Here is a 110,621-nt window from a genome sequence, read left to right on the forward strand (position 1 = left end):
CAGATCGACATTCGATCGTTCGAGCGCGCCGCTGATCATTTCGCCATTATTGCCGATGCCGGGATTACCGAATGTAGGCGGGCCGGAATCGCCCGATGCCTGCCACTTGGTCTGACCGATGGCGCGCAGTCCGCTGGGCGCGGGGAAGGTGGCCAGCGCGATCTGTCCAACAGGCGTGGTGGTGCCATCGGCATAGGCGGCGTTGACGATCCCGCGATTGTCGATGGTGACATTGGCCAGCGCAGAACCCAAGCCGTTGGTGAGCGGGACGATCACATTGCCTGGCACCGTCGAAGTCGGCACGCCTGCCGCATCGACCGGGAAGGCCTGCACGCCATTGCCATTGGCATCCTGCAACGCACCGGTCGCCTTGAGCTGGAAATTGCCATTGCGGCTGAAGGATAAATCGCCCGAAATCGGATTGGCGAGCGCAAAAAACCCATCGCCATCAATCGCCAGATCAAGGCTGCGGCCGGTCTGTTCAAGCGGGCCGAGCGCGAAATCCTGCGTGATCGCGGACACCGTTGCGCCGATCCCGGCGGTGCGGCGCGGGTCGGTGGCCGAACCGCTGGCGACCAGATCGGCAAACTGGGCCGAGCTTTTCTTGAAGCCCGCCGTTTCGGCATTGGCGATGTTGTGCGAGATCACCCGCAGGTCCATTTCGGCGTTCTTGAGGCCGCTGAGGGAAGTAAAGAATGACATGGGCTTATATTCCTCTGCTTGGGGAAGGGGTCAGGGTTGCGGGGTGGCGGGTTGCAGCGCAGCTTCCTGCGCGGCGATCAGCCGGTCGAGCTTGGCCGAAATCGCTTCGAGCGTGGCCGAACTTTCGGTGGTCGCTGCGAGCGAGGAGAACTGCGCCATCTGCGCCAGCATTGCTTCGTTGTTGGCCGGGGCAAGCGGATCCTGAAAGGTCAGCTGCGTGGTCAGCAGCCGCAGGAAATCGCCCTGATCAAGCGTTTCCAACCCGTTCCCGCTGAGCCGCGATGACGTGTTGAGCCGGTCAAGCGTCGGTTGCGCGGCTGGGTTTATGGTATTGGTGGTGGTCATCACTGGCTCCTCAGGGTTTCGAGCATCAATTGCTTGGCGGTCTGCAGCGCCTGCACCAGATTTTGATACTGGCGCGCGCTTTCCATGATCTCGACCATTTCGGCGGTTTCATCGACCGGGGCTTCGAACACGTTGCCATCGGCATCGGCGAGCGGGTGGCCCGGATCATAGCGTTTGGTGGCGGCGGTTTCTGAGCGAACCAGCCCGGTCGTCGTGACCCCGGCGAGCCCAGATGCGCGATCAAGCTCGACCGCGAAAACCGCACGGATCGGGCGATAGGCACCGGCTTCGGTGGAGGAAACCGATCCTGCATTGGCAAGGTTCGATGTCGCCGCGTTCATCCGCACCATCTGCGCCTGCATCGCGCGGGTGGTCATCGAAAACAGCGTCATGGGGGGTTGTGCAGACATGGTCATTCACCCTTCAACGCGCGGGTGATGCTGTTGACCCTGCCCTGCACAAAGCTGAGCGTGGCGCTGTAGGCCATGGCGTTTTCGGCAAAGGCAACCTGTTCCCGGTTCAATTCAACCGTGTTGCCGTCCAATGATGGCATGGTCGGCGTGCGCCACACCATTCCGGCGCGCGGATCGCCGGGTTCACCGCGCAAGGCTGCCATCCGGGCATCAAGCGCGGCGTTGAAATCAATGTCGCGCGCCTTGTAACCGGGGGTGGCGGCATTGGCGATGTTGGATGCAATCACGCCCATGCGCTCTGACCGCAAGGTCAGCGCCGCGCCATGAATGCCGAAAAATCCTTCGTTCACTTGGCCTTCCTCCTGTCGCGCAGTGGTGTTGCACCGGACTGGAGCAGGAAGCGTGCCAAATGCCTTTGTGGGCGTGCGAGCGGCGGCAGGACGGGGCCAGCGGCAAGCCTTTGCCGCCCCTGCCGGTGCGCGGTGGGCAAGCCGCTGCCGCTGCGGGCTTAATCCGCGCTGCTGCGCACCGTTCTGTGAATGACCGCGAGCAAAGGGGCCCTCATGCCGAACACAATCATGTCTCTGTTCGACCCAGGGGCGCTGGGCGTTGTTGTCACGGGCACCGCGCTCGCTTGCGCTGCACGCTGCGGATGGCGCGACTTTGGCGCGGCGCTGCGGCAGGCGGGCGGGTTGGTGCGGCGCGGGTTCAATCCCGAAACCAACCGCAAGGCGCTTGCGCTCGCGCTCACTGAAATCCAGCGCGATGGTTCGCACCGCGCCAATCCGGCGCTTCCGCCTGATCGCAGCCTTGGGCTGATGCTTGACGCCTATCTGCGCCACGGCACGCTTGAATCGCTGCACACCGCGCGGCGGACGCAGCGCGCAATCGACGCGACGCAGCAAACCAACGCGGCGCAGGTGTTCGCCTGGGCCGGCGAACTGGCGCCGGTGTTCGGGTTGATCGGGACGCTTTATGCCTTCACCCAGCTGGCTCCGATAGTCGGGGGCGATACCGTCCGGCTGACGATGCAGGCGATTTCCACTGCCGTGCTTTCGACGCTGTATGGCGCGCTGCTGGCGCATTTGCTGTGCTTTCCGCTGGCAACCGCGATCACCCGGCGCGCCGCGCGCAACGAAAGCGCGCGTGAGGCGCTGGCTGAATGGTTCATCGATCAGATCGCGAAAGCCGCCACCCTGGCGCAAGTCCGGCGCGCGCAGCTGCGAGGTGTGGCATGATCCGCGCAGCAGAATTTAACCGCGCTGGCCCGGGCTGGCAGCTGATCCTGGCTGATCTGGCGCTGATCCTGTTTCTGCTGACGCTGTCGGCCCTGCCTGCCGCCGAAGCCGAGGCCGAACGCAGGCTTGCCGATCGTGATGCGCGTGAGAAGGATCTGCGCCACACATACTCGCCCGAAATCGCCAATGCACAGGCACTGTTCCGTCCGGTTGCGGGCGGGCCGAGCCTGACCGAATGGCTCGCCGCCCAGCCGCGCGATCCGCGGGCGACGCTGACAGTGTTTGCCCGCTACCTTCCCGGCGACGAAGCGGCGGCGTGGGATGCAGCTTCCGCTCTGGCCGAAGACGCGCAGGCGAGCGGCGTGGCGGTGCGCACCATCATTACAGCGGGCACGCGCGGGGAACTTTACGCCAGTCTCGCCTATGATGAAATCGTTGCCCAGGCACCGGATGCGGGGAAATTGTTATCCTGACCGGTCGCGGGACGGGGCAAGTGCAGGCCCTGACCCTAGCCTACCACCACCCGATTGCGCCCTTCCTGCTTGGCGCGATATAATGCGGCGTCAGCGCGGGCGAGCGCGCTGCGATTGTCGGCATCCTCGGTCACTTCGGCGACTCCGGCGGAAAAAGTGATCCGCCCGAACGGTTTGCCCGTTTCGCGGTTGAGCAGTTGACGCGCAGCCTGCGCAGCGCGCAGCGCATCAAGCCGCTGCCGCGCTGCTTCTTTATCCAGGCCATAGAACAGCAACACGAACTCCTCGCCGCCGTGGCGCGCAACGAAAAAGCTGTCGCCCGCATATTCGATCAGGCCCGATGCCATTGTGCACAGCACCCGATCACCAGCCTCATGCCCATGGCGATCATTGATCGCCTTGAAATGATCGAGATCGCAAAACGCAAGGCTCAGCGGTTCACCCTTGGCCCGCGCTTCGGTTGCGGCCGAGACCAAGCGCCGTTCAAACGCCCGGCGATTGGGCAAATGGGTCAAGTGATCGACATCCGCCTCCATCCGCGCCTTGGCGAGATTTTCGCGCAATTGTTCGGTTTCTACTTGGCTGCGCGCCATCGCGGCCTCAACCTGTTCAATCCGGGCCAACATCGCGCGTGACAGATCAAGCACCTGCGCAATGTCGCTGGGTGAGGCCATCGCTTCGATCTGTTCACCCAATGCATCGCGATGGTCGCTGGTTTCGGTCTGCGCCGAACGCGCAGCCTGCGCGAACCGCATCAACCCATATTCAAGCTTGTCCATCAGCGTTTCAAGCTCGGCAATGCGGGTGCCGCCATCGGGATTCAGCCGCGCCAGCGTATCCAGCCAGCGCTGGTCAATTGGCTCGCCCGCGATTTCGCGCGCAGCAAAGGCCTGTGCAAGTTCGGGGTGCGATCCGGACAATCCGCCGCATATGGTCGCGAGGTTGGGCGCGGTCACTGTCAAATCATGCCGGGTGATGAAATCGGCAATCCGTTCCAGCAGCGCGCGGCGCGCTTCGTCGGCGCGCGTGCCCGGCGCAGAAACCGCCTGCGCGGCGGCCTGCGCGGTGAAAGCGCGGGCAGGTCGGGATCGGAATCGAGCGGGAAAAGGCATATTATCGGTCGCAATCACAGCAGTTTGCATTGCCGCTCAGCCTATCGCGTCAGGCTTAATTTGGGCCGCCTGATTACTGCGGATGAATGCGTAAGCCTGACCTTGCCCACGGACTTGAACGGCTCAGTGCGGGCTTGGCATGGCCTTTGCATTCGACGTGGCTCTGCAACCGACCGGGTATCAACCGGTATTATTCGTGCATATGACAAGGAGAACCCGCGTGGACACGACCTTTCCCCGGCCTGAATTTTCGTGGCTTGGCAGCTGGCGGTTCAGCCCGCTTGTCCTGCCGATCCTGCTGCCGCTGTGCGATCCGCCAGCGCAGGCCAGCGGCCTTACTGATCCGGCGGCGATTGATCGCGCGGTGATCGCCTTTACCGGGTCAGAAATTGGCCAGCCCGGCGGGCCGCGCATGGCCGCCGACCGGCGCTTGCAGCTTGCGGCGTGTGCCGCACCGCTCACGGTTGACTGGCACAGCCCGGCCCGCAGCGCGGTGCGGGTGGAATGCATCGGGCCGAACAGCTGGCGGATCTTCGTCGCTGTCAACGCCGCGCCCGGCGCGGCGGCCAAGCCTGCCCTGCCGGCCATCAAGCGCGGCGATGCGCTGACCATCATGGTGCGCGGGCGCGGGTTTTCCGTGCAGCAATCGGGCGAGGCGATCGAAGGCGGCGCGGTGGGCGATTGGATCTTCGTGCGCACCGCGCGCAAGGCGGAACCCCTGCGCGCGCGGATCGAACGCCCCGGCCTTGCCGTCATCCCGGCCAACTGAGGCACGCTTTAACGCCCCCTTAAACTCATTCCCGTCGCGCCGTTCTGGCTAACAGGAACCCAAGAAGGACATCTGTCATGCCCTCTGTCGAACTGAGCAAATTGCCCGGCATCAATCCAGTCCGCGCCTTGGCGACGGGCGATCACGCGCAGATCGAAGCGCGCCCGCCAGCCGCCACCCCGGGCAAGGCCCCGGCTGCCGGGATCAGCGTTGAAGTCAGCGCTGCAGCTGATGCGGCCACCCCGCCGGTCGATGCCGAGCGGGTGCAGGAAATCCGCAATGCGCTGCGCGATGGATCATATCCGCTGGTGCCAGCCAAGATCGCCGACGCGATGATCGCCGCGCAGGTCAGCCTGTCGCTGCCGGATCGGAACTGATCCGATGGCTGAAACCATGACCCGCGCGGCCCCGGCCGATAACGGCGCGCTCGCCGCCAGCCTGCGGCAGATGATTGCCGTGCTCGAACGCGAACGGCAAGCGCTTGCCGCGCTCGATGCCGATGACCTGATCTGTGCAGCGCGTGACAAGGAAGGTTTGTGCGATGTGATCGCCGCAATCGGCGCGCAGGCGCTTGACAGCGAGACCCGCAGCCTGGCTGAAACCGCGCACCAGTTGAACGACGTCAACCGCCGGGTGCGCAACCTGCTGGCCGCCAACGTTGCGGCGCGGATTGAAGCATTGGGGGGCCAGCGCGGGATGAACCGCGTAACCTATACGCACGCCCGCGCCTGAGGATTCTTACCTAAGGCGTGCCGCCGCATTCTGGCACGGCCTTTGCAAATGCTCTGCCTGAAAGCGTCGCCCCCTGCGGCGCTACCGATCGGGCAGAGGGTGCGTGAGCCAGACGTCTTCATCCATTAGCCTTCCGGCAGGATCAATCCGCGTCGGGTTCGAAACCGCCGCGCGCGCCCATCAGGCCGCTCGCGATGGCCGCGTGGCCCCCGCTGCGCGCCCGATTGCAAGCGCCCAGCCCAATACTCCGGTCGAAGCCGCGATTGCCAATGCAGCGCGCGCGACCAGCGTCGATTTCAACTACCTGCTCGCGCAGGCGGAAGTTGAATCCTCGCTTGATCCCGCCGCCCGCGCCGCCACGTCGAGCGCGACCGGGCTATACCAGTTCATCGACAGCACATGGCTGGGCACGGTCAAGAAACACGGTGAGCGGTTTGGCCTGGGCGCATTGGCGAACGAGATTACGCAGACGCCTTCGGACGGTGCCAAAGTTGCCGATCCGGCGCGGCGGTCAGCGATCCTGGCATTGCGCAATGATCCGCAGATTGCATCGCTGATGGCGGCGGGCCTGGCAGAGGATAACCGCGCGCATCTGATGCCGATTCTCGGCCGCCAACCCAGCCACGGTGAGCTCTATCTTGCCCATTTCCTCGGTGCAGACGGGGCCGGACGGTTCCTTTCGGAAATGCAGGCTGATCCCGGCCAGAGCGCGCCCGCGCTGTTCGCGCGGCCCGCCGCAGCCAACCGCGCGATATTTTACAACAACGATGGCGCGCCGCGCAGTCTGACACAGGTGATGGACGTGATCGAAGGCAAATTGAACCGCGCACTCAGCCGCGCCAGCGATGGGAAGGCGGCGCACTTTGCCCGCGCCGATCATCTACCCGCCGCCCGCGGCATCACCCACGCGCCCACGATCATCGCTGATGATGGTGCGCGCGGCCTCGGCCTGCCATCGCCCCTCGCACAGGCATCGCTGCCCCCGCTGCCGCGCGCATCGCGGCGCGCTGCCATGTCGCAGGTGCTGGGCACGGCCTTTGGCGGTGATCTGGCCGCCGCGCCCGCGCAGGTGCGCCGCGCCTATGGCACATTGAAGGCGTTCGGCCTGTGAGCGTGGTCGCCATAACCCATGCCGGGCCGATGGCCCGTCTTGCCGCCATGCCTGCCGCGATGGTTTTGCCGGTTGGCATCTTCGCGCTGCTGGCGCTGATGGTGCTACCGATCCCGGCGCTGCTGCTCGACATCTTCTTCGTGCTCAATATCGCGATTTCGATTGCGGTGCTGATGGTGGCGCTCAACGCCAAGCGCCCGCTCGATTTCTCCTCCTTTCCCAGCGTACTTCTGTTCGCGACCCTGCTGCGACTGGCGCTCAACGTCGCATCGACACGGGTGGTGCTGGTCAATGGCCACGAAGGCGGCGCGGCGGCGGGCGAGGTGATCGAAAGCTTCGCCGCGTTTCTGGTCGGCGGCAATTTCGCGGTCGGCCTGTTCGTGTTCGCGATCCTGATGATCATCAACATGATCGTGATCACCAAGGGTGCGGGCCGGGTGTCCGAAGTTTCCGCCCGCTTCGTGCTCGATGCGCTGCCGGGCAAGCAGATGGCGATCGATGCCGACATCGCCGCCGGCCTCGTCACCGCCGACGAAGCGCGCGAACGTCGCCGTGAAGTCAGCGTCGAAGCCGATTTCTACGGTTCGATGGATGGTGCCTCCAAATTCGTGAAGGGCGATGCGGTGGCGGCGCTGCTGATCCTCGGCGTCAACATCATCGGCGGGTTCGCGGTCGGGATGATCAGCCACGGGCTGTCGGCGGGTGAGGCGGGCGAGGTCTATATCACGCTGGCGGTTGGCGATGCGCTGGTGGCGCAGGTGCCATCGCTGCTGCTGTCGATTGCGGCGGCAGCCATCGTCACCCGCGTATCCGATCAGCGCGATCTGGCCGGGCAAATCGGCGGACAATTCGCCGATCCGCGCGGGTGGTTGCCGGTGGCGCTGATTCTGGGCGCGGTCGGGGTTGTGCCCGCCATGCCGCAGATGATCTTCCTACCCGGCGCCGCAATCGCAGCGACCATCTGGTGGCAATTGAAACGCCGCGCCGCCGCCCCGCCGCCGCCCGCAGCGCCCGCCGAAGAGGTCGCCCCTGATCATATCGCGCTGGCTGATGTCAGCGATGCCACGCTGGTGACGATTGAGCTGGGCTATGGCCTCGTCGGGCTGGTCGATGCCGCGCAAGGATCGCCGCTGATCACCCGCATCACCGGCATCCGCAAGCAATTGTCGCGCGATCTGGGCTTTGTTCTGCCGCAGTTCCGGATCCGCGATTCGCTCGATCTGGCTGCGCAGGATTACGCGGTGCTGATCGGCGGGGTTAGCGCGGCGCGCGGTAATATTCGTCCCGGCAAGCTGCTGGCGATTGACGCGGGCGATGTGCGCGCGGGCCACGGATTGACGGGCGAGGCGACCCGCGATCCCAGCTTTGATTGCCCGGCGCTGTGGATCGCTGCGTCTGCGCGCGATCATGCGGTTGCCGAAGGGTTTCTGGTGGTCGACCCCTCAACCGTTATCGCCACCCACGCCAATCAGGCACTGCTGGCCGAAGCGCACCAATTGCTTGGCCCCGACGAAGTGCGCGAATGGGTCGATGGCTTGAAATCGCGGGCGCCCGCGCTGGTGGAGGCGGTGCATCCCGATCCGCTGCCCCTGGCCGCGCTGACCCGCATCCTGCGCGCGCTGGTGGCCGACGGGATCGGGCTGGCACATCCGCAACCGCTGTTCACGTCGCTGGCGCTGGCATTGCAGAAAAACCCTGAATTCGATGCGGTGATCGACGCGGTGCGCGCCGACTTGGGCGCACGCCTGACCGCGCGCATTGCCGCGCCGGGCGAGCCGTTGAAGGTGGTGACGCTGGATGCCGGGCTGGAAAGCGCAATCCTCGGCGGGATGATCGATCCGGCCACCGGTCAGCCGCTGATCGAGCCTGATTGCGGCGGGATGATCGTGCGCGAGGTCAACCGCATCGCCGACGATCAGGGCGCAGCAATTGCCCTGATCGTGCAACCCCCGGCGCGCCGCGCGCTCGCCGCTTTGCTCAAGCCGCGCGCGCCGCGCTGTCTCGTCCTGTCGATTGCCGAACTGCCTGCGACCCAGCCGATTGCGGTGGTCGGCGTGATCGGCGCAGCGGATGACACCCCGGCAATTTCCGTCCCCCCGACACAGGAATTGGCCGCATGAAACATGACCACGCCGCCTTTGCATCTGCCCGCCCTCACGTTGCGCCCTATGCGGTATCGCGCGCCGTGGTCGAAGACCGGGTGCGCCGGTTCATGCCGCTGGTGCGCCGCGCCGCGTGGCACATCAACGGCAACGGGCGCGAAGGGCTGGAGATCGAGGATCTGGTGCAGGCGGGCATCCTTGCGCTGACCGAATGTGCGCAGCGTCACAACGGCCCGACCGAGGATGGCTTTGCCGCTTATGCCAAGATCCGGGTGCGCGGCGCGATGCTGGATGAAGTGCGTCGGGTCGCGCATGACAGCCGCACTGCACGCACCAAGCGCGCCGGATATGACCGCGCACTCGCCGCCTTGCGCGGCCAGTTGGGGCGCGAACCGAGCCGCGCCGAACTGGCCCGCGCAATGGCGGTCAGCGATGCCGAACTGCTCGCCATCGAAGCATCTGGCGTCAGGCTCACGCCGATCGATGATGCCTATGACGAAACCAGCCTCGCCTTTGCCAGTGACGATCCCGATCCGTTCGAAGCGCTATGCGCCGCCGAAGACCGCGACCGGTTGGTGGAGGCGATGATCCAATTGCCCGACCGGCTGAAACTGGTGTTGCAGCTGTTCTTCGTCGAGGAATTGAACCTCACCGAAATCGCCGCCGTATTGGAAGTCAGCGTGCCGCGCGTCCACCAGCTGCGCGCCAAGGCGTTGAAAGACCTGCGCGCGCTGATGGAGGGGGATTAGGCTCAGAACCTATTAATTGCTTGCAAGGGGGAGTGATTGATTGATTCAATGGCAGCGCAAGGAGGGGTTGTCATGAGTGATCTGATCTGGTTGTCGGTGGCGCAGATGCGCCGGATCGAGCCATATTTCCCGTTGTCGCACGGGGTTCCCAGGGTTGATGACCGGCGGATTATCAGCGGCATCATCTTCGTGATCCGCAATGGTCTGCGCTGGCGCGATGCTCCGCGCGAGTATGGGCCGCACAAGACCATCTACAATGCTCTCCTGAGCTTGTCGAAGGGCGCTTTGTCCGCTGGAGCCGTATGGGCGTGTTCAACCGCATCTTTGCAGCACTGACCGGAGAGGCGGGCGAGCCGGACACGATCATGATCGACGCCACCCACCTCAAGGCGCACCGGACGGCGACCAGCCTGTTAAAAGGGGGGCTCTTCCCCGACGTATCGGGCGCACCAAAGGTGGGCTGAACTCCAAGCTTCACGCCGTGTGCGATGGCGAGGGGCGACCGATCATCCTGTTGCTCAGCGAAGGGCAGATGAGCGATCATCGGGGCGCGGCGCTGCTATTTGACAGCCTGCCCAACGCCAGGGTGCTGCTGGGAGACAAGGGCTATGACAGCGACTGGCTCCGCACCGCGCTTGCCGAGCGCGGTATCACTGCTTGCATCCCGCCGCTACGCCACCGCAAGGTTCAGCATGTCTACGACAAGCAGCTCTACCGACAGCGCCACAAGGTTGAAAACGTCTTCGCCAGAATCAAGGACTGGCGCCGTGTCGCCCCCCGCTACGACCGCTGCGCCCACACATTCTTGTCCGCCATCTGCATCGCCGCAACCGTATGCTACTGGTTGTGATCAATGATAATTACTGGCCCCGAAATCGCCGCCCCCCAGCGCCTGCCACAACAGGATGCGCGCGCGCGCCGCGCGGCCCAGCGCTGCCGCCGCACGTTCGCCGCTGGCATCGGCGGCGCGGCGATCTTCGAGCACTTCGAGAAAACTGGCGAGGCCCGCGCGGTAACGTGTTTCGCTGAGCGCAGCGGCGCGGTTCAACTGATCGCGCTCGCTGACCGTCAACCGCGCCTCTTCATCGGCGGCGGTGACCAGACCATAGGCTGTCTCGGCGTCGCCCAGCGCCTGAAACACCGCGCCGCGATAGGCGGCAAAGGCGGCGCGCTTGTCCGCCGCCGCGCCGTCAATTTCGGCCGCCACCCGCCCGAAATCGAGCAGCGGCCCGGCAATCGCGCCGGTTAGCGTGCCGATAATCGAATCATCGTCGAAAAAGTCTCCAGGGTCGAACGCCGCCAATCCGATGATACCCGTCAAGGTGATGCGCGGAAAGCGCGCGCGCGCGGCGGCGGCCAGATCGGCATCGCTGGCGGCCAGATTGGCAGCGGCAGCGGCGACATCGGGGCGGTTGGCGAGTAATTCGGACGGGAGCGAAGCGGGTGGTGCATTGGGGGCAAGGATCGGCGCAGCGGTGTCCAGCGCCGCGCGCACGCTTGCCGCATCTTGGCCCGTGAGCGTGACAAGCCGCCCGATCAGCCGCGCGCGTTCGCTTTCCAGCGCGGCGAGGCGCACGGCGGAGGAACTGGCGGTGGCTTCGGCGCGCACGCGGTCGAAACCGGGGGCGATCCCGGCGTCCTCGCGCACCTTGGCAAGGCTGGCGAGTTGCTGCGAAGCGGCAACATCAGCGTTGATCGCGGCGGCGCGCGCGTCCAGCACTCGCCAATCGGTGACGCTACCCGCGATTTCCGCCAGCAGCGCCAGCCGCACGCCTTGTGCCTGCGCGCTCGCGGCATCGATCCGGGCCAGCGCGGCGCGTTCCTGCGCTTTGATCTGGCCAAAAATATCCGGATCCCAGCTGGCGGTGATGTTGGCGCCGTAAGTGGTCTGCTCGGATGGTACGAAGCCTTGCCGCCCCGCTTCGCCGAACTGGTTGGTATTGATGCGGTTCTGCCGGACGCTGCCATCGGCGGTGATATTGGGCAGGCGTTCGGCCCCGGCACGGCGGGCACCTGCGCGCGCATTGTCGATCCGGGCGAGTGCCTCGGCCAAGCTGGGCGCTTCGGCAATCGCGGCATCGGTAAGCGCGCTGTAAGCCGGATCGTCCATTGGCATCAGCGTGGCAAGCGCAGTTTGCGCGTCTGCATCAGGCGCGAAGAAGAACGTTGCGGGCAAATCTGGCGTTGGCGTGGCGATTTCGGGCGCGGGGTGCGCCATGCAGCCCGCCAATATCAGCGGCAGCAGCGCAGCGCTCGTCAGCGCGCGGATCGTGGGGGCGGGGCGGGACATCGCCTCAGTCCTCCTTGCCCGCTGGCGCAGCCTTGGCCGCGATGAAGGCATCGATCTGCTGGCCGACGCGGAACACGTCGCTGGGCGGCAAGGCATAGATTACCTGCAACACCCGCACATCGACCCGTTCCGATGCGCTGTTGGTGAGCGAGCGTTTGGGGATCACCAAGGGTTCGGCGCGCACAAATGTTGCCTTTACCTGCACCTCTGCCGCGCCGCGCGGGCTGATGATCGCCGGTTCCCCGATGACGACCCGCGCGACTTCGTTTTCGTCAATATCGACGCGCACGTGCAGCGGGGTGGTTTCGCCCATCTGGATCAGCGGATCAGAATTGCCGCCCGCTTGGGTGGAAACAAATTCGCCCGGATCAATGTTGACCGCCAGAATCTCTCCCGCAATCGGTGCGCGCACGATCAGCCGTTCAATCTCGGTGCGCGCCGCTGCCGCATTGGCGCGCGCAGCGGAAAGACGCGCTCGTGCTGTGCCAAGGCGGCTGGTGGCAGCCGCTTCGTTGCCTTCGGCGTTGATCACCTCGGCACGGCTGACCGCGGCGGGATCGTCCAGCTGGCGATAGAGATCGAGCTGCTGGCGCGCGGTCTTTTGCGCGGCCTGCGCCTCGGCAATCGCCGCGCGTGCTTCGCTGATTGCGGCTTCGGCCTGCGCGAGGCTGGCGCGCGCCGCGCGGGCATCGACCAGAAACAACACGTCGCCCTTGGCCACACGGTCACCGGGCTGCACTCTTATATCAGTGACCAGCCCCGACAGCGCCGAGCCGATATCGATCAGTTCGCTCGCCGGTTCGACCACCCCGGCCCCGGCCACGCGCGGCGCATCGACAAGTTCGCCGGACGCTTTGGGCGGTTGTTCGCCCGGCGGGATGGTTGACCGGTCGGGCAGGCCGAACAGGATCAGCCAGGCCGCAATGGCTACGCCGATCAGCGCAGCAATCGGCAGGATCTGGCGACTAAAGCTCAGGTTGCGGAGCATGATATCCTCGGCGTGTTCAAGAGGGAAAAGGAGCGGGAGCGTGAGAGCGATTTAGTGGTCATCGGGCATTTCCGTGCCGTCATGGGTGATGCGCCCGTCTTCGAGCACGATGATCCGGTCAGCCAGATCGAAGATGCGGTTATCGTGGGTAACGATGATGCACGCCCGGTCAGGTGTCACCGCGACTTCGCGCAGCAGATCCATCACCCGCCGCCCCGAACGCGCATCGAGCGCGGCGGTCGGTTCATCGCACACCACCAATCGCGGTTCGTGCACCAGCGCGCGTGCGATGGCGACGCGCTGCTGCTGCCCGCCCGAAAGTTGATTGGGCAGTTTGTGCGCTTCATCCCCGATATTGAGTTTGTCCAGAAGCACCTGTGCGCGCTCCCGCGCTTCGGCAATCCGCATACCCTGCGCAATCAGCGGCACGGCGGCATTGGTCACCGCATCGATTGAAGGGATCAGGTTATATTGCTGAAAGATAAAGCCGATATTGTTAAGGCGGAAATTGACCAGCTCGGTATCCGACAGTTTGTAGATATCGGTGCCGAACACCTTCACTTCGCCCGCAGTCGGCCACAATATGCCGCACATGATCGAGATAAGCGTGGTTTTGCCCGATCCGCTTTCGCCCACCACATAGGTCATCTCGCCTGCGCGGATATCGCTATCGATGCCGTGCAGAACGCGGATGGTGGTTTGCCCGGCCTCGAAATCGCGGGTTATGCCGCGCGCACAGATCGCCGATTGCGGGTCGCATCCGCCGATGGATCTGGTGTCCATGATCGCCGCCGCGCTCACCTGAACACCGACGCGGGTTCGGTGTTGAGCACGCTGCGGATCGCCAGCAGGCCGGTGATCGCGAGTATGATGATGACTGCCACCAGACTGATCAGCGGGATCTGCCAGGGGATATAGAACCCCTTGAAGAACGGATTGGCGCTGAACCCTTCGATAAACGCCACCGTACCCATCACGCCCAACGCATAGCCGATCATGCCGACCAGCCCCGCCTGCGCCGCCACCATGGCCATGATCTTGCCATTGGTGACTCCGATGGCCTTCAATGCCCCGAACTGCTTGATATTGTCGCGGATGAACAGGCTGAAGGTCAGCCCGACAATCGCCACGCCAACCACAAAGCCCAGGAACACGGTGATCCCGAAATTGGTCGGGATACCGGTGTTTTCAATGATGAAATCCACCCCAGCGCTGGCGAATTCTTCGCGGGTTTCAGCCTTCAGCCCGGTCTCCGCCTCAATCCGCGCGGCGACCGCTTCAGCCGTCTGCCCATCGCGCACGCCTGCCAGCACAAAGCTTTGCCGGTTGCGGGTGCCCGGCACGAAATTGAGCGCGTTGGAATAGCGGGTGTAGAGCACCACGGTGCTGGTGAAACTGGGGATCGCATCGGCAATCCCGCGAATGACAGCGCGCTGATCGTTCAATTCCAGCCGTTCGCCGATCGGGCTGGCGCCGGGCGGAAACAGCCGGGCGGTGCCGGTATCGTCGATGATCACCGTATCGGGCGCGAACAGCACTTTCTTGTCGCCTTCGATCATGCGCGCGGGCATCCCGATCAGGGTGGCATCATCGACCCCGATCACCGCCACGCCTTCCAGATCGCCATCCTTGGTGCGCACCGTCGCCTGCGCGCGCAGATGTTGCACCGCCCATTCAACCCCCTCAACCGATCGCACTTTATCAAGCGCGGTCGGCGGCATGGCGTAGGTTACATCGGTGGTGCGGCTGGCCGGGTCCATCACCCACACTTCGGCCTCAGGAGCATTATAAACCCCGCTCGCCCCGCGCTCGACCAGATTGACGAAAATCGTCATCTGCTGGGTGATCAGCAGCGTCGAAAAGGCGATGCCGAACAACAGCCCATAGAACTTCTGGGCGTCACCGGTGAGCATTCTGATGGCGATCCAGATCACGCGCGGGAAACCTCTTTGTGAAGTCGGGGTTGCAAGATTGGTCTAGGAAGAGCAATTATGAACGATAGCGTTTAATTGAACGGAGCCGTTCACTTTGTCAACCTGCGGTTCATCCGCCAACAACGAATGTTCAGGCCCCCGCAAGGCGGGTCGCCCGTCAGACGTGACCAAGCGGCAGGGCATTATAGATACGGCGGCGCGGCATTTTTTCGAGCACGGCTATGCCGCCACCGCAATCGAACAGGTCGCTGCCGATGCGGGCGTTTCCAAGGTGACGATCTACAACCAGTTCGGCGACAAGCGCGCGCTGTTCGCGGCGGCGGTCGCGTGCGAATGTGAGAAATTGCGCGGCCATTTTTCATTGGATGCGATGCCGCAGGGCACCATCCGCGAACGTCTGACCGCGATCGGAGAGGCGATTGTCGCTTTCTTGTCCCGACCGGAAATGATCCAGTTCGATCGCCGCATCGCCGCCGAGACCGAGACCGAGCCGGCGATTGGCGAAGTGTTTCTGGATGCGGGGCCGCGCCGCATGAAGCACGGGTTTGCCGCCTATCTGCGCTATTGCGCCGAAACTGGCGATCTGGTGCTGGACGATCCCGAACTTGCTGCCGAACAATTCGTTTCGCTGTGCAAAGGCATGGACGATCTTGAACGCCGGTTTGGCGCGGCAGTCACTCCGGAAAACTTCGAACGCCGGATTGCGGGAGCAGTTCATGTGTTTTTGGCCGCTTACGGCACTGCCTGCCATCGATAATTGGCATCACGCTGATCGAATATCAGCGCTCCGCCAAACGGGCGCATTATCTTGCCATTCACAGAGCGCGTCCTACATTGTCGGTGACGAAAGGATTCCCGTGCAATGAGCGATCAGAACGACCCCCAGCCGCAGGGCGATGGCCCCAACCCTTGGGTCAAACAGCTGATGATCTGGGGCGGTATTTTCCTAGCCCTGCTTTTGGTGGTGACGATGTTCGGCAATGCCGCGCAGACCCCCGGCACCGCGATCCGCTATTCAGATTTCCGCGCCGCTGTCGCCGAAGGCGAAGTGAAGGATGTGCAGATGGGTGATGAACTCATCACCGGCACGCTCAAGAACGGCGAATCCTTCACAACTGTGCCGGTGCCCAACGACATCGACATCACACAGTTGATGGAAGACAACGGGGTGCAGTTCACCGGCAAGCAGCGCGAACAGCAGAGCATGCTGTTGTTCATCCTGTTCCAGTCTCTGCCGTTTATCCTGATCCTCGGCATCGCGTTCTTTGCGTTGCGGCAGGTGCAAAAGGGCGGCGGCGGCGGGGCCATGGGCTTTGGCAAGTCCAAGGCGAAGTTGCTGACGGAACGTTCGGGCAAGGTGACATTCGATGATGTCGCCGGGATCGACGAAGCGCGCGAGGAATTGCAGGAAATCGTCGAATTCCTGCGCGATCCGCAGCGTTTCTCCAAGCTTGGCGGGCAGATCCCCAAGGGCGCATTGCTGGTCGGTTCGCCCGGCACCGGCAAGACCTTGCTCGCCCGCGCCATCGCAGGCGAAGCGGGCGTGCCGTTCTTCACCATTTCGGGTTCGGACTTCGTCGAAATGTTCGTCGGCGTCGGCGCGAGCCGCGTGCGCGACATGTTCGAACAGGCCAAGAAAAACGCCCCGTGCATCGTCTTCATCGATGAAATCGACGCCGTAGGCCGGTCGCGTGGCAATGGCCTCGGCAATTCGAATGATGAACGCGAACAGACGCTCAATCAGTTGCTGGTCGAAATGGACGGGTTTGAAGCCAACGAAGGCATCATCATCATCGCCGCGACCAACCGCCCCGATGTGCTCGACCCGGCGCTGCTGCGCCCGGGCCGGTTTGACCGTCAGGTGGTGGTGCCGATCCCCGATATCGACGGGCGCGAGAAGATTCTGGGCGTGCACATGAAGAAGGTGCCGCTGGCGCCCGACGTGAACCCGCGGGTGATCGCACGCGGCACGCCCGGATTTTCGGGCGCCGACCTTGCCAATCTCGTCAACGAAGCTGCCCTGCTGGCCGCACGCCGCAACAAGCGGCTGGTGGCGATGCAGGAGTTTGAGGACGCCAAGGACAAGGTCATGATGGGCGCGGAACGCCGCTCGATGGTGATGACCGACGACGAAAAGAAAATGACCGCCTATCACGAAGCCGGCCATGCGATCGTCTCGGTGCACGAAGCCGCTTCCGACCCGATCCACAAAGCCACCATCATCCCGCGCGGCCGCGCGCTGGGCATGGTGATGCGTCTTCCGGAGCGGGACAGCTATTCCTACCACCGCGATAAAATGCACGCGAACCTTTCGGTCTCGATGGGCGGACGCGTGGCGGAGGAAATCATCTTCGGTCACGACAAGGTGTCGTCCGGTGCCTCGTCCGATATCCAGTATGCAACTGATCTGGCGCGCAATATGGTGACCCGCTGGGGGATGAGCGACAAGCTTGGCCCGCTGCAATATGAGGCTAGTCAGGATGGTTATCTCGGCATGGGGCAGACCATTCGGACGATGGCTTCGGATGAAACCAACAAGCTGATCGATGCCGAAATCAAGGGGCTGGTCGAAGGCGCGCACGCCCGCGCGACGGACGTCCTCAAGACCCACGAGGATCAATTGCACCTGCTGGCGCAAGCGCTGCTCGAATACGAAACGCTGACGGGTGAGGACATTCGCCAGCTGCTCGAAAACGGCAAGATCGACCGTCCCGATACCGCGCGCGGCCCGGTGATTCCGCAGCCGGTTCAAGGATCTTCGATCCCCAAGGCGGGCAAGCGCTTCGGGAAGGGCGACGAAGCACCGCAAGGCGCCTGATCCTTCAGCGCATCGCAAAATCATGGGCGTTCGGAGTGATCCGGGCGCCCTTTTTGCTTGCGGTCAAGGCCGCCGGAACGCGCGGATTATCGGCTGGCGAGCTTGCGTTCGATTGCGGTCCAAAGTTGGGAAATCGCCCGCGCCGCCGGAGAGCGCGGGGCAAACGCGCCTACAGGCCTGCGTTCCACCGCGCATTGTTCAACCGCGCTCGCCAGCGGGATGACGGGCCAGTTCGGGTTCGCCTCGCGCGCTTCGCGGTGGAGTGTCCGGCGCAGGTCAATCATCGACAGAACGGGCAAGATCGGCGGGTGTCCTTTGCCCGAACCGCGCACTTCTTCCACCACCACATCAAAGGCGCGGGCGGATAGCGGGGAGGGGGGGAGCGGCACGATGATGAGATCGGCGGCGCGGATTACCTGCGCGCTCAACTCATTGAGAACAGGGGGGCAATCGAAGATTATCCGGTCATAATCCTTACCCAGCCCCGCCGTCAGCCGGGCGAGCCGTTTCTTCTTGCCGATCCGGTCAAGCTGGCGGTCAAGCTTGCGGATGGTTTCATCGGCGGGCAGCAGATCAAGGCCCGCATAGGCGGTCGGCTGGATCAGCTTTACCGGATCGCCGCCATCCCCGAACATACTGTCTGCGCTATGTTTTCTCTTGGGATCGACCCCCAGAAGAAAGCCCGATCCATTGGCCGCATCCAGATCCCACAGCAGCGTTTTGCGGCGCGAGATGCTGGCCGCGCACCATGCCAGATTGGCCGCCAGCGTGGTCTTTCCCACCCCGCCTTTGACGCTGTAAACCGCGATCGATGCCATGCCTGCGCGCTGCCCTGTTCTGTGACGGTTTGATTACACCGGCACAGGGATAAGGCGCAAAAACCCGATGGCAAGCGCGATCAAGCCAGGGTCAAGAAGCGGTCAAGGAGGGGGCAAAGCCAGTCAAGCCCGGGTCTGGGCCAGTCTAAACCACCCCAAACACCGCCGCAATCCTACAGCAGCGCCAATCAGCCTTCGTAATCGCCACCCAGCGACGATGTGCGGGCCGGTGCCGAGGCGGTGATCCGCAGGGCTTCGGCCGACTGGCTGAGCGAACCGATCTCATCGGCCTCATCCTCATCATCGGGGAGGATTTTTTGCAGGCTGACCACCAGCGATTCGAGCAGGTCGCGCGGGCGGATGGTTTCATCTGCGATTTCGCGCAGCGCCACGACCGGGTTCTTGTCCCGATCACGGTCAATGGTCAGGTCGCTGCCGCCCGAGATTTCACGCGCGCGCTGTGCGGCGAGCAATACGAGGTCGAAACGGTTGGGAACCTTGTCGACGCAATCTTCAACGGTAACGCGTGCCATGGGCGGCCCTTTTGGAATCACTGAATGCAGGAAAGATGCGCAGCTAGGCAAGAGGGTGCGCGAAGTCAAGGTTTGCAGGCGGCAGGCATGGGCGGGGAAAGCGACCGCGTAGCCCCCCTGCCTCCACATGGCGCTGCAAACCTCCGTCCGTCCCAATCCTCTACCCAAAGCTATCCGCCCTGCGCTAAGGCAGTGGTTATGGACAAAGCCCAGCCCACAGCCAAAGACGGCGCGGCCTATTGCGATCTCGATCCCTTCACTATTGATGCGCAAGGGCATTGTTTTACCTTTTACCCGCACGGGCCGGATCGTCTGGCCGCGCTGGTCGATCTGATTGGCAGCGCGCGCGAAACGCTCAAGGTGTTCTACTATCTGTTCGATAGCGACGTATCGGGCACCAAAGTGCGCGATGCGCTGATGGCTGCGGCGGCGCGCGGGGTCTCGATAGAATTGATTGTCGATGATTTTGGCAATGATGCAGGGGCCGAATTTTTCCGGCCGCTAACCGATGCGGGCGGGTATTTCGCGATTTTCTCGCCCCGGCTGGGCAAACGCTATCTGGTGCGCAATCATCAGAAGTTCGTGATTGCCGATGGCACCCGGGTAATGACCGGCGGGGCCAATGTTTCCGACCATTATTACGCACCCCCTGTAGATAATGGCTGGTGCGATCTGTCGGTGACCATCGCAGGCGCGGTGGTGCAGCGGTTCACCCAATGGTTCGGTCTGCTGAAAGACTGGGTCGAAAATGATGCCGCCGGACGCACCGCGAACCTGCGTGCCTTGCGCGATATCGTCAAGGATTGGGACGGCAGCGTTGATGGCAATGGCAGCGCGGTGCGGCTGCTGATTGGCGGGCCACTGGTGCGGCAGGGCCATTGGGCGTGGTGTCTGCGCAAGGATCTGGTGAGCGCGGTGCGGCTCGACACCGTTTCGGCCTATTTTTCACCGCCGCGCAGTGTCCGCCGCCTGATCGCCAGGGTTGCCCGGCGGGGTGAGGTGCGGATGGTGATGGCGGGCAAATCCGATTTCGCCCCCGCCACCGACATGGCGCGCCTGCAATACAAAGACTTGCTGAAGGCAGGCGCGCGGGTTTTCGAATTTCTGCCGTGCAAGTTACACATGAAACTGCTGGTGATCGATGATGCGAGCTACATCGGCAGCGCCAACCTCGACAAGCGGTCATTCCGGCTCAATGTCGAATTGATGGTGCGGATCGATGATGCGGCGCTTGCCGCGAAACTGCGTGAACTGATCGCCCATCTGGAGGCGGCGAGCATGCCGGTGACGCGCGAATGGTATGCGCGCGAAAGCACGTTCCTGAACCGGTTGCGCTGGCGGATAGCATATTGGATGGCGCTCGCCGATTACCGGGTGGGCAAGCTGGGAGCGGGATGAACGGCCGGCTCAGGTCAGGCCGCAATCGGTTCGAGGCAGGCCTCGAACCTTGGTATCAGGGCTGCTGGATGAAACCCGCGATTGCGGCGATGATCCCCTTGGCCAGTGGCAGATCGGGCGCGGTGTAGGTTGCCATGTTGTCCGCCGGGCTGTTGCCCGCAACGTCTTTCAGCACATGGCTGGCATCGGGCAGGATCGTCAGCGTGGCAGAGGGGTTGGCGGCCTTCAGCCGCTGCGCATCGGCCACCGACACTTGCAAGTCCTTGCCACCCTGAACGATCAGGATCGGCAATTGCGCACGCGCGGCGAGGTCTGCCGGGTCAAGCGCCATGATGCTGATGAAATAGCCCTGCAATGCCGGATTGAACAACGGCAGCAACGCCGGGGGCAGGGTGGCCGCATCGACCCGCTGGCCTGCGGCGAGCCGGTCAATCGCATCTTCCGCCGCACCAAGCAGCGGCGCATTGGCCGGGTTGGCGCGCAGCTGTTCCTTGAGCACTTCGCCCAGCGGCCTGCCCGGCGCAGCGATCAGCACCAGCCCGCACAGGCCTTTAACCTGCTGCGCGGCCGCAAGCGCCACCAGCCCGCCTTCGCTATGGCCCAGCAGCCAGACGCAATCCGCCCCCGTCGCCGTGCGGATCACATCGACCCATGCGGCGGTGTCAGCCACATAATCGGCAATCGTCACCGCGTTGGCATCGGGGATGGCGGCGGCGCTGCCGAACATCCCGCGCTTGTCGATCCGCACGCTGGCAATGCCTTCGGCGGCAAGCCCTTCCGCCAGCAAGCGATAGCTCGCCGCGCGCACGCCGAGCGGGTTATTGCCGTCGCGGTCGGTCGGGCCAGAGCCGGGGATGATCAGTGCCACCGGCCGCTGCGCTTCGGCTGCATTGCGCGCCGGGGCATCTATCATGGTGCCAACCAGCGGCCCATGCGGCCCCGCAGCTTCGATCTGCGTTTCGGGTGCAGGATTGGCGTGGGCTGGCACGGCGATTGCCAGCGCGGAAGCCAGCAGGGCGGTATATTTGATCATGGCTTGCTCCTTGCGCCTAAAGAGATGGCATCGGCTGGCGGCTGCGGGATTGCGGGACGAAGTGCCTCGCCGCCCTTAGCGCGCGAATAACTGCCCGACATCGGCAAAGGCTTTGAACTCCAGCGCATTGCCTGATGGATCGCGTAGGAACATCGTGGCCTGTTCGCCCGGCTGGCCTCTGAAACGGATGGTCGGTTCGATCACGAATTCGCAGCCGCCAGCGCGCAGCCGCGCCGCCAGTGCCTCCCACTCGTCCATGCCCAGCACAAGGCCGAAATGCGGTACCGGCACCCCGTGGCCGTCAACGTGGGTATTGGCAACATCGCGATTTTTGGCACCCGCCTTGCCCGGCGCAAGGTGCGCGACAATCTGGTGGCCGTGGAAATCGAAATCGATCCATTCATCGCTCGACCGCCCTTCGCTGCACCCCATCACCCCGCCATAAAAGGCGCGCGCGGCGGAAAGATCATCAACCGGGAAGGCGAGGTGAAACGGACGAAGGGTCATCAGCGAAGCTCCTGTTGGTGGCACAGCAATAGCCGCTTCATGCTCGACAGGAAATGCCCGCATATCTAGGGGTGCTACCGGTCGCGCAAGCGAACCTCGATAACTGAAAAGTCCCGGCAAGGTGGAGCAGACGACCTCATGAAACTGATCATCGGTAACAAGAATTATTCCAGCTGGAGTCTGCGCGGCTGGCTTGCGGTCAAGCAATCGGGCCTGCATTTCGACGAGCTTACTGTGCCGCTGATGGGCGAAGAATGGGATCGGCTGAAACAGGACATGGACGAGATGCAGCCGTCATCGGGCAAGATGCCGATCCTGTGGGATGGCGAAGCGGTGGTGTGGGAAAGCATGGCGATCATGGAATATCTTGCCGACAAGGTCGGGCGCGACCGGTTCTGGCCCAAGGATAACGTTGCACGCGGGATGGCGCGATCAATGGTGGCGGAAATGCATTCGGGCTATCAATCCTTGCGCAGCGAACTGCCGATGAACATTCGCCGCCGGGTGGAATTGCCTGGCCTCTCCGACGCGACCAAGCACGACATCGTCCGCATCCTTGGCCTGTGGGCCGAAGCGCGCGCGCGCCATGGCGGGGCGGGGCCGTATCTGTTCGGCACGTTCGGCGCGGCGGATATCTTCTATGCCCCGGTGGTGACGCGGTTTGTCACCTATGGCATCGGCGTGCCGGGATTTGCGCAGGCCTATATGCAGGCGATCTGGGAACATGACTGGATGGCCGAATGGATCAGCGCGGCAGGGGAAGAAGAATGGGTGATCGAACAATACGAGGCGGTCGCGTGAAAGCGGCGCTGGCCGTAGTGCTGGCGTTGGCGGTGATGCTGCCCGCACCCGCCCATGCCTGGGGTTTCTACGCCCACCGCAAGACCGCCGCGATTGCCGAGGCCAATGTCTCGCCGCAAGTGCGCGCCAAAATCGCGCGGCTGATCCGGTCGGAACCGGCGCTGGGCACGCCCGAATGCCCGCTCAAATCGCTTGAGGATGCGGCGGTGTGGGCCGATTGCATCCGCGGCGAAGGCTGGCGCTGGGGCTTTACCGCCGCGTGGCATTACCGCACCGCGCCGGTCTGTCAGGCGTTCAACCCCCGCGCCAATTGTGCGGGCGGCAATTGCGTCACCGCGCAAGTGACCCGCGCCCACCGGATGCTGGCCGATGAAAGCCTGCCCGCCGCGATCCGGCTGGAGGCGCTGGCCTTCGTGGTGCATTTTGCCGGCGATGTGCATATGCCGCTGCATTCGGGCGATAACGAGGATCGCGGCGGCAATGACCGCAAGGCGGATTACGGGATCAGACCGGGCTATAACTTGCACAGCATCTGGGATGGCCCGCTGGCCGAACGCGCGATCAGCGATCCCGCCGATCCGGTGGTGCGGCGCTATTCGCCCGCCGAACGCGCGGAGTTGAGCGGCGGCTCGCCCGACGACTGGGGCCGTGAAAGCTGGGAAATTGCGCGCGGCTTTGTCTATCCCACCGCATTCGACACCGAAGACGTTTGCGCCGCCCCGCTGCCCGATGAAACTGCGTTGAGCCAAGAGGACATCATCCGCGGGGTGCCGATTGCCAAACGCCGCGTGCAGCAGGCCGGGCTGCGCATCGCCGATCTGTTGGAAAGCGCGTTCGCGCCGGGGCCGCTGGTGGTGGAGGAGCAGCGGCGGCGTTAAGCGAATGCTTTGGTAAGGAACCACGCCGCCACGCCCAGCATCGCCAGCGCCAGCACTCGCCGCACGATCATCGCGCGATGCTGCGCCATCAGCAATGGTCGCAGTCGCCCCGCTCCCAGCACCAGCGCCAGATGGATCGACGTGGCGATAATGACGCTGACTGCGGCCATCGCCAGCCCCTGGCTCAGACTTGGCCGGCCTCCGGCGATGAACTGCGGCATGACGGTGATGAAAAACAGCGCCGATTTGGGATTGAAAAGGTTGATCGCCAATCCCGCAAAGAAATTGCGCCGTCCGATGACGTGCGGGGTGGCGGCTGGCGAACTTTCCCCCGATGCGCGCCATGCCTCAAACGCCAGCCACGCCATCATGGCCGCGGCCAACGCCGACATCGCCTGCGCCAGCATTGCGTCTTGCGCGAGGATGAAACTGGCCGCCAGCACGCTGAGCGCCGCATTGCCAGCGAGGCCCAATGCAATCCCGCTGATCGCAGCAAGCCCCGCGCGCCGCCCCTCGGCCAGGGTAAGCGTGACCAGCCACCCCATATTCGGCCCCGGTGTCAGCTCGATCAGCAGCACGGCAAGCGCAAATCCGGCAATATCCATCATGCCGCTGGTTCCCCGCAGTCCGCGCGCCGCTTCATGGGAGCCGTTCGCTGGCGTAGCGGCTTCCGTCCTTATGGGCATAGCCTTCCGGTCCGAACACCATGTCGATGTCTGAATATTCGCCGCTATCATCATCGCGCACACCCGCGCTGATGGCGACGAAGGCGCAGGGGCTATCCGAACGGTTGTGCAGATGGTGGCCGTTGGCTTCCCCGGCCGGAAAAGCCAGCACATCACCCGCGCTGACCGGGGTTTCGCCGCGATCATCGATCAACACCGCGTGGCCTTCGATCATCACCACCAATTCGTCTTGCCCGCGATGCCAGTGGCGCTGCGACGAGAACGCACCCGGCTCCAGCACCACGTGGCTCGCCCCCATCTGTGTCAGGCCCGCAGGCGGTGCCAGCCGACGATACCAACGGCCCGCAACCGCCGCGTCATAGGGCGGCGGATAGCCGGTCGCATTGGTCTGGGGAATGGCGTCAAGATCAAGCTTGGGCATTGGCGGCAACTCCTGCTAGGCCTGCACGAATGCTCGATCCGCTCGACCTTGCCAAGCGCCTGATTGCCGCGCCTTCCGTGACGCCTGCAAGTGGCGCGGTGTTTGATGAATTGGAAGCGATGCTCGCGCCGCTGGGCTTTGCGGTGCATCGGTTCATGCGCGGCGCAGGGCCGGAAGGCAGCGACGAGGCACCGGTCGAAAACCTGTTCGCCATTCGCGCCGGGCCGCCGGGGTCGCGGCACTTTGCCTTTGCCGGGCATCTGGATGTGGTGCCGCCGGGAGATGGCTGGGCAACCGATCCGTTTACCCCCGAAGTGCGCGGTGAACTGCTGCACGGGCGCGGCGCGGTCGATATGAAGGGCGCGATTGCCGCAATGGTCGCCGCCGTCGCCAATGTGCCTGCCGAAGCGGGCACGATCAGTTTCATCATCACCGGCGACGAAGAAGGCCCCGCGCTGCACGGCACCCGCGCGCTGATCGATTACATGGTGGCAGCGGGCCACCAACCCGACCTATGCCTTGTGGGTGAGCCTACGTCCGTCAACCGCTTGGGCGACATGGTGAAGATCGGGCGGCGCGGTTCGGTCAATATCTGGATTACCGTGGACGGCACGCAGGGCCATGTCGCCTATCCGCATCTGGCCGATAATCCGCTGCCCAAACTGGTGGCGATTCTGGCGGAACTGGACGCGCTGACGCTGGATACAGGCACGCAGTGGTTTCAGCCGTCGAACCTTGAAATCACTGAAATCACCGCGCCCAACACCGCGCACAACGTCATCCCCGCGCAGGGGCGGGCGCGGATATCGATCCGCTTCAACGATTTGCACAGCGGCAAAAGCCTGTCCGACAGGGTTTGCGCCATCGCCGAACAGCACGGCGGCCATGCGCGACCGATTATTTCGGGCGAACCGTTCCTGACCGAACCGGGCGCGTTTTCGAAACTGGTCGCGGCGGCGGTTGAGGCGGAAACCGGCATCGCCCCCGAACTGTCCACCACCGGCGGCACATCCGACGCGCGGTTCCTGCGCAGCGTCTGCCCGGTGATCGAATTCGGCCTGTGCAACGCCACCATGCATAAGCGTGACGAGGCTGCGGCGGTTTCCGATCTGGCCGCGCTCGCCCGTATCTATGCCCGCATCGGCCGCGCCGCGCTGACGTTAGAGGAAGGATATTAATTTGAGCACCTGGCTGCGAATTCCCCTGTGGCAACGCGTGATTGCGGCGCTGATCCTTGGCATTATCGTCGGGCGTTTTTGGGGGCCGGGGGCGGAAAGCATCAAGATCATCGGCGATGTGTTCGTCGCCTTTATCAAGATGCTGGTGGTGCCGTTGATCTTCTTCAGTCTGGTGGCGGGTGTCGCCAGTATTGGCGATCTGCGCAAGCTGGGCAGCGTCGGCTGGCGGGCGATGTTGCTGTTTGTGGTGACCGGTCAGATGTCGGTGTGGCTGGGGCTGACGCTGGGCACGTTGATTGCGCCGGGTCTGGGCGTGGATACCTCCGCGTTGACCCTAGGAGCCGCGCCCGATCCCGCCGAGACCAGCTGGCGCGAGATGGTGCTCGGCATGATCCCGCAAAGCCCGGTGCAGGTGATGGCGGACGTCAACGTGTTGCCACTGATCGTGTTCTCGCTGCTGATCGGGATCGGCATCCTGATGGCCAAGGAAGACGGCGAGCCCGCGCTCAAGATCTTCGAAAGCGGCTCTGTGGTGATGCAGAAAGTTACCATGGTAGTGATGGAACTGACCCCGTTCGGCGTTTTCGCGCTGATGGCGTGGGTGGCGGGGACGCTGGGCTTCGATGCGCTGGCTGCGCTCGGCAAGCTGGTGTTCCTCAACTACTTCGGCTGCCTCCTAATCATCGGGTTGATCTACGGCGCGATGATCAAATTCATTGCCAAGGTGCCATTGATCGGGTTTTTCCGCGGCATGATCGACGCGATTGCGGTCAGCTATTCCACCGCCAGTTCCAACGCGACGCTGCCGGTCACGCTGCGCTGTGCCGAACGCAATCTGGGCGTGTCAAAGCCGGTTGCCAGCTTTGTCATCAGCCTTGGCGCGACGGTGAACATGAATGGCACGGCTATGTATCTGGGGCTGGCGACCCTGTTCGGGGCGCAGATTTTCGGGGTGGATCTGAGCTGGGGCGATTACGCGATGATCGCGCTGCTCGGCACGCTCGGCGCGGTCGGCGCGGCGGGGATTCCCGGCGCGGGGCTGATCATGATGGCGCTGGTGTTCAGCGCGGTGAACGTGCCGCTGGAAACCATCGCCTTTGTCGCCGGGGTTGACCGGATCATGGACATGATGCGCACCACCACCAACATCACCGGCGATGGCGCGGTGGCGGTGACCGTGGCGAGCCTGACGGGCGAACTCGACAAGGCCGAACTGATCAGCGCGGATGATGTGTAGGTAGATTTACTTTTTCACATATTCGACCGGCACAAACTCACCCAAGGTGCAGCCTGCCCCGCGTTGCAATACGCCCCCATAATCTTGCAGCGCATAGACGATCTGCGTGGTGCACAATTGGTTGAGCGAGGTTTCGTAGGTAATGGCCTCTTCAAAGCTCAAACCCGGACAGCGTTGCGGCAAGATGCTGCGATAAACATCGCCGCCGGTCATCTCGAAATCGATTACCCAGTCACTGCGCACCGCCGTCTGGCGGATCTGGCTTCGGGTGAGGCATTGCTTCGGCGCGCCAAGCACGTTTACGGCGGGCGCTCCGGCGGTGGGGTTGGCCTGGGTCGCCTGTTCTACCGGGGCACAAGCCACGGCAAGGACGGGTAAAGCGGCAAGGCTCAGGTTCCGCAGGTTCATCACGCTTCTCCACCAATATGCGACGCATCATCGCCCCGGCGCTTGAACCTTGGCTTAATCCGCGCGCCCCCGCAGCGCCTCCAGCACCTTCTTCCTGAAGCTGCACAGGTCAGCGACCTTGCAGCGCCAGCATTCGGGCGTCCTTGCCTTGCAGACATAGCGCCCGTGCAGGATCATCCAGTGGTGCGAATGCAGGCGAAATGGCTGCGGCACGCGCTTTTCCAGCTTGGCCTCGACCGCTTCGGGGGTCTTGCCCCTGGCCATGCCGGTGCGGTTGCCAAGGCGGAAGATGTGGGTGTCGACCGCAAAGGTTTCCTGCCCGAACCAGCAATTGAGCACGACATTGGCGGTCTTGCGCCCGACGCCGGGCAGGCGGGTGAGGGCTTCGCGGGTATCGGGCACTTCGCCGCCATATTCATCGACCAGCAGCTGGGACAACGCGATCACGTTCTTGGCCTTGGAATTGAACAGGCCGATGGTCTTGATGTGCTCTTTCAGCCCATCCTCTCCCAGATCGAGCATCTGCTGCGGCGTTGAAACCTTGGCGAACAACGCCCGCGTCGCTTTGTTCACCCCGACATCGGTCGCCTGCGCGGACAGCGCCACGGCCACCACCAACTGATAAGCATTGCCATATTCCAGCTCGGTCTGGGGCGAGGGGTTATCCTCGGCCAGGCGGCGGAAAAATTCGAAAATCTGATCGCGGGTCATCAGGTCAGCCGGTAATCCCCGAACCAATCAGCGCAACCATGAAACCGGCCACCGCGCCCATCGCCGGCATCCATTCGCCGTTGCCCTTCGCCTCGGGTGCGACATCTTCGAACACCAGATAGAGGATCCCTCCGGCAAAAAACGTCATCACGCTGCCCAGCACCGCGCTCTCAAGCGTAAAGACGAGGTAGCCGAGCGTTGCGGCGATCGGCCCGATCACGATGCACAGCAGCATCAATCGCAGGATATGCGAGCGGATGAAGCCGCCGTGGCTGTTGCGGACTTCGCGATAGGCGTTGAAACCCTCGGGCAGGTTTTGGGCAATCATCACTGCCGCCAAAAACAGCGCCATGGCCCGATTTTGGGTAATGACCGCGCCAACCACCACCGCTTCGGGAATGAAATCCAGGTTGAGCGCAACCAGCTGGCTGGCTGGCGTGCCGGAACGCTGCAGCGCCCGGTCAACCACCAGCGCCGCCGCGCCGCCCGCCACAAAGGTTCCCGCCGCAAGCCATACCGGCTGCGAATCAAGCCCATGCGGCACCAGCAGCAGGCCCACCGCGCCAATCAACGCGCCGCCGCCAAAGGCGATGACTGCGTTCTTCCACTTGTCTGACAGCACGCCGCCGCGAATTTCATCCAGACAGCCCAGCGCCGCGCCAGCAAAAGCGCTGAACCCGGCGACGGCTGTCAGCGCCAGTGCGAGCAGAAATGGGCCGGTCAGAAATGACATCCTATCGTGTTCCTTCCCCAGCGAGCCTGCCGATCAGCCACTGCGCTGGCTTCACCATGCATTGCACGAAGACCGCCCGAAGTTACTTTCCGTCCGTTTGACGGCTCGCGGCTTTCCATTCCATTGCCCGCAGCGCGCGCTTTTCCACCGAAGGGTGGGTGTAAAACAGCACCTCTTCCAGCGGGCTTGGCCGCGGGTAACGATACTCCGCCGTCTTCACCAGCGCGCTCGCCAGCGCATCGGGTTCGCCTACGGTTTCGAGCGAATACCGATCCGCCTCAGTCTCACCCACCCGCGTGAGGGTGTTGGTGAGCGGCGTGATAAGCAACCCGAGCACCGATCCCACCACAGCGAACACGGGCAGTCCGCGCGGCTCGCCGAGCCGGGCATCGCTCCCCAGCAATCGCGCCGTTGGCGCAAACAGGCGATTGAGCAGATAGAAGAACAGCATCGCCAGCAGCGGGAAGATCACCACGTAACGCCAGATATGGCCAAGCTTGTAATGCCCGGCCTCATGACCTGTCACTGCGCGCACTTCGGCAAGTGATGCCTCTTTCAGCGCCACATCGGAAATCGCGATCCGCGCGGTTGGGCCGATGCCGGAAACATTGGCGGTGAACCGTTCCGACTGGCGCGACCCGTCATACATGAAAATGCGGTCATGCGGGATATCGACATCATCGGCAATTCGCTCGAGCGCCGTGCGCACCTCTCCGGGGGGGACGGGTTTGTATTCGTTGAACAATGGTTCAATCAGGCTTGGCCCGGCGAGCAACATCAGCAACACCGTTACAGCAGCAAGCCCTCCACTCCATATCCACCAGCGCCGCCCGGTGCGGCGGATCAGGGTGTAGACCCCGGCCAGGAACAGCCCTCCGACCATGATTGTGATCGCTTCGCTGATCGCCACCTGCCCGAGGAAATCGCCCAGCGGTTGCTGCGACAGGTCGTAGTTTCGCTGGCGATGCCAATCGGTGAAAATGACCCACGGAAGGGTCAGTACTGCTGAAATCAGGAAGAACGCAGCGCTGACCGCGAAGGTGGAAACGAATGGTTTGCGCTGTTCCAACCGCTCAGCAACCCAGTCAAGCAGGCGCAGGCGCACCATGATCCAGGCGACCAACAAAGATACTGCGACCCCGGCGAACAGCAGCCAGTGATTGCCCGTGGTATAGGCCTCAGCCTTGGCCAGCGCCTCCGGCCCGAGGGTATCGACAAGTCGCGCGGCTTCTTGCGCGGGCGTCAAGGCGTGCGACATGATGATGGCTCCCAAGTGTGTTGTTTATCCAATACACCGGGTGCTGTGCCGGTCAAGCGTCACAGCCCCAGCACGTCGTTCATGCTGTAACGCCCGGCGGGCTTACCGATCAGCCATGCGGCCGCCTTCACCGCTCCGCGCGCAAAGATCATGCGGTCTTCGGCGTTATGAGAGATCGTCAGCCGTTCGTCCGGCCCGGCAAAGATCACGGAATGTTCGCCCGCCACCGTGCCGCCGCGCAGGGTGGCAAAACCGATTGCGCCTTCGCGCCGCGCGCCGGTCATGCCGTGACGGCCGCTTTCCGTATTGGCGGCCAGATCAATCTTGCGCGCTGCGGCTGCGGCTTCACCCAGCAGCTTGGCGGTGCCCGACGGCGCATCGACCTTCATCCGGTGATGCATTTCCAGCACTTCGATATCCCAATCCGGCCCCAGCCGCGCCGCCGCCTCCCGCACCAGATGCGCCATCAAGGTGATGCCTAGCGAGAAGTTGCCCGATTGCAGCACCGGCACCGCACTGGCGGCTTTGGCGAGCAAGACGAAATGTTCCTCCTGCAATCCGGTGGTGCCGATCAGAATCGGAATCCCCGCCACCTTCGCCGCGCCAAGATTGGTGGCCAGCGCGTCCGGCGCGGAAAAATCGACCAGCACATCGCATTGCCCCGCCAGCGGGCCGGGATTGCCCCCGGCATCCACGCCCACACGCATTTCGTGCCCCGCTTCGGCAATTGCCGCTTCCAGCGCCTGCCCCATGCGGCCTTTGTGTCCGATCACCCCGAATTGCAGCATATCCAAATCTCCGCTCGCCCAGAGCCTGTCGAAGGGCCGCTTTCCCCTTTAACAAAGGTCGCTCAAAAAGGGCAGCCCTTCGCAATGTGCGCTAAACAGCTAACCCACACCCCCGGCACCCCGCATCTTTGGCGATGCGGATCGTGCGTAGGCCCGGCGCAAGGCCGTCAAGGATATGCAGCCGCCCCCAGCCGGGATCGCCCAGCGCCGATGTGCCTGCCAGCAGCACCTTGACCGCTTGCAGTGCGGCAAAGCTGCCCGCCCATCCGGCCATCGCCCCCAGCATCCCGTCATCGGCGCAGGTATCGCAGTCCTCGGCATCAAAGGCATCACCGACAAAGCAGCGATAGCAGGCTTCACCCGGCAAATGCCCGGCGAAGGCGGCGACCTGCCCCTGAAACCGCCCGACGGCGGCCGACAGCAGCGGAACCCCTGCCGCCACGCAGGCATCGGACACGGCTAGCCGTGTGGCGAAATTGTCGGTGCCGTCGACCACCAGATCAACGCCCGCGATCAGGCTGGCGGCGTTTTCAGGCGTGATCCGCGCGTCGGACACGTCGACGGCCAGCGTATCGTCGAAATTGGCGAGCCAGCGCCGCGCCGATACCGCCTTGCCATAACCGACATCGCGGGTGGTGAAGATCGTCTGGCGTTGCAGGTTGCTGACATCAACCACATCGTCATCGACAAGGGTAAGCCTGCCGATCCCGCTTGCCGCCAGATATTGCAATGCGGGGCTGCCAATCCCGCCAAGCCCGATGATCGCGACGTGGCTGCCCGCCAGTCTGACTTGCCCCGCGCCGCCGACTTCGGGCAACACGATGTGGCGGGCAAAACGATCAAGCCGGGCGGGCGAGAGGGTCATGGTTCGTCCGTAGGCGCCCCAAGGGCAGGCGGGGCCGCGCGCCGTTCCTGCCGGAACGCGCCGATGCCGTGCCACCACAGGAACGCAATCACCGCGCCCTTGACCGGTTGCAGCATGGCGATCAGCATCACCACCGCCACCGGCAGGATAATCGCCAGCGTTGCCCAAGCCGACATGCCGAAGGTGCCGATCATCGCGATCACCACTGGCGCAAGCAGGTGGCCGACCACGAAGATGCCGATATAGGCCGGAAAGTCATCGGCCTGCTGTACCGACCAATCCTGCCGGCAATGCGGGCAGGCATCGACCGGTTTCAGCCATGCGCGAAACAATGCCGCCGCGCCGCAGCGCGGGCATTGCCCCTTTACGCCGCGCAACAGCGCCGGGAACGCGCTGGCGGGAAGATCGATCTGGTCGGGCGTAAGCGGTCGAGTGGGCATGGGCAGGCTGTTTACAACCTGCGCGCCGCCTGTCGAGCATTGTCTCTGCATTGCGCCGGAACGCACAATTGCAACTGTTCAGCTTTCCAGCTGGCGCAGCAGGCTGCGCACATCGCCGTCCATATCAGCATCGCGGGTGCGCAGGTCTTCGATCAGGCGCACCGCGTGGATCACGGTGGAATGATCGCGCCCGCCGAACTTGCGCCCGATTTCGGGGTAGCTGCGCGGGGTCAGCACCTTGGACAGATACATTGCCACCTGACGCGGGCGGACAACCGCACGCGCGCGGCGTTTGCTGCTCATTTCCGCGCGGTCGATGCGGTAGAACTGGCACACTGTGCGCTGAATCTCGTCAATGGTGATCCGGCGGCGGTTGGCCGAGAGGATATCGGTGAGCTGTTCTTCGGCCAGCTGAAGTTTCACTTCCTGCCCGGTCAGCTGGGCATAGGCGATCAGTTTGTTGAGGCCGCCAACCAGTTCGCGCACATTGCGGGTGATGGTGCGGGCGAGGAATTCGATCACATCATCAGGCACCGCAATCGCAGCAAAGCGGGTCAGTTTGGACACCAGGATTTTCTTGCGAAGCTCGATATCGGCAGGCTGGATATCGGCCACCAGCCCCATCGACAGACGCGAAAGCAGGCGCGGTTCGACGCCGTCGAGCGCCTGCGGGGCGCGGTCAGCGGCGAACACCAGCCGCTTGCCTTCGGCCAGCAGCGCATCGATGGTGTAGAGCAATTCTTCCTGCGCGCTCGCCTTGCCGATGATGAACTGGATATCGTCTACCAGCAGCAGATCAAAGCTGCGCAGCCGCGCCTTGAATTCGATGGTCTGGCTCGATTTCAACGCCTGCACGAATTCGACCATGAAACGTTCGGCCGAACAGTAAAAGATGCGCGCGCGCGGGTGGGTTTGCAGATAGGCGTGGCCGATGGCGTGCAGCAGATGGGTTTTACCCTGCCCGGTCGCCGCCTTGAGATAGAGCGGCGAGAATTGCGGCTGTTCCAGCGCGGCCATGCGCTGCGCTGCGTTGCAGGCCAGCACGTTGGCTTCGCCCGTGACAAATGCGGCAAAGGTCAGCGACGGATCAAGACCGACCGATGATGTGAAGCTGGCATCGCCCATCGCGCCTGCCGCCATCGCGATTGCCGATGCGCCGTCATTGGCGGGGCGGCGGCCATCGTCCAGCCGCAGTTCGGGCAGATGGCGGCGACCGGGATGCACCTGGATGTTGACGCTGCGCACTTCGCTGCGCGCGATTTTCCACGCCAGTTGCAGCCGATCATGGAATCGGTCACGCACCCAGTTGGCTGAAAATTCGGTCGGCAGATAGAGATCGAGCGTGCCGGTTTCGCGATTGATATTGCCAAGCTGGATCGGCTTGATCCACTGGCTGTGCAATTGGTGGCCCAGATCCTTGCGCAGGCCCTGACTGATATCAGACCAATCGGCGGCAAGGTTTACGGCTTCTGCGTCTTCCATCAGATGTTCATCCGCCTGTCGGCCGGATGTCCGTGCCTTGTCGATTTTGTGCACAATCTCGTCCCCAATCCATGCCTGTTCTGCGCGCCCCTATGGATCGCAGAATCATGCCTTCCCCATTGCGACAGGCAATAGTTTGCCTGCTCCGGAAACCGAGTTTCCGAAGCCCCCCCTGTCGGCCAGTTTGTTAAGGCCCGGTCTAATCCACACCGGACAGGGACTATCTAAAGAACTCCCTGCAGGTTTGCGCAAGCACGGACTTTTAAAAAAAGTGAAATATTCCTGTTGACTCGGCGCAATGCCGCAGACTTGCATTCAAGTGCATGAATTCACACAATAAGCGGGTGGGATACTGTGCGAATCGCGAGGAATCCTGACATTTGTGAGGGTTCGCCCTGTCACAATCGCCACAAACCAAAACGGGCCGCGCTGGTTGAGCGCGACCCGATTAGGCATTTGCATTTTTTGCAACCCGTAAACGCCCATTAAACAAGCTTACGCAGCTGCCCAAAACGAATCAGAGCGTGGCGACTCGGCGCGTCAGCCGCGACAATTTGCGCGCCACGGTGTTCTTGTGCAGCACGCCGCGAGCGACGCCGCGCGCCATTTCCGGCTGAGCGGCCTTGAGCGCCACGGCAGCGGCGTCTTTGTCACCGGCTTCGCAGGCCGATTCGACCTTCTTGATGAAGCTGCGGATGCGGCTGATGCGCGCACCGTTGATTTCGGCGCGGGCGGTGTTGCGGCGGATGCGCTTTTTGGCTTGCGGCGTGTTGGCCATAATTCGTGTCTGTCTCGCGTTTGGTTCTAGCCGCCTGAGCGGGCCGGGAAAACTGTTCGGTGTGCTCGAAAATAAGGGGTCGGACGCATGGCCCTACCGCCGGAAAGCAGCGCGCATAGTCGCTGATGCGCGCAAGGTCAACGTTTCTCCCCTACTTCTGGCAGATCGGGCAGTACCATGTGCTGCGTCCGCCCTGCGCGATACGGGCGATTACCCCGCCATCATCGCTGTGGCAGGCCTGCCCTTCGCGGCCATAGACATCAAAGCTGCTGGCGAAATAGCCAAGCTCACCATCGGGTTGGGTGTAATCGCGCAAAGTCGAACCGCCAGCGCGGATTGCGGCGTCGAGCACGTCGCGGATCGCGGGCACCAGCCGTGCCAATTGCGGCCCCGATACCTTGCCCGCGGGCCGGGTTGGGCGGATACCGGCGCGCCACAGCGCCTCGCACACATAGATATTGCCGAGCCCCGCCACGATCCGCTGATCGAGCAGGCACAGTTTGATGGACTGGGTTTTTCCCGCCAGCGCGGCCTTTAGATGCGCCGCCGTCAACCCCGGCCCCAACGGTTCGGGGCCAAGCGCGGCGAATTGCGGCCAGGCATCCAATGCATCTGTTGCCAGCAGATCGACCGAACCAAAGCGGCGCGGATCGCATAGGGCAAAGCGGTGGTCGGCGGTTTCCAGCAGCAGGTGGTCGTGGGGATCAGAGGTTTCGGGATCGATCCGCCAGCGCCCGCTCATACCCAGATGGAAAATCATCGTCGCATCGCGGTTCAAATGGATAAGGCCGTATTTCGCCCGGCGCGAAAGGCCGGTCACTTGCGCTCCGGACAACATCTGCACCAGATCGGCGGGGAAGGGGCGGCGCAGATTGGGGCGGTTCAATGTGACGCGGGTGATCCGTGCGCCATCGAGGAACCGCGCGAGGCCACGCACCGTTGTTTCGACTTCGGGGAGTTCAGGCATTGCAAACTTCGCACATGGGAACCCCTCTAACACCCTTTGCGCCCGGCTCAATTCCCTCTAGGGAACGCCGCATGACACAGAGCACTGACGATACCGTTTCCTTCGGCTACACGCAGGTCACGCCTGAGGAAAAGACCCGCAAAGTGGGCGAGGTTTTCTCCAGCGTCGCGCGCAAATACGACATCATGAATGATGCCATGTCGGGCGGGATGCACCGGCTGTGGAAGGATCGTTTCGTCAAGCGCGTGAAACCGCAGGCGGGTGAGCAGATCCTCGATATGGCGGGCGGCACCGGCGACATCGCGTTTCGCATGGCGGAGCGCGGCGCGCATATCACCGTTGCCGATATCAATCAGGATATGCTCGACGTGGGCGCCGAACGCGCGCTGGAGCGGGGCTTGGGCGAGGACGATGGCAGCCTCGTCTTCACCTGCCAGAACGCCGAGGAAGTGAACTTCCCCGCCAACACCTTCGATGCGTACACCATCGCGTTCGGCATCCGCAACGTCACCCATATCGACCGCGCGCTGGCCGAGGCGCTACGCGTGCTGCGACCGGGCGGGCGGTTTTTCTGCCTCGAATTTTCGACCGTTGAATGGTCGGGGCTGAAACAGGCCTATGATATCTATTCCGAACACCTGCTGCCGCGCATGGGGCAGATGATTGCAGGCGATGCGGATTCCTATCGCTATCTGGCCGAATCGATCCGCAAGTTTCCGCCGATGCCCGCGTTTGAAGCGATGATCCGCAGCGCCGGCTTTGCCAATACGCGGGTCGAACCGATTATGGGCGGGCTGGTGGCGATCCATTCGGGGTGGAAGATTTAACGCGTGACAAGTTCCGCAACGCATCTCTTCCGCCTCGCGCGCTGGGGCGTAACGCTGGCGCGCCGCCGGGCGCTGGTGGGGATCGAGAATGATCCCAACGCGCCCGCAACGCTGCGCCGTATGGTGCGGCTGGCGCGGCTCGCCACGCTAACCGGTAAACGCGGCACGCCCGATTATGCCGGAGCGTTCCGCGCCATCGGCCCGGCGGCGATCAAGCTGGGGCAAAGCCTCGCCACCCGGCCCGATCTGGTGGGCGAGGAAGCGGCGAACAACCTGCTGTCCTTGCAAGACAGCCTGCCGCCGGTGCCGTTTGCCGACATCAAGGCGGCGATTGAGGGCAGCTTTGGTCAGCCGATTGACAAGCTGTTCGCGGAAATCGACCCCGAACCGGTCGGCGCGGCGTCGATCGCGCAGGTGCACAAGGGCATCACCACCGATGGCCGCAAGGTCGCGATCAAGGTGCTGCGCCCCGGCATCCGCGAGAAATTCGCGCGCGACATCCAGACCTATGAATGGGCCGCCGCGCATCTTGAAGCGATGGGCGGCGGGGAGGCCGAGCGTCTGCGCCCGCGCCTGACTATCGCCAATTTCAAACGCTGGACCAATTCCGAACTCGATCTGCGGCGCGAGGCCGCCTCTGCCAGCGAGCTTGCCGAACAGATGGCGGGCGTGCCCGGTTATCGCATTCCCGGCATCGACTGGGATCGCACCAATGGCCGGGTGCTGACGATCGAATGGATCGACGGGATCAAGATCAGCCGGGTCGATGAATTGCGCGCGCGCGGGCACGATCTTTCCGCGCTGTCGGAAAAACTGGTCATCAGTTTTCTGACGCAGGCGATCAGCGCCGGATTTTTCCATGCCGATATGCATCAGGGCAACCTGTTCGTCGAGGATGACGGCACTATCGCCGCGATTGATTTCGGGATCATGGGCCGGATCGACCGGCGCGCGCGGCAATGGCTGGCAGAGATTCTCTACGGCCTGACCACGGGCAATTACCGGCGGGTCGCAGAAATCCATTTCGAGGCGCAATATGTGCCGAGTTATCATTCGGTCGGTGAATTCGCCACGGCTCTGCGCGCGGTGGGTGAACCGATGCGCGGCAAGCCGGTAAAGGAACTCAGCGTCGGCCAGATGCTCGACGGATTGTTCGCGATCACCCGTGATTTCGATATGCAGACCCAGCCGCACCTGCTGCTGCTGCAAAAAACGATGGTGATGGTCGAAGGCATCGCCACGCAGCTGAACCCCGATATCAATATGTGGGACACCGCCGCGCCTTACGTGCGCAGCTGGATTCGCGACGAGTTGGGGCCGGAGGCCGCACTGGCAGACCGGCTGAAACAGGATACCGAGACATTGTTCCGCCTGCCCGGCCTTATCCGGCGGCTGGAGGAAAAATTCCCGCCCAAAGGCGGCGCCCCCGAACCGCCGCCACTGCCTGAAATCCCGCTGCTCACCGACCGCAGCCAAGGCGCGGGCGGAGGCTGGATCGGCTATTTCATCGCCGGGCTGGTCGGCGCAGGCGCGGTATGGGGTGCGACGGTGGCGGGGCTGCTTTAGGGTGAGGGTTTAATCTTCTCGGGCAGCACGCGGCTGCCGATCAGCGCAAGGATCACCGATACGGCCTCCACACCCATGGGCACGAACCACCCGTCATAGGTGCCATCAAACACCACACTGATGCTGCGCCCGGCAAATGCAATCGCCATCAGAGCTGCGGCTACCAGCAGCGCCCCGCCATTGCGTTTCCACGCACCCAGAAGGAACGCTCCGCCCGCAACTGCGAAAAATGCGGTGAGATCCGCCCTGATGCTCGCCATGCCCTGCGGGCCCAATGCGGTGATGCCGAAATCGCCCCCGGCGGTGCCGGGGTTGGTCAAAAACCCGAAACTCATCGAAACAAACAGCACGCCCAACAGGGCGAGCACAATGCGCAATGCAAAAATCATGGATCAATCCCCTTCACGCACCAGCTTATGGCTATCACGCGCTTTATACCAGCGCGTTGAAACAGGCTCATCGCGCTTTGGTATAAGCACAATATTAACCACCGTGGAGCATGACGTTTGCTGGGCTTGGCGTGACTGGGGCAGGGCGCTAGGGAGTGTGTGACGCGCCGGACCAGCGGGGCAACAAGGAGTGTGACGGGAATGGGCGCAGCGGGACCAAAGGTTCTGTTGGTCGTGGGCGGCGGGATCGCGGCCTACAAGGCCTGCGAACTGGTGCGCCTGATCCGCAAGGGTGGCGGCGATGTCACCTGCGTCATCACCAAGGGCGGGCAGCAATTCGTTACCCCGATGGCGCTCGCCGCGCTCAGCGAAAATCAGGTTTACACCAATCTGTTCGACCTCAAGAACGAGGCCGAGATGGGGCATATCCAGCTCAGCCGTGAAGCGGATCTGGTGGTGGTGTGCCCGGCAACGGCTGATCTGCTCGCCAAGATGGCCAGCGGGATTGCCGATGATCTGGCGACCACGTTGATCCTTGCCACCGACAAGCCGGTGATCGCGGTGCCCGCGATGAACGTGCGGATGTGGGAACACGAAGCGACCCAGCGCAATATCGCCGTGCTGAAATCGGCGGGCGTGTCTGTGCTCCACCCCGATGAAGGCCCGATGGCCTGCGGTGAATTCGGCTACGGCCGCCTGCCTGAACCGGGCGCGATCTGGCGTGCGATTGCCGATCATCTCGGCATCGATGTGCCCGCACCCACCGCCCTGCCGCGCCCGGAAATCCCGGTCGAAGCGCTTGAGGGCGATGAAGATGGCGGGGACGATGGCACCGGCGATGCGGCCATGCCTGAGGGCGCGCTCAGCAGCTTCTTTTCGCGGATCATCCCGCGCTCAACCGCCAAGCGCAGTCACGAGGAAATCGAGGCCGAATACGAAGATTTGCCGCCGCTTGATGAAGGCGATCTTCCCCCGCCCGAAGAAGAACCCGCGCCCGAGTTTGCCCCCGATCTGGGCGGCCCGTTGCTGGCGCGGAAGGGGAGCGCTAACGCCGCCCCGCCGATCGACATTGGCGCAATCAACCACGAGGTGGACCCGCGCAAAACCGCCCCCGAACCGATCGCCCCTGCCACGCCCGACGAGATCGAGGCGGTGCTGGGCGAGGTGCCTGAAGGCGCCGATTTCGGCATCGCCGCATCGCACCGCCCGCTGGCGGGTCGCCACGTGCTGGTCACTGCCGGGCCGACCTGGGAAGCGATTGATCCGGTGCGCTATATCGCCAACCGGTCGAGCGGGAAGCAAGGCTTTGCCATTGCCGCCGCCGCCGCCGCTCTGGGCGCGCGGGTGACGCTGGTGGCGGGCCCGGTCGCGTTGAAAACCCCGGCTGGGGTCAAGCGACTGGACGTGGAAAGCGCGCAGGAAATGGCCGAAACGGTCAAGCGGTCGTTGCCTGCCGATGTCGCGGTGATGGTGGCTGCGGTGGCCGATTGGCGGCCCAAGGAATATCGCGGCGAAAAGATCAAGAAGCGCGGATCGGCTCCGCCCGCGCTGATGCTGACCGAAAATCCCGACATCCTGACCAATCTCGCGACCGGTGCCAAACGCCCCGGACTGGTGATCGGCTTTGCTGCTGAAACCGAAAACGTGATCGAAAACGCCAAGCAGAAACGCAAGCGCAAGGTGGCCGACTGGATCGTTGCGAATGATGTTTCGGGTGACGTGATGGGCGGCGACATGAACCGCGTGCATATCGTCAGCGCCGAAGGGGTCGAAACGCTCGACGAAATGCCCAAGAGCGCGGTCGCGATGGCGCTGGCCGAACGCATCGCGGCGGCGTTCCGGGCGGAAGCTGCCGAATGAGTTCACCTGTATTCGTCGAGGTGAAACGCCTGCCCCACGGCGAGGGCCTGCCGCTGCCCGCCTATGCCACATCGGGCGCGGCGGGCATGGATGTGGTCAGCGCCGAGGACGTGGTGATCACGCCCGGCGCGCGCCATGCGGTGGCGACCGGATTGGCAGTCGCAATCCCGCAAGGCTTCGAAATTCAGGTGCGCCCGCGATCAGGGTTGGCGCTCAAACACGGGATTACCGTCCCCAACACCCCCGGCACGATCGATTCTGATTATCGCGGCGAGCTGAAGGTGATCCTGATCAATCTGGGCAACGAAGCCTTCACGATTCAACGCGGCGACCGCGTCGCGCAACTGGTGCTCGCCCCGGTGGTGCAGGCGGCGTGGGACGAGGTCGCCGAACTGGACGCAACAGATCGCGGCGCAGGCGGGTTCGGCTCGACCGGGGGGCACGCCAAGCTGTAATCGGCTCGCCGCAAAAAATCTCACGGCCTGCCGCAAGTCTATTGTCAATCAATTCAATTGAATTATCTCTCCTGCTGTCGGACCATACGTATGGACGGTCGTTTACGCCCTAACAGGAGCAGGAAATGACCCACAACTTTGAACTCGACGCTGACCGGCTCGGTGACGATCCGCTAATCCTCATTATCCCGGGTCTTGGTAACAGCAACGAACACCATTGGCAGTCCTATTGGGAAGCAAAAATCCCGGATTGCGAGCGCGTTGATCTCGGGATGTGGGACGATCCTCATCGCAACACCTGGGTCAACAAGATCAATCTCGCGGTTCATCGTGCGCAGCGCCCGGTGATACTTGTGGCGCACAGCCTTGGGTGCCATGCGGTGGCATGGTGGGCGCAATACGAACAGCCTGAACAGGGCAATCCAGTCGTCGGCGCGCTGCTCGTAGCCCCGCCGGATGTCGAGCGCGAAGGTGTCGATGCGCGGCTTGCCCGCTTCGCTCCTGTGCCGCGCCAGACCTTGCCGTTTCCCTCGTTCCTCGCCGCGAGCGAGAATGACCGCTATTGCGCGCTGGGGGTGGCGCGCGGGTTTGCGACCGATTGGAGATCGAGCTTCGCCTATGCTGGCTCCATCGGCCATATCAATGCGGATTCCGGAATCGACGACTGGGCCTTTGGGCAGGTATTGCTGGCCCAGTTGTTTCGCGAGCATCGCAATCGCCACAGCGCGTCGCGCGGCACCGGAGCAGGGCAAGTGCGACGTGCCCACTCGCGTTTTACGCGCCTGCCGCGGGCTCACAGTGCGCAGCGCAGCGATCACCACGCCGAACGCTGATTCCCGCGCGTCGGCGCAGGACAACAAAAAAGGCGGCGCCGATCTCCCGGTGCCGCCTGTTTGTCCCCTTTCAGGGAATTATTATCAGTAGCCGCCGCTATCATCCGGGGCGGGGCGCACGGTCTTTTCGTCATCCTTGATGGTAATCCGCACAACCTCACCCGAAGAACCGGGAAAATCGGTAAACATTGCATCCACCAGATTGGGGACGAGGTTGGGCAGGCGGTTTGACCGCGATACGGCTTCGGCCTTACCTTCGAACAGGCGCTGACCATCGGCAGTGCGATCAATCTTCACGTCGATCCCGCTGGTGTAAACTGTGTAGCTGCGCACCCCGCCTCCACCGAGATAGGGATCGTACAGGCCATACGCATAGCCGCGATGATGACCGAACCCGCCAAAGCCACCAAACCGACCGAAGCCGCCATAGCCGCCATAGCCGCCGTAACCACCATAGCCGCCATAGTCGGAACGAACGCGTTCTCGCCCGTTATCCACCCCGTAATCGAAGCGTACCAGCATATTGGCGGTTTCAGGGGAAGATGCACGGTTGTAACCGATGCGCTCCAGTTCTTTCGCGACCATATCGGCATAGAGCGAGAATTCGAGTCCGCCAGCCAGCTTGGGGTCTTCCGCGACCACGGCAAAGGTCTGCCCTTGCGGCGCAGGTAATGGCACCGCGAAACGCGATACCTCCGCCTTGAACGGGGTGGCACAGGCCGACACGCCGAGCACAAGGGCAAGCGGCAGGCCGAGGCGGGCGAGAGATTTGATCGAGGACATAGCGGTCATAATGACACAACCCTTGTATTGGCGCCAGTGCGACAACGGCATTGGTGCTTGAACGCGATATCATATCTTTAAGTCATGAACGGCGATTGAACATTGGCCGTGCACACGCCTCGCTTCGTCGCGGTGCGCGAGCAATATCAGTGCCGCACCAGCCCCAAGGCGCGGTAGGCTGCGCTCAGCGTCGGCGCTCCGCGTTCGCGCGCCTTGGCCGCCCCGCGCGCAAGGATTGCGTCCAAGGCTTCGCGGTCGTCTTTCAACGCCACGAATCGTTCGCGAATCGGGCCGAGCGTTGCGACCAGCAAATCCGCCAGCGCGGGCTTGAAACCGCCGAAACCCTGTCCGCCATATTGGCTGAGCACCTGCGCCGCCGATTGCCCTGACAGCGCTGCATAGATGCCAACCAGATTGCGCGCCTCTGGCCGGTCAGCCAGCCCGGCTTCTTCGCTGGGCAGCGGTTCGGGATCGGTTTTCGCCTTCTTCACCTTTTGCGCCATCGTGTCGGCATCATCCGACAGGTTGATGCGGCTCATGTCGGACGGGTCAGACTTCGACATCTTGGCACTGCCATCGCGCAAGCTCATGATCCGCGCGGCTTCGGCGGGGATGATCGGATCGGGCAGGGTGAAGATCGGCGCGTCCTCCGTCCCGAAATCATTGTTGAATTTTTGCGCAATGTCGCGGGCGAGTTCGAGATGCTGTTTCTGATCCTCGCCCACCGGCACGTGGGTCGCCTGATACAGCAGTACGTCGGCGGCTTGCAGCACGGGATAGGTGAACAGCGCCACCGATTGCCCCTCACGGTTCTTGCCGGCCTTGTCCTTCCACTGGGTCATGCGGTTCAACCAGCCCATGCGGGCGGTGCCGCTCAGCAGCCATTGCAGTTCGGGGTGGGCGGGAACCTGCGCCTGATTGAACAGGATCGTCTTGTCGGGATCAAGTCCGCAAGCAACCAGCGTGGCAACCAGTTCGAGCGTTGAAGCAGCGAGATCAGCCGGATCGTGCGGCATCGAAATCGCGTGCAGATCAGCGATGAAAATCAGGCACTCACCCCCGGCGGCATGGGCGTCATCCTGCAACTTCACGTAATTGCGGATCGCGCCGAGATAATTGCCAAGGTGGGGCTTGCCCGTGGGCTGGATGCCGGAAACGACGCGCATGATTTGTCCTGCTTTGTTAGTTCTGGCGGCGCATTAGGCGCTGCACCGTCGCCTTGTCGAGTACGCCGAGCACCACGGTGCCTGCGCCATAGGTGACGCCCGCCGTCGCCATGATCGCGCCAATTGCCAGCAGGCGCATTGTGAAGGGGCCGTCAAGCCACAGGGTAATCACCGGCATCAATGCCATCAGCGCCGCCCCCATCAGCGCTGAGGCGAGCGCGATTCGTGCGATCCGGCCAAACACCCGCGCGGGCAGGCGGAAAAACCCGCGCCGCGCCAGAATCCCGCCGAGCAGAATGATATTGACCCACGCCCCCGCCGCCCCCGCCAGCGCCAGACCGACCACGCCAAAAATCGGCACCAACGCGATATTCAACCCCACCGTCACCACCAGCGAAGCGGCGGCGGTATAAACCGGGGTGCGGGTATCCTTGCGCGCGAAGAAATTGGGGGTCAGCACCTTGACCAGCACATAGGCGGGCAGGCCGACAACCAGCGCCGAAACGACCATGCCGGTTACGCGCGCGTCCTCAGCGGTAAAGGCTTGGCCCTGCATGAACGCCTTGACGAAGGCAAACCCGGTAAAGAACAGCGCCACCGCGCACGGCAGGGTCAACAGCATGGCGAGTTCGACCGCGTTGGCTTGCAGGCGCACCGCCTCGTCATCCTCGGCCTTGGAGATGTAGCGGGACAGCGCGGGCAGGATCGCTGTGCCCAGCGCGATGCCGATGATGCCCAGCGGCAACTGATTCCAGCGATCAGCCATCGCCATGTAGGTGAGGCTGCCATCGGGAAGCCCGCGAATGAAGAACAGATCGATGAAGCGGCTGATCTGATACACCCCCGCGCCAAACACCGCCGGCACGATCAGCACGCCCATTTCCTTGACCCGCGCGGTGATCCGCGGACGCCCCCTCGGGATGCGGAAGCCCGCGCGGCGCATGAACCAATAAAGCCAGCCGAGTTGCAGCAGCCCGCTCACTGAAACTGCAATCGCCAGCCCGATCCCGGTCGCCGCGCGCGCGGCCTCTCCCGGTGTCTGAAACGCGCCCCACACCAGCGCGGCCAGGAGGCAGATATTCAGCAGGATCGGTGCGGCGGCAGCAGCGGCAAAGCGCGATAGCGAGTTGAGGATTGCCGCCACCAGCGTCGCCATGCTCATGAACATCAGGTAGGGAAACGCGATCCGGCCCATCATCACCGCCAGATCATAGTTTGCCTCATTGCCGCGCAGTTCGGCATTGGCAAAGGCCCAGAGAACCCACGGCATCGCCAGCATCATCACCGCGCCGAACAGCACAAGAATCGGCAGCAGCACCGCGAGCACCTCGCCCGCAAAGCGCCGCGCCTCGCTCTCGTCAGCGGCCATGTGGCGGTTGAACAACGGCACGAATGCGGATGCGAAGGCACCTTCGGCAAACAGGCGGCGGAACAGGTTGGGCAGCTGGAACGCCAGCTGCCACGCATCCGCCACCCCCCCCGCGCCGAGCACGCGGGCAAGCATGATGTCGCGGGCAAAGCCGAACACCCGGCTGACCATGGTCAGCCCGCCAATGGTGCCGACGTTCTTCAGCAGGCTCATCGCGAGTGCCCGCCGACGCCAGAAATCAGGAGTTGCCGCTGACGGGGGCGATCGGGGTGCCTCCGGCGGCTTCTTCAGCCCGGCGTGCCGCCAATTGCTGCATATAGAGGCCGTTGAAATCGACCGGATCGACCATCAGCGGCGGGAACCCGGCATCGCGCACTGCATCGGCCACTACCCGGCGGGCGAAGGGGAACAGCAGGCGCGGGGCTTCGGCATAAAGGAAGGCGTGGGCCTGTTCCTCAGGCACGTTGCGCATGCCGACAAGGCCGCAATAGGCCAGATCGATCATGTACATAGTGCCGCGAGTCGATGCGGCGGTCAGCGTCAGCTTCAAAGTGACTTCATGAACATCGGCGCTCACCGATTCGGCGGCGATGTTGAATTGCACATCGATCTGCGGCGGCTCATTCCACTGGAACACGTCGGGCGCGGCAGGGTTTTCAACCGACAGGTCTTTCACATACTGGGTGATGATCCCGACCGCAGGCAGGGTATCGGCGCCATTGGGCTTGGGATCGCTGCCCGCACCAGCGTTGGCATTGTCCAGATCGGTGAGCACGCCTTCTTCGTCGGCCATTGGATATTGTGTCTTTCAATTTAAGTAACAGGAATTGCGTCTGACACACCGTTTCCGTGCGCCAAACACGGCTTGCCGCGCGCCTAGCAGGGGCGCGGCGCGCTCGCAACAGGGTGCAGAATGACATCGCAAACTGCACGACTCCCGCCCGGTCGGCAACGGATTGGCTGTTGGCTATTTGTAATCGATCCCCATTTAGGGCTAAAGTGGAAGTTCATGGACGTTTGCGTGTCATAAGGTGTGCGCGTCCGGTTCGCAGATCGGATTGTTACAGTGCTTGAAATCGTTCTCCTCGCCATGGTCGCCGCGTTTCTCGGCCTTCGCCTCTATTCGGTGCTTGGACGCCGGGCGGAGCATGAAGAGGAATCCGTGCCACAGCGCTTCGATGCGGATGATAAGCCCGCTGGCGTTGTCCACCCTGCTACTGCGGCGGCTGTTGCCGCCCCGCGCGCGCCCGAACTTGAAGGCGTGATGCCTGCGGTCGAACGGGGCCTTCGCGAAATCGCTGCTGCGGACAATACATTCAATCTTGGCCAATTCCTCGAAGGCGCACGCGGTGCCTACCAGATGGTGCTCGAAGCGTTCTGGCAGGGCGACCGCGAAACGCTGCGCGAATTGTGCGACGATGATGTTTATGCGGGCTTCGTCGCCGCGCTTGATGCGCGCGAAGCGGCGGGCGAAACGCTCGACAATACACTGATCCGGATTGAGGAAACCCGCATCCATTCAGCCTCGCTTGATGGCCGGATGGCGCGGATTGCGCTGCTGTTCGTGGCCGATGTGGCCGCCATCACCCGCGACAAGGACGGCAATGTCATCGCAGGGTCGCTCGACGATGCGATTGAAAGCCGCGACGTGTGGACGTTCGCGCGCAACACCGCAGCGCGCGATCCCAACTGGGTGCTCGACGAAACCGACGAGGGTTGATCGCAAGGCGGCCTGGCACCGCCTGATCGTGCCCCCCCCGCTTGATCGTTCAAGGAGCCTGAAATGCGGTCGGTGCTGGCACTTATAACGCTGCTTTTCGTTGCGGCGTGCGGGCGCATTATCCCGAATGGCAGCGTGCCGCCGCCAGTGGTTGCAGCCCCCCCAGTCGCAGCCCCCGCAGTCGCGCCGGTGACGGCGAATGCCCTGCTTGCCGGGATCGCGCTTGGCCCGGCGGTTGCTGCGCTTCCGGTCAATGACCGCGATGCGCAAGGGGCGCTTTCCAGCTTTATCGAATCCTGCCCGCGGCTGCTGACGCGTGACGATGCCAGCGGATTGACTCTTGTGGGCGATTGGCGTCGGCCCTGCGATGCGGCGCGCGGCTGGGCTCCGGCGCGTGCGCGGCAATTCTTCGCAGAACAATTCACCCCGGTGCAGGTCGGCGACGGCCGCGCGTTCGCCACCGGCTATTTCGAGCCTGAGATCGCAGGTAGCCGCACCCGCCGCGAAGGCTTCACCGTGCCGGTTTACGCAATGCCGCCCGATCTGGTGCGCGCATGGCCCGATGATGTCCCCGCTGCCGAACGCACGGGCCGCGCGCCGCTGGGCCGCTATGACGAACAGGGCCGGTTCGTGCTCTATTACGACCGCGCGGCGATCGAGGACGGGGCGCTCAATGGCGTGGCTCCGATCATCGCGTGGGCGGCTGATCCGGTCGAATTCTTCTTCCTCCAGATTCAAGGCTCGGGCCGATTGCGCACCCCCGAAGGTGAGGTGATCCGCATCGGCTATGCCGGGCAGAACGGGCGCGAATATGTCGGCATTGGCGGGGTAATGCGGGAACGCGGCCTGCTGGGTGAAGGGCCGGGCAAGTATTCCGGATCAATGCAGGGCATCATGGCCTATATCCGCGACAACCCGCGCGAAGGGCGCGATCTGATGCGGCTCAACAAAAGTTGGATTTTCTTCTCGGAATTGCGCGGGGATGGCCCCTTGGGCGCGCTGGGTGTGCCGGTGCGGCGGGAAAACTCGGTCGCGGCTGACCCCGCCTTTGTGCCGCTGGGCGCGCCGGTATGGCTGGAACTGGACCGGGTGGAGGCAAACGGCTTGTGGGTCGCGCAGGACACCGGCGGCGCGATCAAGGGCGCGAACCGATTCGACACCTTCTGGGGTGCGGGCGATGACGCGCGGGCGATCGCCGGCGGAATGAGCGGGCGCGGACGGGCCTATGTGCTGCTTCCGCGTGGAGCAGCAGCGCGACTCGGCGCAGGTCAATGACGCGGCTGCTGCGCGGGCTGACCACTGGCGAACAGGCCGCCTGGGCGCATCTTGCCGCAAGCGTCACCCCGATGTCGGGGCGTGAACAGCCTAATCCTCCCCAATCCAAGGAGGCGGGCCGCCCGGTGAAATCCGTGCTGCCTAACGCCCCTCCCTTGAGCGAGGGGCCGGGGGAGGGTGCGCGACGGCCGAAGATGGCGCGGCCCGTCCCCTCCCAAACACCGCCTCAAGTGGCGGGTGACAAAGCAGGGGCAGGCCTCGATTCGCACTGGGATCGGCGGATGAAGGGCGGGCGGCTTGATCCCGATCTGACCCTCGATCTGCACGATTGCACGCTCGATGCCGCTTATGACAGGATCATGGCCGGGCTGGATCAGGCGCGGATGATGAACGCGCGGGTAGTGCTGGTGATTGCCGGGCGCGAACGGCCGGTCGATCCGGCTGACCGGATGGTGCGGCGCGGGGCGATCCGGGCGAAACTGCTCGATTGGCTCGCCGCCAGCCGCCACGGCAGTGCGATTAGCGCGGTGCGCAAGGCCCACATCCGTCACGGCGGTGAGGGCGCGCTTTACCTGATCCTGAAACGCTGATGAAAGCGTGACCCCAGGACTTCCATCGCTTTTCCCGGGTCAGGAAAAGTGATGCCGGAGGCGGAGTGAATGTGGACGTCTAATCCAATGAGTTCATACGATTTATATCTATATCTTCGGTGCTGGCTTATCCCACACTGCAAACCACGCAACCTGATCACGCGCAAAGTTCTATCTCCGAAACCAAGCCGGAAATACGCCACCTTGTCCATGAATAGCCTAGCTCAAGATCAAGGCTGACCGCGCTTGTCCGGCAGGCTAACCCTAGGGCTTTGTAACCCGACGCTTGCCGCCCTGGGTCCCAGCTTTCGCTGGGATGACGATTGTGCCACAGCTTACCCCGCATCCCCATCGGCATGGCCCCGGCCGGCCTCGGTCGCCGCTTCCGATCCGCCCGCGCCTTTGCCGCCATGGGCTTCCCACCAATAGGGTTGCCGCGTGGTGGTGCCGGTGCCGACCTCGTTCAACGTCGCGGCGTCATACAACCGCCCGCCGAGCATGACCTGTTCGATATTGTCCGAATGGGAGATGTCAGTGCTGGGATCATCTGACAGGATCACGAGGTCCGCGAGCTTGCCCACCTCGATGCTGCCAATGTCCTTGGCCATGCCGAGTGATTGCGCCGAGGTGATGGTGCCTGCCTTCAGCGCCTCCACCGCGCTCATCCCGCCGCGTGCGAAGCTCCACAATTCCCAATGCGCGCCGATGCCTGCCTGCTGGCCATGCGCACCGATGCTGACCTTCACCCCGCGCTGCGCCAGTTTGCGCGCCTCGCGGGCGTTGTTGTCGTCGACGAAAGCCCATTCAGGGGCCTTCACCCGGCGACCATTTTCCGCGAGCAGCGCCTTGGGCGGGGTGTGGATCATCAGCGGGTGATCGAACACATCCATCGCTTGGCGCCAATAGGGATCGCCCGCCAGCCCACCATAAGTGACCACCAGCGTGGGCGTGTAATTGCTGTTCGACTGGCCGAAGAACTGCAACACGTCTTCGTAGAACACATCCACCGGCACATTGTGTTCAAGGGTCGAATTGCCATCGGCAACGAGGTTCATGTCCATCCCGAACAGCGATCCACCCTCGGCCACCACCAGCATATTCTCGGCCGCCGCCGCGCGCGCGACCATCTGGCGCTGTTCGCGGCGCGGCTGGTTGTAATTCTTGACCGAGATGCCGCCCTGCGCCTTGATCCGGCGCACGTGGGCCAGCGCATCGTCAAAGCTGTCGATCCGGGCATAGACGCCGGGCGCCTTGGCGCCGTAAATAATCTCCCCGGTCGAGAAGATGCGCGGGGCCAGCGTCAGTCCGGCGCGCTGGCGTTCGGCAGCGGCGAACACCGTGCTCGCCTGGCTCGACGGGTTGTGCACGGTGGTGACGCCCATCGCCAGATCCTGCAACAGCGTCCAGTTCTGCTGCGGGATCAGATCGCCAACCCCGTAAGGCCCGTGAGCATGGGCATCGACCAGACCCGGCATGATGGTCTTGCCGCTGGCGTCAATCATCCGCGTGCCTTCGGGAAACGCCATCTTGACCACGGTGGCATCGTGCACGTCGGTGATGCGGTCGCCTTCGATCACGATCATGCCATTTTCGATGACGCCCGCATCATCCGCGCCAAGGCCAGCCTTCATCGTGAGCACCCGCGCGCCGGTGATGACGGTGGTGCCGGTTGGCTTGGCCTTTTGCACCGTCACGCCCATCGCAATGCCGGTGGTCGGCGGGGTGAAGGGTTTGGCCGTATCGCCATCCGCCTTGGGCGCGGCGGCGAAGAAATCGCTGACCTGCGCGCTTTGCAGGCTCGGCCCGATCGACCAGAACAAAGTCGCGCCGCCATTGGCCCAGCCGAGATAATCCGCGCCTCCGGTGCTGACCTTGGTGACGGGCAGCGGGCCGCCCTTTTCGCTGACATCGACCGGCTTGCCGCCGGGGATCAGCGGCATCGCAAACACCTCGTAATTCTGGCGGAAAGCGATGGTGCGGCCATCGGGCGCGATCCGCATGTCATTGGCGAGTTCGCCCTTGGCGTGGACGCGCTTCGCCTCACCATTGAGGTCGGTCGAAACCAGCGCCAGCTTGCCGCCATCTCTGGCCAGCATGAACAACCGGTCGGCGGTGGTGCCCCATTGCGGGTTGCCGCCGCTACGGCTGACAAGGCGCGGCTGCCCGCCGCTGACCGGCATCACATAGATCCCGGCGTTCTCGGAAAAATCGGGCGCGGTCAGGTATCCGCCTTCGCGCTTTTCGAAGGCGATCATGCTGCCATCGGGCGAGAAGGCGATATTGCCAAAATGCCCTGGCCCGGTCAGCGCCCGGCGGTTCTGCCCATTGGCATCGGCGAGGATGATCTCGCCCAAGCTGGCATCGTTCCAGCGCACATAGGCAAGGCTGCTGCCGTCGCGGCTGAACGCGGGGAAGGCTTCGAGCGCTTCCGCCGGGTCGCCGGTCAACGGTGCGGGCGCATCACGCCCGCGCGCGGATTTGCTGTGCAGCCGCCCAAGGCTTTCAAACACCACGCGGCTGCCGTCGGGTGACAGTGTGGCAAAGCGCGGCATGGTGGTGGTGAAGCTATCGGGCGCAACGTCGATCACCGGATGCGGCGCATCGGCCACCCCGCGCGTGTCGTTGACCATGAAGGGGATCACCGCATGACCGCTCCCGTCGCGGGCCACACGGTTGAGTTTCCCGCCCGCCCAGAACACGATCCCGCTGCTATCGGGCAGCCAGTCAATATTGGGATAGACCCCGGTGACTGCCCAGGTTTCCTGCACGTCCATGTCCAGCTGGCCGTAGATCATCCGTTCACGCCCGCTGGCGAGGTCTTTGATCCATAGCTGGCTCTGATCCTTGTCGCGCCGGACGAAGGCGAGTTCCGTGCCATCGGGCGAAGGCGCAGGCCGCACCGCGCCGCCATAGCCGCTGACGGCGGTGGTCACTTCTCCGGTGGCGAGATCATGGCGTTCGATCGCGAAGATACCGCTTTGCGAATCCTGCGCGTATTCGAAGATGTTCCCGCCCGTGGTGTTGCGGGTGTAGTAGATTGCGCTGCCATCGGGTGCGAACACCGGCTCGCCCAATTCCTTCTGCAAGGCCTCGTTCGCGCGTTCGACCACCTGCACCCCGCCGCCGCCGCTAACGTGGTAGAGCCAGATTTCACCGGTGCCGAGCGACCGCCCGGTAGTGAAATGCTTTTTCGCAGCAATAAACCGTCCGTCGGGCGACCATGCGGGCTGGTTGAGAAGGCGGAAATCCTCCTTCGTCACCTGCCGCTTGTCGCTGCCATCGGCGTTCATCACCCAGATATTGTCCCCGCCGCCGCGATCCGAGGTGAAGGCGATGCGCGTGCCATCGGGGGAGAAGCGCGGGTGCACGTCCCACGCAAGGCCATCAGCAATCCGCTTGGGCGTGCCGCCCGAAATCGGCATGGTGTAAATGTCACCGAGCAGCGTGAAGGCCAGCGTCTGCCCGTCGGGCGACACGTCGACATCCATCCATGTGCCTTCGTCGGTGCGGATCGGCACTTGCTTGATGGTGGCACCCTTGGGTGCTTCAACGCTCCAGCTTGCTTCGGCCTTCGGAGCTTTCTTGCTCTGAGCCGCAAGCGGAGTGGCAATGCAGGCGGCCCCGGCGAGCAGGGCGGCGGCGATATGGCGCATGAAAATGTCTCCTCTGTTGGAGGGGAGACTAGCGGCGCGAAAGAATATTGCTAGGGCGTTTGCGAGTCCCCGCGCAGGCGGGGACCTCATTCAACCATGCACCATACATCACGAGGCCCCCGCCTGCGCGGGGACTCGCGGGAGGGTTAAGAATACATCCCCCGCTTCGGCCCGAGATAGCCAAACAGATACGCCCCCACCTTGCGCATCTGGATCTCCTCAGACCCTTCGGTGATTCGATAGCGGCGGTGGTGGCGATAAATGTGTTCGAACGGCTTGTGGCGCGAATAGCCGATGCCGCCGTGCACCTGCATCGCGCGGTCCGCCGCCTCGCACACCAGCCGGTTCGCCCAGTAATTGCACATCGATACCTTGTCGCTGATCGTGCGTTCGATCTGTTCGTGGGGCATGTTGTCCATCTCCCACGCGGTCTTGAAGATCAGCAGCCGCAGCATTTCAGCCTGCGTCGCCAGCTCCACCAGCGGGAACTGAATCGCCTGATTGCGCGCCAGCTCCTCACCGAAGGGCTTGCGCGCGCGGGCGTATTTCACGCTTTCGTCGATGCAATACAGCGCCGCGCCGCAGCTCGACGCCGCCTGCCGGATGCGGTTCTGGTGGACGAAGCTTTGCGCCAGCGCGAGGCCGCGGCCCTCGACGCCGATAATTGCGCTGTCGGGCACCCAGACATTGGTGACGCTGAGGCGCGGGTGATCGGTGGGCATATTGAACGTCCACATCCACTCCTCGATTTCGAGGCCGGGGGTGGGATTGGGGACGAGGAAGCAGGTGATCCCGCTCGCATCCCCCGCTTGGCCGGAAGTGCGCGCAAACATCGCGCAGTGGGTGGCGACGTGCATCCCGGTGATCCACATTTTCTCGCCATCGATCCGCCAGCCATCCACGCCGTCGCGGGCTTCCCGCACCGCCACGGTTTCCATGTGGGTGGCGTCGGAGCCATGGTTCGCTTCGGTCAGACCAAAAGCCACGCGGCGGGTGCGTTCAAAGCCTCCGGTGATGAATTCGGCTTTCTGTTCTTCGGTTCCCCACTGGTCGAACATGGCGACGAAGGGGAAGTTGCCGACGATCGAGTGTTCGTTCTGCAAGTCATTGTGCAGGCCGAGGCCATGGCGCGCAAAATGTTCGCGGATCACTGCCATCCAGAGGTTGCTGCCATCCCTCCCGCCGTAACGCTTGGGCGCGGAGAAGCGCCAATGGCCCGCCTTGTCGGCACGGCGGGTGGCTTCCTTGAGCAGTTCCTCCCACTCGTGCCGGGGCAGCCCGCCCGCTTCAAAGTCCGTCCGCGCATATTCACGGCGGTGGTCGAAGAAGCGGATGTTGTCGTCCTGCTGCTCCAGCGGCTTGATCTCGGCCGCGATGAAGGCGTCGAGTTCATCGAGATAGGCTTGCAGGTCGGCGGGGATGGCGAAGTCCATTAGTTCTCTCCTAGCCACTTCTTTTGGGCGACCGCGAGCGCGGGATATTTAGGGCTATCGACCTCGATCAATTCCAGAGCATCGAAGCGAAGCTTGGCCAGCACGCCCTTGGTCTCGAGGGTGTCATCGCCGGACAGGAAATACTCGGACATGTCTCGCGGATCGACGCCGGAGTATTCAATGTCCATTTCACGCGCGACGATGCCGAGTGCGTTGCGAGCGACCGCCAGTTGGAAACGGTCATGCCCCTCCATGCGGTGCTTCACGCTACCGAGCCATTCGGAGACCGCAGTCACTAGCTCTGCAATCGTCGCATCGCCCTGAGGGGGCAGCGTCCGAGCACGTGTCCTGAATGGCTTTGTGACCTCACGCGCCCGCTCCGCTTCCGGCGCATCCTCCTCCAGCAGCAGCAGCAGATCGAGTTCCTGCTCGCTCGTCCGGCGCGAGATTACCACGCGTTCGAGCATCCGGTCCGCGCCGCTGCGCCATTGCGCCGCCATCTTGAGGCAGCCGAGCGCCCACCACACGGTGCGGTAGATCGTCCAGAAGCGAAAGCGGGCGGGGTCAACTTGGGCGCCGCTCTCGGCTTCGTAAGCGGCGATGTAATCCTCAAGGCTCCCCAGCCCCAGCGCCGGGCGGTCATACCGGGCAAAGCGCCACACCGCCATGCAGCCAAAGGCCAAGTCCTCGTGGCGGTCGCCGAAATGGGCGATTTCCCAGTCGAGCACCCCCGTGAGCGTCGATCCTTCCACCAGCAGATTGCCCATCCGGTAATCGCCGTGGTTGAGGACAGGCTCGACGGGCGGCGGGCAATTGTCCTCCAGCCACTTGAGGCCGAGCGCAATGATCGGGCGATCCCCGCCTGCCTCGATGAACTGCGCCTTGAGGTCGGCTATGCCTGCGCGGGTGTCCATCACCGGCACGCCGTCCGGCACGACCGCTGGCCGCAAGCGATGGATGCGCGCCAGATCGCGCGCCGCCTGCCGCAGCAAGTCTTTCGGATCGTCGCAGCCAAGGATCACCTTGGGATCAGCCGTCCCCGGCAAAGCGCGCATGATGAAGCCCGAACCAAGGCCGTCTGCCGGCTCCAGCACTGCCACCACTTCCGGCGCGGTCACGCCCGCTAACCGCGCCGCCTCGATCAACGCCGCCTCGGTCGAATGCCCATAAGGCCGCCCCTCCATGAAGGCGAGGCTGGGCGCGCGGCGCAGCACGTAGGCGCTGTCGTCCGCCACAAACCGCCAGCTTTCCATCACCGCCCCGCCGGTGAGCCGCTGCGGCTCCAACAACAAAGCGCCGAGCCCAGCGCGGGCACAGACCCGCGCCAGCCCGGCGCTCAGTTCGTCCGGTGACATACCCATGGCGTTACGCGGGGATTTTGTCCTTCTTCACAGTAATAACCTGCGAATAGGTGAACTCCTTCAGGCCTTCCTTGCCATATTCGGCGCCAAAGCCGGACTGCTTGTGCCCGCCGAACGGTGCGAAGGGCGAAAGGTGAAGGTATTCGTTGACCCACACTGTCCCGGTTTCGAGCTGTTCGGCAATTTCAACGCCCTTGTCCGGGTTGCCGGTCCACACTGCGCCAGCCAGTCCGTATTCGGACGCATTGGCGCGTGCGATGACTTCTTCTTCGGTCGAGAACTTCATCAACGGCATCACCGGGCCGAACTGTTCCTCGGCCACGATCCGCGCGTCTTCGGGCGGGTTGTCGATGATGGTCAGCGGTACGAAGTAGCCAGTGCCGGACGGATCGACATTCCCGCCGAGCAGGAACTTGTAGCCATTGTCCTTGGCATCCTCGATCAGCTCAACCACGCGATCAAACTGCTTCTTGTTCTGGATCGGGCCGACGCCCGTGCCCTGCTGCGCGCCATCACCCACGGTCACGGTCTTGGCATATTCGACAATCGCCGCCGAAAGCTCGTCATAGATATCCTCGTGGATATAGACGCGCTTGGCCGCGACGCAGATCTGGCCGGCGTTGGAAAAGCTCGACCAGAACAGCTGCTCGGCCACCTTCTTGGGATCGGCATCGGGCAGCACGATTGACGCGTCATTGCCGCCGAGTTCCAGCGTGATGCGTTTGAGGTCGGCGCTCGCGCCTTCCATGATCTTCTTGCCGGTCGCGGTTGATCCGGTGAAGGTGATCTTGTCGATATCGGGGTGCGAGGTCATCAACGGGCCGAGCGAATCTTCACCCGTGATGATGTTGACCACGCCCGCAGGCACCTTGTCCGCGATCAGTTCAGCGATGCGCAGGGTGGTGAGCGGGGTGAAGGGCGAAGGCTTGAGCACAATCGTGCAGCCCGACAGCATTGCGGGCGCGATTTTCTGGATCGCCATCATCACCGGGAAGTTCCACGGCACAATGCCCGCAACCACGCCCACCGGCACGCGGCGGGTGCGGCTGAGGCGTGCCTCGCTGTCTTCGTTGATCTCGTCGTCAAGCGACAGCGTCGATTGCGCCGCGCTCATCCCCGCAGCGCCGTAGATTTCGCCCTTGGCCTGATCGTGCGGCTTGCCCTGCTCAGCTGTCAGCAGGCGATAGAGTTCCTCGGCATTTTCCTTGATCGCGCCGGAAATCGCCATGATCGCGGCGCGGCGTTCTTCGATCGGGGTATTCTTCCACGTCTTGAACGCGGCGCGCGCGGCGGCAACCGCTTGGTCAAGCTCGGCCTGGCCGCAGGCGGGCACCTGCCCGATCACCTGTTCGGTAGCCGGGTTGACCACATCGAGCATCCGGTCGGTTGCGACCATCTTGCCGCCGATAAGGTTCTTATACTGGGTGACCATGATTGTTCCTCTCTCGTCCTATCAGGGAGTCGTTTTTCGCAGGCTCAAGGTGGTGCGTTGCGTTGCAAAATGCAATCGCTGCTTTGCCAATTGGCCTAGGCGGCTGGGCCAAGCCGGGCGCTTGGCGATTGCGCTATTGCGGGCGGGGCTTATGGAAGGCCGCAAACATGCCTTCAAGGAGAGCCTCATGAGTGATTCCCGTCCCGATCTGGTCGTCTATGGCAGCCCGGTTTCGCCGTTTGTGCGCAAGGTTGCGGCTGTTTGCATTGAAAAGGGCGTGGATTACGAGGTTGAAGCGGTCAACGTGTTCGACCCGCCGCAGTGGTTCATGGATATCTCGCCGATGAAGCGCATTCCGGTGCTGCGCGATCGTTCTGTGGCCGAAGAAGGGGTCGCGGGCACGATCGCGGATTCAAGCGCGATCTGCGCGATGATCGAACGCAAGCATCCTGATCCCGCGCTTTATCCGGACGCGCCGATGGCTTTGGGCGAGGCATTGTTCATCGAAGAATATGCCGACACCTCGTTGGCAATGGCGGGCGGAATGGGCATTTTTCGACCGATCTTCTTCGCGGTGAGCAAAGGGCAGGAGCCCGATCTCGAAAAGGCGCGCGATACCTGGGCCAATCAACTGCCGCCGATTTTCGACGTGCTCGAAGCCCGGCTGGACGGGCGCGAATTTTTCGCGGGCAACGCGCTGTCGATTGCCGACATTACCGTGGCGACCGTGCTGATGCAGGTTTCACTGGTTGCGGAAACGCCGCTGAACAAGTGGCCCGCGCTCGCCGCGCATTTTGCCGCGATGCAGGCCCGTCCTTCGATTGCCGGGCCTTACGCCGCAGCGGAAAAGATGATCCGCAAGGCCTTGCCGACCCGCTTCGACCTGACCTAAGCCCACCCTAGGTCTAGCAAAGGACAGGCAGCAGGCATGGCCAGCGAATGGTGCATCGGGATCATCGGCGGATCGGGCCTCTATGCCATGGACGGCATCGAGGACGCGCAGTGGATTGCGATTGATACGCCGTGGGGGGAACCATCGGACGAGATTCTGTGCGGGCGGATTGGCGAGGTGAAGGTGCGCTTTCTCCCCCGCCACGGTCGTGGGCACCCGATTTCGCCGACCGAACTCAATTCACGCGCCAATATCGATGCGCTGAAGCGGGCGGGCTGCACTGATATTCTGGCGGTGTCCGCAGTTGGCAGCCTGCGTGAAGAACTGGAGCCGGGGCGCTTCGCCGTGGTTGAACAATTTATCGACCGGACGGTGCACCGCCCCAGCACCTTTTACACCAGCGGGTTCGTCACCCACGTGTCGATGGCCGATCCGGTCTGCCCGCGCCTGTCAGAAATGGCGGCGAAGGCCGTTGCCAAGGCCAAAGGCAAGGTCGCGGTCGGCGCGACCTATCTCGCCATCGAAGGCCCGCAGTTTTCCACCCGCGCCGAAAGCCGGATGTACCGCCAATGGGGTGCCGACGTGATCGGCATGACCGCGATGCCCGAAGCCAAACTCGCGCGGGAGGCTGAACTGCCCTATGCTCTGGTCGGCATGATTACCGATTATGATTGCTGGCGAGACGGAGAGGCTGTTGATGTTGCGCAAGTTGTTGCGCAAATGCAGGCGAACGGCGCGCTCGCCCATGCGATGGTGAAGAATTTCATCGCAGCCCTGCCGAAAAAGCGTGCGGCCTCCCCAATCGACACCGCTTTGGACGACGCGATCATTACCGCGCCTGACGAACACGATCCCGCAGTCATGGTGAAGCTTGACGCGGTGGCCGGTCGGCTGTTCCGTTAGCGCAGGAGGCCACTTTCTCAGTGACGATGCTGCAAGCATGCTGCTCTATCTGATCTTGCACCGATCCAAGATGGAGTGGGGAATGCCGCCACGTGAGTGGCCGATGGCCAAGGCCCAGTTCGCCGGGCTGTTCGCTGAACGCTTTATCAAGGCCATGACGGCGAAAAGTTCAACCGCCCTCCCGCACGCTAATACCAGCGCGCTAAGAGGCCGACGCATCACGCGCTGAACATGCTCAGGCGCCGAACTTTGGTATAAATTCCTGACAGTTCCCGATCGCCTGCCCCATCCGCACTGGATCGCCTGCCTTCAGCCCTTCCAGCCAAGCGACACGACCGGGTTCGAACAATAGCACTACGGTTGAGCCGAGGTAGAACCGCCCCATCTCGTCGCCCGCTGCCAGATCGACCGCGCCGCTTGCAAAATCCTCGCGCACCACGTCGCGCCCGTGGCCTGCGAAGCGGTGCGGCCATACGGTGTCGATCCCGGCGACGATCAGCGCGCCGACCATGATGCTTGCAAACGCGCCGCCCGGCCCGTTAAACAGGCAGGCGAGCCGTTCATTGCGCGCGAACAGCCGGTCAACGCCCTCGGCAGTCTGCTGGTTCACCGAGAACAGATCGCCGGGAATGTAGGAGCTCGATTGCAGCGCGCCCGCGGCGGGCATGTGCACGCGGTGGTAATCGCGGGGGGAAAGATAGATGGTGATGAATTGCCCGCCGTCGAACCGGCGCGCGGCATCGGCACCGTGGCCGAGGATTTCTGCGGTTGTGAAATCGCGTTCCTTGGCCTGAAAGATCCGCCCATCGGTGATCGTGCCCAGCTGGCTCACCGCGCCGTCCGCAGGGCTGAGGATGAACGCCTCTGCGTCGGCCAGCTCCCGCGTGCCGGGCTTCAATTCGCGGGTGAAGAAATCGTTGAAGCTGGCAAATTCGCCAATCGCGCGCGCGGCCTCGGCCATGTCGACATCATAGGCGGCGACAAAGCGGCGGATCAGCCGATTCTTGATCCACGCCCGCTCGCTTGACGCCAGCGCGCCTGCCAATCGCGACAGCGCGTGTTGCGGGAGGGCGTGCTGGAGCAGGATGAAGGGTGAGGGCATAGTGTCCCGCCCTAATCATCCCGGCGCGCGGTTCAAGACCCGCCGCGCCGATGGGGTGTGCAGAACGGCGCTAGGTGTTGGCGTCAGCCCGCCCGCACCCGGCCAAGGAAGCCGCGCACCTGATCGCTGAGATGCACAGCTTGCGCTTCCAGTTCGTTGGCGCTGAGCAACACCTGGCTCGCCGCTGCGCCGGTTGAGAGCGACAATTGCCGCACGTCTTCGATATGGCCCGCGACCTTTTCGGTGCCGCGCGCGGCCAGATCAATGCTTTGCGCCAGATCGCGGCCCGCGACCGATTGCTGATCGACCGCACTGGCGATTGATACGGCGGTGGATTCGAGTTCCTTGACCTGCCCCGCGATCGAACGCAGCGCCTTGACGCTGGCGCCGGTGGTCGATTGCATTGCGCGGATCTGTTCGGCGACCTTGTCGGTGGCGCGGCTGGTCTGCATCGCGAGTTCCTTGACCTCGCTGGCGACCACCGCGAAGCCGCGGCCCGCCTCTCCCCCGCGCGCCGCTTCGATCGATGCGTTGAGCGCGAGCAGGTTGGTGCGCTGTGCGATGGTCTGGATCAGTTCGACGATCTGGCCGACTTCCTCTGCCGATGCGGCCAGCGCCGAGATGGTTTCATCGGCCTCCCCGGTCGCTTCGTTCGCCAGCCGGGCAAGTTCGCTTGACGAAGCTGCCTGACGGCTGATTTCGCTGATCGAGAGGGCAAATTCATCGCTGGCGGCGGCGGCGGCAGTGGCGCCGGCGTTGGCTTCGTCCATCGACACGGCAACGTCATTGGTGCGGCGGCTGGCTTCTTCGGCGCTGCTGGCCATGCGGGTGGCGGTGGTGTGGAGCTGGCTGGAGGCGGCGGCTACACCGCTTACGACATCGCCCACGGTGCGTTCGAACTGGCGCGCGACATCATCCAGCAACGCGGCTTTGCGCGCTTCGGCCTCAACCCGTTCGCGTTCGCGATCCTGTTGCAATTGCAGTTCCAGTTCGGCCTTTTCCGACCGTTCACGCGCCCATGTCTCCAGCCGCTTGCTCGCCCGTTTGAACAGATCGAGCGCGCGGATCATTGCGCCGATTTCGTCGGTGCGATCCTCGCCCTTGATGGCGAAGTCCCGGTCGCCATTGGCAAGCCGGGTCATCGCTTCGGTAATTTCAACGATCTTGCGCGAGAAATCACGCGACAGATAGGCCAAGCCCATCAGCAGCACTACGCAGCCCAGCAACGCCAGCACACCCGCAATCATCACCATGTTGAAGAAGTAGGTGATCCCGGCCGCTTCCTGCGCTTGCGCGCGCGCGGTCAGGTCGGCGGTTAGTTGCGCGCTGACTGCGGCCAGAGCATCGCCTTGCGCGGCGACCTGCGCGGCGGCTGCATTGGCGCTCGTGCCGCCGCGTACCGCATCATGCGCGCGCGTATAACCAGCGCGGAAATCGTCGAGACCGCTGCGCAGGGCGATGATGCGTGGCTGCAATTCGGTGTCATCGCCCGCAACCATTGCTTCGATTGCAGCGACCTGCGCTGCGACCGCGATTTCGCTTTCGCGTTGCTGTTCGAGCAGGGGAGCGCTGCGGTCGTAGAGCGCGCGCAGCGATTGGTAGCGCATGTCCTGCGTTGCCGATTGCAAAGCGCCCGCTGCGATTACCGTGTCCTGCACCTGCGCCGCGCTTTGATAGCGGTTCCACAATTCGCCAAGGCCGATGCCGATCACCAGCGACATGATCACGCCGACAGCAAGGAAGCTTCCGAAGATCGCGTTGACCTTGTTCGACAGCGACAGATTGCGGAACCATGAGAAACGCTCCAGCAAGGTTTCGCTGCCCGTTGGTGCTTCGCTTACGTCAGGGTTGCCCGCATCTTCGATACCGAAATCGGCCCTGAGTTCGCGCACAAAGTCGGGAACGGCCTGTTCCTCGCTGCGCTCCTGCAGGCTCATCATGTTCATTGCGTAATTCCCCGGGGTTCTTGACCAAACAATTGTGAAGGAAAATCCTTTCCAAATGCTTGATCCAGCCAGCGCGCGCCTGCCGTTAACGCGCTTTGCGCTGCGCCGGGGCCTGCCACGTCACGATGATCTGGAATGGTCGGATAATGCGTTGAGGAATTCCTGCACCTGCAGGCGCAGGGTTGCTGCCTGAGCATCAAGACTGGTGGCGCTGGACAGCACCTGCTGCGCTGCCGATCCAGTCGAAAGCGCCATGTTGCGCACACCATCAATATGGGCGGCGACCTTCTCGGTTCCGCGCGCCGCAAGGTCGATGCTGCGGGCAAGGTCATGCCCGGCGACCGACTGCTGATCGACCGCGCTGGCGATCGATACCGAGGTGGTTTCCAATTGCTGGATCTGGCGGGCAATATCGCGCAGTGCGTTGACGCTGGCGCCGGTGGTCGATTGCATTGCGCGGATCTGTTCCGCGACCTTGTCAGTGGCTCGGCTGGTCTGCATCGCGAGTTCCTTGACCTCGCTTGCCACCACCGCAAATCCGCGTCCGGCCTCGCCTCCGCGCGCGGCCTCGATCGAGGCGTTGAGCGCGAGCAGATTGGTGCGCTGGGCAATCGACTGGATCAATTCGACGATCTGGCCGACTTCCTGCGCCGAGGCTGAAAGTGCGCCAATGGTGCTGTCTGCCTGAAGCGCCGAAACGCCGGCTGCCCGCGCGAGTTCGGCTGAGGAGGCGGCCTGACGGCTGATTTCGCCGATCGACATGGCGAATTCATCGCTCGCGGCGGCGGCGGCGGTCGCGCCAATATTGGCGTCCTCGATTGAAGCGGCAACTTCGCCGGTGCGCTGGCTGGTGTCTTCGGCGGTTGTTGCCATCATCGTGGCGGTCGATTGCAACTGACTGGAGGCCGCAACCACGCTGGTCACAACCTCTCCGACGGTGCGTTCGAACTGGTCAGCCAGCCCGTTCACCACCCGTTCGCGCTCCAGCTGGGCTTCGTGTTGCTGCACCTGCAGCCGGGTCTGTTCATCGCGTTCGGCGCGCGCACGCACGGCCTGTTCGCGGCTGAGCCGTTCGAGCTGCAACGCCGCGCTGTGGAACACTTCCATCGCCCGCGCCATTTCACCGATTTCGTCCTGCCGATGCTGGCCGCTGATGGCGATGTTCTTGCCGCCAGAGGCAAGGATTGTCATTTGCGACGCCATCGACTTCAGCATCCCGCCCACGTTGCGCTTGAAATAACGCTGCGCGATCAGTGTCAGCAGGGTGAGCACGATTGCCAATGCGATCCACATGGACAGCAGGGTGGTGATCAGCGCGGCGCCGGAATCGGACATCGCCGCCGCATCATCGCCCAGCATCTGTGCAAGGTCAGTGCCCGCCGCCACCACTGCCGCGCCGCTGGCGGCGATGGCGGCTGTCTGGCGCTGGCGTTGCTGCGCGCTGGCGGTGTCAGGATCGAAGGCGGTGATCTGACCATCAAGGTCAGCCACGCCGCTGCGCAATACAGCCAGCCGTTCATGACCATCGGCATTATCAGCCGCCAACGCTTGCGACAGCATATCAATGCACGCTTTCGCCTCGTTCAGCGCAGCGCCCGCCGCGCGGGCTCGGGCATCGCTGGGGCGGATCGTGAGCATTTCGGCATGGCGCTGCGCCTGGCTCAGTTGCACCAGCGTCCGTTCGGCCTTGAGCGCCTGATCATGGGTGCTGCGGATGATTTCGGCGCGCTCGCCCAGTTCGACATAGCCAACAATCACGAACAGTCCGGCAATCAGCGCAAGGCCAAGGTTGGCGCTGAAAAACAGCGTGATCTTGCCGCCGAGGTTGAGCGCGTTGAACCAGCGCTGGAGGCGGCCCGTGGGGGCATTGGGCGTGTCCGTGCCCTCCGGCGCTCTGCCAGCCCGTTCGGCTGCGATGTTCATGGCCATGTCCTGCAGCGCGGTCATGCCGCCTGCTCGTCATCGTTGGCGTTTTCGGCGTTCTGAGCCGCGATCAGGAGGTCGATTTCCGTCGCGGGCATGGCGCGATAATACAGCCAGCCTTGGATCTGGTCGCACCCGGCCAGCCGCACGAGATTGGCCTGTTCCTCGGTTTCCACGCCTTCGGCGGTTACGCCCATGTTGAGTGCGCGGGCGAGTGCGATTGATGACAGCATCATCGCCCGGCTGGCATCATCCACCCCGGCGAGTTCGACCAGGCTGCGGTCAAGTTTCAGTTTTTCAAACCGGAACCGCCGCAGGAACCCGATCGAGGCATAGCCGGTGCCGAAATCATCGAGCGCGATCTGCACCCCGAACGACCGGATCACATCAAGCGTGCGTTCGGCCACCACCGGATCAAGCACGAGGCAGGTTTCGGTGACTTCCAGTTCAAGCTGCGGCGGCGGAAAACCGGTTTCTTCCAGCACTTCGCCCAGCTTGATCGGAAATTCGGGATTGCGCAGCTGCTCTGCGGAAACATTGACTGATAGCGATATTTCGCCCCAGCGCATCGCGTCGCACACCGCCTGACGCAGCACCCATTGGCCAAGCGGATTGATCAGCCCGGATTCTTCGGCCACCGGAATGAATATATTCGGGCCAAGGGGTGATCGATCCCCGCGATCCCAGCGCAGCAACGCCTCCACCGCGACGATCCGGCCAGTCTCGGCATTGACCAGCGGCTGGTAGGCGACGTGGAATTCGCCGTTCGCAATCCCGATGCGAATCTCGTCCTCGATCTCGCGCATGCGTTCGCGGCAGCGGTCGAAGCCTTCATTGAACCATGTGGTGCGCATCTTGCCGCTGCGTTTGGACATATACATCGCCACATCGGCCCGGCGGAGCATTTCCGATGAAGGCAGGCGCTGCGCGGCGGTGCTGCGGGTCAGGCCGATGCTGGCCCCCACCGCAATATGGAGGTGCCCGACCTCAACCGGCGTGCCCATCTGTTCCAGTAAGGTGCGGCAAATGCCTTCAAGGATCGTGCCTGCGACCTTGCCCGACATCACAACCGCAAATTCATCGCCGCCCAGCCGGTAACAGCGCGCCTCGTCACTGCACACCGTGCAGACCATTTGCGCGCATCGTTCGATCAACTGATCGCCAACGGCATGGCCGTAATGGTCGTTGACCTGCTTGAAGCTGTCGAGATCGATCATCGCCAGCGCCACTTCCTCGCTGCCTTGCGAGGCGGCCTGAATGTCTTCATGCAGCGCATGGCGATTGGGCAGGCCGGTCAGCGGATCGGTGATCGCCCGCGTTTCAAGCGCGCGGATATTGGCGATGCCGCTGCACCCCAGAACGACGATGGTCGCCGCATAGACGAGGATTGCGGAGATGATCAGCGCGCCGTGCGACACGATCACGATCCGTTCGTTGAAACTGATCGCCAGCATGATCAGCCCGGTCACGACGCTGATCACGCCGAGCGGGATCACCACCAGCGCGGTGGGCGTTAATCGCAATGAGGGTGATGCTGCGAACACGATAGCTGCTTTCCCGAAGATCGCGGTCTGAACGCCGCCATTTGGAAAATCGTGCTAAACGACATCGGCTAACGAAGGGTAAAGCTGCGGCTCAGGCTGTTTTGCGCAAGGCCGATGCCTGCTGGTGCGAAAGCGGCTCGAAAAAGCTCGCGCGGCGTGCGTATGGCACGAACCTGTCGGTCTGGCCGATAACGGTTTCACCCGCGCCCAGCATCAGGAAACCGTCGGGAGCCACCGCATCGGCCAGACGGGCAAAGGCTTCGCCGCGGGTATCCCGATCGAAATAGAGCAGCACATTGCGGCACAGCACCAGATCAAACGGCATCCGGCCGGGGTGGAGGCCAAGCACGTTGTGCTGACGGAAACGCACCATCCGCCGCGCCTCTTCGCCAATCTGCCAGCCGCGCGGTGTTTCGTCGAAATGGCGCAGCATCTGGGTGACGCCCAGCCCGCGCTGCACTTCGAACTGGCTGTAAAGCCCGCTGCGCGCGGCGCTGACCGCGCGGTGGGAGACATCGGTGCCGAAGATGTCGATGTTCCACCCGTCCCAGCGGTCTTTCTGATCCACGAACAGCATCGCCATCGAATAGGCTTCCTGCCCGGTCGAACAGCCCGCCGACCAGATCGACAGACGGCGGCAATCGCGCCGCCGCTCGGCCAGTTCGGGCAGGATTTCCGCTGGCAGCTGGTCAAAGGTCGGCTTGTCGCGGAAGAAATAGGTTTCGTTGTTGAGCAGCGCCTCGACCACATCCTGCGACAGATCGGGGCTTTCCGGCCCCGGCCCCGTCCGCGGCGCGGCGAGCAGGCATACCAACTGATCGACATTGCTGATGCCGTGTTCGCGGAAAATCCCGGCGAGCGCCGAATTGACCCGCCAGCGGCGGCTTTCGGTGAGGTGCTGGCCGGTGCGTGCGGCAAGCAGATCGGCAATGATCTGGTGCGAGGCTTCGCTGACTTCCATCGGCTGGCTCTACCGCAGCACTGCAGCGCTGGGCGCGGTTGCATGGGCCATCACCGCTTCGCCAAGCCGTTCGGGCGCAGCGATCAGGCTGGCCAGCCCCGCACGCGCAACCGCGCCGGGCATCCCCCATACCGCGCTGCTTTCGGCATCCTGCGCGTAGATAGTGCCGCCCGCATCGACCAGCGCCTGCGCGCCGATCACCCCATCGCGGCCCATGCCCGACAGGATTACGCCAAGCGCCTGAGCATCGCAGGCCTCTGCAAGACTGGAGAGCATCGGATCGACCGAGGGCATACACCCGCTCGCCACCGGTTTCGAACACAGCCGGGTGGTCAACCGCTCTCCGCCGCGACGCACCAGCATATGGCCATGCCCCGGCGCGATGATGATACGGCCGGGGCGGATATCCAGCCCGTCCTCGGCAATGTCAGCCGGGCGTCCGCAAGCGGTTTCGACCTGGCGGACAAACACCGGGATGAACGAGGATGGCAGGTGCTGAGTGATCAGGATCGGCAGGTCAAACTCCGGGGTCAGTTGCCGCAGCATCAGGCCAAGCGCGTGGATGCCGCCGGTTGATGCGCCAATGGCGATCACCTTGGCCCGCCTGCTGCGCTGCGCAAGTCCGGGACGCGCGAATGACGGCTCACGGTGCGGAGCGGGCGTGCTGGCCCGGTCGGCTGCCCGCGACCCCAGTGCCCGGATCTTGCCCAGCAATTGCGCGCGGTAATCTTCGGTAAAGCCGCCGGGCCGGGGTTTGAGCAGGGTGTCAGCCGCGCCCATCGACAGCGCGGCGAGCGTGTGTTCGGCCCCGTCGACCGTCAGCGATGATACCACCAGCACCTGCGGCGCGGCAGGCGTGGCGAGGATCGCGGGCAAAGCGCGCAAGCCGCCCATTCCGGGCATTTCCAGATCAAGCAGCACCAAATCGGCCGGTTGGGTTTTGAGCTGCACCAGCGCGCTTTCGCCGCTGCTGGCGGTGCCGACAATCACCATCGCCGGATCACTTTCGACCATCCGTTTGAAGACCGTGCGGACGGTCAGCGAATCATCGACGATCATCACCCGGATCGCAGACGCCGATCCGGGGCGGACGAGCAGGCGTTCCGGGTCTGATTGCGCGCTACCGGTCTTGATGGGCCGCGGACTGGCGGACAGGCGAGTCACGCAAACCCGACAAGCTGCAGTTTGATCTGGAGCGTTTCGTGATCGAACGGCTTCATCACATATTCGTCCGCGCCCGCCTGAATTGCTTCGCGGATATGTGCCACATCATTTTCGGTGGTGCAGAACACCACCTTGGGCGCATCGCCGCCGGGGCGTGTGCGCAAGTGGGAGAGGAATTCAATCCCGGTCATTACCGGCATATTCCAATCAAGCAGGACGACATCGGGCATGCCAGCTTCGCACGCATCAAGCGCGATTCTGCCGTTTTCGGCTTCTTCCACGGCAAATCCGAGGGTTTCGAGAATATGTCGCGAAACCTTCCGGATCACCCGGGAATCATCGACGATGAGGCATGTTTTCATGGCGATTCCTGCGGTTGAAATCATAATTCTAAGGTCAGTTGGTAAGCATAGGATTAAAGCACGCTACGAACGCACGCGTCCGATCACCTGTGAAAAACGCATTACGCCGCCTCGGCCTCGTGCCGCAGGGCGTCCGGCCCGGCGATCAGGGCCGACAGGTCGATCAGCAGGGCCGGGCCGGTCAGCGTTTCGATCATGCCGGTGGCGACCCGCGACCATTGCGCGCCGAACCCGCCGGGCACCTGACCCGGTTCACCGATTGCCGTGGTGATGTCCTCAATCTGATCAACCTTTAGGGCATAGGCATGGCCGCCTTCGGCAACGACCGCGGCGCGGACATCGGTGGGCCATGCGTGCTGCACCAGACCCAGCGCAAGCCGGCAATCAATCACCGTCAGCGCCTGCGAACGTAGCGCGGTGATTCCGGCGATGTGCGCAGGCGCGCGCGGGATCGGGGTGACGGTGCCGATTTCGATCACCGATTTCACATCGAGCGCGCTCAAAGCACAGCGGCGACCTGCGATCTGCACGATAACAAGCAGTTGGTTGGTCATGCGCGGCCTCCCGGGCGATGGGCAAATCGGGCTGCGGATGTCAGCGCGGATAGCAGGGCGTCGCGGTCGTAACGATAGATGGTGTCACTTCCTGCGGTTGCTTCGGGGCGATCACGCAGGCGGATCACCGGGCCGGTCAACCCACGGCCCAGCGCCTCGGCAGCTTCGAACACTTCGTCGAACACGATCGCGATGGTGTGCGGATCGGCGGATTCGGGCGGCACGATCTCGTAACCCGCCGATGTCACCAGCGGGGCAAGTATAGTGCGCGCCCAGTCATCGGCAGGCAGGCTGCACTGCGGACGTCCTGCGGCAACCGGCGGCTCGCCGAAACGCGCGAACAGTTCGTGCGCATCGATCAGCGTCACCGGCTGGCCATCGACCAGCGTGACCGCTTCGGCGAGCGGATCATCGGGCACGGGGATCAGCGGCCCGGCAAGTTCAACCGCGTCTTCCACCTGCTGCACCGCGACCAGCAGTTCGCACGCGCCGTCGCTCAGGCGCAGCAGCCGCACACGTCCGGTATTTCCTGGTGCGGGAACGGCTGTGTCAGGCAGGTCGATCAACGGCAGGATCAATCCGTCGATCACCACCCTTGGGCGCGGGCCAGAACAATCAATCGCGCTGACTGGCGCGGTTTCGATCCGCTGCACCAGTTCAAGTCGCACGGCGGAACGGCGGCCATTGCAATCGGTGAACAGCATCGCGCGTGGCAGTGCGTGCGCCGGTTTGGCGGCTTCATCGGCCACCGGTTGCAGCACGCGGGCGCGCCCATCGGACACCAGATCATGCGCAGCAGCGATGTTGGCAACATCCAGCAACAGCACCGGCTGGCCATCATCCAGCAGCGTCGATCCGGCATAGAGGCCCGATTTCATCACTGCGGGCGCCAGCGGCTTGACCACCAGATCGCCGTGATTGTGAATGCCGTCCACCGCCAGCGCGAACAGATCACCGCTCGCTAGCCGCAGCATTACCAGCGTGGGATCGCGCGCGGCGTCGGCGCTGGTATCAAGGCCCAGCACATCGGCCAGCATCAGGCTCGGCACGCGGTTGCCGCGAAAGGTGATCAGCGCGGTTTCGCCCATGTGGCTCAGATCAAGCGCCGTGGTCGAAGCCTGCACGATTTCTTCGACATAGCTCTGCGGGATGGCAAACCGCTGCCCGCTGACCTCCACCGTCAGCCCGGCGATAATGCTTAAGGTGAGCGGGATTTGCAGCGTGAACAGGGTGCCGTGGCCCGGCTGGCTTGATACCTTTATGCTGCCGCCGACCTTTTCCAGGTTCTGGCGCACCACATCCAGCCCGACCCCGCGCCCGGAGACATTGCTGACGACCTCGGCGGTGGAAAAGCCGGGTTCGAAAATCAGGTTGAGGATCTTGTCGCGGCTCATCGCGCTGCGTTCTGCGGCGGTGATCAATCCGGTGGCGATGGCCTTGGCGGCGATGCGGTCTTCATCCAGCCCGTGCCCGTCATCGCTGATCACGATGGCGATGGTGTTGCCCGATTGCCGCGCCGCGATGGCGAGCAGGCCAATCTCGCGCTTGCCATTGGCAAGGCGGGCGGAGGGTGGTTCGATCCCGTGGTCGATGGCATTGCGGATGATGTGGGTCAGCGGGTCGCGGATCGTCTCGATCATCTCGCGGTCGAGTTCAACGTCGCCGCCGTCGAGATCGACCATCACCTGCTTGCCGAGTTCCGCCGAAAGATCGCGCACCAGCCGGGGCATCGCGCTGAACAGGGTTTCGATCCGCTGCATCCGCATCCGGGTGATCGCATCGCGGACATCGGACAGGATCGTGGTGAGGCGTTCGAACGGGCCATCAATGGTCGGCTGATTGCCAGCCTGCCGCAGCCGGTGGGCCAGATCATTGCGCGCCAGCACCATATCGGACACGCCGCTCATCACCCGGTCGAGCAGTTCGACCGGCAGGCGGATGGTGCGTTGCGAGGCAGGATCAGCGCGGCGAGCAGGGGTTGCGGCTTCTTCCACACTCTCGATCAACGCGCTGGCCGGAGCGTGCAGACGTGGGCTTGACCCCTGCTTGACCGCGCTTGCCCCGTCCTCGCCCGATGTTTCACGTGAAACATTGACCGCGTCGATCAGCGCCTGATCGCCGCCGTCGGGGTCTGCATTGCTGATGTCCTCACCCGCTTCGATGGCGTCAACCATCTGGGCGATCCGATCAATAATGGCGAGCACGGCGGAGACCATCTGCGGGTCAGGATCGCGCCTTCCGGCACGGCAATCGGCCAATGCGTCCTCGGCCGCGTGACTGAGGGCAGCAAGCCGGGGAAAGTCGAAAAACCCGCAATTGCCCTTTACCGTATGGACGAAGCGGAAGATCGTATCCAGCCGCGCGCGATCGGCCGGATCAGCCTCCCAGGCGACGATTTCGCCGCTTGAAGCCTCCAGCATTTCACGGGTCTCGGCGATGAATTCCGCCAGCAGATCATCCATGTATTTCGCGCCCTTTTGTCTTTCAGGACACGTTATGCGCAGAGTTGGTTAATAATGGCCTAGCGCGCCGCCCATGCCGGCGCGCGTTGTGCGAAGATGTAACGCACGATCAGCACCGCAGACACCGCGCCGAACAGATTGGCGGCGAGTTCAGCGGTGTAGATCGCCGCGCTGCCCATCCCCGGCTGCATGATCAGCGCCACCGGCAGCATCACCAGAAACACCCGCGCCACCGATTGCACCAGCGCGAAAGCCGCCTTGTCGACCGCGTTCATGATGCCATTGCCAACGATCAGCAGCCCGAACCCGGCATAGCCCCATGCCGCGATTTCCAGATAGAGCGCGAATTCGGCGATCACCGCCGGATCATCGGTGAACAAACGCGCAAATTGTTCGCCCGCGAAGACCATGGCAATTGCCACCACCAGCCCCCACAGCACACAGAATCCCGCCGCCCACAGCGCCGCCTCGCGCGCCCGGTCAATCCGGCCCGCGCCCCAATTCTGCCCGACAATCCCGCCAATCGCGCCCGACAATCCGAGCAGCGGGACGATCACGAAGCTTTGCAGCCGCCCTGCCGCGCCGAACCCGGCAACCGCCGCCTCGCCCTCCAGCGCCGCCAGTGCGGTCAGGATCGACAGGCCAAGCGGGTTGATCGCGTTCGAGAATGCTGCGGGCAGTGCGACCTTGGTGATCGCCTTGGCCGATTCAATCAGTCTGCATTCCCGCACCAGCGCGATGCTGAACGGCAGCGCGGTGTCGCGGATCAACCACAGGGCAACCACCACCCCGATCCCCCAGCCGATCACCGAAGCATAGGCCGCGCCTGCCATACCGAATCCGTCGAAGCCGAAGACGCCGGTAATCAGCAGCGGATCGAGCACCCAGTTGGCGGCGGCATAGGTGATGCTGATCGTGCTCGTCCGCCGCGCCTCGCCCTGTCCGCGCAGCACGCCGTTGAAACCCATGATGATCAGGATCAGCGGAAAGCCCACCGCATAGGGCTGCATATAGGCGCGGATCAGCGGCATCAGATGTGCAGGCGCATTCATCGCGGCGAAGATCGGGTCGATCAGCAGCCACAGCGCGGCCCCCATCAATGCGCCGCAGCCAGCCGCAAACACGATCCCGAAATTGGCACGCCGCGCGGCCCGTTCATGATCGCCTTCGCCCAAGGCGCGGGCGACCACCGAATTGATCCCGACCATGATCCCGACGCCGAGCGAGGTGATCGCCACAGACACCGGAAAGATGAACGAAATCGCCGCCAAAGCATCGCGGCCCAGCTGGCCGATGAAAAACGCGTCCACAATCCCGATCGACATGATCGCCGCCACCCCGATCACCATCGGCATGGTCTGGCTGACAAGATGTCCGGGGATGCTGCCGCTGACCAGTTTGGCGGGTGATGATCCGGGCGCGTTCATGCCATTGCGGCGTAGCCTTGCCGCAGGCGGCTTGCAAAGCATTCCCTGTGCGTGCGATAGCAAACCCAAGGGCAGACGGAGAGGAATGACCGATGGCGACCCAGTTGAAACCCGGTATCGAATGCAGCAAGGAAGAATGGCAGGCACGGCTGGATCTGGCCGCGTGTTACCGCATCTTCGATCACCTTGGTTGGTCGGAATCGATCTACAATCACATTTCGTTAAAGGTGCCGGGGGAGGAAGATACCTTCCTGATCAACCCGTTCGGCCTGCTCTATAGCGAAGTGACCGCCAGCAATCTGGTCAAGATCGATGTCGAGGGCAACAATGTCGGCGGGTCGCCTTATATGGTGAACAAGGCGGGGTTCACCCAGCACGCCTATTTCCACAAGCATCTGGGCAGCCGCGCTGACGCGATCTGCCACGTCCACACCACCGCGACCATGGCGGTCGCCAGCCATAAGGACGGGCTGGTGCCGACCAATTTCTACGCCTGCAATTTCGAAGGGCAGATCGGCTATCACGACTTTGAAGGCGTGACCGTCCGCGCCGAAGAAGGCGAGCGGTTGGTGCGGAATCTGGGCAATCACACCATCCTGATGCTGCGCAATCATGGCCCGGTGGTGATGGACAAGACCATCCAGGGAATGTTCGTCAAAATGTGGGCGTTGCAACGCGCGTGTGAGATTCAGGTGGCGACGCTGAGCATGGGCAACCCCAATCTTGTCCCGCAAGCCGTGGTTGACGTGCACCAGCGTGACCTTGCCGTGATGAGCGGGCAGGGCGGGGCCGGGATGTTCGATTTCGAAGCGTGGAAGCGCCGGGTCGATAAAATCGACGACAGCTGGCGCCAGTAAGCCCGCTTACAGGAACCGCCCATGCCGCGCATGACCGTCAACGAACGGCCCGTTGAGTTCGACCTCGATCCCCGGATGCCGCTGCTCTATGCGCTGCGCGAGGCGATGAACCTTACCGGCACCAAGGCGTGTGGCGGCTCTGGCGGCGGCGGGGACTGCGGCGGAGCGTGCATGGTGCTGGTCGACGGGGTGGCGCTCAGATCATGCCGGATCACGCTGGCGGAGGCCGAAGGGCGGATCATCACCACGATCGAAGGGCTGTCGGCTGACCGGTCGCATCCGGTGCAACAGGCGATGGTGGCGCAGGCCGCGATCCAGTGCGGATATTGCACGCCGGGGATCGTCATTTCTGCCGCCGCATTGTTGCAACGCAACCCCGCGCCCACGCGCGAGGATATCGAGGCCGCAATCCCCAATATCTGCCGCTGCGGGGTCTATCCGCGATTGATCAAGGCGGTGGAACAGGCCGGGCGGGTGGCGCAGCGCCGCGAAAGCATCAGCGCCGCGCCCGCCCCCGGCATCAGCGCCGAAGATGCGGCGAAGGCCGTCCCCGCGCTGCGCGTGGTGGAAACCGAATAGGCATCAGAACCGCCCCGTGATGGTGAACCGCGCATTCAGCGGCGCGCCCACGGTCACTTCATTGGCGGTGTGGGCATTGGGGAAATAAAGTTCATCAAACAGGTTTTCGACGTTCACCTGCACCCGCACATTGTCTGACACGTCATAGAACGCGGCCAGATCGACGCGGGCGTAGGACGGCAGGGTTGCTGTGTTGCTGTTATCGGCAAAGCTATCATCCTGCGCGGTCAGCCCGAGCCCAAGACCAAGCCGGTCGGTCGCCTGAAAATTGTTCCAGATCGAAAACATGTGTTCAGGCAATTCGCGCACACGCAGACCGGTGGGGCCAGTGCGGCTTTGCTGCTTGCCATCGAGATAGGAATAGCCGGCCGAAAGGAACCACCAGTCAGTGACTTGCCCCTGTAATTGCGCTTCGAACCCGCGGATTTTGGAGTTGATCACGTCGAGCGTATCGGGATTGGTATCCGATACCTGCGGCGAGCTTTGCTCAATCTCGAACACTGCGCCGGTCAGGGCAAGGCCGGGGTAGATGTCCCACTTCACCCCCGCTTCGAGGTTGGAGAAGGTGTCCGGATCAAGCGCATCATTGGGCGGGTTGATGTCGGAAAACTGTTCGCCTGAACGCGGCAGGAAGCTCTCGGAATAGCTGGTGTAGATCGACAGGTTCGGCTGCGGTTTGAGGATCAGGCCGAAACGCGGGCTGACCTTGTCGTCAGTGCGGGTGCGCACCGCGCCGTTGCGGTTGTCGAGCACGGTGATGTCAAAAGAGTCAAACCGCGCGCCAACCACCACCCGTAGCCATTCGGCCAGCTTGATCTCGTCCTGAACATAGGCCGAGAAGACGGTGAGATCGGCTTCGGTATCATCATTCAGCGCGCTGAAGGCGACATTGGTTGTGCGTCCATCGGCCAGCGTGCCAACCCCGCCACGCAGGGCCAGCGGGCGCATCGCGGCAAAGAACTCCACATCGGCGCGGCGCCCATCGGCCACGGCGGTATCGAACACCGCGTTGAAGCGGTCATTATTGTTGCTGGTGTCGATAAACTCGCCGCCCACGATCAGGGTGTGGCCGATTTCGCCCGTGGCAAATTCGCCGATCAGATTGCCCGACAGCACCAGATTTTTGCGCTGGGTGGTGTCGACATAGCCATCAATCGCGACGACATTGGTGGCCGGATCAAAGCCGACCGGGAAGAAGTTTGCATAGGCCTTGTCGTAATCGCCCCACGACGCGGTGAGGTTGCCTTTGAGGCTATCGGAAAAGGCGTGCTGCACCGTGGCGCGCAACACATGCGCGGTGAAGGTGGAGAAGTTGTTGTCAGGATCGCCAAAGGTTATCCGCTTGAACGCGCGCACCGGACTGCCATCCGCGCCGGTGGGAATGCCGCGATCGACGAAGCGTTCGTGATCGACATATTCGTAGGACAAATCGATGGTGGTCGCCGTACCCAATTCGGCGCGGAAGGTTGGGTTGATGCCGATCTGCTCGCCATCAAAAAAGTCGCGGTGGTTGTTGAGGTCTTCGTAGGCGGCATTGATGCGCAGCGCCGAATTCTCGCTCGTTGCAAGGTTCACATCAGCCCAGATGTCAAACGCGCCAAAAGTATCGACCGAGCCGCGATAACCGACGAAGTTTTCGCCCACCACGCCTTTCTTTGTCACGCGGTTGAGGATGCCCCCGGTGCCGCCGCGCCCGAACAACAGCGCATTGGGCCCGCGCAGGATTTCGACCTGTTCAAGGTTATACAGACCGCGGAAATACTGAACATCATCGCGCACCCCGTCGACGAAGAAATCGGCGGTGGAGCGCACCCCGCGAAACACCACCGAATCGCGGTGGCCTTCACCCTGCGAATTGGTGACGCCGGGGGTGTAGAGTACGATGTCGCCGATGCTGTCGAAGCCCTGCCGCACGATCTGATCGGCAGTGGTGATCGACAGCGATTGCGGCACATCGATGATCGGGGTGGGGGATTTGAGCGCGTTGATCTGATTGGAATAGAGCACATCGCCTGTAACGATGATCTGCGGCCCACCTTCTGCGGCGGCGCTCTCGGTTGAGGCGGCAGCAGTCGGTGCGGTTTCGGCCAGCGCGGGGAATGCAATAGTGGCGCAGCTCAGCAGCAGACCAGCGCGAGCGAAGGAGTGAATCATTGAGTGCCTTTCCGTTGTCGCAGGCTAGCTATTGCAACTTATTCGCAATTACAACCGGAAAACAGAACTGCGATTGATAATCATCAAACTGTAGCATTTGTGCCGCTTTGAACCTAAGTTCTCACAGTGCGTGCAGCAGGAGGCATACCGAAATGAAGGCGACAATCTGGCACAATCCGGCTTGCGGCACATCGCGCAAGACCCTGGCGATCCTTGAAAACCTCAGCCGGGTAGACGTGACGGTGGTGGAGTATCTCAGCCAACCGCCAACCGCCGAAAAGCTCGCCCAGCTTTATCGCGATGCCGGGATCACTCCGCAGCAAGGCCTGCGTCTGCGCGGCACCGACGCGGCGGAGCGCGGGTTGCCCGAAGCCGATGATGCGACCGTGCTGGCCGCGATGGTGGCCGATCCAATCCTGATCGAACGTCCGCTGGTTGAAACCGAAAAGGGTGTAAGGCTGTGCAGGCCGCAGGACACGGTTCTGGAGATATTGTAGACCGCCAGCGGAAGGCGCTTATTCAAACGTCTCGCGTTCGGCAGTCAGGGAAGCATCGGCCTGCAAGGCGAACCAACCATGAAGCAGCACCGCAGCGCACAGCGCCACGATCAGGCCAAACCCCAGCCAGTCCGAATGGCCATAAAGCCACACGCCCAGCGCCGGGGCGTAAATGTAACTCGCCCCCGCCAGCGATGCGACAATGCCCGACGCCTGCCCCTGTTCGGCGCGCGTCACCGCCAGCGATGTGCCTGCCGTGGTGCCGGGCCGGAACAGCCCGAAGCCTAGCGATGCAATCGCATAGCCCAGCGCAATCGTGTGCAGATCGCCCGCCACGCCCAGGATCACCGTGCCTAGCGCCGCCGTGACAATTCCCCACAGCGTCGCCGCGCGCGGGCCGAGGTTGAAGCGCGGGATCAGCCCCCATTGCGCCAGCAGCGTGGCAATCGCCCCGCTCATCAACACCAGCCCCACCGGCCCTGCGCCTTCGGCCGGCGTTTCGCGCAGGCCCAGCCGGTCGAGCACCAGAAAGCCCGAAATCCCCAGCACCATCGCCTGTGCGTGGCCGCCAAACAAGCCCGCGATCACCCACGGACGTAGCCGCGCATCGAACCAGCTCAGGCGCGGTGGCTCTCCGCCCGTCGCGGCTTCCTCCTCCGGGTCAATGGCGGCCTGCGGGTCGCTCGGCGCGCCCGATCCGCTCGAATAGGTGGCGGCCAGCCCGCGCGCTGCAAATTGCGGCTCATCATCGGGCAGCCGCCAGCGCAGCAGCACCAGCGCCGCCACCCCGATCACCGCAAACCAGATGAACGGGCCGGTCAGCCCGAACCCCAGCAACGGCATCACCATTAACGGAGCCAGCGCCGGGCCAATCACCGTGCCCAGCCCGAAGCTTGATGCGATCAACGACAGCGCCTGCGTGCGTTCGGCACGCGGCGTGCGCGATGCGACATAGGCCTGCACCGCTGGCGGCGCGGCGCTGCCGAACCCGCCATACAGGCTGCGTGCAGCGGCGAAGGCGATCAGCGCCCACACCGCCGACAGCCAGCCGGACAGCCCGGCATAAAGCGCCAGCCCGCATAGCAGCATCGACACGATGAACCCGACCAGCCCCAGCGCCATCATCGCCTTGCGCCCGCGCCGATCCGATCGCCGCGCCCACAACGGGGCGCACACCACCCAGAGCAGCGCCGACCAGCTATAGGCCAGGCTGATCCACACGTCGTCCACCTGCAAGGCGGTGCCGATCGATGGCATCACCGATTGCATCGCGGTATTGCCCGCCGCCGTCACCAGCATTACCGTAAACAGCAACGCCATCCGCCCCGACGGAATCGCGCCTGCTGCCTTGGTGCCTTGCGCGATGCGGGCTATTTCGGGGTCGGTATCAGCCATGGTGAGCTTGCATGGCCCCTATTCGAAGGTCGCCGCGAGGCCTTCGGGCGATTGTCCGGCAAGTTGACGATGGATAGCGGCGATCACGACCAGAAAAATCACACTAAGGCCAGAATTGACCGCCGCGCTGACCACACCATTGCCGATGCTTGCTAGCTGCGATCCAAGGGCGGACAGCACCAGCCCAAGAATGCCCGTCACCAGCGCCGCGATAATTCCGATGGTAACAAACAGCAGCACCAGAAACGCCGCAATCCGCAAGCTGTTACCCTTGGTAAGTCGCCAAGAACGACCCAATGCCGTGATCGGATTACGGATCCCGTCAATCGCGATTACCGGCGCGATCAATGCAAATTTGATGAACACATACAGACCGATCATCGCCAGCACGATTACAAACAGCACTGAAGTGATTATCCCTACTACCGCCGCGATCTGCGATAGTACCTCGGGAAGTGGCAATGTTACGAAGCCGATCAGCGCTGTCATTGCAAAGAACAGTGCTAGAGGCAGGGTAATTGCCAGAACCAGAGCAATTCCGCTCAGTACTTGTGCACCAAAATACGACGGCAGGCTGCCTACCCCGGTCATCAGTGCCTCACGCACGGTGGGCCGCCCGCGATCAGTCAGCAGTGCCAGCAAGCTAAGCGATCCGATGAATTGCAACACTGATACCGCAACAATTAGTGGCCAGTTATTGGCATAGGCCTGGGTCATCTGACCCACAACCGCTTGCATGGCGACTTGCGGATCGGCGCTCGGCGGGGGGTGGCCTCAGGATTGGCGAGCTCGGGCGCGAACAACGCCAACCCCAGCGCGGGCAGCAAGAAAAACAGCCCGGCAATCGCGCCAATGGTGTCGCGATTGGCGCCGATCAGGCCGGTTGCCTGCGTCCATGCCTTGCCCATATCAAGTTTGTGATGTGCCATATGCTGCGTCCCCTTCCGTGGCTGAAGAGGCAACGCGCAATCGCCTCTTGATCTCGCCGCTCAATGCCCCCACCGCTGCGCCATGGCAAGCACTGCTCCTGCACCATTATCGCAAATGCCAATCGAATGGCGGCAAGGTGCCGCGCCCGTGCCTTACACGCAGGCGCTGGCCGATATGGAGGCGCGCAACGCGGCGGTGGCGGCGGGCACGGCGGCGGAGCTGATCTGGCTGCTCGAACACCCGCCGGTCTATACCGCAGGCACCAGCGCCGATCCCGCTGAACTGGTCGATCCCCGGTTTGAGGTCGTCGCTGCCGGGCGCGGTGGGCGCTACACCTATCACGGGCCGGGGCAACGGGTGGGCTATCTGGTTCTAGACCTGGGCAAGCGCGGGCGAGACGTGCGCTGTTTCGTCCACGCCATCGAAGGCTGGGTGATTGCGGCGCTTGCCAGCTTCGGGGTTGAAAGCTGGCGGGCGCAAGGCCGGGTCGGCATCTGGACGCGCGACATTGACGGGCGCGAGGCCAAGATCGGCGCGATCGGGGTGCGGGTGCGGCGCTGGGTGTCGATGCATGGTTTTTCGGTGAACCTTGATCCTGATCTCAGCCACTTCGGCGGGATTGTGCCTTGCGGGATCGCCGAATATGGCGTGACCAGTCTGGCGCGGCTAGGGCTGAGTGTTTCGGCGCAGGAGTGGGACGCCGCGCTGATCGCCACCAGCGATGATTTCCTTGACGCGCTGGGCGGGCCTGCGCGAAAGGCGTGTGGGTGAAACGCGCCGTCATCCTTGCCGTTGCCCTCGCCCTTGCCGGTTGCAAGGATGACGTTGCCGCTCCTGCCGAAAAAGGTGGTGAGGCGACGGGCGAGGTGCTGGGCGGAGAGATCAGCGACGCGATGATCCCGCTCGAACAGCTCGAATCGCAAGCCCCGCTCGCCCCGCGTCAAGCGCCCAGCGCAAAGGATGTGGATGACGAACAGCCCGAAGCCGCAGGCGAGGCGGCACCGCAAAGCGAAGAGGCCGAAGCCGCCCCCGCTGCTCCGCCCCCCGCTCCAGCCGAATAGCCTGCCCCCGCAAACGCACCCCGGGAAGCGCGCAGCAAAATGGCTGCTTTCAGGGGCCGGGCAGCAGGAGTTGGATGACCGAAACTGGGTGGAAAGGCGAAAGGCGGCTCTTGAAAAAATATTGAGCCGACCATTGACTCAATTAGAGAATTAGCTAATCGTCATCCAATGATGCTAGCAACCAAAGCCTCGGTTCTCGGTAACGAAAAGCGCCTATTGATCCTTCAATGGCTGCGTGACCCGCATGGTGAATTTCCACCGCAAGTCCATGGCGATAAAGATCGAGATGGCATCTGTTCTGTCTATATCGCTGAAAGGCTGGGCGTAACACCGGCAACTGCGTCAGCTCATTTGAAGTTGTTGACCGATGCTGGTCTTATCCGTCCCAAGCGGATGGGGAAGTACACTTACTATCACCGCGTTGACGACGCGATTGTCGCGCTCGGCGCTGAAATCGGTGGGCTGTGATGCGAATTGAGCAGGAACTGGCGCTGTTGGCAGACGCAGATGCGCGTGCGGCCCGCTATTTGGCGGGGGTTGGCACAATGCGGGTATTTCCCGATGCCGCCGCTTTGGCTCAACTAGCACGCTTTGAAGAGAGCTTGCCTGAGGCGGGAGCCGATCCCGTCGAGACCATAGCCCTGCTTGATGATGTCGGTTCTCCTGCGACGGCCGTTTCGAATGGCCCGCGCTATTTTGGGTTCGTAATCGGAGCAGCGCTGCCAGTTGCCTCTGCTGCGGAAAGACTGGCGCTTGCATGGGATCAATGCGCCTCCTCTTTTGACAACGCTCCGGTTGCAGCAACTGTCGAAAAAATCGCAGCGCGTTGGGTGCTTGATATTTTGGATTTGCCACGCGATTGCGCAGTTGGCTTTGGCACAAGCGCAACTGCTTGTGGAATTGCCTGCTTGGCGGCGGCACGGCGGTCTTTGTTGTTGCGCGTCGGTTGGGATGTGGACGTTGATGGGCTGGCAGGTGCGCCAACTATCCGCGTTGTCGTTCCAGCGAGCACGCACGTTACGGTAAAAAAGGCACTTCGCCTGCTCGGATTCGGGCTCAACAATGTTGAATTTGTACCCGTAGATGCGCAAGGCCGCATGCTGGTCGATAGCCTCCCTGCACTGGATGAACGCACCATTTTGTGCTTGCAGGCGGGCGAGGTGAATACCGGAGAATTCGATCAATTCCGGCCGCTGATTGAGCGCGCCAAGGCCGCCAAAGCTTGGGTTCATGTCGATGGCGCCTTCGGGATTTGGGCAAGGGCCTCACGGACCCATCGTCACTTGACCGATGGCGTGGACGGCGCACACAGTTGGACGACCGACGGACATAAATGGCTGAACACGCCTTATGATGGTGCAATGGCTATTTGTCGCAATTCAGATGCTCTCGCCGCCGCGATGAATTCCGATGCCAGCTATGCGACTGCTTCCCAAGATGCGCAGAAAAACTTGACGCTAGAATTTTCTCGTCGCCCTCGGGGCCTGCCTATCTGGGCGGCACTCCGCAGTTTGGGACGGGCGGGTGTAGAGGAAATGATTGATCGCCACTGTGCCTATGCCAAACAGCTCGCCGCAGGATTGCGCGAAGCTGGCTATGAGGTTTGCAATCGTGTGGTCATCAATCAGGTGCTGGTCCGCGCCGATAGTGACGCACAGACGGTTGCTATTCGGGAAATGGCACAGTCCCGCGGCGTCATATGGTTTGGTCCTACAGTTTGGCAAGATCGCCCAGCTTTTCGTTTGAGCGTCTCTTCATGGCGAACGAATGAGGCGGATATTCAGATTGCCATTGATGAATTGACTAAGTTGAAGCGAGACGTCGGCGATTAAATCCAAATCCTATGGGAATCGCGAGCACTCTCGTGCCGATGCGCCTTGCCATATCCGCTATTGGAGCTGTCACGGAAAAGCGGAAACGACCACTTCGGGGTCGCTACCAGAACGGCAACTTTTGCCCCGGCAGCGCCCTAAGCGGACGCTGCCGGGGGCGTAGGCCTTACTCGGCGGCTTCGGCCCGCTCCTCGGCCAGTGTCGGGTAATCGACATAGCCTTCGGGGATCGGGAAATACCAGCTCTTGGGCACATCCTTGTTCGGGTTCCAGTGCGCGCCCGCCGCGATCCGCTGTTCGAGATCGGGGTTGGAGATGTAGGGGCGGCCAAAGCTCACCGCGTCGCACCTGCCGGATTCGACATCGGCAACGGCTTCCTCGGCGGTATAATCCGAATTGAGGATCAGCGCGCCGGTGTAGATTTGGCGGATCAGCGGGCTTTGCTTGGGCACATCGGTCTGGCCGAAAGTGCCATCGGGGCCGGGTTCGCGCAGTTCGACGAAGGCGAGGCCCAGTTCCTCGCACACCTTGGCTGCCGCGCCGAAGGTTGCCGCAGGGTTGCTGTCATCCGTCCCTTGCGAATCGCCGTTGGGCGACAGGCGGATGCCGACGCGGTCGGCGCCCCACACGTCGATCAACGCTTCCAGCACTTCGCGCATGAAGCGGGTGCGGTTTTCGGGTGAGCCACCATATTCATCGGTGCGCAGATTGGTGCCGTCGCGCAGGAACTGGTCGACAAGGTAGCCGTTCGCGCCGTGCAGTTGCACCCCGTCAAACCCGGCCTTCTTGGCGTTTTCGGCAGCGCGGCGATAATCGGCGATGGTGCGCTGGATGTCTTCATGCGTCATCGCCCGCGCCTCGGCATAGGGCTGCTTGCCCGTGGGCGTGTGCGCTTCGCCCGGAGCGGTGGTGGCGCTGGCCGAGACCGGGGGATTGCCATCGAGGAACACCGGGTGGACGATCCGCCCCATGTGCCACAGCTGCATCACGATCATGCCGCCTTCGTCGTGCACGCCTTTGACAATTGGCTTCCACGCTTCGGTCTGTTCATCGCTCCATATGCCCGGCGCGCTCGGCCAGCCCAACCCTTCGCGGCTGATTCCGGTCGCTTCGGTCAGGATCATGCCCGCGCCTGCGCGCTGGCGGTAATAGGTCGCCATCAGTTCGTTGGGCGTGAACATCGGCTCTGCCGCGCGCCCGCGGGTGAGCGGAGCCATGAAAATGCGGTTCTTCGCGGTCAGCGCGCCCATCTGGAGCGGGTGGAACAAGGCTTCGTGCATGTGTGGGTAATCCTTTCAAACCAGTTTCGATTGGCTATTCACTTGGCCCCGCCAGCGCTAGTGCGCAAGGATGGAAAATGTTGCGGCCCCAGAAGAAGACGTCAGCGCCGACCTTGCGACCACGCTGGCGCGTCCGGCGGGCTGGCTGCTGCTGGCCGCGCTGCTGGGCGGCAATATCGCGCTGGCGCTGGGGCCGTGGTTCGTGCGGGAGGCCGATACCGGGCCGGTTTCCGCCGGGTTCTGGCGGCTGTTCCTCGCGCTGCCGTTTCTGGTGGTGCTGGCGCGGGCGAACGGGCAGCGGCTGGGCGGCATGGGGGCCAAGACGCTGGCGCTGGTGGCGTTGGGCGCGGTGACATTCGCGCTCGATCTGGCGAGCTGGCATATCGGCATCGGCATGACCCGGCTGGGCAATGCGACGCTGTTCGGCAATGCCGGGTCGATCGTGCTATTGTTCTGGGGCTTCATCGCCGCGCGGATGCTTCCCAAGGGGCTGGAGTGGCTGGCGATTGTGTTCGCGCTGGCAGGCGCGGCGATCCTGATGGGGCGCAGCCTTGAAATTTCGACTGCGACGCTGGTGGGCGATCTGTTCTGCCTCGCCGCCGGGCTGCTTTACGCGGTCTACCTGCTGACCTTGCAACGCGCGCGCGGGGTGTTCGGTTCGTGGAGCCTGCTGGTGTGGGTCTGCATTTTTGGCAGCCCGGTGCTGCTCGCCATTGCGTTGCTGCTGGGGGAGCCGGTGTGGCCGACCGATTGGACGCCGGTGGTGGGGCTGTTCATCGTCAGCCAATTGCTGGGGCAGGGGCTGATGGTCTACGCCCTGCGATACTTCCCGCCGCTGGTGATCGGGCTGGCCCTGCTGACCCAACCCGCTGTCGCCTCGCTTTATGGCTGGCTGGCGTTCGGCGAGGTGCTGAGCGTGGCTGATATTGTTGGCATGGTGCTGGTGGGCGCGGCGTTGGCGGTGAGTAGGGCCAAAGCATAATCCGTCATGCCAGCGAAGGCTGGCGTCTCGGGCAGTTAAGCAATATCGTCGCAAGATGGAACGCGGCGGCACCGTCTACATCATGACCAACAAACGCTACGGCGTGCTTTACATCGGCGTGACCAGCGACATCGCGGCCCGCGCCACTCAACACCGCGAAGGCAAGGGCGGCGGCTTCACCGCGCGGTTCAACTGCAAGCGGCTCGTCTATGTCGAGCAATATCCCACCATCGAAGAAGCCATCGCTCGCGAAAAGGCGATGAAGGCGTGGCGGCGGATGTGGAAGATTGAAGCGATTGAGAAACAGAATCCGGCGTGGGATGATCTCTATCTGAAACTGCTCGCCTGACGCCTGAGGGAAAACTACGTCATGCCAGCGAAAGCTGGCACCTAGGGCGGCTAGGGCGGGACGGTTGCATGGGAAGTGCCTCCCTCAAACAGCTCCGTATGCGGCCCTAGGCCCCAGCTTTCGCTGGGGTGACAAAGAGAGAAAACGTCATGCCAGCAAAAGATGGCATCTCGGGCGGCCTTGCTTTGTCGCGTCAAACAAGAAGACCGACAGCCGATGCGACGATTGCGATTGTCGAAATGAACAAAGAAAGCCTTGCAAGTCTTGTCGATTGCCGAGTCGACAGCTCATGCTGCGCCAACTCCAGCTGTTGCGTAAGCGAGGTCACGTTCGGGTTGACGGTCTGAAGGTAGCCTTTCCGTGCTTCGTGACACTCAACAATGAGTGATTTTATTTCCTTGTCGCTGAGGTCAAATACATTTGCAGAGGCCAACTCTTGAAACGTCCTTTCCATCTCAATCCCCACTAAACGCCACCTCACCCAAATCGCCCAGCCCCACAGTCCCGCTCGCCATTTCGAGCATCCGGTCGAGGCTGCGTTTGGCTTTCAGGCGGATGCCTTCCTCGATCTCGATGCGCGGTTCCAGATCGCGTAGCGCGACATACAGCTTCTCCATCGTGTTGAGCGCCATGTAGGGGCAGATGTTGCACGAACAGTTGCCGTCCGCCCCCGGCGCGCCGATGAAGTTCTTGTTCGGCAGCGCCTTTTCCATCTGGTGGATGATGTGCGGCTCGGTCGCGACGATCAGGGTGTCGCCTTCGAACTCCTGCGCGAATTTCAGGATGCCGCTGGTCGATCCGACGTAATCGGCGTGGTCGATGATCGCGGGCGGGCATTCGGGGTGCGCGGCGACGGGCGCGCCGGGGTGCTGTTCTTTCAGCTTGAGCAGCTCGGTCTCGCTGAACGCCTCATGCACGATGCACACGCCCGGCCACAGCAGCATTTCGCGGTTGAACTTGCGGCTGAGGTAGCCGCCCAAGTGCCGATCCGGGCCGAAGATGATCTTCTGTTCGGGCGGGATCTGGGCGAGGATGGTTTCGGCGCTGGAAGACGTCACGATCACATCGGACAGGGCTTTCACCTCGGTCGAACAATTGATGTAGGTCAGCGCGATATGATCAGGGTGGGCTTCGCGAAAAGCGCGGAATTTTTCTGGCGGGCAGGAATCTTCAAGGCTGCACCCGGCGTCCATATCGGGCAGGATCACGATCTTTTGTGGGCTGAGGATCTTGGCGGTGTCGGCCATGAACTTGACCCCGCAAAACGCGATCACATCGGCATCGGTCGCCGCCGCCTTGCGCGACAGTTCAAGGGAGTCGCCCACGAAATCGGCAATGTCCTGAATATCCGGGGTCTGGTAATAATGCGCGAGGATCACCGCGTTACGCTCTTTGCGCAAACGGTCGATCTCGGCCAGCAGATCGGTGCCGGTGGGGTTCTTGGTGACAATGCTCATCGGTCAAATCCCGGTCGTGGAGAGTTGCTGGGGATATAGGGACGCGGGCGTGGTTATGCCACCCGCCACACAGCGTCATCGCGGCGCGCCAGCCCGCGCTTTTCCAGATCGATCAGGTGCGCGGTGACGCTCATCTCGGCGGCTGGGATCAGGCGCGGGTCGAGGCCTTTGTACATCGCGGGGATGAAGTCGCTGACGGGCCGCGCGGCCTCACCCAGCAACCGCAGAATCTGCGCCTCGCGCTGGCGGCGGTGGGCGATCATGCCGCGCACCAGCTGGCGCGGCTTTTCAATCGCCGCGCCGTGGGCTGAATGGTAACGCACATCATCGCGCGCCATCAGCTTGTCGAGGCTCGCCATGTAATCGCCCATGTCGCCATCGGGCGGGATCACCACGCTGGTTGACCAGCCCATCACGTGATCGCCGGTGAACAAAGCGCCGCTTTCTTCGAGCGCGAAGCACAGGTGGTTCGAGGTGTGTCCGGGCGTGGCAACCGCGGTCAGCGTCCAGCCGGTGCCGCGCATCCCCTCGCCATCCACCAGTACGCGGTCAGGCGCGTAGGTGGGATCGAAGGCTTCATCCGCGCGCGGCAGTTCGGACGCGAGCACCAGCGGCGCGCAGCCAACAATCGGCGCGCCGGTCTGCGCGGCCAACGGCGCTGCGGCGGGCGAATGATCGCGGTGGGTGTGGGTGCACATGATCGCTAGCATCCGGCGACCGGCGATAGCGGCGATGATGGCTTCCATATGCGCAGGCTCATTCGGTCCGGGATCGATCACCGCGCAATCCGGCCCGTCGGCCTCGCCCACCACATAGGTCTGGGTTCCGGTGAAGGTATAGGGCGAAGGATTAGGCGCCAGCACGCGGCGCACCAGCGGTTCGACCGCTTCGGCCATGCCGGTGGGCCAGGGTTGGGGAGGGATCGTGACCATGCCCTTGCATATGAAGTCTCACGTGGCAGAAGTCACGCGAGAGAGAGGAATGGCCATGTCTGATTACATCTTGGTGCTGGATGAAGGCACCACCTCCACCCGCGCGATGCTGTTCGCAGCCGACGGCGCGCTGGTGACGAGCGCGCAGGAGCCACTGACCCAACATTATCCGCAATCGGGCTGGGTCGAACATGACCCGCGCGAAATCTGGGACAAGAGCTTTGCTTGCGCGCGGGCGGTGATCAGCAAGGCAGGCGGCGCGGCCAGTATTGCCTGCATCGGGATAACCAACCAGCGCGAAACCGTGGTGGCGTGGGACAAGGCGACGGGCGAACCGCTGACCAACGCCATTGTCTGGCAGGATCGCCGCACTGAACCGTTCTGCGCCGCCCTGCGCGATGCGGGGCACGAGGGCGAGGTGCAGCGCCGCACCGGGCTGCTGCTCGATCCCTATTTTTCCGGCACCAAGATGCGCTGGATGCTCGATAATGTGGCGGAGGTGCGCGGCGCAGCAGAGCGTGGGACGCTGGCCTTCGGGACGGTGGAAAGCTGGCTGACCTACAAGCTCACCGGCGGTGCACACCACGTATCGGATGCCACCAACGCCAGCCGCACGCTGCTTATGGAGCTGGAGGGCGCGCAGTTCGATGCGGGACTGTGCGATCTTATCGGCGTGCCGCGCGCCGCGTTGCCGCAGGTTATCGACTGCGCCAGCAATGATATCGCTACCGACCCGGCGTTGTTCGGCAGAGCAATCCCGATCACCGGCTTTGCTGGCGATCAGCAGGCGGCGACTATCGGTCAGGCCTGCCTCGCACCCGGCCAGACCAAGGCGACCTATGGCACCGGTGCGTTTGTGCTGACCTGTCAGGGCGAAGCCATCCCGCGATCGTCCAATCGCCTGCTGGGTACGGTGCTGACGCAGCTGGGCGGCAAGCGCACCTATGCCATCGAAGGATCGGTATTTGTCGCGGGCAGTCTGGTGCAATGGCTGCGCGATTCGCTCGGCATTGTTGATGTGGCCGCAGAGACCGAGGCGCTCGCCCGGTCGATTCCCGATAGCGGCGGCGTGGTGATTGTGCCCGCGCTGTCGGGCCTTGGCGCGCCGCATTGGCGGGCCGATGCGCGCGGGGTGATTGCGGGGCTGAGCTTTTCCAGCGGAAAGGCGCATCTGGCCCGCGCGGCATTGGAGGCGATGGCGCATCAGACGCATGATCTTGCCACTGCCTTCGCTGCCGATGGAGCGGCGTGGCAGGCCTTGCGGATCGATGGCGGCATGGCGGCCAATAGTTGGATGGCGCAGGATTTGGCCGATATGCTGGGGATCACGGTTGAACGGCCCGGTTTTGTCGAGACGACCGCGCTCGGCGCAGCAATGCTGGCGGCGACCGGGGCGGGGCTATATCCCAGCCTTGATGCAGCGGCAGAGGCGATGCGCGGCGAGCTTGCCCGGTTTACCCCGCAGCTGGCAGCCGGGGTGCGCGAAGAACGGTTGAAGAGGTGGCGAAAAGCGATGGCCGCTGCTTGATTAACCTACCCGATATTGCGCCCGAATTCGCGCCCGATCCGTTCCTGAAATGCGCGCGCGGGTGAGGCCAGTTCAAAATGTTGCCGCCACGCCTCGTCCAGCCGGGCGATGCGTTGATGCAGCTTTTGGGTGTCGGCGATCAGTTCGCGGGTTTCGGGTTCGAGCAACGCGAGCTGGTTTTCGTCCGAACCGCGATCAGGCGGCAATGCGCCGTGCAGACGCACCTGATTTTCGCTGAGTTCGCCTGAAATCAGCGCGCGTTGATTCAGCAGCCATGCCAGCAGATGCATCATGCGGGTAGTGGTTTTCAGCCCTTCGGTGGAGAGCGCGAGGCGGATATAGGTATCCTCGCCAATTGCCGCAGGGCGCGTGCCGCAGGCGAACACCGCGCGGACTTCATCAGCAAGCACAAGTGCTTCGGTATAGAGCGCCTCAATGATCGGGCGGGACAGACTGGTGGTTCGGGTCATGGTGTGCGCCAGATTACGCCGGGTGAGGGCGGCCCGCCACTATGGTATGGTTACTTTCCAAGCAATTTTTGCAAACGTCCCGGCACGGAACAATTTTCACCACTTGATAACCATGCCGCCGGCGGCGGCAATCACGCAATAATGTCGGGCAGCAGCGTGTCTTCGATGATCGCGATCTGATCTCTCAGCCGCAGTTTGCGCTTCTTCAGGCGGGCAATCTGCAATTGATCGGCAGATGAACTGCCAAGCGCAGCCTCGGTCAAGGCGGCAATCGCGGCGTCAAGGTCGCGATGCTCGGTCTTGAGCAGCTCAAGATTTTTCCTGAGTTCCTGCTCAGTCATCCTTAATCCCCTTCTGCGCTGCGTCGGCCTGCTGGCCTGACATTCGCGTAATCATTGGCCCCGCTACGCGTTCGCGTGCGATTCGATAAGGTGCCTCGCACATTTTCCACCTTGGCGCGGGGGTGGTGGCCGAATGTCGGTTCATCTCAGCAAAGCGCGGTTGCATCGATTTGCAGTCCATCAGGGCTTTGCAAGGCAGGCTCAATATGGTTTCAATGGAACCTGCGGCCCGGCCGTGTTTGTGCCGAGTCGCCTGTTCCGGGGGCATCCCCCCGCATGCAAGGAGAACGCAATATGGCATCGACCGCAGTGTCTTCCCACCTCCACGCCCTTCACAGCAAGCACGCCGGCCTCGAAGCTCGCCTGCGCGATGAAATGGCAAGGCCTGTGCCCGACACCGCGATGATCCAGGCGATCAAGAAGCAGAAATTGCGATTGAAGGAAGAAATTGCCAGCCACTGATCGCTGCGCATCAGCTAGGCGGTGGCAGACGTGATCTGCGCTTTTGCATTTACCCAACGGAGTGCCTAAGCCAATATTTCCATGACTGCTGCCGCTGCCGCCCGCCAGATACTCACCCGCCTGACCGAAGTCATGGCATCGCGCCTGCACGCGCAGGCCAAGCTGGATCAGGTGGTCGAAATCATCGGCGAATGCCTGTCGAGCGAGGTTTGCTCAATTTACCTGCTGCGCGAAGGCATGCTCGAACTCTTCGCCACCCGCGGCCTCAATCAGGGCGCGGTACACGTAACCCGCATGGCCGTTGGAGAGGGGCTGACCGGCGTGATCGCGCAGAAGGTTGATACGCTCAACCTGGCTGAAGCCAAGGCGCACCCTGACTTTCTCTACCGCCCTGAAACCGGGGAAGACAAGTTCCACTCCTTTGCTGGCGTACCGATTGTTTACCGCGAACGTGCGGTGGGCGTCTTGTGTGTCCAGCATGTCGAGCCGCGCCGTTACGAAGACATCGAAATCGAGGCGCTCCAGACCACTGCAATGGTGCTGTCCGAACTGATCACCAATGCCGAACTGGTCGACGAAGAAGAAGCGCGCGGGCTGACGCAGGAACAGACCGGGCCGCAGACCCTGACTGGCCTGACTTTGGTGAAAGGGCTGGGGGCCGGGTTTGCCGTCTATCATCAACCGCGTGTCGAGATCACTCAGGTCATGGCCGAGGATGTCGAGGCAGAACGTCAGCGGGTTTACCGCGCGTTTGACCGGATGCGCGAACAGATCGACACGCTGGCCAGTCAGGCCGAATTCGGCGTCGGCGGCGAACACGAAGAGGTGCTCGAAACCTACAAGATGTTCGCCTATGACGAAGGCTGGTCGCGGCGCATAAACGAGGCGATCGATAGCGGCCTGACCGCCGAAGCGGCCATTGAACGCGTGCAGCAACACACACGGATGCGGATGCGCGAGATCGACGATCCGTTGCTGGCAGACCGGATGCACGATCTCGAGGATCTCGCGAACCGCCTGTTGCGCACGGTTTCAGGTCAGGTCGGCACCGCAGCCTCGCAAGGGCTGCGCCGTGATACCATCCTGATCGCGCGCAATCTTGGCCCGGCGGAATTGCTCGAATACGACAAGCGGCGATTGAAGGGCGTGATCCTTGAAGAAGGCTCGCTTACCGCGCACGTGGTGATCGTCGCCCGCGCCATGAACGTGCCGGTGATTGGCCGCACGAAAGGCGTGCGTGCCACCATCCGCGAAGGCGACGAGATCCTGCTTGATGCAGGTGCAGGCACTGCCATCGTGCGCCCGCTGCCGCAGATTGCCGATGCGTTTCAGGCGCGGTTTGCCAAATCGCGCGAAAAACAGGCGGCCTATGCGTCGCTGCGCGATGTCGAACCGTTCACACGCTGCGGCACCCGCATTCAGGTGATGATCAACGCTGGCCTGCGCGATGATATGAGCTCGCTCGCGATGACGGGCGCGGATGGGGTCGGCCTGTTCCGCACCGAATTCCAGTTCCTCGTCTCCGCCACGCTGCCGCAGCGCGACCGCCAGACCCGGCTTTATCGTGACGTGTTGGAGGCGGCTGGCGACAAGCCGGTGATCTTCCGCACGGTTGATATCGGGGGTGACAAGTCGGTGCCCTATCTCGCCTCGGAAATCGCCGAGCAGGATGAAAACCCGGCGATGGGCTGGCGCGCCCTGCGGCTTGCGCTGGAACGCGAAGGGTTGATGAAGGTTCAGGCGCGTTCGCTGATTGAGGCATCGGCTGGACGGTCGCTGTACGTGATGTTCCCGATGGTGTCCGAACCGTGGGAGTTTGACGCCGCCAAGGCGGTGTTTGACGAACAGCTCGCTTACCTGCGCGCGAAAAAGAAGCTGTTGCCCGAACGCATTCACTTTGGCGCGATGCTGGAAGTTCCGGCGCTGGCTGAAGTGCTCGACCTGCTGCTGCCGCGCCTCAGTTTCCTCTCGATAGGCACCAATGATCTTACCCAGTTCCTGTTTGCCGCTGACCGCGCCAATCCCAAGCTGGCCGAACGCTATGATTGGCTCAGCACCTCGATCATCCGCTTCCTGCGGCGGGTTATGCAATCGAGCATCGGCAGCGGCGTCGATATCGGGGTGTGCGGCGAAATGGGCGGGCGCAGGCTGGAGGCGCTGGCGTTGATGGCGATCGGTTATCGCCGCCTATCAATTACCCCGGCGGCGGTTGGCCCGATCAAGGAATTGGTGCGCAAGATCGATCTTGCCGAACTGTCAGCAGCAATGACCGGCTGGCTGGCTGACCCCGGCTGCAACCTGCGCACCGAACTGTCAGCATGGGCCGATGCGCGCGAAATCGAATATGATTGATTGCTAATGCGGCTGAGCGAGTGCTGCACGCGCCGCCCCGCACGTGCAATGCTTGACAGACCCCCCTGCAACAGGCGAGTCCCACCAAAGGGCAATTCAGGTAAATTCACACTCACAGCCTCGGCAGAAGGCGCGGACCCGGGTCATGGATAGCGAGCACGACGAAAGCGCAGATGGCGCTGGCGAAACCCCCAGCGTCGGGGCGGGGGCGCAATTGCGCGCCGCGCGTGAAGCGCTGCAGGTCGATCTGGCGCAAGTCGCGGCTGAAACCCGGATTCCCGTGCGTCACCTTCAGGCTATCGAGTCCGGGCAATTCGAGGCATTGCCTTCGCGCGCCTATGCGATCGGCTTTTCACGCACCTTTGCTAAAGCTGTAGGCCTCGACCCAGTCAAGATCACCGATGCGGTGCGATCGGAACTTGCCGATGGCACGATGCGCCGCGCGGTGCCTGGATCGGGGATGGAACCGGGCGACCCGGCGCGGCTGCCTTCGGCAGGGCTGGCGTGGGCGGGGGCGATCGCGGCGCTCGTGCTCGCGGTCGGAGCGTTTGCATTCTACAATTCCTATTTCGGCGCGGGAACCGAGCCTGGCTCGCTTCTCACTCCGGCCCCTGATCCTGCGCCGGCACCCGTCGCCCAACCGATCACGGCGATGACTTCGCCTGATCCGGGCGCGGTCGTGGTGCTGACCGCGCTCGAAGACGGCGTGTGGCTGCGGCTCTACGAGGAAGGCGGCGAACGGCTGCTCGAACGCACGTTGCAACGGGGTGAGACTGTGACTGTTCCGGCCACCGCCACCGACCCCCGGATCAACACCGGACGTCCCGATGCGTTGGGTATCACTGTGGGCGGGAAGCCGACTGCCAAGCTGGCAGACCGGGCGACGACCCTATCAAACGCGCAAGTTTCAGCCGCAGCGCTCTTAGCGCGCGGGCCATCAGCACAAGCGGTTGCCCCGGATGTGACTGCCGCAGGCAGCGCGCCTGCTGCGATACGGAACGCACCGTCGCGGCCTGCCCCTGTCACCGCATCGCGCAGTTCGCAGGTTCCAGCAGTTCCGACAGCGCCTGCGCCCGATAATACGCCTGCCCCGTCGCCGGAGCCTTCGGATAACGGTAATGGCGAGGGCACCCCCGACTGATCATCGCAATGCGTCGCAATTTATCGTTGATTAGGGTGTGACGCGCCCTCGACTTGGCGGTCGGGACGCGGCAAGGATTCCGTATCTGTTCATGCGCGGCGCTGCAAACCCGCGCGGCTATTACCAGGGAGCCTGACGAGCCATGACCACCGCGTTCCGGATATTCCCATTGCGGCTTGCCGGCGTGGCACTTGCTGCGGCGACGATTGTGACCGCGCCCGTGCCCGCAGCGGCGCAGGATAATGCGGCAGAGGCGCGCATCCGCAAGATCGAGTCCGAAGTGCGCGCCTTGCAGCGCAAAATGTTCCCCGGTGCCGATGGCCGGTTTTTTGAACCGCAGATTGCGCCGGGAACCGAGGGGGGCGCTGTCACTGCGTCGAACATTGGCGCCCCTGCGACCACTGCAGTGACCGATATTCTGGTGCGGCTCGATGCGCTGGAAGGGCAGTTGCGGACACTCACCGCGCGCTCGGAAGAGCAGGCCAATGCGTTGTCACAGATGGAAACACGGCTTGCGATGCTTGAGACGGCGGCGGGTGCTCCAATGAACCTTCCGGCTCCGGCTCCGGCTCCGGCTTCGGCGGCTGGCACCACCGTTTTGGTCCCGCCGGTTCCGACCCCGGCGGCTTCGGCCCCCAGAGTTTCGACACCAACAGGTTCGGCTCCAGCGGCGTCGCCCCCGGTTGCCGCGCCCAGCGCAAGCCGCCTTGCCGCCGTGCAGGAAATTGCCAAACCGCAGACCGCCGATGCCGGTGATGACGAATATTCCTATGGCTTTCGTCTGTGGAACGCGGGCTTCTATCCCGAAGCGCGCCAGCAACTGACCAAGTTCGTCGAGCAATACCCCACCCATTCGCGCATCAGTTTTGGCCGCAACTTGCTGGGCCGCGCGTTCCTTGATGACAACCTGCCGGAGGATGCCGCGCGCTGGTTCCTGCGCAACTATCAGGCGAACAAGAACGGTGACCGCGCGGCTGACAGCCTGCTTTATCTTGGCGCGTCGATGATCGCGATGAAGGATACCAAGCGGGCCTGCATCGCGCTGGCCGAATTCGCCGAAACCTATCCGCTGATCGCTTCCGGGCGGCTGGCCGATGAGTATCAGGCCAACCGCGCCAAGGTGACGTGCAGCTAAGCGAACCCGCGCCAGCGCTGACCGCGCGCTTCGCCGCTGATCTGGCGGCGCTGTGGCCTGAGGCAGAGCGTGATGGCCCGCTGGGTTTGGCGGTGTCGGGCGGGCCGGACAGTCTGGCGCTGCTGCTGCTCGCCCATGCGGCCTTGCCTGGTCAGATCGCGGTAGCCAGCATTGACCACGGATTGCGGCCCGAAGCGGCTGGCGAGGTGGCGCTGGTCGAACGGATCGCGAGCGAACGCGCCATTCCTTTCACCGCGCTGCGGGTCGATCTTGCCCCCGGCAATGTGCAGGCCCGTGCGCGTGAGGCGCGTTATGCCGCGCTGGCAGGCTGGGCGCGGGATATCGGGCTGGGCGCAGTCGCCACCGCGCACCACGCCGATGATCAGGCCGAAACCCTGCTGATGCGGCTCAACCGGGGCAGCGGTTTGGCAGGGCTCGCGGGCGTGCGCGCCCGCAACACAATTGTCGGCAGCGAGGTTGCGCTGCTGCGCCCGCTGCTGGGCTGGCGCAAGGCGGAGTTGGCGCAGATGGTTGCTGCCTGCGGTATCACCCCGGCCAGCGATCCCTCCAACGCCAATCCCGATTTTGACCGGGTGCAGATGCGTGCACGACTGGCCGAGGCGGCAGGCTGGCTTGATCCGGTGCAACTGGCAGCAAGCGCAGCACATTTGGCCGAAAGCTGGCAGGCGATTGATTGGTATGCCGAATGCGATTGGCATGAGATGGTGATGCGTGATGACACTGCGCCCGGTGCGCCGGTCTATTCCTATTGCGCCAATGCGCCGCGGGTGGTGGGGATTGAAACGCTGGTGCGTATTATCGCCGCGCTGGGCGGCCATGCCACACGGGCGGAGGCAGCGCGGGCGTGGGATCGGCTATGGCAGGGCAACAACGCCTCAATCGGCGGGGTGCTGGCTCAGGCTGGCGTTGAGCGGGTCGAGAAAGTGGGGGTGATGATGCGCGTTTGGCGCTTCCGCCGTGAACCACCGAGGAACGCTGCGCACTGAAAACAGGTGCGGGGTTACCGCTCCGTTTGGGTTACAGCACCTTGTCGCCCACGCTCACCATCTTGCCGCGGGTGATGATGACCTTGTCCCCGCGTTTGGCCGCAGCGAACAGCTTGGCAGCGAATTCATCGGGCACAGCGACGCAGCCGTGGCTGGCATAGCCATTCATCACCGGCGAACCGTGGATCGCAATTCCATCCCACGTCAACCGCAAGGTGTGTGGCATCGGGGCGTTGTTGTATTTTTCCGAGATATTGTCCTTCTCCTTGGTCAGGATCGGGAAAGTGCCGAGCGGCGTGGGGTGTGACTGCGTGCCGAGCAGGGCGACCGCCGTGCCGATTTCGTGCCCATCGCGGAACGCGCTGATTACGCGCGCTTCCAGATCGACGGTCACGACCAACTTGCCTGCCTTGGGCGCAGCGCTTTCATCCCAGAACCAGTCGCCATAACGGATCGAACCTTCGATCGGCAGGATCGACTTGATCACGAAAGGATCGTTTTTGCTGACAGCAGAAGGGGTGGGGGTGGCCGCTGGTTTGGGAAGCGGTTGCACCATCTCGTTTGCGATCATCCGCACCGCCGGGTTGCGCGAGGCTCCGGCCAGGCCAGCCGTCACGCTGTCATCGCCAAGCGGCATTTCGGCGTCGGGATCAATCCGTTCAAACGCATCCGAAGCGCGCGCTGCGATCAGTTGTGCGGATTCGGCGGTGTGGCCTGCGCTGGTCTGCGCGGCGGCGAGCATCGGTAGCGCGGCAACTGCAGCCAAAGCGAGCGGGAGTGCAAGAATCGTCCTCATGCCCGCAATTATGCCGCCTTATCCGCAACGTTACCAGACGTTAACCATCCCGCGTCCCTTGCGGGGACGGCGCGAGGGCGGGGGTTAATGCCCGTGTTTGCCCGACCCGCGCCCGCCGCGCCGCGAAAATGCGTTCCGCCTTACTGCGGAATGGTCGTCGCAGCCGGGCCAGCGCGGGCCGCAGCATAATCGGCTTCGGATTGTCGCATCGCAATCTTGCCGTCGGCGATCATCTGTTGCGCCTTGGACTGGTCGGCCTCGGCCTTGGCCAGTTTCTTGCGGGCGTCGGCGATTCTGTCGCTGCTTTTCGCGCTCAGCTTTTCGCCATCGCGAACCGATTTGTCTCCGGAAGACCAAGCGTTGCCATATTGCGTAATTTCACCGCCGCGCTCGGAGATGCGTTCGCCCGCGTTCATCGATGAACTCGCTGACCCCGCACAAGCGGCCAAGCCCATCGTCAGAAGAGCAAAAGTCGCAATTTCGGTGAACTTTTTCATCGTATAATCCTTTCTTGCCGACCGACCGCAAAGGCATGTCGGGCTGGCGTTCAATCGACAAAGGGGAATACCGATGAATATTGAGAGAGCCTAAGCTTGGTCTCTAAATGGTGATGACTGGCGAAAATACAACCTGCACTAATGATATAATAAGCTGGAGAAAGTATCCGACGTCAAATATTGTCGATTATTTCGCCCGTATAACCCCGAACAGATCATGCGCGTCGGCGTCCTCGATCATGGCGGTGACGATATCGCCGGGGGCAAGGGTTTCGGGCACGTTGCGCAAATACACCGCGCCGTCGATCTCAGGCGCATCCGCCCGACTGCGGCCGGTCGCGCCTATGTCGCCATCCTCGTCCGGTTCGCCAACATCGTCGATGATGACAGGCAAGCTGCGACCGACCTTGGCGGCAAGCTTGGCGGCGCTGATCCGTTCGCTCACCTCCATGATCCGGGCGTAGCGTTCTTCCTTGATGCTTTCGGGCACCGGATCGGGCAGGTCATTGGCCGCCGCGCCTGCGACCGGTTCAAACCGGAACGCGCCGACCCGATCAAGCTGGGCTTCCTCCAACCAATCGAGCAGGTAGCGGAAATCGTCCTCGGTCTCTCCGGGAAAGCCAACCACGAAAGAGCTGCGGATCGCGATATCGGGGCAGATGGCGCGCCACGATTTCAGCCGTTCGAGCACCTTTGCCTCGTTCGCGGGGCGCTTCATCGCCTTCAACACCTTGGGCGCGGCGTGCTGAAACGGGATATCGAGATAGGGCGTCAGCAGCCCTTCGGCCATTAACGGGATGACCTGATCGACGTGGGGATAGGGATAGACATAGTGCAGCCGCACCCACGGCGCGGTGCCTTCGGGCGTGCGCAGCCCGCCCAATTCGCGCGCCAGATCGGTCATGTGAGCGCGCACTTCGCGGCCCTTCCACAGGCGCGGTTCGTGGCGGATATCGACGCCATAGGCGCTGGTATCCTGACTGATCACCAACAGCTCGCGGGTACCCGCCGCGACCAGCTTTTCCGCTTCACGCAAGCACGCATCGATCCGGCGGCTGGCGAGTTTTCCGCGCAATTGCGGGATAATGCAGAACGCGCAGGAATGGTTGCAGCCCTCGGAAATCTTGAGATAACTATAATGGCGCGGGGTCAGCTTGATATCCGGCTGTGGTATCAGGTCGACAAACGGGCCTTGGCTGGGCGGGGCGTGGGTGTGCACGGCTTCGACCACGGCTTCGTATTGGTGCGCGCCGGTGATCGCCAACACGCTCGGATGCGCGGCACGGATCGCGTCGGCTTCTTCGCCCATGCAGCCGGTCACAATCACGCGTCCATTTTCAGCGATAGCCTCGCCAATCGCGGCGAGGCTTTCTTCCTTGGCCGAATCGAGGAACCCGCAGGTGTTGACCAGCACCACGTCGGCACCGGCATAATCGGCGCTCATCGCATAGCCATCGGCGCGCAGCCGGGTGAGGATACGTTCGGAATCGACGAGCGCTTTGGGACAGCCAAGGCTGACCATACCGATGCGCTTCTGTTCGGCCAGAACGGTGGGCTTTGTGGTGGGAGCTGTGGTCATAATCGGCGCGCCCCTACACCTTGTGCGCACATCGCGCCAGAATATCCTCGCTCTTGCGGCCCAAAGGCCAGTGTTCCGCATCCTCGCAGGCTTGACGGGGATCGGGTTCAACGGGCATTAAAGCGGGATGATCACCAAGCTCTTTACCGAACATCCGCGTTCCATTGGCGAAACCTATGGCCAGCACGCCCGCACCGCGATGAGCTTTGGCTGGCGAATGGTAATCGGCGGGTTTGCCTGCATGGCCCATGCCGTGGTTCCGGGCCTGTTCGTTAAGACGGCCAGCCGCACCGTTGTGCAGCTCGATGCGGAAATGCGTGGCCGCAAGCCTTCGCCCGACGCCGAGGAATTCAACTACGTCATCTGAGCGCCCGGCTGGCAGGCATGGCAGCGATGGGCGGAGCGGTTCGGATGTTTCGCTGATCTTGGATCAGATCGGTTCATCGCCTTCGTTGCCAATGGTCGGGACGATTTCCACCACCACATCGCCCGGCTGGAGCGTTTGGCATTCGTCCTCCCAGAAGCCGATGGCGCGGCCATTGCGGTAGATGCGCAGACCCTGACCGCCGGTTTTCAGATCGGTGATCGGCAAGCCGCACTCGGCCTCGCTCACCACCCGTTCGACCAGTTGTACCCGCCCGCTAACACTGGCGAGATCGGCAAGGTAATCGGCAATGTGTGCGCCTTTGACGCTGCCCGCTAGCAATAGCCCGGTGAATCGCACCGGGTTGATGACATTGTTTGCCCCCGCCTGCCGGGCCAGCAATTCATTGTCATCGGCGCGCACCACTACGCTGATCGGCACATCGGGCGCGAGGTGGCGCACGGTCAGCACGATCAGGATCGAGGTATCATCGCGCCCGGCTGATACCAGCACGCTTTGCGCCTCGGCGATGCGCACCGCTTTCAGCGTTTCGTCGCGTGTCGCATCGGCGGCCATCACGTTCACGCCCAGCTTCTCAGCCTCGGCCAGCCGATCCTCGCTCGGTTCGACCACAACGATCCGGCGCGGATCAATGCCGCGTTCGATCAGCTCACCCACGCTCTGCGATCCGGATACGCCGTAGCCCAGCACCACCACGTGATCGCTCAGCTGTTCCTGTATGCGGGCCATACGCCATTTCTCCCAGCTGCGTTTGATAACGAAATCGTAGGCCGCGCCCACGAAGATAAAGAGCACCGCGATCCGCACCGGGGTGACGATCACCGCTTCGACCAGCCGCGCCGAATTGCTGACCGGGGCAATGTCACCAAAGCCTGTGGTAGTGACCGATATCATGGTGAAATAGACCACATCGAGAAAGCTGATGTGGCCATCGACATGGTCGACAAGCCCATCGCGGTCCAGCCAGTGGATCAGGATGACCATCCCCAGCAGCCCGAACGCCAGGCCAAGTCTCAGGCCGACATCGCCCCAAACGGGGATCCTGACCGCGCGTCGCAGCGGCTGAAACTGATCAGCCAGCTTTGCCTTGCGCTTGAACGGGTTGCGCGTCGGTTTGTCCGTAGCCATCGGCTCGCCTCTGCCTTTAATCCGCGAACCGTTCGGCAAGGATGCCGATGGTCGAATAATGGGTCAGATCAAGCTGCAACGGCGTCACCGCGACATAGCCATCATCAATTGCTTCCAGATCGGTGCCGTGATCCATCGTGTGTTCGATCGGATCCAGCCCGAACCAGAAATAGCGATAGCCGCGCGGGTCGCGCCCTTCGACGATGCTGCCGCGCGAATAATCGTGGAAGCCCTGGCGCACCACGCGGATGCCCTTGACCTGTTCTGGCGGGAGCGCGGGGAAATTGACGTTGATCAGCGTGCGTTCGGCCAGCGGCGCATCGATCAGCGGAGCCAGCACCTTCGTCCCCCATTCGCGCGCCGCGCCGAACGGCACGTCATAACCCATGCCTTCGCGGGCATAGACCTGGCTGAAGGCAACCGATCGGATACCCGCCAGCGCGCCCTCAATCGCGGCGGAGACGGTACCGGAATAAGTAATGTCATCGCCCAGGTTCGCCCCGCGGTTGACGCCGGACAGGATCAGATCGGGGGGCGATGGCATCACCGTGCGCAGCCCCATCATCACGCTGTCGGTCGGCGTGCCGGTAACAGCAAAACGCCGTTCGCCCAGCGTGTTGAGCCGAACCGGGCGCGTCAGCGTAAGCGAATGGCCCGCGCCCGATTGTTCTTCTGACGGGGCGCAGATCCAGATGTCATCGGAAAACTGGCGCGCGATTTCCTCCAGCACCTTGAGGCCGGGGGCGTGCACGCCGTCGTCATTGGTGAGGAGGATTCTCATGCCTCACCTCCAACTTCGTCATGCTGAACTTGTTTCAGCATCCATTTGTCCTTTCGCGCGCGGTTTGGTGGGGCAAGATGGACCCTGAAACAAGTTCAGGGTGACGAATTAAGGTCAATTGGGCGAGATAACGCTCACCCCGCCCATATAGGGTAGCAATGCGTCAGGCACGGTCACGCTGCCATCCGCGTTTTGGCAATTTTCGATCACCGCCACCAGCGTGCGCCCGACCGCGAGGCCCGAGCCGTTGAGGGTGTGGACGAATTCGGTCTTTTTCTGCTCCCCTGCAACGCGATAACGGGTGTTCATCCGCCGCGCCTGAAAATCACCGGTGTTCGAACAGGAGCTGATTTCGCGATAAGCGCCCTGTCCGGGCAGCCAGACTTCCAGATCATAGGTCTTGCGCGCGCCAAAGCCCATGTCGCCGGTGCAGAGTAGCAGCTTGCGATAGGGCAGGTTCAGGCGTTCGAGGATCGTTTCAGCGGCGCGCACCATGCGCTGGTGCTCAGCCTCGGAGTTTTCGGGCCGCACGATGCTGACGAGTTCGCACTTTTCGAACTGGTGCTGGCGAATGAAACCCCGCGTATCGCGCCCCGCCGCACCCGCTTCGGAGCGGAAGCACAGCGTAAGTGCGGTGAGGCGCATGGGCAGGGCGGCCTCGTCGAGCAATTCGCCCATCACGCTGGCGGTGAGGGGGACTTCGCTGGTGGGGATGAGCCAGCGCTGGGTCATTCCACCAACGTCAGCTTGCTCCAACCATCGCGTGATGAATTTCTGACGATCAAGGGCTCCGCTTTCAGTCCAAAGCAAAGCTGGTCCTTCAGCTTGCTCCAGAGCCTCATATGCTTTGCCAATTTGCCCAGCGAAGAACTCTAAGTAGTTCAGATGGGTGTTAAAGCTATCCCCCGCGAACTTCGGCAGCTTGTCGGTGCCATACATCGCCTCGTCCTTGACCAGCACCGGCGGGTTGCATTCTTCGTAGCCGTGCTCGCGGGTCTGGACGTCGAGCATGAATTGCCCAAGCGCGCGGTGCAGGCGGGCCACGTCGCCGCGCAGGAAGGTGAAGCGCGCGCCCGAAAGCCGCGCCCCGGTTTCAAAATCCATGCCGAGGGCAGGGGCAATATCGGCGTGTTCGCGCGGCGTGAAGTCGAACTCTCGCGGGGTGCCCCAGCGGGCAACCTCGACATTATCCTCCTCGCCTGCGCCATCGGGCACATCGTCGGCGGGCAGGTTGGGGATGATCTCCAGCGCTTCTTTCAGCTTTGCGGCTAATTCATCAGCGCGCGCCTCCAAAGCGGGCATTGCGTCCTTGATCGAAGCAACTTCGGCCTTCAGCGCCTCGGCTGCGTCCTTGTCACCCTTGGCCATTGCCGCACCGATCAGTTTTGACGCTTCGTTGCGGCGGCTTTGCGCGACCTGCACCTGCGTCATCACCGCGCGGCGTTCTTCGTCGAGCGCGATCAGCGCATTGGCCTGCGGATCGGCCCCGCGCCGCGCCAGGGCGGCATCAAAGGCTGTCGGATTATCTCTGATCCATTTGATATCATGCATGACGCGGCGCTATGCCTGTTCAGGCCGATCAAGGGAAGGTGCAAAAGCCGGGGAACCGGGCAGCCTCGCCCACCGTTCAGATAACAGGAGGAAATGGATATGATCCGCAAAATGATTGGCGCTGCGATTGGCGCTCGCGTGGCCAAGGGGCATCCTGCGCTTGGCGGCGCAACCGGCGCGTTTGTGGCGACGGCGGTGCCGTTCGTGGTTTCGCGCTTCAGCTTTCCGGCAATGGTGGCGCTGGGTGTCGGCGGTTATGTCGCCAAACGTTTTCTCGACCAACGCCAGCAGGCTGAAGAGAGCACATCGGATACGGAATAAAGCCAGCGGGCGGATCGGCATATCGCCCATCCGCCCGCCGGACAGAGTTCAGAAATTGACCTGCGCGGTTACGAACACCCGGCGCGGATCGCCGAAGAACCCGGTCAGCGTGCCTTCGCGGCCCAGCGTCGGGATGAACGGCGCACCGCCAACCCCGCCCGCCACGAAGTTAAAACCGGAAACGATATATTCCTTGTCGAACAGGTTTTTGCCGTGAACGCCGATGGAGAACAATCCGCTATCCGCGGTGTAAACCACACTGGCATCGACCAGCACGAACCCATCCTGATCGAGGAACGCGTTGCGTGTTTCAAACTGGCTGGCATCCGACCGCAGCGAGGCAAGCCCGATCAGGTCCACCACCCCGCTGGCCACCGGCACGCCCATGTTGAACCCCATATGCGCTGTGACGTCGGGGGTGTTCTGGAACACGCGCTGGTCGGCAACGTCCACGCCGAATGCGTCGATGAAGGTGTTGAACTTGGCATCGAGATAGCCCAGCGACCAGTTGATGCTGAACCGGCTGCCTTCACCGGCAAAATCCTTTCCGATCAGTGCATTGCCTTCAAATTCGATCCCGTTGACATCGGCGCTGGCGGCGTTGGAGGTGATGCCGATAAAGCTTTCATTGGTGCCATCATTATCGCCGTCGAACCCGACCGATCCGGGGATCTGGACATTATCATACTGGCCGAGGAACCCGGCGATGCTGATGTTCACCCGGTTATCGAACAATGATGCTTTCCAGCCGAGTTCGAAGCTGTCGACCTTTTCAGGATCGAAACTCATGAAATCGAACACTTCCTGCTCGGTGCAGGCCCCGCCTGCGCTGTTCCGGCAGGCCGTGGTCTGGCCGCGCGGATCAAACCCGCCGCCTTTGAATCCCTGCGAATAGGTGAAATAGAGGTTGTGATTGGCATTGGGCTGCCAGCTGATCGACGCGCGCGGGTTGAAATCTTCAAACGTCCGGCTGCCATTAAAATCGCTGGTCACCGCAATCGGGAAGCCTGCCCCGCCAAACAGATCGGAAAACCCGCCGAGGAAGGTGGTGCGCAGCACCCGGCTGGTGCGCTGGTCATTAGTATAGCGCCCGCCCACTGACACGCTGACCGTATCGGTCAGGTCATAAGTAAAATCGCCAAAGACTGACCAGGTTTCGGTATCGACATCGCCCAACGTCTGCGCGGTCAGGCCGGGCAGGGTGGTGAACAGCGCCACGTCAAACGCGGTGAAGGCGCTGGCATCAAGGTAGTAGAAACCCACTACGCCCGACAGATTGTCGCTTTCATACAAAAGCTGCAATTCCTGGCTGAACTGTTCGTTGTCGTAGAGCGCAGGCACATCAAGATCGACTGCGGGCAGGCTGTCGAAATCGATCGGTGTGGTTGACGAATCCTCGCGGTAGCCAGTGATTGATTTCAGCGTGATCGTGTCACTGACTTCGACCGCGATGTTGAGCGCGCCGCCGTAAGCTTCGACTTCCTGATCGACGATATTGAGACCCGCGCGGGTATCAAACACATCGTCAAGCACGGGTGCGCCGCTCAGCTGGCCGGGGATCAGGCGGTGGCCCTGTCGGGCTTCGCTGTTGTCCTTCACGTAATCGCCCGACAGGCGGATGAACACCGGCCCGTTGTTGAATTCAAGCGTGCCGCGCGCGGCCCAAACGTCCTTGTTGTAATTCTCGGTGCCCAGCGTGAGGTTGTCGCCAAACCCGCCGCGCGACAGCCGCGCCCCGCTCGCGCCGATCTTGAGGCTGTCGGTGATCGGCGTGGACGCAGTGACGATCAGATCGGCCTGATCATACGATCCATAGGTGCCGCGAATCTTCACGCTGGTGTCATCGGGCAATTTGGCGGTAACGTATTTGATCGCGCCGCCTATGGTGTTGCGGCCATAGAGCGTGCCCTGCGGCCCGCGCAGCACTTCGATGCGGTCCACATCATAGACATCAAGCACGGCAGCCTGCGGACGGTTAAGATATACGTCATCGACATACAGGCCGACGCCCGCTTCGAACCCGGCGACAGGATCCTGCTGACCCACGCCGCGGATAAAGGCAGAAAGCGTGGTGTTGGTGCCGCGGCTGACCTCCAGAGTGATGTTGGGCACCTGCTGGCCGATCTGGGTGATATCCTGAATGCCCTGCTTTTCCAGCGCTTCCCCGGTCAGCGCGGTGATCGACAGCGGCACGTCAATCATGCGTTCCTCGCGCCGGCGCGCGGTGACGATGATCACGCCGTCTTCGGCCCGTTCGCTGACGCTGGTGGCAGTGTCGGCGACCTCCTGAGCATGAGCAGGGGCGGCAAAAGTGGCAATTCCGGCGCATCCGGCAAGCAGCAGCGCACGGTGGCAAAGCATATTGGTCATGGGTTTTGTTCCTCTCCTCACCCTCAATCGCCAACTTGATATTGAAAGTTGAACCATGTTTCAAGTTAGGACTTGTGTGCCATGTGATGCAAGCGTAGCGAATGGTTCGAGGGAGGTGCCAATGGGCAACAGTCATGCGAGCAGGACACAGGTTGCAGATACAAGGAGAGCGACCGAATGCTGACCAAAGGCGCTGTGCCCGATGCCAAAACCCCGCGCACCGATCGCGGACGACGGACGCTACGCAAGCTGCTTGATGCGGCGGCGGAGGAGTTTGGCGAGAAAGGCTTTCACGAAGCCTCGGTCAGTTCGATCACCCGCCGTGCAGGCGTCGCGCTGGGCAGCTTCTACACCTATTTTGACAGCAAGGACGCATTGTTCCGCGCGCTGGTCGCCGACATGAGCGAGAAAGTGCGCACCAGCGCGCGTTCAGCACTTTCTGACGACATGGGCGCGCTGGAGATTGAGCGGGCGGCGCTCGCCGCATTCTTGCGGTTCGCAGCGGAACACAAGGAAATCTACCGCATCATCGACGAAGCGGAATTCGTCGATCCCGCCAGCTACCGTCAGCACTACGAAACCATCGCCGATCGCATCGCCGATCGCTTGCGCGCCGGAACGGCCAGCGGTGAATTGCGCGAGGGGCTGGGAGAGCTTGAGGCTTGGGCGGTGATGGGAATGAACGTGTTTGCGGGCCTGCGCTATGTCGTATGGGGTGAGTCCGAACTGCCGCCAGAAGACGTCGCGGCGGGGATCAATCGCTTGCTCGCTGAGGGCATTCGGCGCCGCTGAAGCCATGGCAGCACTCACCGTGCGCTTTTCATGCCGCGCGTCTGGCGCTAGGCCTGCTTCTCATGATCCTTGTCATCAATGCGCTCAGCAATGTTGAACACCTTGCCGCCTTGCGCGCGCGCATCGACCTGCTCGAATGGCGCGACGGGCGTGAGACGGCGGGCGGGGTTGCGCGTCAGGTGAAGCGCAACCTGCAAGCCGCGATGGGCACCACCGCCGGGCGCCGGGTGCAGGATGAATTGCTGCCGATCATCGCCGAAAACACTGTGATCAAAGCCGCAGCCCAGCCCCGGCGGTTCTCCCCGCTGATTATCAGCAAGACCGAGGTTGGCGGGCAATATGGCGCGCATGTCGATAATGCGCTGATGGGCAAAGGCTCCGCGCGCCTGCGCACAGACCTGTCGTTTACATTGTTTCTCACCCCGCCCAGCGAATATGATGGCGGCGAGCTGGTGATCCATGCGGCGGGCATGACCCAGGAAGTGAAGGGTGAGGCCGGCCATCTGGTGCTGTATCCGTCGGCCAGCATTCACGAGGTAAAGCCTGTCACACGCGGCACAAGGACCGTGTGCGTCGGGTGGATCGAAAGCGTGATCGCCGATCAGGCGCAACGCGACATGCTGTTCGATCTTGAAAACCTGCGCACTGTGCTGCGCCAGACGCTGCCCCTGCAATCGGCCGAACTGCTGACGCTCGACAAGACGATCGCCAACCTGTTGCGAATGTGGGCGCGCGCCTGAGCGTTTGGGCGAAGAGGTGTGCGAGGCAGTCGCTGGCGATGCGGATCGCAACGGCATAATCACAAAGCGCGCTCGGCATGCCCGTGCCGATGATCCGCAGGTTCGCTGCTCCTCTTCGAGGTGCCGATTGCCGAGCACTGGGTTCGGTTTGGGCAGATGTGCCGCATCGAACGAGGGAAGGAGCTCTGGGTGGACGTGTTCCGCAACGCGCCGGGGACCCACGACGCCAAGCACCTAATGACGAAAGAGCAGCACGGTGCCTTCGGCTTTATGTTGCTGGCGACCGATTGAGCGAGCGGCCGCGAAACTACCGCAAGCGCCGGGATGTATTCGACGATTCGGTGGAGACGGTGACGCGGCCGTGTCTCCGCTACCGTAGGCCCATCGAGAGCGAGGGGCCGCACCATCGCTTGTGCTACGGGTGCGCGAATAGCGACGTGAGCCCCTATGCGGTATGATGGCGATAGTCCGCTTTTCTCTTCAGCAGTCAATCTTGCGCGGGTTGTTCAGCCGAAGGCTTCAAAGTGCCAGCATTGACGGTTTTTGACGCTTTTAATGGTATGAACGGATAGGCAAGTGAAGCTAGGAATGTGGTCGGCACTGGATCGTCCACTCCATATTTTGGTGGACTTGTTTTCTCTTCCATTATTGCGGTGCCGAAAAGTAGGTCCCAAACTGGCAATTGGCCGGTGAAGTTCTTGTCATAGGCCTCCGCCACATTCGCGTGATGCCAATGATGGAAGGTGGGAGTCAGATATAGCCAGCGAAACGGTCCCCAGCTAACCTTGATGTTCGAGTGCTTTAGCAGCGAATGCCATGAGAATTGCGCGCTGAAGAGGAGCACCGCAGCAGCGCCGAAATCAAATAGGATAGCTAGGATAATGGCTCCGGAATTGGTGATGGCGGTATCGATAGGATGCGTCCTATGCGCAGCGATCCAGTCCATCTGCCGGATCGAATGATGGATGGAGTGGAATTTCCAGAGAACCGGGAATGTATGGAACAGGCGGTGCGCCCAGTAATAATAAAAATCCGCTGCGATGATCAGCAGTATCACGCGCGCCCAGAGAGGTTGCGACCGAACGAAAGCCTGCGCTGATTCGGGAATGAGGTTCCCTAAGAGGCCCACCACGAGGCTGATGTACAGACCTGCTAGGAGCATGATCATCAGCGCGCCCAGAAGCATATAAAGCAGATCAAGGCTGAGGTTTTCGCGAATGAACTTCTCACGCTTCACGCGCGGTAGGATGTGCTCAAGCGGCAAGAAAATCATCGCCGCACTGAGCAGAAACAGGATATGGTCTGCATAATTGTCGAGGAAGGTCATGGTGCAACCGCTTCCTTTGCTTCGAAACCGCCGGAGGTCCGAACCCTTTTGTTCGCGCGGTTCTTAATGATCAGGAACGGCTTTTCTATGCCGAAATGTAGAAGAATTGCTGCGGTATAGGCCAGCAGCAGATAAATCGCCCAAAACACGAGCGGATGCTGCTGCTGGCTCAAATAGGTTGCCATCGGGATTAGCGGAAAATGGACGAGATAGAGCGCATAGCTCAGACGCGCGTTCGTTCTAAAGAAAGGTTCTAACTTTAGTTTCTCGCCGTCCAGCGATGCGGCGCAAAGCAGCATGATGCCGAACAGCAACGCGAATATCGTTGGTTGCAACCATGCATCGTATCCGGTGATGCTGGCATAGAAATCATGCGAGCCGAGGACGAGCAGTAGGGCGCCGCCGCTTGCGGCCAGTCCGATGCCGGCGTTCGCCTTCGAGATCGACCAGCCCTTTGAAAGGATGAGCGCCGCCATGATGCCCACGACAAACCCTTCTAGCGACATGTGGAAAGGGCTTCGTAAAAGGTAGAAGAACTCCTCATAGCTAATCGGCTGATCGACGGCGGCCAAAGCCAATCCCCGACAAATGGGAGAGATCAGCAGCAGCGACGAACCCAATAATGCGCATTGGGTGATCGTCCTTGCCCTAACCATGAGTAGAATCACAAACGGCGCGAGAATGTAGAACTTCTCCTCGACACCAAGCGACCAGAAGACGACGTTGATGTCGGACCCGGTGTAATCCTGTAGGAACAGAAGGTGCGCGATAAAGCTTTCGCCGGGGGCGGAGCTGCTAATCGAGAAGCCCGGGAAGAAGCCCAGCATGCAGAGCAGCAGCACGACGTAGTAGGCCGGCACAATGCGTAAAATGCGGTCTCTGAAATACGCCGTGGGCCAAAGGGTTTTCCGCACTTCAAATCGCCGGATCAGTGCGCTGGCGATCAGATATCCCGAAAGGACAAAGAACAGGTCGACGCCAATCCAGCCATTGGCAAAAACATTGGAAAGAAAGTCACCCGATGGGGCCTGGCCTTCAATGCGCGAGCCATGCCTAAGCAAGACCAGAAATATCGCAAGTGATCGCAGCAGATCGAGCCACGGATTGTGACGATCTTGCTTCGCGAAAGAGAAATATTTGGCCCCCGTATATCGCATGATTCCCCGCAAAGGGATTTTCCCTAGGCTCCCTAATCCCGAGGGAATCGAATTTTGTCAACGTAGGTAATTGTCGCAGAGGCGCTGTGTCCCGCTCTAAGTCGCTTCTTAGATTCTCCGTTGAACATTTTCTGATCGGGGCCGAGGCGTTAAATACCCCTGCCGCTACACCTCGCGGGGTTAGTGGCATCATCTTTCCATATAGGTGTCTGAAAAGATGGTGGGCGCGACAGGGATTGAACCTGTGACCCCACCCGTGTGAAGGGTGTGCTCTACCGCTGAGCTACGCGCCCGTCCTCGGGGCCGAACAGCCCGGACAGGGGAGCGCCTTTACTGAGCGCCCACGCGCTTGGCAAGCGTTGCCGCTGGCTTCGCTTGGAATTTCTAATGGACCTTATGGCGCTGCCATCCATGCCAGCAAATTGAACAACGTGCTTTGATACTCGCGGCTGGTTTTCTCACGCCGGGATGGCGCGCTGACGCTCTCTGGGCATTCAAGGCAATAGGCCTGAATGCCGCCTGTGCCGAGCAACCGCTGTGCATCGCGCGTCAGACGGGCGGCGAGGTCGCCATTTCGCCGTGCGGTAAGGGCGAACATATCACCGCCCTGTGTCACCGGTGCTTTTGCCGCGTTGCTTGTCACCAACTGGCGGATCAGCGAATCGTAATTCTCGGCCTTGTCGCCAAGGAAAACCGGGTGCCATTCGCCCTCTTTCGCCCCTGCCTTGGCAGCGGCCCATGCCAGCGCATCTTGTAGCCCGCCAAACTCATCGACCAAGCCAAGCTGGCGCGCGGTGCCGCCATCCCATACGCGCCCGCCCGCGATGGCATCGACCTTGTCGACTGGCATCTTGCGCGCCTTTGACACCAGATTGAGGAAATCCGTGTAGCTTCCTCCGATCGAGGCTTGCAGGATCGCATCCATTTCTGGCGAGAAACCCGCGATGAAATCGGGTTGGCCGGACAGCGGCGTGGTGCGGACACCGTCCGCCGTGACCCCAAGGCGTGCGGCGCTTTGTTCAAAGGTCGGCACAACCGCGAACACCCCGATTGAACCGGTGATGGTTTCCGGCTGGGCAAAGATGCGGTCGCTCGACATCGATACCCAGTAACCGCCGCTTGCCGCGATGTTGGCGAAAGAGACGGCGACCGGGATCTTGCGGTCGCGGTGGCGCTGAATTGCTCGGCGGATTTCTTCCGAAGCGGTCACCGATCCGCCCGGCGAATCGACCCGCACCACCAGCGCGGCCAGATCATCGTCGAGCGCTTCGTCAAGAATGTCAGCGATGCGGGTACCCCCGGCAACGCCCGGCCCGGCCTCACCATCGACGATATCGCCTGCGATCGTGACGACGCCGATCGCTTTGCCCGCAGTGTCAGCGCCGACAGCGGCGAGGAATGCACCAAGGTCGCTTGCGGCGAAGCTGCCCGGCTTTTTGCTCCAGGTGTCCTTGCCCGCGATTTCGGCAACCCGTGCGCCGAATGCGGCGCGGTCGCCCAGCTTGTCGACCAGCCCGGCGGACAGCGCCGCCTTGGCCAGATCGCCGCCTGCACTGTCGATCCAGCCGACCGGGTCGCTGGTCACGCGGGCCAGCGCCAGCTTGGGGCGGGCCTTTTTCACATTGGCCTGCCATTCTTCCCACAACGCGCTGTAAACGCCGCCAACATTCGCGCGCGCTTCATCCGACATCGAGCTGCGCGAATAGGGCTCCACCGCCGATTTGAAATCGCCCGCACGGTAAACCCGGGCGTTGACGCTGAGTTTTTCGAGCAGTCCGGCGTAATAGAGATTGCTGCCGCCCGGCCCGGAAATTACCGCCAGCCCCTGCGGATCGAGCCACACCTCGCTGGCATGGGCGGCCAGCAGCAGGTGATCATCGGCATAGCCAAGCGCGTAGGTCAGCACCGGCTTTTTCGTCTTGCGCACCCGGTCCATCGCTTCACCGATTTCGGTGAGGTGCACCTGACCGCCGCCTAGAAACGTAGTGAGATCAAACACTACCGCCTTGATCCGATCGTCGCTCGCCGCCGCGTCGAGCGCGCGGACGAGATCACGGGCGCGGTATTCTTCGATCGGGGCACTGCCGGAAAGCAGCGCGGCGATGGGGTCAATTGCCGATTTTTCCTCAACCACCACCCCGCTAAGCTCGATCAACAGCGCGCCATCGCGAACCTGGCCGGGGCTGGGACGGGCCGAGAGGATGCCAAACAGCGCGACAAAGAACAGCAGCATGAACATGAGAACGAGAGCGTCCTTGATCCCGACGAGAACCTTCCACACTTTGCCGACAAAGCTCATTCAATCGTCCCTTTTTTCACGCTAGGCTGCTATCTAGGCGCTGATGCTGGCAACTTCCACGGGAAAGCGCCGCAGGAATGGGTTGAGCAGCGCACGACGCTCGACTAGGGGCTTGGTTCACGATGGATGCGCGCGATCATTCCCCCGCCACGGGCCGCTTTCCAGCGGGGAGGCTGGCGTTTCCGCATCGTGATCTGACCGCCATCGGCCAATTGCAGCGCCACGAAATTCTCTATCTGCTGCATGAGGCCGATCAATGGGTCGCGCTGAACCGGCAGAGCGCCAAGCACACCGATCTGCTGAGCGGCCTGACCATCATCAACGCCTTCTTTGAAAACTCCACCCGCACGCTGTTGTCGTTCGAGATCGCGGGAAAGCGGCTGGGGGCGGACGTGGTCAATATGCACGCCGCCACATCAAGCGTGAAGAAGGGTGAGACGCTGATCGATACCGCGATCACGCTTAATGCGATGCGCGCCGATGCGATTGTCATTCGCCACGGATCGTCGG

109 protein-coding genes, 1 tRNA gene and 2 pseudogenes (2 of these 112 cut by a window edge) are annotated in these 110,621 nt (G+C 62.8%); 47 read left to right on the forward strand and 65 right to left on the reverse strand.

Annotation, left to right across the window (positions count from 1 at the left end; genetic code table 11):
* The 4 genes in view from ABIE62_RS09170 to flgB are tightly spaced (at most 30 nt apart) and all read right to left on the reverse strand, a layout consistent with a single transcriptional unit that may run on beyond the window.
* Window positions 1-702, reverse strand: the 5' portion of a protein-coding gene (locus ABIE62_RS09170; RefSeq protein ID WP_354325402.1) for a flagellar hook-basal body protein. The gene continues 111 nt to the left of window position 1, outside the view; only the first 702 of its 813 coding nucleotides appear in the window; it begins with the start codon at window positions 700-702; the stop codon falls past the left edge of the window.
* Window positions 703-732: 30 nt separating this feature from the next.
* Entirely contained in the window at window positions 733-1,047 is a 315-nt protein-coding gene (locus ABIE62_RS09175) for a flagellar hook assembly protein FlgD (RefSeq protein WP_354325404.1), read from the reverse strand.
* A complete protein-coding gene (flgC, locus tag ABIE62_RS09180) occupies window positions 1,047-1,463 on the reverse strand; it encodes a flagellar basal body rod protein FlgC (protein ID WP_354325406.1) in 417 nt (138 codons plus the stop codon). Before flgC ends, ABIE62_RS09175 begins: the two co-directional genes overlap by 1 nt.
* Entirely contained in the window at window positions 1,460-1,810 is a 351-nt protein-coding gene (flgB, locus tag ABIE62_RS09185; RefSeq protein ID WP_354325407.1) for a flagellar basal body rod protein FlgB, read from the reverse strand. The genes flgC and flgB overlap by 4 nt, the downstream gene beginning before the upstream one ends.
* Window positions 1,811-2,023: 213 nt before the next feature.
* On the opposite strand from flgB, the gene ABIE62_RS09190 reads away from it, so the two are divergent.
* The gene (locus ABIE62_RS09190) at window positions 2,024-2,698 is read left to right on the forward strand and encodes a MotA/TolQ/ExbB proton channel family protein (protein WP_354325409.1); all 675 of its coding nucleotides are present in this window, start codon (window positions 2,024-2,026) and stop codon (window positions 2,696-2,698) included.
* On the forward strand, window positions 2,695-3,171 hold the full coding sequence (locus ABIE62_RS09195) for a hypothetical protein (RefSeq protein WP_354325411.1): 477 nt from the start codon (window positions 2,695-2,697) through the stop codon (window positions 3,169-3,171). Before ABIE62_RS09190 ends, ABIE62_RS09195 begins: the two co-directional genes overlap by 4 nt.
* Window positions 3,172-3,206: 35 nt before the next feature.
* Here ABIE62_RS09195 and ABIE62_RS09200 read toward each other — a convergent pair whose 3' ends face one another.
* Window positions 3,207-4,313, reverse strand: a complete 1,107-nt coding sequence (locus ABIE62_RS09200; protein WP_354325412.1) for a GGDEF domain-containing protein — start codon at window positions 4,311-4,313, stop codon at window positions 3,207-3,209.
* A gap of 190 nt (window positions 4,314-4,503) precedes the next feature.
* Here ABIE62_RS09200 and ABIE62_RS09205 point away from each other — a divergent pair, with 190 nt between their 5' ends.
* From ABIE62_RS09205 to ABIE62_RS09235, 7 genes and pseudogenes are all read left to right on the forward strand, one after another.
* Window positions 4,504-5,052, forward strand: coding sequence for a flagella basal body P-ring formation protein FlgA (locus ABIE62_RS09205; protein ID WP_354325414.1), 549 nt, complete (start codon window positions 4,504-4,506; stop codon window positions 5,050-5,052).
* Window positions 5,053-5,129: 77 nt separating this feature from the next.
* Complete coding sequence (gene flgM, locus ABIE62_RS09210) at window positions 5,130-5,429, forward strand: flagellar biosynthesis anti-sigma factor FlgM (RefSeq protein WP_354325416.1); 300 nt, start codon at window positions 5,130-5,132, stop codon at window positions 5,427-5,429.
* 4 nt (window positions 5,430-5,433) lie between these two features.
* Window positions 5,434-5,784 carry a flagellar protein FlgN gene (locus ABIE62_RS09215; protein ID WP_354325418.1) on the forward strand — a complete coding sequence of 117 codons (351 nt, stop codon included), beginning with the start codon at window positions 5,434-5,436 and terminating at the stop codon, window positions 5,782-5,784.
* Window positions 5,785-5,887: 103 nt separating this feature from the next.
* A complete protein-coding gene (locus tag ABIE62_RS09220) occupies window positions 5,888-6,895 on the forward strand; it encodes a transglycosylase SLT domain-containing protein (RefSeq protein WP_354325419.1) in 1,008 nt (335 codons plus the stop codon).
* Window positions 6,896-6,924: 29 nt separating this feature from the next.
* Entirely contained in the window at window positions 6,925-9,015 is a 2,091-nt protein-coding gene (locus ABIE62_RS09225) for a flagellar biosynthesis protein FlhA (protein ID WP_354325646.1), read from the forward strand.
* A complete protein-coding gene (locus ABIE62_RS09230; protein ID WP_354325420.1) occupies window positions 9,012-9,746 on the forward strand; it encodes a sigma-70 family RNA polymerase sigma factor in 735 nt (244 codons plus the stop codon). Before ABIE62_RS09225 ends, ABIE62_RS09230 begins: the two co-directional genes overlap by 4 nt.
* 72 nt (window positions 9,747-9,818) lie before the next feature.
* A pseudogene (locus ABIE62_RS09235) lies at window positions 9,819-10,596 on the forward strand (IS5 family transposase).
* Here the strand turns inward: ABIE62_RS09235 and ABIE62_RS09240 are convergent.
* From ABIE62_RS09240 to ABIE62_RS09255, 4 genes are read right to left on the reverse strand one after another with little or no spacing between them, the layout of a single operon-like run.
* Window positions 10,597-12,036 carry an efflux transporter outer membrane subunit gene (locus ABIE62_RS09240; RefSeq protein WP_354325422.1) on the reverse strand — a complete coding sequence of 480 codons (1,440 nt, stop codon included), beginning with the start codon at window positions 12,034-12,036 and terminating at the stop codon, window positions 10,597-10,599.
* Window positions 12,037-12,040: 4 nt separating this feature from the next.
* Window positions 12,041-13,024: an efflux RND transporter periplasmic adaptor subunit gene (locus ABIE62_RS09245; RefSeq protein ID WP_354325424.1), complete on the reverse strand. Its 984-nt coding sequence runs from the start codon at window positions 13,022-13,024 to the stop codon at window positions 12,041-12,043.
* 51 nt (window positions 13,025-13,075) lie between these two features.
* Window positions 13,076-13,807 (reverse strand): ABC transporter ATP-binding protein, encoded by a 732-nt coding sequence (locus tag ABIE62_RS09250; protein WP_354325426.1) that lies wholly within the window; start codon window positions 13,805-13,807, stop codon window positions 13,076-13,078.
* A 14-nt stretch (window positions 13,808-13,821) separates the two neighbouring features.
* Window positions 13,822-14,958: an ABC transporter permease gene (locus ABIE62_RS09255; RefSeq protein WP_354325428.1), complete on the reverse strand. Its 1,137-nt coding sequence runs from the start codon at window positions 14,956-14,958 to the stop codon at window positions 13,822-13,824.
* A 163-nt stretch (window positions 14,959-15,121) separates the two neighbouring features.
* Here ABIE62_RS09255 and ABIE62_RS09260 point away from each other — a divergent pair, with 163 nt between their 5' ends.
* Together ABIE62_RS09260 and ftsH are read left to right on the forward strand one after the other, a co-directional pair.
* Window positions 15,122-15,715, forward strand: a complete 594-nt coding sequence (locus ABIE62_RS09260) for a TetR/AcrR family transcriptional regulator (RefSeq protein ID WP_354325430.1) — start codon at window positions 15,122-15,124, stop codon at window positions 15,713-15,715.
* Window positions 15,716-15,820: 105 nt separating this feature from the next.
* Complete coding sequence (gene ftsH, locus ABIE62_RS09265; RefSeq protein ID WP_354325431.1) at window positions 15,821-17,776, forward strand: ATP-dependent zinc metalloprotease FtsH; 1,956 nt, start codon at window positions 15,821-15,823, stop codon at window positions 17,774-17,776.
* 86 nt (window positions 17,777-17,862) lie between these two features.
* Here ftsH and ABIE62_RS09270 read toward each other — a convergent pair whose 3' ends face one another.
* Both ABIE62_RS09270 and rpoZ read right to left on the reverse strand, forming a co-directional pair.
* A complete protein-coding gene (locus ABIE62_RS09270; protein WP_354325432.1) occupies window positions 17,863-18,594 on the reverse strand; it encodes a ParA family protein in 732 nt (243 codons plus the stop codon).
* A gap of 188 nt (window positions 18,595-18,782) precedes the next feature.
* Entirely contained in the window at window positions 18,783-19,127 is a 345-nt protein-coding gene (gene rpoZ / locus ABIE62_RS09275; RefSeq protein ID WP_354325433.1) for a DNA-directed RNA polymerase subunit omega, read from the reverse strand.
* A 198-nt stretch (window positions 19,128-19,325) separates the two neighbouring features.
* On the opposite strand from rpoZ, the gene ABIE62_RS09280 reads away from it, so the two are divergent.
* Window positions 19,326-20,525 carry a phospholipase D-like domain-containing protein gene (locus tag ABIE62_RS09280; RefSeq protein WP_354325434.1) on the forward strand — a complete coding sequence of 400 codons (1,200 nt, stop codon included), beginning with the start codon at window positions 19,326-19,328 and terminating at the stop codon, window positions 20,523-20,525.
* Between the two features lie 55 nt (window positions 20,526-20,580).
* On the opposite strand, the gene ABIE62_RS09285 is transcribed toward ABIE62_RS09280, so the two are convergent.
* Complete coding sequence (locus ABIE62_RS09285; RefSeq protein ID WP_354325436.1) at window positions 20,581-21,558, reverse strand: alpha/beta hydrolase; 978 nt, start codon at window positions 21,556-21,558, stop codon at window positions 20,581-20,583.
* 75 nt (window positions 21,559-21,633) lie between these two features.
* A complete protein-coding gene (locus ABIE62_RS09290; protein WP_354325438.1) occupies window positions 21,634-22,065 on the reverse strand; it encodes a VOC family protein in 432 nt (143 codons plus the stop codon).
* Window positions 22,066-22,203: 138 nt separating this feature from the next.
* Here ABIE62_RS09290 and ABIE62_RS09295 point away from each other — a divergent pair, with 138 nt between their 5' ends.
* Both ABIE62_RS09295 and ABIE62_RS09300 read left to right on the forward strand, forming a co-directional pair.
* Entirely contained in the window at window positions 22,204-22,866 is a 663-nt protein-coding gene (locus ABIE62_RS09295) for a glutathione S-transferase family protein (RefSeq protein WP_354325440.1), read from the forward strand.
* Window positions 22,863-23,744, forward strand: a complete 882-nt coding sequence (locus tag ABIE62_RS09300; RefSeq protein WP_354325442.1) for a S1/P1 nuclease — start codon at window positions 22,863-22,865, stop codon at window positions 23,742-23,744. Before ABIE62_RS09295 ends, ABIE62_RS09300 begins: the two co-directional genes overlap by 4 nt.
* Here the strand turns inward: ABIE62_RS09300 and ABIE62_RS09305 are convergent.
* Both ABIE62_RS09305 and ABIE62_RS09310 read right to left on the reverse strand, forming a co-directional pair.
* A complete protein-coding gene (locus ABIE62_RS09305; protein WP_354325443.1) occupies window positions 23,741-24,352 on the reverse strand; it encodes a LysE family translocator in 612 nt (203 codons plus the stop codon). The two genes, ABIE62_RS09300 and ABIE62_RS09305, sit on opposite strands and share 4 nt — an antisense overlap.
* 31 nt (window positions 24,353-24,383) lie before the next feature.
* Entirely contained in the window at window positions 24,384-24,851 is a 468-nt protein-coding gene (locus tag ABIE62_RS09310; protein WP_354325445.1) for a cupin domain-containing protein, read from the reverse strand.
* 29 nt (window positions 24,852-24,880) lie between these two features.
* On the opposite strand from ABIE62_RS09310, the gene dapE reads away from it, so the two are divergent.
* Window positions 24,881-26,029: a succinyl-diaminopimelate desuccinylase gene (dapE, locus tag ABIE62_RS09315; RefSeq protein WP_354325447.1), complete on the forward strand. Its 1,149-nt coding sequence runs from the start codon at window positions 24,881-24,883 to the stop codon at window positions 26,027-26,029.
* 1 nt (window position 26,030) lies between these two features.
* Window positions 26,031-27,266 carry a dicarboxylate/amino acid:cation symporter gene (locus ABIE62_RS09320; protein WP_354325449.1) on the forward strand — a complete coding sequence of 412 codons (1,236 nt, stop codon included), beginning with the start codon at window positions 26,031-26,033 and terminating at the stop codon, window positions 27,264-27,266.
* 6 nt (window positions 27,267-27,272) lie between these two features.
* Here ABIE62_RS09320 and ABIE62_RS09325 read toward each other — a convergent pair whose 3' ends face one another.
* The 10 genes from ABIE62_RS09325 to mutM form a co-directional block, all read right to left on the reverse strand.
* A complete protein-coding gene (locus tag ABIE62_RS09325) occupies window positions 27,273-27,674 on the reverse strand; it encodes a hypothetical protein (protein ID WP_354325451.1) in 402 nt (133 codons plus the stop codon).
* Window positions 27,675-27,728: 54 nt separating this feature from the next.
* The gene (gene nth / locus ABIE62_RS09330; RefSeq protein ID WP_354325452.1) at window positions 27,729-28,385 is read right to left on the reverse strand and encodes an endonuclease III; all 657 of its coding nucleotides are present in this window, start codon (window positions 28,383-28,385) and stop codon (window positions 27,729-27,731) included.
* A gap of 4 nt (window positions 28,386-28,389) precedes the next feature.
* On the reverse strand, window positions 28,390-29,118 hold the full coding sequence (locus tag ABIE62_RS09335; protein ID WP_354325454.1) for a ZIP family metal transporter: 729 nt from the start codon (window positions 29,116-29,118) through the stop codon (window positions 28,390-28,392).
* A gap of 82 nt (window positions 29,119-29,200) precedes the next feature.
* Window positions 29,201-30,376, reverse strand: coding sequence for a M48 family metallopeptidase (locus ABIE62_RS09340; protein WP_354325456.1), 1,176 nt, complete (start codon window positions 30,374-30,376; stop codon window positions 29,201-29,203).
* Window positions 30,377-30,435: 59 nt separating this feature from the next.
* Window positions 30,436-31,164 carry a 4-hydroxy-tetrahydrodipicolinate reductase gene (gene dapB, locus ABIE62_RS09345; RefSeq protein WP_354325458.1) on the reverse strand — a complete coding sequence of 243 codons (729 nt, stop codon included), beginning with the start codon at window positions 31,162-31,164 and terminating at the stop codon, window positions 30,436-30,438.
* Window positions 31,165-31,255: 91 nt separating this feature from the next.
* A complete protein-coding gene (locus tag ABIE62_RS09350) occupies window positions 31,256-32,029 on the reverse strand; it encodes a HesA/MoeB/ThiF family protein (protein WP_354325460.1) in 774 nt (257 codons plus the stop codon).
* Complete coding sequence (locus ABIE62_RS09355; protein ID WP_354325462.1) at window positions 32,026-32,469, reverse strand: DUF983 domain-containing protein; 444 nt, start codon at window positions 32,467-32,469, stop codon at window positions 32,026-32,028. Before ABIE62_RS09355 ends, ABIE62_RS09350 begins: the two co-directional genes overlap by 4 nt.
* 78 nt (window positions 32,470-32,547) lie before the next feature.
* Window positions 32,548-33,951, reverse strand: a complete 1,404-nt coding sequence (gene dnaA, locus ABIE62_RS09360; RefSeq protein WP_354325464.1) for a chromosomal replication initiator protein DnaA — start codon at window positions 33,949-33,951, stop codon at window positions 32,548-32,550.
* A 517-nt stretch (window positions 33,952-34,468) separates the two neighbouring features.
* Window positions 34,469-34,729: a 30S ribosomal protein S20 gene (gene rpsT / locus ABIE62_RS09365; protein ID WP_354325465.1), complete on the reverse strand. Its 261-nt coding sequence runs from the start codon at window positions 34,727-34,729 to the stop codon at window positions 34,469-34,471.
* A gap of 151 nt (window positions 34,730-34,880) precedes the next feature.
* A complete protein-coding gene (mutM, locus tag ABIE62_RS09370) occupies window positions 34,881-35,696 on the reverse strand; it encodes a bifunctional DNA-formamidopyrimidine glycosylase/DNA-(apurinic or apyrimidinic site) lyase (RefSeq protein WP_354325467.1) in 816 nt (271 codons plus the stop codon).
* 71 nt (window positions 35,697-35,767) lie between these two features.
* On the opposite strand from mutM, the gene ABIE62_RS09375 reads away from it, so the two are divergent.
* Together ABIE62_RS09375 and ubiB are read left to right on the forward strand one after the other, a co-directional pair.
* A complete protein-coding gene (locus ABIE62_RS09375) occupies window positions 35,768-36,523 on the forward strand; it encodes a class I SAM-dependent methyltransferase (RefSeq protein ID WP_354325469.1) in 756 nt (251 codons plus the stop codon).
* A 3-nt stretch (window positions 36,524-36,526) separates the two neighbouring features.
* A complete protein-coding gene (gene ubiB, locus ABIE62_RS09380; RefSeq protein ID WP_354325471.1) occupies window positions 36,527-38,089 on the forward strand; it encodes a 2-polyprenylphenol 6-hydroxylase in 1,563 nt (520 codons plus the stop codon).
* Here ubiB and ABIE62_RS09385 read toward each other — a convergent pair.
* Window positions 38,086-38,478 carry a DUF4345 family protein gene (locus ABIE62_RS09385; RefSeq protein ID WP_354325472.1) on the reverse strand — a complete coding sequence of 131 codons (393 nt, stop codon included), beginning with the start codon at window positions 38,476-38,478 and terminating at the stop codon, window positions 38,086-38,088. The two genes, ubiB and ABIE62_RS09385, sit on opposite strands and share 4 nt — an antisense overlap.
* 201 nt (window positions 38,479-38,679) lie before the next feature.
* Between ABIE62_RS09385 and ABIE62_RS09390 the strand changes: the two genes are divergently transcribed.
* From ABIE62_RS09390 to ABIE62_RS09400, 3 genes are all read left to right on the forward strand, one after another.
* Window positions 38,680-40,338 (forward strand): bifunctional phosphopantothenoylcysteine decarboxylase/phosphopantothenate synthase, encoded by a 1,659-nt coding sequence (locus ABIE62_RS09390; protein WP_354325474.1) that lies wholly within the window; start codon window positions 38,680-38,682, stop codon window positions 40,336-40,338.
* Window positions 40,335-40,793: a dUTP diphosphatase gene (gene dut, locus ABIE62_RS09395; protein WP_354325475.1), complete on the forward strand. Its 459-nt coding sequence runs from the start codon at window positions 40,335-40,337 to the stop codon at window positions 40,791-40,793. Before ABIE62_RS09390 ends, dut begins: the two co-directional genes overlap by 4 nt.
* 125 nt (window positions 40,794-40,918) lie before the next feature.
* On the forward strand, window positions 40,919-41,626 hold the full coding sequence (locus ABIE62_RS09400) for an RBBP9/YdeN family alpha/beta hydrolase (protein ID WP_354325477.1): 708 nt from the start codon (window positions 40,919-40,921) through the stop codon (window positions 41,624-41,626).
* Window positions 41,627-41,710: 84 nt separating this feature from the next.
* Here ABIE62_RS09400 and ABIE62_RS09405 read toward each other — a convergent pair whose 3' ends face one another.
* The 4 genes from ABIE62_RS09405 to secB all read right to left on the reverse strand — a co-directional run bounded on the left by ABIE62_RS09405 (window position 41,711) and on the right by secB (window position 45,737).
* Window positions 41,711-42,418 (reverse strand): DUF4136 domain-containing protein, encoded by a 708-nt coding sequence (locus ABIE62_RS09405; protein ID WP_454184807.1) that lies wholly within the window; start codon window positions 42,416-42,418, stop codon window positions 41,711-41,713.
* Window positions 42,419-42,555: 137 nt separating this feature from the next.
* A complete protein-coding gene (gene trpS / locus ABIE62_RS09410) occupies window positions 42,556-43,575 on the reverse strand; it encodes a tryptophan--tRNA ligase (RefSeq protein WP_354325478.1) in 1,020 nt (339 codons plus the stop codon).
* 16 nt (window positions 43,576-43,591) lie between these two features.
* Window positions 43,592-45,157, reverse strand: a complete 1,566-nt coding sequence (gene murJ / locus ABIE62_RS09415) for a murein biosynthesis integral membrane protein MurJ (protein WP_354325479.1) — start codon at window positions 45,155-45,157, stop codon at window positions 43,592-43,594.
* Between the two features lie 25 nt (window positions 45,158-45,182).
* A complete protein-coding gene (gene secB, locus ABIE62_RS09420) occupies window positions 45,183-45,737 on the reverse strand; it encodes a protein-export chaperone SecB (protein ID WP_354325481.1) in 555 nt (184 codons plus the stop codon).
* Between the two features lie 297 nt (window positions 45,738-46,034).
* Between secB and ABIE62_RS09425 the strand changes: the two genes are divergently transcribed.
* The 3 genes from ABIE62_RS09425 to ABIE62_RS09435 all read left to right on the forward strand — a co-directional run bounded on the left by ABIE62_RS09425 (window position 46,035) and on the right by ABIE62_RS09435 (window position 48,529).
* Window positions 46,035-46,664, forward strand: coding sequence for a Tim44/TimA family putative adaptor protein (locus ABIE62_RS09425; protein ID WP_454184811.1), 630 nt, complete (start codon window positions 46,035-46,037; stop codon window positions 46,662-46,664).
* A gap of 63 nt (window positions 46,665-46,727) precedes the next feature.
* The gene (gene mltA, locus ABIE62_RS09430) at window positions 46,728-47,939 is read left to right on the forward strand and encodes a murein transglycosylase A (protein ID WP_354325484.1); all 1,212 of its coding nucleotides are present in this window, start codon (window positions 46,728-46,730) and stop codon (window positions 47,937-47,939) included.
* Window positions 47,936-48,529, forward strand: coding sequence for a Smr/MutS family protein (locus ABIE62_RS09435; protein ID WP_354325485.1), 594 nt, complete (start codon window positions 47,936-47,938; stop codon window positions 48,527-48,529). Before mltA ends, ABIE62_RS09435 begins: the two co-directional genes overlap by 4 nt.
* A 335-nt stretch (window positions 48,530-48,864) precedes the next feature.
* On the opposite strand, the gene ABIE62_RS09440 is transcribed toward ABIE62_RS09435, so the two are convergent.
* The 4 genes from ABIE62_RS09440 to ABIE62_RS09455 form a co-directional block, all read right to left on the reverse strand.
* Window positions 48,865-52,182, reverse strand: coding sequence for an amidohydrolase family protein (locus ABIE62_RS09440; RefSeq protein ID WP_354325486.1), 3,318 nt, complete (start codon window positions 52,180-52,182; stop codon window positions 48,865-48,867).
* Between the two features lie 146 nt (window positions 52,183-52,328).
* On the reverse strand, window positions 52,329-53,615 hold the full coding sequence (locus tag ABIE62_RS09445; protein WP_354325488.1) for an acyl-CoA dehydrogenase family protein: 1,287 nt from the start codon (window positions 53,613-53,615) through the stop codon (window positions 52,329-52,331).
* Entirely contained in the window at window positions 53,615-54,976 is a 1,362-nt protein-coding gene (locus ABIE62_RS09450; RefSeq protein WP_354325490.1) for a phosphotransferase, read from the reverse strand. The genes ABIE62_RS09445 and ABIE62_RS09450 overlap by 1 nt, the downstream gene beginning before the upstream one ends.
* A 4-nt stretch (window positions 54,977-54,980) precedes the next feature.
* On the reverse strand, window positions 54,981-56,408 hold the full coding sequence (locus ABIE62_RS09455; RefSeq protein ID WP_354325492.1) for an aldehyde dehydrogenase family protein: 1,428 nt from the start codon (window positions 56,406-56,408) through the stop codon (window positions 54,981-54,983).
* A gap of 187 nt (window positions 56,409-56,595) precedes the next feature.
* Here ABIE62_RS09455 and ABIE62_RS09460 point away from each other — a divergent pair, with 187 nt between their 5' ends.
* The 3 genes and pseudogenes from ABIE62_RS09460 to ABIE62_RS09470 form a co-directional block, all read left to right on the forward strand.
* On the forward strand, window positions 56,596-57,300 hold the full coding sequence (locus tag ABIE62_RS09460) for a glutathione S-transferase family protein (RefSeq protein ID WP_354325494.1): 705 nt from the start codon (window positions 56,596-56,598) through the stop codon (window positions 57,298-57,300).
* 36 nt (window positions 57,301-57,336) lie between these two features.
* Window positions 57,337-58,203 carry an S-methyl-5'-thioadenosine phosphorylase gene (gene mtnP / locus ABIE62_RS09465; protein ID WP_354325496.1) on the forward strand — a complete coding sequence of 289 codons (867 nt, stop codon included), beginning with the start codon at window positions 57,337-57,339 and terminating at the stop codon, window positions 58,201-58,203.
* Window positions 58,196-58,366, forward strand: a pseudogene (locus ABIE62_RS09470) (IS256 family transposase); the annotation flags it as partial. The gene mtnP and the pseudogene ABIE62_RS09470, both read left to right, overlap by 8 nt.
* A 72-nt stretch (window positions 58,367-58,438) precedes the next feature.
* On the opposite strand, the gene asd reads toward ABIE62_RS09470, so the two are convergent.
* From asd to ABIE62_RS09520, 10 genes are all read right to left on the reverse strand, one after another.
* Window positions 58,439-59,305 carry an archaetidylserine decarboxylase gene (asd, locus tag ABIE62_RS09475; RefSeq protein ID WP_354325498.1) on the reverse strand — a complete coding sequence of 289 codons (867 nt, stop codon included), beginning with the start codon at window positions 59,303-59,305 and terminating at the stop codon, window positions 58,439-58,441.
* Window positions 59,306-59,388: 83 nt separating this feature from the next.
* On the reverse strand, window positions 59,389-61,251 hold the full coding sequence (locus tag ABIE62_RS09480; protein ID WP_354325500.1) for a methyl-accepting chemotaxis protein: 1,863 nt from the start codon (window positions 61,249-61,251) through the stop codon (window positions 59,389-59,391).
* Between the two features lie 120 nt (window positions 61,252-61,371).
* The gene (locus ABIE62_RS09485; RefSeq protein ID WP_354325502.1) at window positions 61,372-63,198 is read right to left on the reverse strand and encodes a methyl-accepting chemotaxis protein; all 1,827 of its coding nucleotides are present in this window, start codon (window positions 63,196-63,198) and stop codon (window positions 61,372-61,374) included.
* Entirely contained in the window at window positions 63,195-64,697 is a 1,503-nt protein-coding gene (locus ABIE62_RS09490; protein ID WP_354325504.1) for a putative bifunctional diguanylate cyclase/phosphodiesterase, read from the reverse strand. Before ABIE62_RS09490 ends, ABIE62_RS09485 begins: the two co-directional genes overlap by 4 nt.
* A gap of 112 nt (window positions 64,698-64,809) precedes the next feature.
* Window positions 64,810-65,679 (reverse strand): CheR family methyltransferase, encoded by an 870-nt coding sequence (locus tag ABIE62_RS09495; protein ID WP_354325506.1) that lies wholly within the window; start codon window positions 65,677-65,679, stop codon window positions 64,810-64,812.
* Between the two features lie 9 nt (window positions 65,680-65,688).
* Window positions 65,689-66,843 (reverse strand): chemotaxis-specific protein-glutamate methyltransferase CheB, encoded by a 1,155-nt coding sequence (gene cheB / locus ABIE62_RS09500; protein ID WP_354325507.1) that lies wholly within the window; start codon window positions 66,841-66,843, stop codon window positions 65,689-65,691.
* Complete coding sequence (locus ABIE62_RS09505; RefSeq protein WP_354325509.1) at window positions 66,840-67,205, reverse strand: response regulator; 366 nt, start codon at window positions 67,203-67,205, stop codon at window positions 66,840-66,842. The genes cheB and ABIE62_RS09505 overlap by 4 nt, the downstream gene beginning before the upstream one ends.
* 101 nt (window positions 67,206-67,306) lie before the next feature.
* Window positions 67,307-67,759 carry a chemotaxis protein CheW gene (locus ABIE62_RS09510; RefSeq protein ID WP_354325511.1) on the reverse strand — a complete coding sequence of 151 codons (453 nt, stop codon included), beginning with the start codon at window positions 67,757-67,759 and terminating at the stop codon, window positions 67,307-67,309.
* Window positions 67,756-70,221 carry a chemotaxis protein CheA gene (locus tag ABIE62_RS09515; RefSeq protein WP_354325513.1) on the reverse strand — a complete coding sequence of 822 codons (2,466 nt, stop codon included), beginning with the start codon at window positions 70,219-70,221 and terminating at the stop codon, window positions 67,756-67,758. The genes ABIE62_RS09510 and ABIE62_RS09515 overlap by 4 nt, the downstream gene beginning before the upstream one ends.
* Before the next feature lie 59 nt (window positions 70,222-70,280).
* The gene (locus ABIE62_RS09520; RefSeq protein ID WP_354325515.1) at window positions 70,281-71,648 is read right to left on the reverse strand and encodes an MATE family efflux transporter; all 1,368 of its coding nucleotides are present in this window, start codon (window positions 71,646-71,648) and stop codon (window positions 70,281-70,283) included.
* Window positions 71,649-71,740: 92 nt separating this feature from the next.
* Here ABIE62_RS09520 and ABIE62_RS09525 point away from each other — a divergent pair, with 92 nt between their 5' ends.
* Together ABIE62_RS09525 and ABIE62_RS09530 are read left to right on the forward strand one after the other, a co-directional pair.
* Window positions 71,741-72,505: a class II aldolase/adducin family protein gene (locus ABIE62_RS09525; RefSeq protein WP_354325517.1), complete on the forward strand. Its 765-nt coding sequence runs from the start codon at window positions 71,741-71,743 to the stop codon at window positions 72,503-72,505.
* A gap of 21 nt (window positions 72,506-72,526) precedes the next feature.
* Complete coding sequence (locus ABIE62_RS09530; protein ID WP_354325519.1) at window positions 72,527-73,084, forward strand: (2Fe-2S)-binding protein; 558 nt, start codon at window positions 72,527-72,529, stop codon at window positions 73,082-73,084.
* 3 nt (window positions 73,085-73,087) lie between these two features.
* Here the strand turns inward: ABIE62_RS09530 and ABIE62_RS09535 are convergent, their stop codons facing one another.
* The gene (locus ABIE62_RS09535) at window positions 73,088-75,238 is read right to left on the reverse strand and encodes a TonB-dependent receptor (protein WP_354325520.1); all 2,151 of its coding nucleotides are present in this window, start codon (window positions 75,236-75,238) and stop codon (window positions 73,088-73,090) included.
* 152 nt (window positions 75,239-75,390) lie between these two features.
* Here ABIE62_RS09535 and ABIE62_RS09540 point away from each other — a divergent pair, with 152 nt between their 5' ends.
* The gene (locus ABIE62_RS09540; RefSeq protein WP_354325522.1) at window positions 75,391-75,735 is read left to right on the forward strand and encodes an arsenate reductase family protein; all 345 of its coding nucleotides are present in this window, start codon (window positions 75,391-75,393) and stop codon (window positions 75,733-75,735) included.
* A gap of 18 nt (window positions 75,736-75,753) precedes the next feature.
* Here ABIE62_RS09540 and ABIE62_RS09545 read toward each other — a convergent pair whose 3' ends face one another.
* From ABIE62_RS09545 to ABIE62_RS09555, 3 genes are read right to left on the reverse strand one after another with little or no spacing between them, the layout of a single operon-like run.
* The gene (locus tag ABIE62_RS09545) at window positions 75,754-77,130 is read right to left on the reverse strand and encodes an MFS transporter (RefSeq protein WP_354325524.1); all 1,377 of its coding nucleotides are present in this window, start codon (window positions 77,128-77,130) and stop codon (window positions 75,754-75,756) included.
* Window positions 77,131-77,148: 18 nt separating this feature from the next.
* Window positions 77,149-77,847: a DUF7847 domain-containing protein gene (locus tag ABIE62_RS09550; RefSeq protein WP_354325526.1), complete on the reverse strand. Its 699-nt coding sequence runs from the start codon at window positions 77,845-77,847 to the stop codon at window positions 77,149-77,151.
* The gene (locus ABIE62_RS09555; protein ID WP_354325527.1) at window positions 77,844-78,059 is read right to left on the reverse strand and encodes a hypothetical protein; all 216 of its coding nucleotides are present in this window, start codon (window positions 78,057-78,059) and stop codon (window positions 77,844-77,846) included. The genes ABIE62_RS09550 and ABIE62_RS09555 overlap by 4 nt, the downstream gene beginning before the upstream one ends.
* Window positions 78,060-78,141: 82 nt before the next feature.
* Here ABIE62_RS09555 and lipB point away from each other — a divergent pair, with 82 nt between their 5' ends.
* The 4 genes from lipB to ABIE62_RS09575 all read left to right on the forward strand — a co-directional run bounded on the left by lipB (window position 78,142) and on the right by ABIE62_RS09575 (window position 80,953).
* Complete coding sequence (lipB, locus tag ABIE62_RS09560) at window positions 78,142-78,831, forward strand: lipoyl(octanoyl) transferase LipB (protein WP_454184810.1); 690 nt, start codon at window positions 78,142-78,144, stop codon at window positions 78,829-78,831.
* Window positions 78,828-79,121, forward strand: a complete 294-nt coding sequence (locus ABIE62_RS09565) for a hypothetical protein (RefSeq protein ID WP_354325529.1) — start codon at window positions 78,828-78,830, stop codon at window positions 79,119-79,121. The genes lipB and ABIE62_RS09565 overlap by 4 nt, the downstream gene beginning before the upstream one ends.
* A gap of 168 nt (window positions 79,122-79,289) precedes the next feature.
* Window positions 79,290-79,589, forward strand: a complete 300-nt coding sequence (locus ABIE62_RS09570; protein WP_354325531.1) for an ArsR/SmtB family transcription factor — start codon at window positions 79,290-79,292, stop codon at window positions 79,587-79,589.
* Window positions 79,589-80,953, forward strand: a complete 1,365-nt coding sequence (locus ABIE62_RS09575; RefSeq protein WP_354325533.1) for a pyridoxal phosphate-dependent decarboxylase family protein — start codon at window positions 79,589-79,591, stop codon at window positions 80,951-80,953. The genes ABIE62_RS09570 and ABIE62_RS09575 overlap by 1 nt, the downstream gene beginning before the upstream one ends.
* 166 nt (window positions 80,954-81,119) lie before the next feature.
* Here ABIE62_RS09575 and ABIE62_RS09580 read toward each other — a convergent pair whose 3' ends face one another.
* Window positions 81,120-82,232 (reverse strand): alkene reductase, encoded by a 1,113-nt coding sequence (locus ABIE62_RS09580; RefSeq protein WP_354325534.1) that lies wholly within the window; start codon window positions 82,230-82,232, stop codon window positions 81,120-81,122.
* Window positions 82,233-82,302: 70 nt separating this feature from the next.
* Between ABIE62_RS09580 and ABIE62_RS09585 the strand changes: the two genes are divergently transcribed.
* On the forward strand, window positions 82,303-83,214 hold the full coding sequence (locus tag ABIE62_RS09585) for a DMT family transporter (RefSeq protein ID WP_354325536.1): 912 nt from the start codon (window positions 82,303-82,305) through the stop codon (window positions 83,212-83,214).
* Between the two features lie 55 nt (window positions 83,215-83,269).
* Entirely contained in the window at window positions 83,270-83,563 is a 294-nt protein-coding gene (locus ABIE62_RS09590) for a GIY-YIG nuclease family protein (protein WP_354325538.1), read from the forward strand.
* A gap of 193 nt (window positions 83,564-83,756) precedes the next feature.
* Here the strand turns inward: ABIE62_RS09590 and ABIE62_RS09595 are convergent, their stop codons facing one another.
* From ABIE62_RS09595 to ABIE62_RS09605, 3 genes are read right to left on the reverse strand one after another with little or no spacing between them, the layout of a single operon-like run.
* Complete coding sequence (locus ABIE62_RS09595) at window positions 83,757-84,017, reverse strand: hypothetical protein (RefSeq protein ID WP_354325539.1); 261 nt, start codon at window positions 84,015-84,017, stop codon at window positions 83,757-83,759.
* A 1-nt stretch (window position 84,018) separates the two neighbouring features.
* Window positions 84,019-85,020: a quinolinate synthase NadA gene (gene nadA, locus ABIE62_RS09600; protein ID WP_354325541.1), complete on the reverse strand. Its 1,002-nt coding sequence runs from the start codon at window positions 85,018-85,020 to the stop codon at window positions 84,019-84,021.
* Between the two features lie 53 nt (window positions 85,021-85,073).
* Complete coding sequence (locus tag ABIE62_RS09605; RefSeq protein WP_354325542.1) at window positions 85,074-85,952, reverse strand: MBL fold metallo-hydrolase; 879 nt, start codon at window positions 85,950-85,952, stop codon at window positions 85,074-85,076.
* A gap of 55 nt (window positions 85,953-86,007) precedes the next feature.
* Here ABIE62_RS09605 and glpK point away from each other — a divergent pair, with 55 nt between their 5' ends.
* Complete coding sequence (gene glpK, locus ABIE62_RS09610; RefSeq protein WP_354325544.1) at window positions 86,008-87,480, forward strand: glycerol kinase GlpK; 1,473 nt, start codon at window positions 86,008-86,010, stop codon at window positions 87,478-87,480.
* 5 nt (window positions 87,481-87,485) lie between these two features.
* Here the strand turns inward: glpK and ABIE62_RS09615 are convergent, their stop codons facing one another.
* Both ABIE62_RS09615 and ABIE62_RS09620 read right to left on the reverse strand, forming a co-directional pair.
* Window positions 87,486-87,950, reverse strand: coding sequence for a DUF1465 family protein (locus ABIE62_RS09615; RefSeq protein WP_354325546.1), 465 nt, complete (start codon window positions 87,948-87,950; stop codon window positions 87,486-87,488).
* 131 nt (window positions 87,951-88,081) lie between these two features.
* A complete protein-coding gene (locus ABIE62_RS09620; protein ID WP_354325548.1) occupies window positions 88,082-88,291 on the reverse strand; it encodes a DUF465 domain-containing protein in 210 nt (69 codons plus the stop codon).
* Window positions 88,292-88,585: 294 nt separating this feature from the next.
* On the opposite strand from ABIE62_RS09620, the gene ABIE62_RS09625 reads away from it, so the two are divergent.
* The 5 genes from ABIE62_RS09625 (at window position 88,586) to tilS (ending at window position 94,388) form a co-directional block, all read left to right on the forward strand.
* Window positions 88,586-88,753, forward strand: a complete 168-nt coding sequence (locus ABIE62_RS09625) for a YdcH family protein (RefSeq protein ID WP_354325550.1) — start codon at window positions 88,586-88,588, stop codon at window positions 88,751-88,753.
* An 81-nt stretch (window positions 88,754-88,834) separates the two neighbouring features.
* Window positions 88,835-91,105, forward strand: coding sequence for a phosphoenolpyruvate--protein phosphotransferase (gene ptsP / locus ABIE62_RS09630; protein WP_354325552.1), 2,271 nt, complete (start codon window positions 88,835-88,837; stop codon window positions 91,103-91,105).
* Window positions 91,106-91,250: 145 nt separating this feature from the next.
* Window positions 91,251-92,246, forward strand: a complete 996-nt coding sequence (locus ABIE62_RS09635) for a helix-turn-helix domain-containing protein (RefSeq protein ID WP_354325554.1) — start codon at window positions 91,251-91,253, stop codon at window positions 92,244-92,246.
* Between the two features lie 142 nt (window positions 92,247-92,388).
* Window positions 92,389-93,381 carry a tetratricopeptide repeat protein gene (locus ABIE62_RS09640; protein ID WP_354325555.1) on the forward strand — a complete coding sequence of 331 codons (993 nt, stop codon included), beginning with the start codon at window positions 92,389-92,391 and terminating at the stop codon, window positions 93,379-93,381.
* Window positions 93,372-94,388 (forward strand): tRNA lysidine(34) synthetase TilS, encoded by a 1,017-nt coding sequence (gene tilS, locus ABIE62_RS09645; protein ID WP_354325557.1) that lies wholly within the window; start codon window positions 93,372-93,374, stop codon window positions 94,386-94,388. The genes ABIE62_RS09640 and tilS overlap by 10 nt, the downstream gene beginning before the upstream one ends.
* A gap of 31 nt (window positions 94,389-94,419) precedes the next feature.
* Here tilS and ABIE62_RS09650 read toward each other — a convergent pair whose 3' ends face one another.
* The 3 genes from ABIE62_RS09650 to rimO form a co-directional block, all read right to left on the reverse strand.
* Window positions 94,420-95,154: a L,D-transpeptidase family protein gene (locus ABIE62_RS09650; protein WP_354325558.1), complete on the reverse strand. Its 735-nt coding sequence runs from the start codon at window positions 95,152-95,154 to the stop codon at window positions 94,420-94,422.
* Window positions 95,155-95,324: 170 nt separating this feature from the next.
* Window positions 95,325-95,681: a hypothetical protein gene (locus ABIE62_RS09655; RefSeq protein WP_354325560.1), complete on the reverse strand. Its 357-nt coding sequence runs from the start codon at window positions 95,679-95,681 to the stop codon at window positions 95,325-95,327.
* 187 nt (window positions 95,682-95,868) lie between these two features.
* The gene (rimO, locus tag ABIE62_RS09660) at window positions 95,869-97,260 is read right to left on the reverse strand and encodes a 30S ribosomal protein S12 methylthiotransferase RimO (RefSeq protein ID WP_354325561.1); all 1,392 of its coding nucleotides are present in this window, start codon (window positions 97,258-97,260) and stop codon (window positions 95,869-95,871) included.
* Between the two features lie 127 nt (window positions 97,261-97,387).
* Between rimO and ABIE62_RS09665 the strand changes: the two genes are divergently transcribed.
* Complete coding sequence (locus tag ABIE62_RS09665) at window positions 97,388-97,627, forward strand: DUF6356 family protein (protein ID WP_354325562.1); 240 nt, start codon at window positions 97,388-97,390, stop codon at window positions 97,625-97,627.
* 63 nt (window positions 97,628-97,690) lie between these two features.
* Here ABIE62_RS09665 and ABIE62_RS09670 read toward each other — a convergent pair whose 3' ends face one another.
* The 3 genes from ABIE62_RS09670 to serS all read right to left on the reverse strand — a co-directional run bounded on the left by ABIE62_RS09670 (window position 97,691) and on the right by serS (window position 101,105).
* A complete protein-coding gene (locus tag ABIE62_RS09670) occupies window positions 97,691-98,773 on the reverse strand; it encodes a potassium channel family protein (protein WP_354325564.1) in 1,083 nt (360 codons plus the stop codon).
* A gap of 16 nt (window positions 98,774-98,789) precedes the next feature.
* A complete protein-coding gene (gene surE, locus ABIE62_RS09675) occupies window positions 98,790-99,554 on the reverse strand; it encodes a 5'/3'-nucleotidase SurE (RefSeq protein WP_354325566.1) in 765 nt (254 codons plus the stop codon).
* 114 nt (window positions 99,555-99,668) lie between these two features.
* On the reverse strand, window positions 99,669-101,105 hold the full coding sequence (gene serS, locus ABIE62_RS09680; protein WP_354325567.1) for a serine--tRNA ligase: 1,437 nt from the start codon (window positions 101,103-101,105) through the stop codon (window positions 99,669-99,671).
* A 99-nt stretch (window positions 101,106-101,204) separates the two neighbouring features.
* Here serS and ABIE62_RS09685 point away from each other — a divergent pair, with 99 nt between their 5' ends.
* On the forward strand, window positions 101,205-101,426 hold the full coding sequence (locus ABIE62_RS09685) for a hypothetical protein (RefSeq protein WP_354325568.1): 222 nt from the start codon (window positions 101,205-101,207) through the stop codon (window positions 101,424-101,426).
* Window positions 101,427-101,474: 48 nt separating this feature from the next.
* Here ABIE62_RS09685 and ABIE62_RS09690 read toward each other — a convergent pair whose 3' ends face one another.
* On the reverse strand, window positions 101,475-103,796 hold the full coding sequence (locus tag ABIE62_RS09690) for a TonB-dependent receptor (RefSeq protein ID WP_354325569.1): 2,322 nt from the start codon (window positions 103,794-103,796) through the stop codon (window positions 101,475-101,477).
* Window positions 103,797-103,973: 177 nt separating this feature from the next.
* On the opposite strand from ABIE62_RS09690, the gene ABIE62_RS09695 reads away from it, so the two are divergent.
* Window positions 103,974-104,588 (forward strand): TetR/AcrR family transcriptional regulator, encoded by a 615-nt coding sequence (locus tag ABIE62_RS09695; RefSeq protein WP_354325571.1) that lies wholly within the window; start codon window positions 103,974-103,976, stop codon window positions 104,586-104,588.
* Between the two features lie 62 nt (window positions 104,589-104,650).
* The gene (locus tag ABIE62_RS09700) at window positions 104,651-105,328 is read left to right on the forward strand and encodes a Fe2+-dependent dioxygenase (protein ID WP_354325572.1); all 678 of its coding nucleotides are present in this window, start codon (window positions 104,651-104,653) and stop codon (window positions 105,326-105,328) included.
* Window positions 105,329-105,815: 487 nt separating this feature from the next.
* Here the strand turns inward: ABIE62_RS09700 and ABIE62_RS09705 are convergent, their stop codons facing one another.
* From ABIE62_RS09705 to sppA, 4 genes are all read right to left on the reverse strand, one after another.
* Window positions 105,816-106,655 carry a sterol desaturase family protein gene (locus ABIE62_RS09705; RefSeq protein WP_354325573.1) on the reverse strand — a complete coding sequence of 280 codons (840 nt, stop codon included), beginning with the start codon at window positions 106,653-106,655 and terminating at the stop codon, window positions 105,816-105,818.
* Window positions 106,652-107,824 (reverse strand): acyltransferase family protein, encoded by a 1,173-nt coding sequence (locus tag ABIE62_RS09710; protein ID WP_354325575.1) that lies wholly within the window; start codon window positions 107,822-107,824, stop codon window positions 106,652-106,654. The genes ABIE62_RS09705 and ABIE62_RS09710 overlap by 4 nt, the downstream gene beginning before the upstream one ends.
* Window positions 107,825-108,030: 206 nt before the next feature.
* Window positions 108,031-108,105: transfer RNA gene (locus tag ABIE62_RS09715), tRNA-Val, on the reverse strand.
* 101 nt (window positions 108,106-108,206) lie between these two features.
* Window positions 108,207-110,111, reverse strand: a complete 1,905-nt coding sequence (gene sppA, locus ABIE62_RS09720) for a signal peptide peptidase SppA (RefSeq protein ID WP_354325576.1) — start codon at window positions 110,109-110,111, stop codon at window positions 108,207-108,209.
* Between the two features lie 122 nt (window positions 110,112-110,233).
* On the opposite strand from sppA, the gene ABIE62_RS09725 reads away from it, so the two are divergent.
* Window positions 110,234-110,621 carry the 5' portion of an aspartate carbamoyltransferase catalytic subunit gene (locus ABIE62_RS09725; protein ID WP_354325578.1) on the forward strand. Its footprint extends 632 nt past the window's final position, so the window shows 388 of its 1,020 coding nt (coding positions 1-388); its start codon is at window positions 110,234-110,236; the stop codon falls past the right edge of the window.

It is taken from the genome of Porphyrobacter sp. MBR-155 (genome assembly GCF_040547625.1).
Lineage (GTDB): Bacteria > Pseudomonadota > Alphaproteobacteria > Sphingomonadales > Sphingomonadaceae > Erythrobacter.

Excerpts from the sequence above, each read along its gene's own strand:
- ABIE62_RS09295 (WP_354325440.1), top strand. The coding sequence starts at position 22,204 with ATGAAACTGATCATCGGTAACAAGAATTATTCCAGCTGGAGTCTGCGC.
- ABIE62_RS09655 (WP_354325560.1), bottom strand. The coding sequence starts at position 95,681 with ATGAAAAAGTTCACCGAAATTGCGACTTTTGCTCTTCTGACGATGGGC.
- mltA (WP_354325484.1), top strand. The coding sequence starts at position 46,728 with ATGCGGTCGGTGCTGGCACTTATAACGCTGCTTTTCGTTGCGGCGTGC.
- ABIE62_RS09530 (WP_354325519.1), top strand. The coding sequence starts at position 72,527 with ATGCCGCGCATGACCGTCAACGAACGGCCCGTTGAGTTCGACCTCGAT.
- ABIE62_RS09375 (WP_354325469.1), top strand. The coding sequence starts at position 35,768 with ATGACACAGAGCACTGACGATACCGTTTCCTTCGGCTACACGCAGGTC.
- ABIE62_RS09505 (WP_354325509.1), bottom strand. The coding sequence starts at position 67,205 with ATGAAAACATGCCTCATCGTCGATGATTCCCGGGTGATCCGGAAGGTT.
- ABIE62_RS09445 (WP_354325488.1), bottom strand. The coding sequence starts at position 53,615 with ATGGACTTCGCCATCCCCGCCGACCTGCAAGCCTATCTCGATGAACTC.
- ABIE62_RS09640 (WP_354325555.1), top strand. The coding sequence starts at position 92,389 with ATGACCACCGCGTTCCGGATATTCCCATTGCGGCTTGCCGGCGTGGCA.
- ABIE62_RS09625 (WP_354325550.1), top strand. The coding sequence starts at position 88,586 with ATGGCATCGACCGCAGTGTCTTCCCACCTCCACGCCCTTCACAGCAAG.
- ABIE62_RS09270 (WP_354325432.1), bottom strand. The coding sequence starts at position 18,594 with ATGGCATCGATCGCGGTTTACAGCGTCAAAGGCGGGGTGGGAAAGACC.
- ABIE62_RS09705 (WP_354325573.1), bottom strand. The coding sequence starts at position 106,655 with ATGACCTTCCTCGACAATTATGCAGACCATATCCTGTTTCTGCTCAGT.
- serS (WP_354325567.1), bottom strand. The coding sequence starts at position 101,105 with ATGCATGATATCAAATGGATCAGAGATAATCCGACAGCCTTTGATGCC.
- trpS (WP_354325478.1), bottom strand. The coding sequence starts at position 43,575 with ATGCGCGTCGTTTCCGGCATCCAGCCCACGGGCAAGCCCCACCTTGGC.
- ABIE62_RS09700 (WP_354325572.1), top strand. The coding sequence starts at position 104,651 with ATGATCCTTGTCATCAATGCGCTCAGCAATGTTGAACACCTTGCCGCC.
- surE (WP_354325566.1), bottom strand. The coding sequence starts at position 99,554 with ATGAGAATCCTCCTCACCAATGACGACGGCGTGCACGCCCCCGGCCTC.
- ABIE62_RS09355 (WP_354325462.1), bottom strand. The coding sequence starts at position 32,469 with ATGCCCACTCGACCGCTTACGCCCGACCAGATCGATCTTCCCGCCAGC.
- ABIE62_RS09460 (WP_354325494.1), top strand. The coding sequence starts at position 56,596 with ATGAGTGATTCCCGTCCCGATCTGGTCGTCTATGGCAGCCCGGTTTCG.
- ABIE62_RS09425 (WP_454184811.1), top strand. The coding sequence starts at position 46,035 with ATGGTCGCCGCGTTTCTCGGCCTTCGCCTCTATTCGGTGCTTGGACGC.
- ABIE62_RS09450 (WP_354325490.1), bottom strand. The coding sequence starts at position 54,976 with ATGGGTATGTCACCGGACGAACTGAGCGCCGGGCTGGCGCGGGTCTGT.
- asd (WP_354325498.1), bottom strand. The coding sequence starts at position 59,305 with ATGCCCTCACCCTTCATCCTGCTCCAGCACGCCCTCCCGCAACACGCG.
- ABIE62_RS09495 (WP_354325506.1), bottom strand. The coding sequence starts at position 65,679 with ATGGAAGTCAGCGAAGCCTCGCACCAGATCATTGCCGATCTGCTTGCC.
- rpsT (WP_354325465.1), bottom strand. The coding sequence starts at position 34,729 with ATGGCCAACACGCCGCAAGCCAAAAAGCGCATCCGCCGCAACACCGCC.
- ABIE62_RS09580 (WP_354325534.1), bottom strand. The coding sequence starts at position 82,232 with ATGCACGAAGCCTTGTTCCACCCGCTCCAGATGGGCGCGCTGACCGCG.
- nth (WP_354325452.1), bottom strand. The coding sequence starts at position 28,385 with ATGACCCGCGATCAGATTTTCGAATTTTTCCGCCGCCTGGCCGAGGAT.
- dapB (WP_354325458.1), bottom strand. The coding sequence starts at position 31,164 with ATGCTGCAATTCGGGGTGATCGGACACAAAGGCCGCATGGGGCAGGCG.
- ABIE62_RS09555 (WP_354325527.1), bottom strand. The coding sequence starts at position 78,059 with ATGGCACATCACAAACTTGATATGGGCAAGGCATGGACGCAGGCAACC.
- ABIE62_RS09290 (WP_354325438.1), bottom strand. The coding sequence starts at position 22,065 with ATGACCCTTCGTCCGTTTCACCTCGCCTTCCCGGTTGATGATCTTTCC.
- secB (WP_354325481.1), bottom strand. The coding sequence starts at position 45,737 with ATGGCCGACGAAGAAGGCGTGCTCACCGATCTGGACAATGCCAACGCT.
- murJ (WP_354325479.1), bottom strand. The coding sequence starts at position 45,157 with ATGAGCCTGCTGAAGAACGTCGGCACCATTGGCGGGCTGACCATGGTC.
- ABIE62_RS09440 (WP_354325486.1), bottom strand. The coding sequence starts at position 52,182 with ATGCGCCATATCGCCGCCGCCCTGCTCGCCGGGGCCGCCTGCATTGCC.
- ABIE62_RS09200 (WP_354325412.1), bottom strand. The coding sequence starts at position 4,313 with ATGCAAACTGCTGTGATTGCGACCGATAATATGCCTTTTCCCGCTCGA.
- ABIE62_RS09245 (WP_354325424.1), bottom strand. The coding sequence starts at position 13,024 with ATGCTCCGCAACCTGAGCTTTAGTCGCCAGATCCTGCCGATTGCTGCG.
- dapE (WP_354325447.1), top strand. The coding sequence starts at position 24,881 with ATGCTCGATCCGCTCGACCTTGCCAAGCGCCTGATTGCCGCGCCTTCC.
- ABIE62_RS09595 (WP_354325539.1), bottom strand. The coding sequence starts at position 84,017 with ATGGAAAGGACGTTTCAAGAGTTGGCCTCTGCAAATGTATTTGACCTC.
- rimO (WP_354325561.1), bottom strand. The coding sequence starts at position 97,260 with ATGACCACAGCTCCCACCACAAAGCCCACCGTTCTGGCCGAACAGAAG.
- ABIE62_RS09335 (WP_354325454.1), bottom strand. The coding sequence starts at position 29,118 with ATGTCATTTCTGACCGGCCCATTTCTGCTCGCACTGGCGCTGACAGCC.
- ABIE62_RS09385 (WP_354325472.1), bottom strand. The coding sequence starts at position 38,478 with ATGATTTTTGCATTGCGCATTGTGCTCGCCCTGTTGGGCGTGCTGTTT.
- ABIE62_RS09250 (WP_354325426.1), bottom strand. The coding sequence starts at position 13,807 with ATGGACACCAGATCCATCGGCGGATGCGACCCGCAATCGGCGATCTGT.
- ABIE62_RS09240 (WP_354325422.1), bottom strand. The coding sequence starts at position 12,036 with ATGTCCCGCCCCGCCCCCACGATCCGCGCGCTGACGAGCGCTGCGCTG.
- ABIE62_RS09340 (WP_354325456.1), bottom strand. The coding sequence starts at position 30,376 with ATGTCGCACGCCTTGACGCCCGCGCAAGAAGCCGCGCGACTTGTCGAT.
- ABIE62_RS09325 (WP_354325451.1), bottom strand. The coding sequence starts at position 27,674 with ATGAACCTGCGGAACCTGAGCCTTGCCGCTTTACCCGTCCTTGCCGTG.
- rpoZ (WP_354325433.1), bottom strand. The coding sequence starts at position 19,127 with ATGGCACGCGTTACCGTTGAAGATTGCGTCGACAAGGTTCCCAACCGT.
- ABIE62_RS09695 (WP_354325571.1), top strand. The coding sequence starts at position 103,974 with ATGCTGACCAAAGGCGCTGTGCCCGATGCCAAAACCCCGCGCACCGAT.
- ABIE62_RS09405 (WP_454184807.1), bottom strand. The coding sequence starts at position 42,418 with ATGACCGCTATGTCCTCGATCAAATCTCTCGCCCGCCTCGGCCTGCCG.
- flgC (WP_354325406.1), bottom strand. The coding sequence starts at position 1,463 with ATGACCATGTCTGCACAACCCCCCATGACGCTGTTTTCGATGACCACC.
- ABIE62_RS09480 (WP_354325500.1), bottom strand. The coding sequence starts at position 61,251 with ATGAACATGATGAGCCTGCAGGAGCGCAGCGAGGAACAGGCCGTTCCC.
- ABIE62_RS09615 (WP_354325546.1), bottom strand. The coding sequence starts at position 87,950 with ATGACCCGAACCACCAGTCTGTCCCGCCCGATCATTGAGGCGCTCTAT.
- ftsH (WP_354325431.1), top strand. The coding sequence starts at position 15,821 with ATGAGCGATCAGAACGACCCCCAGCCGCAGGGCGATGGCCCCAACCCT.
- lipB (WP_454184810.1), top strand. The coding sequence starts at position 78,142 with ATGGCAAGCACTGCTCCTGCACCATTATCGCAAATGCCAATCGAATGG.
- dnaA (WP_354325464.1), bottom strand. The coding sequence starts at position 33,951 with ATGGAAGACGCAGAAGCCGTAAACCTTGCCGCCGATTGGTCTGATATC.
- ptsP (WP_354325552.1), top strand. The coding sequence starts at position 88,835 with ATGACTGCTGCCGCTGCCGCCCGCCAGATACTCACCCGCCTGACCGAA.
- ABIE62_RS09285 (WP_354325436.1), bottom strand. The coding sequence starts at position 21,558 with ATGATCAAATATACCGCCCTGCTGGCTTCCGCGCTGGCAATCGCCGTG.
- ABIE62_RS09305 (WP_354325443.1), bottom strand. The coding sequence starts at position 24,352 with ATGATGGATATTGCCGGATTTGCGCTTGCCGTGCTGCTGATCGAGCTG.
- ABIE62_RS09350 (WP_354325460.1), bottom strand. The coding sequence starts at position 32,029 with ATGACCCTCTCGCCCGCCCGGCTTGATCGTTTTGCCCGCCACATCGTG.
- ABIE62_RS09525 (WP_354325517.1), top strand. The coding sequence starts at position 71,741 with ATGGCGACCCAGTTGAAACCCGGTATCGAATGCAGCAAGGAAGAATGG.
- ABIE62_RS09510 (WP_354325511.1), bottom strand. The coding sequence starts at position 67,759 with ATGACCAACCAACTGCTTGTTATCGTGCAGATCGCAGGTCGCCGCTGT.
- ABIE62_RS09230 (WP_354325420.1), top strand. The coding sequence starts at position 9,012 with ATGAAACATGACCACGCCGCCTTTGCATCTGCCCGCCCTCACGTTGCG.
- ABIE62_RS09575 (WP_354325533.1), top strand. The coding sequence starts at position 79,589 with ATGCGAATTGAGCAGGAACTGGCGCTGTTGGCAGACGCAGATGCGCGT.
- ABIE62_RS09310 (WP_354325445.1), bottom strand. The coding sequence starts at position 24,851 with ATGCCCAAGCTTGATCTTGACGCCATTCCCCAGACCAATGCGACCGGC.
- flgM (WP_354325416.1), top strand. The coding sequence starts at position 5,130 with ATGCCCTCTGTCGAACTGAGCAAATTGCCCGGCATCAATCCAGTCCGC.
- ABIE62_RS09515 (WP_354325513.1), bottom strand. The coding sequence starts at position 70,221 with ATGGATGATCTGCTGGCGGAATTCATCGCCGAGACCCGTGAAATGCTG.
- ABIE62_RS09545 (WP_354325524.1), bottom strand. The coding sequence starts at position 77,130 with ATGGCTGATACCGACCCCGAAATAGCCCGCATCGCGCAAGGCACCAAG.
- ABIE62_RS09215 (WP_354325418.1), top strand. The coding sequence starts at position 5,434 with ATGGCTGAAACCATGACCCGCGCGGCCCCGGCCGATAACGGCGCGCTC.
- ABIE62_RS09485 (WP_354325502.1), bottom strand. The coding sequence starts at position 63,198 with ATGACCGCGCTGCAGGACATGGCCATGAACATCGCAGCCGAACGGGCT.
- ABIE62_RS09550 (WP_354325526.1), bottom strand. The coding sequence starts at position 77,847 with ATGACCCAGGCCTATGCCAATAACTGGCCACTAATTGTTGCGGTATCA.
- ABIE62_RS09670 (WP_354325564.1), bottom strand. The coding sequence starts at position 98,773 with ATGGCTACGGACAAACCGACGCGCAACCCGTTCAAGCGCAAGGCAAAG.
- ABIE62_RS09665 (WP_354325562.1), top strand. The coding sequence starts at position 97,388 with ATGATCACCAAGCTCTTTACCGAACATCCGCGTTCCATTGGCGAAACC.
- ABIE62_RS09635 (WP_354325554.1), top strand. The coding sequence starts at position 91,251 with ATGGATAGCGAGCACGACGAAAGCGCAGATGGCGCTGGCGAAACCCCC.
- ABIE62_RS09190 (WP_354325409.1), top strand. The coding sequence starts at position 2,024 with ATGCCGAACACAATCATGTCTCTGTTCGACCCAGGGGCGCTGGGCGTT.
- dut (WP_354325475.1), top strand. The coding sequence starts at position 40,335 with ATGAGTTCACCTGTATTCGTCGAGGTGAAACGCCTGCCCCACGGCGAG.
- ABIE62_RS09535 (WP_354325520.1), bottom strand. The coding sequence starts at position 75,238 with ATGATTCACTCCTTCGCTCGCGCTGGTCTGCTGCTGAGCTGCGCCACT.
- ABIE62_RS09590 (WP_354325538.1), top strand. The coding sequence starts at position 83,270 with ATGGAACGCGGCGGCACCGTCTACATCATGACCAACAAACGCTACGGC.
- ABIE62_RS09540 (WP_354325522.1), top strand. The coding sequence starts at position 75,391 with ATGAAGGCGACAATCTGGCACAATCCGGCTTGCGGCACATCGCGCAAG.
- ABIE62_RS09585 (WP_354325536.1), top strand. The coding sequence starts at position 82,303 with ATGGAAAATGTTGCGGCCCCAGAAGAAGACGTCAGCGCCGACCTTGCG.
- mutM (WP_354325467.1), bottom strand. The coding sequence starts at position 35,696 with ATGCCTGAACTCCCCGAAGTCGAAACAACGGTGCGTGGCCTCGCGCGG.
- ABIE62_RS09570 (WP_354325531.1), top strand. The coding sequence starts at position 79,290 with ATGATGCTAGCAACCAAAGCCTCGGTTCTCGGTAACGAAAAGCGCCTA.
- ABIE62_RS09280 (WP_354325434.1), top strand. The coding sequence starts at position 19,326 with ATGGACAAAGCCCAGCCCACAGCCAAAGACGGCGCGGCCTATTGCGAT.
- ABIE62_RS09455 (WP_354325492.1), bottom strand. The coding sequence starts at position 56,408 with ATGGTCACCCAGTATAAGAACCTTATCGGCGGCAAGATGGTCGCAACC.
- ABIE62_RS09605 (WP_354325542.1), bottom strand. The coding sequence starts at position 85,952 with ATGGTCACGATCCCTCCCCAACCCTGGCCCACCGGCATGGCCGAAGCG.
- ABIE62_RS09690 (WP_354325569.1), bottom strand. The coding sequence starts at position 103,796 with ATGACCAATATGCTTTGCCACCGTGCGCTGCTGCTTGCCGGATGCGCC.
- ABIE62_RS09685 (WP_354325568.1), top strand. The coding sequence starts at position 101,205 with ATGATCCGCAAAATGATTGGCGCTGCGATTGGCGCTCGCGTGGCCAAG.
- ABIE62_RS09435 (WP_354325485.1), top strand. The coding sequence starts at position 47,936 with ATGACGCGGCTGCTGCGCGGGCTGACCACTGGCGAACAGGCCGCCTGG.
- nadA (WP_354325541.1), bottom strand. The coding sequence starts at position 85,020 with ATGAGCATTGTCACCAAGAACCCCACCGGCACCGATCTGCTGGCCGAG.
- ABIE62_RS09195 (WP_354325411.1), top strand. The coding sequence starts at position 2,695 with ATGATCCGCGCAGCAGAATTTAACCGCGCTGGCCCGGGCTGGCAGCTG.
- mtnP (WP_354325496.1), top strand. The coding sequence starts at position 57,337 with ATGGCCAGCGAATGGTGCATCGGGATCATCGGCGGATCGGGCCTCTAT.
- ABIE62_RS09520 (WP_354325515.1), bottom strand. The coding sequence starts at position 71,648 with ATGAACGCGCCCGGATCATCACCCGCCAAACTGGTCAGCGGCAGCATC.
- ABIE62_RS09400 (WP_354325477.1), top strand. The coding sequence starts at position 40,919 with ATGACCCACAACTTTGAACTCGACGCTGACCGGCTCGGTGACGATCCG.
- ABIE62_RS09620 (WP_354325548.1), bottom strand. The coding sequence starts at position 88,291 with ATGACTGAGCAGGAACTCAGGAAAAATCTTGAGCTGCTCAAGACCGAG.
- sppA (WP_354325576.1), bottom strand. The coding sequence starts at position 110,111 with ATGAGCTTTGTCGGCAAAGTGTGGAAGGTTCTCGTCGGGATCAAGGAC.
- ABIE62_RS09175 (WP_354325404.1), bottom strand. The coding sequence starts at position 1,047 with ATGACCACCACCAATACCATAAACCCAGCCGCGCAACCGACGCTTGAC.
- ABIE62_RS09225 (WP_354325646.1), top strand. The coding sequence starts at position 6,925 with ATGGCCCGTCTTGCCGCCATGCCTGCCGCGATGGTTTTGCCGGTTGGC.
- glpK (WP_354325544.1), top strand. The coding sequence starts at position 86,008 with ATGTCTGATTACATCTTGGTGCTGGATGAAGGCACCACCTCCACCCGC.
- ABIE62_RS09390 (WP_354325474.1), top strand. The coding sequence starts at position 38,680 with ATGGGCGCAGCGGGACCAAAGGTTCTGTTGGTCGTGGGCGGCGGGATC.